General features: G+C 61.9%; 78 protein-coding genes and 2 pseudogenes. 48 read left to right on the forward strand and 32 right to left on the reverse strand.

Annotation, left to right across the window (positions count from 1 at the left end; all coding sequences use genetic code 11):
* The first annotated feature begins 299 nt into the window (after positions 1–299).
* Positions 300–2,192: a penicillin-binding protein 2 gene (gene mrdA / locus AC1Q6Y_RS24220; protein ID WP_492625316.1), complete on the forward strand. Its 1,893-nt coding sequence runs from the start codon at positions 300–302 to the stop codon at positions 2,190–2,192.
* A 12-nt stretch (positions 2,193–2,204) separates the two neighbouring features.
* Here the strand turns inward: mrdA and AC1Q6Y_RS24225 are convergent, their stop codons facing one another.
* Positions 2,205–3,164, reverse strand: a complete 960-nt coding sequence (locus AC1Q6Y_RS24225) for a LysR family transcriptional regulator (RefSeq protein ID WP_057713890.1) — start codon at positions 3,162–3,164, stop codon at positions 2,205–2,207.
* A gap of 155 nt (positions 3,165–3,319) precedes the next feature.
* Here AC1Q6Y_RS24225 and AC1Q6Y_RS24230 point away from each other — a divergent pair, with 155 nt between their 5' ends.
* The 6 genes from AC1Q6Y_RS24230 (at position 3,320) to AC1Q6Y_RS24255 (ending at position 8,912) form a co-directional block, all read left to right on the forward strand.
* Positions 3,320–4,621 (forward strand): MFS transporter, encoded by a 1,302-nt coding sequence (locus tag AC1Q6Y_RS24230; RefSeq protein ID WP_057713891.1) that lies wholly within the window; start codon positions 3,320–3,322, stop codon positions 4,619–4,621.
* Positions 4,618–5,373 carry a class II aldolase/adducin family protein gene (locus AC1Q6Y_RS24235; protein WP_007988289.1) on the forward strand — a complete coding sequence of 252 codons (756 nt, stop codon included), beginning with the start codon at positions 4,618–4,620 and terminating at the stop codon, positions 5,371–5,373. Before AC1Q6Y_RS24230 ends, AC1Q6Y_RS24235 begins: the two co-directional genes overlap by 4 nt.
* On the forward strand, positions 5,370–6,311 hold the full coding sequence (locus tag AC1Q6Y_RS24240; RefSeq protein ID WP_492625317.1) for a 2-hydroxyacid dehydrogenase: 942 nt from the start codon (positions 5,370–5,372) through the stop codon (positions 6,309–6,311). The genes AC1Q6Y_RS24235 and AC1Q6Y_RS24240 overlap by 4 nt, the downstream gene beginning before the upstream one ends.
* 206 nt (positions 6,312–6,517) lie before the next feature.
* Positions 6,518–7,897 carry an MFS transporter gene (locus AC1Q6Y_RS24245; protein ID WP_150814919.1) on the forward strand — a complete coding sequence of 460 codons (1,380 nt, stop codon included), beginning with the start codon at positions 6,518–6,520 and terminating at the stop codon, positions 7,895–7,897.
* An 18-nt stretch (positions 7,898–7,915) separates the two neighbouring features.
* The gene (locus tag AC1Q6Y_RS24250; RefSeq protein ID WP_057713893.1) at positions 7,916–8,308 is read left to right on the forward strand and encodes a RidA family protein; all 393 of its coding nucleotides are present in this window, start codon (positions 7,916–7,918) and stop codon (positions 8,306–8,308) included.
* Complete coding sequence (locus tag AC1Q6Y_RS24255) at positions 8,301–8,912, forward strand: RraA family protein (RefSeq protein ID WP_492625318.1); 612 nt, start codon at positions 8,301–8,303, stop codon at positions 8,910–8,912. Before AC1Q6Y_RS24250 ends, AC1Q6Y_RS24255 begins: the two co-directional genes overlap by 8 nt.
* Here the strand turns inward: AC1Q6Y_RS24255 and AC1Q6Y_RS24260 are convergent.
* From AC1Q6Y_RS24260 to AC1Q6Y_RS24300, 9 genes are all read right to left on the reverse strand, one after another.
* Positions 8,909–9,826, reverse strand: a complete 918-nt coding sequence (locus AC1Q6Y_RS24260; RefSeq protein WP_154861514.1) for a LysR family transcriptional regulator — start codon at positions 9,824–9,826, stop codon at positions 8,909–8,911. The two genes, AC1Q6Y_RS24255 and AC1Q6Y_RS24260, sit on opposite strands and share 4 nt — an antisense overlap.
* Positions 9,827–9,973: 147 nt before the next feature.
* Positions 9,974–11,104, reverse strand: a complete 1,131-nt coding sequence (locus tag AC1Q6Y_RS24265; RefSeq protein WP_492625319.1) for a glycosyltransferase family 4 protein — start codon at positions 11,102–11,104, stop codon at positions 9,974–9,976.
* A gap of 1 nt (position 11,105) precedes the next feature.
* Entirely contained in the window at positions 11,106–12,236 is a 1,131-nt protein-coding gene (locus AC1Q6Y_RS24270; protein ID WP_489338996.1) for a glycosyltransferase family 4 protein, read from the reverse strand.
* Entirely contained in the window at positions 12,220–13,596 is a 1,377-nt protein-coding gene (locus tag AC1Q6Y_RS24275; protein WP_492586376.1) for a glycosyltransferase family 4 protein, read from the reverse strand. Before AC1Q6Y_RS24275 ends, AC1Q6Y_RS24270 begins: the two co-directional genes overlap by 17 nt.
* Complete coding sequence (locus AC1Q6Y_RS24280; RefSeq protein ID WP_492625320.1) at positions 13,593–14,852, reverse strand: ABC transporter ATP-binding protein; 1,260 nt, start codon at positions 14,850–14,852, stop codon at positions 13,593–13,595. Before AC1Q6Y_RS24280 ends, AC1Q6Y_RS24275 begins: the two co-directional genes overlap by 4 nt.
* On the reverse strand, positions 14,852–15,649 hold the full coding sequence (locus tag AC1Q6Y_RS24285) for an ABC transporter permease (protein WP_057713900.1): 798 nt from the start codon (positions 15,647–15,649) through the stop codon (positions 14,852–14,854). Before AC1Q6Y_RS24285 ends, AC1Q6Y_RS24280 begins: the two co-directional genes overlap by 1 nt.
* Complete coding sequence (locus AC1Q6Y_RS24290; RefSeq protein WP_492625321.1) at positions 15,650–17,092, reverse strand: mannose-1-phosphate guanylyltransferase/mannose-6-phosphate isomerase; 1,443 nt, start codon at positions 17,090–17,092, stop codon at positions 15,650–15,652. It lies immediately after the preceding gene.
* A gap of 3 nt (positions 17,093–17,095) precedes the next feature.
* The gene (gmd, locus tag AC1Q6Y_RS24295; protein WP_057713902.1) at positions 17,096–18,067 is read right to left on the reverse strand and encodes a GDP-mannose 4,6-dehydratase; all 972 of its coding nucleotides are present in this window, start codon (positions 18,065–18,067) and stop codon (positions 17,096–17,098) included.
* Complete coding sequence (locus tag AC1Q6Y_RS24300) at positions 18,064–18,978, reverse strand: GDP-mannose 4,6-dehydratase (RefSeq protein ID WP_090457963.1); 915 nt, start codon at positions 18,976–18,978, stop codon at positions 18,064–18,066. Before AC1Q6Y_RS24300 ends, gmd begins: the two co-directional genes overlap by 4 nt.
* Positions 18,979–19,401: 423 nt before the next feature.
* Between AC1Q6Y_RS24300 and AC1Q6Y_RS24305 the strand changes: the two genes are divergently transcribed.
* Genes AC1Q6Y_RS24305 through AC1Q6Y_RS24325 form a run of 5 tightly spaced genes read left to right on the forward strand, consistent with a single transcriptional unit; the run spans position 19,402 to position 25,130 of the window.
* Positions 19,402–20,988 carry a glycosyltransferase gene (locus AC1Q6Y_RS24305; RefSeq protein ID WP_492625322.1) on the forward strand — a complete coding sequence of 529 codons (1,587 nt, stop codon included), beginning with the start codon at positions 19,402–19,404 and terminating at the stop codon, positions 20,986–20,988.
* Complete coding sequence (locus AC1Q6Y_RS24310; RefSeq protein WP_492625323.1) at positions 20,982–22,286, forward strand: glycosyltransferase; 1,305 nt, start codon at positions 20,982–20,984, stop codon at positions 22,284–22,286. The genes AC1Q6Y_RS24305 and AC1Q6Y_RS24310 overlap by 7 nt, the downstream gene beginning before the upstream one ends.
* Complete coding sequence (locus AC1Q6Y_RS24315; protein ID WP_492625324.1) at positions 22,283–23,149, forward strand: class I SAM-dependent methyltransferase; 867 nt, start codon at positions 22,283–22,285, stop codon at positions 23,147–23,149. Before AC1Q6Y_RS24310 ends, AC1Q6Y_RS24315 begins: the two co-directional genes overlap by 4 nt.
* The gene (locus tag AC1Q6Y_RS24320) at positions 23,146–24,303 is read left to right on the forward strand and encodes an acyltransferase family protein (RefSeq protein WP_492625325.1); all 1,158 of its coding nucleotides are present in this window, start codon (positions 23,146–23,148) and stop codon (positions 24,301–24,303) included. The genes AC1Q6Y_RS24315 and AC1Q6Y_RS24320 overlap by 4 nt, the downstream gene beginning before the upstream one ends.
* Positions 24,297–25,130, forward strand: a complete 834-nt coding sequence (locus AC1Q6Y_RS24325; protein ID WP_492625326.1) for a class I SAM-dependent methyltransferase — start codon at positions 24,297–24,299, stop codon at positions 25,128–25,130. The genes AC1Q6Y_RS24320 and AC1Q6Y_RS24325 overlap by 7 nt, the downstream gene beginning before the upstream one ends.
* Positions 25,131–25,204: 74 nt before the next feature.
* On the opposite strand, the gene AC1Q6Y_RS24330 is transcribed toward AC1Q6Y_RS24325, so the two are convergent.
* From AC1Q6Y_RS24330 to AC1Q6Y_RS24350, 5 genes are all read right to left on the reverse strand, one after another.
* Entirely contained in the window at positions 25,205–25,993 is a 789-nt protein-coding gene (locus tag AC1Q6Y_RS24330) for an SDR family oxidoreductase (protein ID WP_492625327.1), read from the reverse strand.
* Positions 25,994–26,039: 46 nt separating this feature from the next.
* Positions 26,040–27,587 carry an amino acid ABC transporter permease/ATP-binding protein gene (locus AC1Q6Y_RS24335; RefSeq protein WP_492625328.1) on the reverse strand — a complete coding sequence of 516 codons (1,548 nt, stop codon included), beginning with the start codon at positions 27,585–27,587 and terminating at the stop codon, positions 26,040–26,042.
* Positions 27,588–27,651: 64 nt separating this feature from the next.
* Complete coding sequence (locus AC1Q6Y_RS24340; RefSeq protein ID WP_057713911.1) at positions 27,652–28,446, reverse strand: ABC transporter substrate-binding protein; 795 nt, start codon at positions 28,444–28,446, stop codon at positions 27,652–27,654.
* A gap of 46 nt (positions 28,447–28,492) precedes the next feature.
* Entirely contained in the window at positions 28,493–29,563 is a 1,071-nt protein-coding gene (locus AC1Q6Y_RS24345; protein WP_492625329.1) for an isopenicillin N synthase family dioxygenase, read from the reverse strand.
* 14 nt (positions 29,564–29,577) lie between these two features.
* On the reverse strand, positions 29,578–30,429 hold the full coding sequence (locus AC1Q6Y_RS24350; RefSeq protein WP_492625330.1) for a sugar phosphate isomerase/epimerase family protein: 852 nt from the start codon (positions 30,427–30,429) through the stop codon (positions 29,578–29,580).
* A gap of 562 nt (positions 30,430–30,991) precedes the next feature.
* Here AC1Q6Y_RS24350 and AC1Q6Y_RS24355 point away from each other — a divergent pair.
* The 8 genes from AC1Q6Y_RS24355 (at position 30,992) to AC1Q6Y_RS24390 (ending at position 41,658) form a co-directional block, all read left to right on the forward strand.
* Positions 30,992–32,302 carry an MFS transporter gene (locus AC1Q6Y_RS24355; protein WP_154861502.1) on the forward strand — a complete coding sequence of 437 codons (1,311 nt, stop codon included), beginning with the start codon at positions 30,992–30,994 and terminating at the stop codon, positions 32,300–32,302.
* Between the two features lie 25 nt (positions 32,303–32,327).
* Positions 32,328–33,557, forward strand: coding sequence for a Zn-dependent hydrolase (locus AC1Q6Y_RS24360; RefSeq protein WP_223504608.1), 1,230 nt, complete (start codon positions 32,328–32,330; stop codon positions 33,555–33,557).
* 151 nt (positions 33,558–33,708) lie between these two features.
* Complete coding sequence (locus AC1Q6Y_RS24365; protein WP_218498047.1) at positions 33,709–34,734, forward strand: histone deacetylase family protein; 1,026 nt, start codon at positions 33,709–33,711, stop codon at positions 34,732–34,734.
* Positions 34,735–34,980: 246 nt separating this feature from the next.
* Positions 34,981–36,885: a sigma-54-dependent Fis family transcriptional regulator gene (locus AC1Q6Y_RS24370; protein WP_492625331.1), complete on the forward strand. Its 1,905-nt coding sequence runs from the start codon at positions 34,981–34,983 to the stop codon at positions 36,883–36,885.
* Positions 36,885–38,603 carry an ABC transporter ATP-binding protein gene (locus tag AC1Q6Y_RS24375; protein WP_057713918.1) on the forward strand — a complete coding sequence of 573 codons (1,719 nt, stop codon included), beginning with the start codon at positions 36,885–36,887 and terminating at the stop codon, positions 38,601–38,603. Before AC1Q6Y_RS24370 ends, AC1Q6Y_RS24375 begins: the two co-directional genes overlap by 1 nt.
* A complete protein-coding gene (gene qhpE, locus AC1Q6Y_RS24380) occupies positions 38,593–39,270 on the forward strand; it encodes a subtilisin-like serine protease QhpE (RefSeq protein ID WP_154861497.1) in 678 nt (225 codons plus the stop codon). The genes AC1Q6Y_RS24375 and qhpE overlap by 11 nt, the downstream gene beginning before the upstream one ends.
* A complete protein-coding gene (gene qhpG / locus AC1Q6Y_RS24385) occupies positions 39,267–40,565 on the forward strand; it encodes a flavin-dependent monooxygenase QhpG (RefSeq protein ID WP_492625332.1) in 1,299 nt (432 codons plus the stop codon). The genes qhpE and qhpG overlap by 4 nt, the downstream gene beginning before the upstream one ends.
* 94 nt (positions 40,566–40,659) lie before the next feature.
* On the forward strand, positions 40,660–41,658 hold the full coding sequence (locus AC1Q6Y_RS24390; protein ID WP_057713921.1) for an acyltransferase family protein: 999 nt from the start codon (positions 40,660–40,662) through the stop codon (positions 41,656–41,658).
* A 103-nt stretch (positions 41,659–41,761) separates the two neighbouring features.
* Here the strand turns inward: AC1Q6Y_RS24390 and AC1Q6Y_RS24395 are convergent, their stop codons facing one another.
* On the reverse strand, positions 41,762–43,252 hold the full coding sequence (locus tag AC1Q6Y_RS24395) for an aldehyde dehydrogenase family protein (RefSeq protein ID WP_407516901.1): 1,491 nt from the start codon (positions 43,250–43,252) through the stop codon (positions 41,762–41,764).
* A 525-nt stretch (positions 43,253–43,777) separates the two neighbouring features.
* Here AC1Q6Y_RS24395 and peaA point away from each other — a divergent pair.
* The 4 genes from peaA (at position 43,778) to peaD (ending at position 48,335) form a co-directional block, all read left to right on the forward strand.
* The gene (gene peaA, locus AC1Q6Y_RS24400; protein WP_489847252.1) at positions 43,778–45,358 is read left to right on the forward strand and encodes a quinohemoprotein amine dehydrogenase subunit alpha; all 1,581 of its coding nucleotides are present in this window, start codon (positions 43,778–43,780) and stop codon (positions 45,356–45,358) included.
* An 81-nt stretch (positions 45,359–45,439) separates the two neighbouring features.
* On the forward strand, positions 45,440–46,870 hold the full coding sequence (gene peaB, locus AC1Q6Y_RS24405; protein ID WP_057713924.1) for a quinohemoprotein amine dehydrogenase maturation protein: 1,431 nt from the start codon (positions 45,440–45,442) through the stop codon (positions 46,868–46,870).
* Position 46,871: 1 nt separating this feature from the next.
* Positions 46,872–47,195 (forward strand): quinohemoprotein amine dehydrogenase subunit gamma, encoded by a 324-nt coding sequence (gene qhpC, locus AC1Q6Y_RS24410; RefSeq protein WP_008016081.1) that lies wholly within the window; start codon positions 46,872–46,874, stop codon positions 47,193–47,195.
* A 21-nt stretch (positions 47,196–47,216) separates the two neighbouring features.
* Positions 47,217–48,335 (forward strand): quinohemoprotein amine dehydrogenase subunit beta, encoded by a 1,119-nt coding sequence (gene peaD, locus AC1Q6Y_RS24415; protein ID WP_090456933.1) that lies wholly within the window; start codon positions 47,217–47,219, stop codon positions 48,333–48,335.
* Positions 48,336–48,617: 282 nt separating this feature from the next.
* Here peaD and AC1Q6Y_RS24420 read toward each other — a convergent pair whose 3' ends face one another.
* Together AC1Q6Y_RS24420 and AC1Q6Y_RS24425 are read right to left on the reverse strand one after the other, a co-directional pair.
* Complete coding sequence (locus tag AC1Q6Y_RS24420) at positions 48,618–49,019, reverse strand: lysozyme inhibitor LprI family protein (RefSeq protein ID WP_090456932.1); 402 nt, start codon at positions 49,017–49,019, stop codon at positions 48,618–48,620.
* A 62-nt stretch (positions 49,020–49,081) separates the two neighbouring features.
* The gene (locus tag AC1Q6Y_RS24425) at positions 49,082–49,480 is read right to left on the reverse strand and encodes a GFA family protein (protein WP_057713926.1); all 399 of its coding nucleotides are present in this window, start codon (positions 49,478–49,480) and stop codon (positions 49,082–49,084) included.
* 197 nt (positions 49,481–49,677) lie between these two features.
* Between AC1Q6Y_RS24425 and AC1Q6Y_RS24430 the strand changes: the two genes are divergently transcribed.
* Positions 49,678–50,166 (forward strand): SRPBCC family protein, encoded by a 489-nt coding sequence (locus AC1Q6Y_RS24430; protein ID WP_057713927.1) that lies wholly within the window; start codon positions 49,678–49,680, stop codon positions 50,164–50,166.
* Between the two features lie 285 nt (positions 50,167–50,451).
* Here AC1Q6Y_RS24430 and inhA read toward each other — a convergent pair whose 3' ends face one another.
* Positions 50,452–51,138, reverse strand: a complete 687-nt coding sequence (gene inhA / locus AC1Q6Y_RS24435; protein ID WP_090456930.1) for an isonitrile hydratase — start codon at positions 51,136–51,138, stop codon at positions 50,452–50,454.
* Positions 51,139–51,226: 88 nt separating this feature from the next.
* Here inhA and AC1Q6Y_RS24440 point away from each other — a divergent pair, with 88 nt between their 5' ends.
* Positions 51,227–52,210: a GlxA family transcriptional regulator gene (locus AC1Q6Y_RS24440; RefSeq protein ID WP_492625333.1), complete on the forward strand. Its 984-nt coding sequence runs from the start codon at positions 51,227–51,229 to the stop codon at positions 52,208–52,210.
* Positions 52,211–52,248: 38 nt separating this feature from the next.
* Here the strand turns inward: AC1Q6Y_RS24440 and AC1Q6Y_RS24445 are convergent, their stop codons facing one another.
* Both AC1Q6Y_RS24445 and AC1Q6Y_RS24450 read right to left on the reverse strand, forming a co-directional pair.
* Positions 52,249–52,881 carry a BRCT domain-containing protein gene (locus AC1Q6Y_RS24445; RefSeq protein WP_057713930.1) on the reverse strand — a complete coding sequence of 211 codons (633 nt, stop codon included), beginning with the start codon at positions 52,879–52,881 and terminating at the stop codon, positions 52,249–52,251.
* Positions 52,882–52,892: 11 nt separating this feature from the next.
* Positions 52,893–53,282 carry a hypothetical protein gene (locus AC1Q6Y_RS24450; protein ID WP_349735356.1) on the reverse strand — a complete coding sequence of 130 codons (390 nt, stop codon included), beginning with the start codon at positions 53,280–53,282 and terminating at the stop codon, positions 52,893–52,895.
* A 250-nt stretch (positions 53,283–53,532) separates the two neighbouring features.
* Here AC1Q6Y_RS24450 and AC1Q6Y_RS24455 point away from each other — a divergent pair, with 250 nt between their 5' ends.
* The 8 genes and pseudogenes from AC1Q6Y_RS24455 (at position 53,533) to AC1Q6Y_RS24490 (ending at position 82,375) form a co-directional block, all read left to right on the forward strand.
* Complete coding sequence (locus tag AC1Q6Y_RS24455) at positions 53,533–54,705, forward strand: MFS transporter (protein WP_150814764.1); 1,173 nt, start codon at positions 53,533–53,535, stop codon at positions 54,703–54,705.
* Between the two features lie 187 nt (positions 54,706–54,892).
* The gene (locus AC1Q6Y_RS24460) at positions 54,893–55,627 is read left to right on the forward strand and encodes a thioesterase II family protein (RefSeq protein WP_492625334.1); all 735 of its coding nucleotides are present in this window, start codon (positions 54,893–54,895) and stop codon (positions 55,625–55,627) included.
* Between the two features lie 259 nt (positions 55,628–55,886).
* Positions 55,887–65,123 carry an amino acid adenylation domain-containing protein gene (locus AC1Q6Y_RS24465; protein WP_492625335.1) on the forward strand — a complete coding sequence of 3,079 codons (9,237 nt, stop codon included), beginning with the start codon at positions 55,887–55,889 and terminating at the stop codon, positions 65,121–65,123.
* A 52-nt stretch (positions 65,124–65,175) separates the two neighbouring features.
* Positions 65,176–66,234 (forward strand): TauD/TfdA family dioxygenase, encoded by a 1,059-nt coding sequence (locus tag AC1Q6Y_RS24470; protein ID WP_492625336.1) that lies wholly within the window; start codon positions 65,176–65,178, stop codon positions 66,232–66,234.
* 11 nt (positions 66,235–66,245) lie between these two features.
* Positions 66,246–69,344 carry a non-ribosomal peptide synthetase gene (locus AC1Q6Y_RS24475; RefSeq protein WP_492625337.1) on the forward strand — a complete coding sequence of 1,033 codons (3,099 nt, stop codon included), beginning with the start codon at positions 66,246–66,248 and terminating at the stop codon, positions 69,342–69,344.
* Between the two features lie 83 nt (positions 69,345–69,427).
* Positions 69,428–76,825 (forward strand): annotated as a pseudogene (locus AC1Q6Y_RS24480) (amino acid adenylation domain-containing protein); the annotation flags it as partial.
* Between the two features lie 147 nt (positions 76,826–76,972).
* Positions 76,973–81,145, forward strand: a pseudogene (locus AC1Q6Y_RS24485) (amino acid adenylation domain-containing protein); the annotation flags it as partial.
* A 264-nt stretch (positions 81,146–81,409) separates the two neighbouring features.
* Positions 81,410–82,375, forward strand: coding sequence for an alpha/beta hydrolase (locus tag AC1Q6Y_RS24490; RefSeq protein ID WP_492625338.1), 966 nt, complete (start codon positions 81,410–81,412; stop codon positions 82,373–82,375).
* Positions 82,376–82,522: 147 nt separating this feature from the next.
* Here the strand turns inward: AC1Q6Y_RS24490 and AC1Q6Y_RS24495 are convergent, their stop codons facing one another.
* Entirely contained in the window at positions 82,523–82,882 is a 360-nt protein-coding gene (locus AC1Q6Y_RS24495) for a DUF6124 family protein (RefSeq protein ID WP_492625339.1), read from the reverse strand.
* A gap of 504 nt (positions 82,883–83,386) precedes the next feature.
* Here AC1Q6Y_RS24495 and AC1Q6Y_RS24500 point away from each other — a divergent pair.
* The 3 genes from AC1Q6Y_RS24500 to AC1Q6Y_RS24510 all read left to right on the forward strand — a co-directional run bounded on the left by AC1Q6Y_RS24500 (position 83,387) and on the right by AC1Q6Y_RS24510 (position 84,954).
* Complete coding sequence (locus tag AC1Q6Y_RS24500; RefSeq protein WP_492625340.1) at positions 83,387–83,794, forward strand: VOC family protein; 408 nt, start codon at positions 83,387–83,389, stop codon at positions 83,792–83,794.
* A 50-nt stretch (positions 83,795–83,844) separates the two neighbouring features.
* Positions 83,845–84,306, forward strand: coding sequence for a GNAT family N-acetyltransferase (locus AC1Q6Y_RS24505; RefSeq protein WP_492625357.1), 462 nt, complete (start codon positions 83,845–83,847; stop codon positions 84,304–84,306).
* 135 nt (positions 84,307–84,441) lie between these two features.
* Positions 84,442–84,954, forward strand: a complete 513-nt coding sequence (locus tag AC1Q6Y_RS24510) for a PaaI family thioesterase (protein WP_492625341.1) — start codon at positions 84,442–84,444, stop codon at positions 84,952–84,954.
* Between the two features lie 241 nt (positions 84,955–85,195).
* Here the strand turns inward: AC1Q6Y_RS24510 and AC1Q6Y_RS24515 are convergent, their stop codons facing one another.
* The 5 genes from AC1Q6Y_RS24515 to pvdM all read right to left on the reverse strand — a co-directional run bounded on the left by AC1Q6Y_RS24515 (position 85,196) and on the right by pvdM (position 93,162).
* Positions 85,196–87,613, reverse strand: a complete 2,418-nt coding sequence (locus AC1Q6Y_RS24515; RefSeq protein ID WP_492625342.1) for a TonB-dependent siderophore receptor — start codon at positions 87,611–87,613, stop codon at positions 85,196–85,198.
* Between the two features lie 126 nt (positions 87,614–87,739).
* Positions 87,740–89,389, reverse strand: coding sequence for a cyclic peptide export ABC transporter (locus tag AC1Q6Y_RS24520; protein ID WP_218498072.1), 1,650 nt, complete (start codon positions 89,387–89,389; stop codon positions 87,740–87,742).
* A gap of 194 nt (positions 89,390–89,583) precedes the next feature.
* Positions 89,584–90,471 carry a dihydropyoverdine dehydrogenase gene (gene pvdO / locus AC1Q6Y_RS24525; RefSeq protein ID WP_154908837.1) on the reverse strand — a complete coding sequence of 296 codons (888 nt, stop codon included), beginning with the start codon at positions 90,469–90,471 and terminating at the stop codon, positions 89,584–89,586.
* Between the two features lie 29 nt (positions 90,472–90,500).
* Positions 90,501–91,781, reverse strand: a complete 1,281-nt coding sequence (pvdN, locus tag AC1Q6Y_RS24530; RefSeq protein ID WP_489338971.1) for a pyoverdine-tailoring periplasmic protein PvdN — start codon at positions 91,779–91,781, stop codon at positions 90,501–90,503.
* Positions 91,782–91,812: 31 nt separating this feature from the next.
* A complete protein-coding gene (pvdM, locus tag AC1Q6Y_RS24535; protein ID WP_492625343.1) occupies positions 91,813–93,162 on the reverse strand; it encodes a pyoverdine-tailoring dipeptidase-like protein PvdM in 1,350 nt (449 codons plus the stop codon).
* Positions 93,163–93,414: 252 nt separating this feature from the next.
* On the opposite strand from pvdM, the gene pvdP reads away from it, so the two are divergent.
* Positions 93,415–95,034: a pyoverdine maturation tyrosinase PvdP gene (gene pvdP, locus AC1Q6Y_RS24540; protein ID WP_492625344.1), complete on the forward strand. Its 1,620-nt coding sequence runs from the start codon at positions 93,415–93,417 to the stop codon at positions 95,032–95,034.
* Positions 95,035–95,298: 264 nt separating this feature from the next.
* Here pvdP and AC1Q6Y_RS24545 read toward each other — a convergent pair whose 3' ends face one another.
* The 3 genes from AC1Q6Y_RS24545 to AC1Q6Y_RS24555 are packed head-to-tail and all read right to left on the reverse strand — an operon-like array spanning position 95,299 to position 99,847.
* Positions 95,299–96,693 (reverse strand): efflux transporter outer membrane subunit, encoded by a 1,395-nt coding sequence (locus AC1Q6Y_RS24545; protein ID WP_492625345.1) that lies wholly within the window; start codon positions 96,691–96,693, stop codon positions 95,299–95,301.
* Positions 96,694–96,700: 7 nt separating this feature from the next.
* A complete protein-coding gene (locus AC1Q6Y_RS24550; RefSeq protein WP_492625346.1) occupies positions 96,701–98,674 on the reverse strand; it encodes a MacB family efflux pump subunit in 1,974 nt (657 codons plus the stop codon).
* Complete coding sequence (locus AC1Q6Y_RS24555; RefSeq protein WP_492625347.1) at positions 98,675–99,847, reverse strand: efflux RND transporter periplasmic adaptor subunit; 1,173 nt, start codon at positions 99,845–99,847, stop codon at positions 98,675–98,677.
* Positions 99,848–100,252: 405 nt separating this feature from the next.
* Here AC1Q6Y_RS24555 and AC1Q6Y_RS24560 point away from each other — a divergent pair, with 405 nt between their 5' ends.
* The 7 genes from AC1Q6Y_RS24560 (at position 100,253) to AC1Q6Y_RS24590 (ending at position 110,858) form a co-directional block, all read left to right on the forward strand.
* Complete coding sequence (locus AC1Q6Y_RS24560; protein WP_057713952.1) at positions 100,253–100,735, forward strand: sigma-70 family RNA polymerase sigma factor; 483 nt, start codon at positions 100,253–100,255, stop codon at positions 100,733–100,735.
* Between the two features lie 134 nt (positions 100,736–100,869).
* Complete coding sequence (locus AC1Q6Y_RS24565; RefSeq protein ID WP_057713953.1) at positions 100,870–102,207, forward strand: lysine N(6)-hydroxylase/L-ornithine N(5)-oxygenase family protein; 1,338 nt, start codon at positions 100,870–100,872, stop codon at positions 102,205–102,207.
* A gap of 576 nt (positions 102,208–102,783) precedes the next feature.
* The gene (gene mgtA, locus AC1Q6Y_RS24570; RefSeq protein WP_407515750.1) at positions 102,784–105,498 is read left to right on the forward strand and encodes a magnesium-translocating P-type ATPase; all 2,715 of its coding nucleotides are present in this window, start codon (positions 102,784–102,786) and stop codon (positions 105,496–105,498) included.
* A gap of 151 nt (positions 105,499–105,649) precedes the next feature.
* On the forward strand, positions 105,650–106,366 hold the full coding sequence (locus tag AC1Q6Y_RS24575) for an MgtC/SapB family protein (RefSeq protein ID WP_057713955.1): 717 nt from the start codon (positions 105,650–105,652) through the stop codon (positions 106,364–106,366).
* A gap of 127 nt (positions 106,367–106,493) precedes the next feature.
* Entirely contained in the window at positions 106,494–106,895 is a 402-nt protein-coding gene (locus AC1Q6Y_RS24580) for an ANTAR domain-containing protein (protein ID WP_349735383.1), read from the forward strand.
* A gap of 108 nt (positions 106,896–107,003) precedes the next feature.
* Positions 107,004–107,630: a response regulator transcription factor gene (locus AC1Q6Y_RS24585; protein ID WP_057713957.1), complete on the forward strand. Its 627-nt coding sequence runs from the start codon at positions 107,004–107,006 to the stop codon at positions 107,628–107,630.
* Positions 107,631–110,858, forward strand: a complete 3,228-nt coding sequence (locus tag AC1Q6Y_RS24590; protein WP_492625348.1) for a transporter substrate-binding domain-containing protein — start codon at positions 107,631–107,633, stop codon at positions 110,856–110,858. It abuts the gene before it with no gap.
* 3 nt (positions 110,859–110,861) lie between these two features.
* Here the strand turns inward: AC1Q6Y_RS24590 and dkgB are convergent, their stop codons facing one another.
* Positions 110,862–111,665, reverse strand: a complete 804-nt coding sequence (gene dkgB, locus AC1Q6Y_RS24595; protein WP_492625349.1) for a 2,5-didehydrogluconate reductase DkgB — start codon at positions 111,663–111,665, stop codon at positions 110,862–110,864.
* A gap of 269 nt (positions 111,666–111,934) precedes the next feature.
* Positions 111,935–112,843, reverse strand: a complete 909-nt coding sequence (locus AC1Q6Y_RS24600) for a LysR family transcriptional regulator (RefSeq protein ID WP_492625350.1) — start codon at positions 112,841–112,843, stop codon at positions 111,935–111,937.
* Positions 112,844–112,947: 104 nt separating this feature from the next.
* Here AC1Q6Y_RS24600 and AC1Q6Y_RS24605 point away from each other — a divergent pair, with 104 nt between their 5' ends.
* The 3 genes from AC1Q6Y_RS24605 to ycaC all read left to right on the forward strand — a co-directional run bounded on the left by AC1Q6Y_RS24605 (position 112,948) and on the right by ycaC (position 115,274).
* A complete protein-coding gene (locus tag AC1Q6Y_RS24605) occupies positions 112,948–113,814 on the forward strand; it encodes a pirin family protein (protein WP_492625351.1) in 867 nt (288 codons plus the stop codon).
* Between the two features lie 93 nt (positions 113,815–113,907).
* Positions 113,908–114,591: an isochorismatase family protein gene (locus tag AC1Q6Y_RS24610; RefSeq protein WP_008049795.1), complete on the forward strand. Its 684-nt coding sequence runs from the start codon at positions 113,908–113,910 to the stop codon at positions 114,589–114,591.
* A gap of 56 nt (positions 114,592–114,647) precedes the next feature.
* On the forward strand, positions 114,648–115,274 hold the full coding sequence (gene ycaC, locus AC1Q6Y_RS24615; protein WP_057713962.1) for an isochorismate family cysteine hydrolase YcaC: 627 nt from the start codon (positions 114,648–114,650) through the stop codon (positions 115,272–115,274).
* The last annotated feature ends 69 nt before the right edge of the window (positions 115,275–115,343 follow it).

Raw genomic sequence — 115,343 nt, forward strand, 5'->3', positions numbered from 1 at the left:
GTTGTTTGGTCATCTGACACCTCGATCTGGCGAGCATTCTCGCCTAAATGGGTGTCCGGTTTCATTAGACCACTACACTGTAGGAGCGAGCCCGCTCGCGATGGTCTTTAACGATGACACTGGCTGTCTGATGCCGCCGGGTGTCCAGAAGTTTTTCGCGAGCGAGCTCGCTCCTACAAGGTCATTGTAAAAAAAATCACATAAACCTGACTCCGCGCTTTTGCTAAGGTGCAGCTCATTTTTAATGGACTGAGTTTGCGCCCACGGATCGGCATTCTTTTCAAAGAGTTGCTGTAGAAATGCCCGAACCGATACCCATCAAGGACCACGAGAAAGAGACACGCCTGGTCAATAAAAGGCTGATGGCCTGCGGCTTGTTCGTTGCCGCTGTCACCTGTGCGCTGGTAGTGCGCCTGTATGTCCTGCAGGTAGTCGAGTTCGACTATCACTCGACCATCTCCGAAAACAATCGCGTACATGTCCTGCCAATTACACCGACTCGCGGGTTGATCTACGACCGCAACGGCGTACTCCTCGCGGATAACCGTCCCAGCTACAACCTGACCATCACCCGCGAACGTGCTACCGATGTAAACGAAGAGCTGGACGAGGTAGTCAATCTCCTGCATTTGCCCGCTGAAGACCGCTCGCAGTTCGACAAGGCGATGAAGCAGGCACGTCACCCCTTCGTACCTGTGACGTTGTTCTATGAACTGAGCGAAGAGCAAATTGCCGTACTCGCTGTCAACGAGTTCCGCTTGCCGGGCCTCGATGTCGAGCCGCAGTTCGTTCGGCACTATCCATTGGGCGAGCAATTCGCCCATTCGGTCGGCTACGTCGGACGTATCAACGAGAAAGAGTCAAAGGCTCTGGATACCGTGGAGTATCGAGGCACCCAATCCATCGGCAAGACCGGGATTGAAAAATTCTACGAGAAGCAACTGCACGGCCATGTCGGTTATGAGGAAGTCGAAACCAATGCCCAGGGCCGCGTGCTGCGAGTGCTCAAGCACACTGACCCGGTGCCAGGCGAAAACATTGTCCTGAGCCTCGACGTCAAGCTTCAGGAAGCCGCCGAGCAAGCCTTGGGCGATCGCCGTGGCTCGGTGGTCGCACTGGATCCCTCGACCGGTGAAGTGTTGGCCATGGTCAGCAACCCGAGTTTCGATCCGAATCTGTTCGTCACCGGTATCAGTTCCAAGGAGTACTCCACGCTACGGGACTCCATCGACCGACCGCTGTTCAACCGTGTGCTGCGCGGTCTCTATGCGCCGGGTTCGACCATCAAGCCGGAAATGGCAATCGCTGGCCTCGATGCCGGTGTCGTCACGCCACAGACCCGTGTGTTCGACCCCGGTTATTACCAGCTGCCGGATTTCGATCACAAATACCGCAACTGGAACCACAGCGGCGACGGCTGGGTGGATATGGATGCGGCGATCATGCGTTCCAACGACACCTACTTCTATGACCTGGCACACAAGCTCGGTATCGATCGTCTGCACGACTACATGGCCATGTTCGGACTGGGTGAGAAAGTTTCCCTGGACATGAATGAAGAGTCCCCCGGCCTGATGCCATCCCAGGCCTGGAAACGCGCCACCCGTCGTCAGGCCTGGTTTCCAGGCGAGACGGTGATTCTCGGTATCGGCCAGGGCTACATGCAGGTCACGCCACTGCAGTTGGCCCAGGCGACGGCGCTGATTGCCAACAAAGGCGTGTGGAATCGCCCGCACCTGGCCAAAACCGTGGACGGTGTCGCGCCGGTGGATGAGCATCCGATGCCGAACATTCTGCTCAAGGATCCTCGCGACTGGGAGCAGGTCAACCATGGCATGCAGATGGTGATGCACGATGCCCGCGGGATTGCCCGGGCCGCAGCCGCAGGCGCGCAGTACCGTATCGCCGGCAAGAGTGGTACCGCGCAAGTGGTGGCGATCAGGCAGGGTGAGCGTTACAACCGGGAGAAAACCCGCGAGCGTAACCGCGACAACGCCTTGTTCGTTGGTTTTGCCCCGGCCGAGCACCCGAAAATCGTGATTTCGGTGATGATCGAAAACGGCGAGGCCGGTGGTCGCGTCGCCGGACCGGTCGTGCGGGAGATCATGGACGCCTGGCTACTTGATCAGGACGGGCACCTCAAGCCGCAGTACGCAGCGCCGAGCAAGGCACCGGGCGAACCTCACGTCTGAACCTTCATGGCTTCACAGCACAGGCTCACGGATGCTGAGCATGTGCTGGAAGCTCTCGAGGAACACCGTTTCGGCCTGGCTCATCTTCTGTTCGCGATTCCACAACAACTGGATATCGAAATCCACCACCCCGTCTTCCGGCGGCAAGCGCCAGAGCAGACCTTGCTCGACATCCCGGCGCACCAGATGGGTGGGCAAGGCGCCGATGCCGTAACCCGCGCAGATCAAGCGGTAAATTTCTTCGAAACTGGTGGAGGAGGCGACGATCTTGCCGGTGAAACCTTGCTGGTCGCGGAACAGCGTCAGGGGTGAAAGATTGCCGCCGAGTTGATCGCTGGTGAAGCTGACGAAGTTTTCCGCCGCCAGTTGTTCCAGGGTCAGATTCTGTTGCCCGAACAGCCGGTGACGTTGGCCACAAAAGTAAGCATAGGTCTCGCGAAACAGTACCCGTTGTTCCAGTCGTGGCTGTGGCAAGCGGCACAGGCCAACGCCGACTGTCGCAGTTTTTTGCAGCAGCGAACTGATGATGTTCGAACTGCCCATGACCTCGACTTCCAGCTCGATTTTCGGATGGGTTTCATGGAAATCAGCGAGGAAGTCATCGTAATGCCGAGCCTGCACACCGCTGACGGTGAGGATGCGGATCTTGCCCACCACGTCGTCGTGACGACTCTCCACTACCGTCCCCAGGCGTGAAATATCCCCGTAGATATCCGCCGCTATGCGCAGGACTTCTTCCCCGGTTTCCGTCAGATCAAAGCGTCGTCCGCTGCGGGCAATCAACACGCATTCCAGTTGTTCCTCCAGTCGTTTTAGCGCCTGGCTGACCGCCGACTGGGTGATGTGCAGTCGCGCGGCGGCGCGGCTCATGCTGCCTTCCTGGCCGATGACCAGATAGGTGCGCAGCAGGTTCCAGTCGAGGCGGTCATTGAGAAAGCGACGCCCGACCCACGGGTTGGAATTGGAAGGCATAAAACCTCATGCAGTAGCAGTGCTAATAGTAAAGATAAGGAATTGAAAATTGACTAATCCTGGCATGGAAGCGATAAAGCCCACAAGCGCCACAGAGCGCAACCGTCATCAGCCTTAACACCTGCCCAAAAACTATAAGTACACAGGGTCCTTGCATGCACACTACTCCCCAACCGCGCCGAGCCGCGGCCGCTGCCTTCATTGGCACGACCATCGAGTTCTACGACTTTTACATCTACGCCACCGCGGCGGCGCTGGTCCTTGGGCAAGTGTTCTTCCCCAGCAGCGACCCGGTCATGAGTACCCTGGCGGCGTTCGGCAGTTTCGCGGTCGGCTTCATTGCCCGTCCCATGGCCGGGATGGTGTTCGGTCATCTGGGCGATCGTCTCGGGCGCAAGAAAATGCTGTTGGTGACCATGGCCTTGATGGGCGTTGCCACGGCGGGTATTGGCCTGTTGCCGAGCTACGCCAGTGCCGGCATCTGGGCACCCATTGGTCTGATCGTGCTGCGTGTCATTCAGGGCATTTCGGTCGGTGGTGAGTGGGGTGGGGCGGTGTTGATGGCGAGCGAACACGCGCCGGCCAAGCGCAAGACGTTCTACGCATCGTTCGCCCAGCTCGGCAGTCCCGCCGGTTTGTTGCTGGCACTGATCGCTTTCCGTCTGGTGACGTCCCTTGAGCCAGAGGATTTCCTCGCCTGGGGTTGGCGCTTGCCGTTCCTCGCCAGCGGCGTGTTGATGATGGTCGGGCTGTTGATCCGTTCCGGCGTTCACGAGTCGCCGGAATTCGCCAAGGCCAAGGACAACAACGAGACCGCCAAATACCCGGTGATGGACGTGATCCGTACCTGCTGGCGGCAGATCCTGTTCGCCGCCGCTGCCGTGACCATCGGCTCGGCCGGGTTCTTCTTCACCAACACCTTCATGATCACCTATGTCACCCAATATCAGGGCATTGCCCGTTCGACGATTCTCGATTGCCTGTTTCTGGTGACAGTCATCCAGTTGCTCTCACAACCGCTCTCGGCGCTGATCGCCGAACGTATCGGCGAAGGTCGTTTTCTCAAATGGGTCGCGTTGCTTTGCATGGTCACGCCATACCCGATGTTCCTGCTGGTAGGCACGCAGAACATTGTGTTCATGACTGCCGGCATTGCCCTGGCGGTGGTGATTCTCTCGGCGCTTTACGCGGTGATCGCCGGCTACATGACCCAGGCCTTCCCGGTGCACCTGCGCTACTCGGGCATTTCCATCGCGTACCAATTGGCTTGCGCCGTGGCCGGCGGCACCACGCCGCTGATCGGCACCCTGCTGGCCAGCAAGTTTTCCGGACAATGGTTGCCGCTGGCGGTGTTCTTCACCTTGCTCTCGGCCCTGTCCCTGATCGGTGTTTGCGGCCTGGCCCGCCTGCGCGCCAACCCGGTCGTCACCCACGCTGCTAAAGAGGTGTATTCGTGAGTAAACCTGCACACATCGACCCGGTTGAATGGCAAGCCCGTTGCGAACTGGCTGCGCTGTATCGACTGGTCGCGCACTTTCGCATGACCGACCTGATCGACACCCATATCACCCTGCGGATTCCGGGGCCTGAGCATCACTTCCTGATCAACCGCTACGGGGTGATCTTCGACCGCATGCGCGCCTCGGACCTGGTGCGCATCGATCAGGAAGGGCGGGTGGTCGACCCGGAGTACGCGGGCCATCGGGTCAACGCTGCCGGCTTCGTGATTCACTCGGCGATCCACATGGCGCGTCCGGACCTGAACTGTGTGATCCATACCCACACGGCGGCCGGCATGGCGGTCGCGGCGCAGAAACAGGGCTTGCTGCCGATCAGTCAGCATGCGCTGAAGTTCTACGGCAAGCTGGCCTATCACACCTATGAGGGCATCGCGCTGTCGCTGGATGAGCGCGAGCGCTTGATTGCCGACCTCGGTCCGCACCGGGCGATGATCCTGCGCAACCACGGTTTGCTGGTGGGTGGTTCGGGCGTGGCCCAGGCGTTCCAGGAAATCCACTTCCTGGAACGGGCCTGTCAGGCCCAGGTGCAGGCGCTGGCCGGTGGTTCGGCACTGCATTACCCGTCGCCGGAAGTCTGCGCGCACACCGCCGAGCAGTTCGACCGTGATGAGCAGGACAACATCATCGATCTGGCCTGGGAGGCCGCCCTGACGTTGATCGAATCCCAGCGCGAGTCCTATTTGTCATGAACGCCGTCATCAACACTGTGGTTCTGCTTTCCCGCGACACCTTGCTGCTCAAGCAATTGCAGGCGGCGTTTGCCCGCAGTGCGCCGCAGCTCACCGCCGTGCTGGCCGACGATTCCCGGGCCACCAATGCACAGATGGCGGCGTGCTGGTTTCCCTTGCCGGGCAGTCTCGGCGCATTGCCGAACCTGCAGGTGATTCACTCGGTGGCCGCCGGAATCGATCACCTCGATAACGATCCGTCGTGCCCGGACCTGCCGATTTGCCGTGTGGTCGACCCGGGCCATCGCCAGGGGATGACCGAGTACGTGCGCTGGGCGGTGATCCACTATCACCGCGGTTTCGATCAGGTGTTGTCGCACCAGCGGGAGCAACGCTGGGAGCGGCCGCTGCAACGGGCGGCGGGGCAGTTCAAGGTCGGTGTGATGGGGCTCGGATCGCTGGGCAGCGCGATTGCTCTGGATCTGGTCGCAGCCGGTTACGACGTGCGCGGCTGGGCGCGGCGCAGCAAGGACTTGCCCGGTGTGCGCACGTTCGCCGGGGGTGATGCGTTGCATCCTTTTCTCGACGGCGTCGAGTTGCTGATCAACCTGTTGCCACTCACCAGCGAAACCCGCGGGATTCTCGGACGAGCCACTTTCGAACAGCTTGCCAGCGGCGCGGCACTGATCAACTGTGGCCGGGGCGGTCATTTGAACATCGACGATCTCGAACAGGCCCTGGCGAGCGGACATTTGCGCGGCGCCTTGCTGGATGTGTTCGAGCAGGAACCGCTGCCGGTCGATCACCGGCTCTGGACAATGCCCGGTGTCACCATCACCCCGCACATGGCTTCGGCGGCTTCCCATGACTGTATTGCCGAGCAAGTGGCAGAGAACTTTCGTCGATTGAATGCCGGCGAGCCGTTACTCAACTGTGCCGACCGAGCATTGGGATATTGAACTAACACACCCCCTGTAGGAGCGAGCCCGCTCGCGATGGTCGTTAACGATTTCGCGTGTTTGCCGGTTAAACGCGGTGTTCTTGAGTTCATCGCGAGCAGGCTCGCTCCTATAGGAACCAGCTTCCCGTAAGCCATAACAACAACCGTCGCCTCAACCGTTTTACTGCCAGTTCAAAACAATTAAATAAACTCCTGGAGACAGTGATGAGCGATCTATCGTCCGCAGAAAAGTCCGGCGCACCACCGGAAGTTGCAATCAGCATGAAAAAAGTCGCGGTGGCCAGTGTGATTGGCACCACTGTGGAGTGGTACGACTTGTTCGTGTTTGCCACGGCTTCAGCGCTGGTGTTCAACAAAGTGTTCTTCCCGGATTTCGTGCCGCTGATCGGAACGCTGCTGGCGTTCGGCACCTTCGCTTCGGCGTATCTGGCACGGATTGTCGGCGCAGCGTTGTTCGGGCATTTCGGTGATCGCCTGGGGCGCAAGTCGATGCTGTTGATCTCGCTGCTGACCATGGGCGCGGCTACCTTCGCCATCGGCTTGTTGCCTGACTTTGCAACCATCGGTATCTGGGCGCCGATCCTGTTGTTGCTGCTGCGGGTCGTTCAAGGCTTGGCATTGGGGGGCGAATGGGGTGGGGCGGTGCTGATGGCGGTGGAGCATGCGCCGGCCAACAAGCGTGGCTTGTACGGCTCCTGGGTGCAGATCGGCGTGCCGGCCGGGACCATGATTGCCAACCTGGCATTCCTGTTGATCGCGGCGTGGCTGTCCCCGGAGGATCTGTTGGCCTGGGGGTGGCGTATTCCGTTCCTGGCCAGCGTGTTGCTGATTGCCGTCGGTTTGTATATCCGCCTGAACATCTCGGAAACCCCGGCTTTCAACAAGGTCAAGGAAGCCGAAGTGCAAGTGAAAATGCCGTTGGCGGAAGTGTTCCGCAAGTACTGGAAGCAAGTGCTGCTGGGGGGTATTGCCACCATGTCCACGGGCGCTTCGTTCAACATTATCGTGGCGTTCGGCTTGACCTATGGCACACAGAACCTCGGCTTCAGCCGCAGCGTGATGCTCGGTGTGGTGCTGCTGTCCTGCGCCTGGTGCATTGTCATGTTGCCGGTGTTCGGTGCGCTTTCGGACCGCTTCGGACGCAAACCGATCATTGTCGGCGGCATCATCGCCGAAGCGCTGGTGGCGTTCCCGATGTTCTGGCTGATGGACACCAAGGAGCTGTCGATGGTGGTGTTCGGTTATCTGTTGTTGATGACCGCGTTCGCCGCCAACTACGGGCCGATCGCGACCTTTCTCGCCGAGCTGTTCGGCACCCGGGTGCGTTATTCCGGTTTGTCCATCAGCTACATGTTGTCCGGCCTGCTCGGCAGCGCGGCGACGCCCATCGTCACCACGGCATTGCTGGCCGCGACGGGCAAAGGTTCGTCGGTGGCCTGGTACATGATCGGTGCGGCATTGATTTCACTGGTGGCCCTGTTGCTGTTGACCGAGACCTTCAAGAAGGACATCAGCGAGATCCCCAGCGTCGTTCCCACAGACGATCTGGCCCCCGGTAAACCCTTCAAATCGGCTACGGCCTGACATCTGGAGTTCTACAACATGCGCAGAATTCAATCGGCCCCGGGCTACATCGACCCGGTCGGGCCTTACTCCCAGGCCGTGGTCAGCGGCCACCTGGTGTTCACCGCCGGGCAGATTCCGGCCCACGGCAGCCTCGACGAACAGCCTGCTGATTTCCCCGAGCAGGTACGGCAAACCTTGCGCAACCTCGAAGCGATCCTGATCGAGGCGGGCTCCGGTTTCAGCCATGTGATCAAGGTCAATGCCTACCTGACCGACCCCGCGCAACTGGAGCCGTTCAACGCCGTGTACCGCGAGTTCCTCGGCCATGCGCCACCGGCGCGCACCACGGTGTGCGTGGCATTGTGGGGCGTATCGCTGGAGATCGACTGTGTTGCCGAACTGATTGCCGGGGAGCCGCAGCATGGATGAGTCGCAACTGATCGAACAGCTCAAGGCCGTGAGCTTTCCGACCCTCGGGCACTTTCTCGAAGACGGTTTTGCCGATCCGCAACTGCGGGCCATGGTGCCCAATGTGAAAGTCGTTGGCCGTGCGTTGACCCTGAAACTGGTGGGCGCCGATGCCATTGCCGTCAACCGTGCCCTGGCGCAAATCAGGCCGGGCGACGTGCTGGTGATCGACACCGGTGGCGATCATCGGCATGCGCCGGTCGGTGCGGTGACCAGTTGCGCGGCACGCTTTGCCGGCGCTGTGGGTATTGTGGTGGACGGCGCAGTGACCGATCTGCTGGAGCTGCGTGAAGCCGGGTTGCCGGTGTTCGCCCGAGGCACCAGCCTGTTGACCACCAAGCTGCACGGCCGTGGCGACAGCGCCATCAATCAGCCCATCCACTGCGCCGGCGTGACGGTGCAGCCGGGGGATTGGGTGCTGGCGGACGACAACGGCGTGTTGTTTCTCGACACGACATCGGCGGTGGCAGTCATCGATCAGGCGCTGGCTTCGGATCGCAGCGAGCCGCGCTTGCTCGAACGCTTGCAGGCCGGTGAACCGGTGACGCAAGTCTTGCGCGTTTAGTCCGTCAGCCGTTGTTGCAGGCTTTCGAGAAAGATCGTCTCGGCACGGCTCATGCGCTGTTCGCGGTTCCACAGCAAATGAATGTCCACATCGGCAATCCCCTCGTGGGGCGGCAGGCGCCAGAGCAATCCGGCGTCGACGTCGGCCGCCACCACGTGTTCGGGCAGACAGCCGATACCGAAGCCGGCGATCACCAGTCGCCGGACTTCTTCCAGGCTCGGTGAGGACGCGACGATGCGACCACTGAAACCCTGCTGATCGCGGAAAATCGTCAGCGGCGAGAGCATGCCGCCGATCTGGTCACTGGTGAAACTGACGAAGTTCTCCCGTTGCAAATCCCCTTCGGCGACGTCCTGCTGGCCGAACAGCCCATGGTGCTTGCCGCAGAAAAAAGCATAGCGTTGACGCAGGAACAAGCGCTGCTCCAGGCGTGGCTGCGGGCGCCGATTGAGGCTCAGGCCGAGGGTCGCGGTTTTTTCCTGGAGGGCGCTGACGATGTCGGAACTGCGCATCACGTCGACTTCCAGATCCACTCGCGGGTATTGACGATGGAAGTCGGCGAGAAAGTCATCAAAGCGCTCGGAGAAGATCCGGCTGATGATCAGCAACCGCACTTTGCCGATCACTTCGTCGGCCGGTTGTTCCAGCACGCTACTGACCTGGGACATTTGCCCGTAGATTTCCCCGGCCAGGGCGAAGATCTGCTCGCCGACTTCAGTCAGGGCAAAACGTGGCCCGCGACGGGCAATCAATTGGCGGCCCAGTTGTTCCTCCAGGCGCTTGAGCGCCTGACTCACTGCCGGTTGCGTCAGGTGCAGGCGGGCGGCAGCGCGGCTGATGCTCTGCTCCTGGCCAATCACCCGAAAGGTGCGCAGCAGGTTCCAGTCCAGGCGGTCATTGAGCAGACGTTGCATAGGCGGTCAGCAGAAAGTCGGGGGGGGCCAATAGGGAGAGTCGACGGCTTGCACACATCCTGCGCAAGCCATGGAAAATCTACAGTCGCGGGATCGTAACACTGTTAGAGCACAGCAGCAGAGACAACTCGGATCTGCAAAAAAACCTCATGCGTAGGCGAGGGCTTTTTCTTCCAGCAGTTCCTCATACAGCGCTGCCCATTTGCGACCCATTTCGTCCGCGGTAAACAGATTTTGATAACGGGCCTGCGCCTTCTCGCCCATTTGCGCCGCCAGCGCCGGGTTTTCCCAAAGCGTGCGCATCGCCTCGCGAAACGCCGATGGATTGCTCGGTGGCACCACCAGCCCGGTCTCGTTATGGATGTTGATGTAACTGGTGCCAGTGCCAATTTCACTGGAGATCATCGGTTTGCCATACATCGCGCCTTCCAGCAGCGAAATGCCAAAGGCTTCGGAGCGCAGGTGCGACGGGAACACCACCGCATAACTCAACTCGAGCAAGGCGACCTTGTCTTCGTCGCCCAGGAACCCGAGAAAGTGCAGGTTCCGCAGGCCCAGCGCCCTGGCCTGGGCATGCAGCTCCGCTTCCAGCGGGCCGGCGCCCACGATCACCACGGGATAGTTCAGCCCCTGCATCGCTTCAAGCAGGATGTGCAGCCCTTTGTAGTAGCGCATGACCCCGACGAACAGGAAGAACTTGTCCCCCAGCTTCTGGCGCCAGCGCTCGGTCCGCGCCGCGTCTTGCGTCGGATAACCCGACTTGTCCAGGCCATAGGTGATGACACGGGTCTTATCGTGGTAGTCCTTGAGCACGTCGCTGGTGTGAAAGTAGTTGGGGGACGCCACGGCGATTCGATCCGCGCTGTCCAGGAACCGACGCATCAACGGACGGTACAGTTTGAGCAGATGGCGTTGGCGAATGATGTCGGAGTGGTAACTCACCACGCTGGGCTTTTTGATGTCGCTGACAAAATGCACCAGGTCCATGAAGGGCCAGGGGAAGTGATAGTTGACCACGTCGGCTTCAGCCGCGAGCTCTCGAAACTGCTTGAACACGCTGTAGGAAAAACCGGTGGAGGCGAGTTGAAAATCCATCCTGGCCTGATGCACCTGGTGCTCGCGGATCTGCAACACGCCCGGTGCCGGATTATTGCTCAGGGTCAGCACAGTGCTGTCGACACCATGGCGCGCGCCACTTTCGCTCATCTGGAAAATGACTTGTTCGATGCCACCCATGGAGTCGGGCAAGTAGGTTTTATAAAAGTGCAGAACGCGCATATCAGTTCTCCATTGCCTGGCGGTAGGCGCGGGCGGTCACCGTCGCGCAACGCTCCCAGGAAAAAAGCTTCGCTCGCTGCAAGCCTGCCTCGCGACAGACCTGCCAATGCGCCGGGTCGTCGATCAACCGCAGCAAGGCATCGCGCAAGGAGTCGGGGTCGTGCGCCTCGATGTAGTTGCCGGCATCGCCAGCGACCTCCGGCATCGCCGACTCACCCGTCAGAATCACCGGAGTGCCACTGGCCATGGCTTCCAGCACCGGCAGGCCGAACCCCTCGTACAACGAAGGGAAGACCAGCGCCCGGGCTCCGGCCAGTAGCTGCGCCAGATCGTCGTCCGACAAGTACCCCAGAAGGCACACATGACCTGACGCGAGGGCCGAACGTAATTCGTCGTTGAACTGCTGACGTTGCCAGCCGGCCATGCCGGCGATCAGCAACGGAAAACGCTGGCGCACGGTTTCCGGCAGCCGGGCATGGGCGCGCAGGGCCAGGGTCAGATTCTTGCGTGGCTCCAGGGTACCGACGCAAAGGAAATACTCCCGCGCCTCGACGCCGTGGGCCTTGAGGACCTGATCGATGGCCTCGGGTTCACGGGGGTGGAAGCGCGCGGCCACACCCAGCGGTGCCACCACGAAGCGCTCGGCCGGCAGTGCGAACCAGGCCTGCGCTTGCTCGGCGATGTACTGCGAGTCCGTCAGAATCAGCCGCGCCCGCTGTACGCCGTCGGCCAGTCGTCGCTCGATTTCGCGCAGGCGTGCCGGTGGTTGGGTGTCGGGATAGTGCAGGTGCGTGAGGTCATGCAGTGTGATGATGGTCGGGCCGTTGAACGACAACGGCCACAGGCTTGGCTCGTGATACAGATCGATGGCCTGGGCGGGGCGCTGATCAAAACGCTTCTGCTCCAGCCAGCGCCGCGCCTGATAGGCCCCCGGAATCTGTCGCAGCAACGGCGTCAGACGCGAGTAACCGGGCATCGCCGCCTCAGGCAGAGTCGAACTCCAGCCCCAGCCGTGGAACAACGACAACTCGACGTCCGATTCGCGGGCCAGGGCCGTCGCCAGTTCGGCGACGTACTGACCGATGCCCGTGCGCGGTGCCTGGAGGATGCGGGCGTTAAGGGCAATTCGCATGCTGACTCTCAGGCGCCTTCGTATCGCTGTGCAGATTGCGCTGGATGCGTTCGACCAGTTGCGCACTCGCCTCGCGCCAGCTCAGCCAACGCCAGTTATCCAGGTTGAGGGGCGCGGGAAATGCGCCGCCGCTTTCCATGTCGATGACCAGATCGGCCAGGTTCTGCGGGTCGGAGAGGTCGAAATACGCCATGTACTCGCCACCGATTTCGCGGAACACCGGGATGTCGCTGGCCATGGCCGGCAGGCCTCGCTGCATGGCTTCCACCAGCGGCAAACCGAACCCTTCGACGTAGGACGGGAACACCAGCGATGTCGCGTGGGAATAGGCGTGTTCCAGGCTCTTGTCCGAAAGGTTGTTGAACATGAACAAACGCAGGTTCAATTGCGGATGCTGGCGTATACGCTCGATCAGCGCCTCGCATTTCCAGCCAATCTTGCCGACGATGCATAACCGGGCTTTGGAGCCGGCCGCCCAGGCGCGCTCGAACGCGTCCAGCAGATACGCATGGTTCTTGCGCGGCTCGATGGTGCTGACCATCAGGAACACAGGGTCCGGCGTCTTGAACATCTGCAGCAGCCCCGGGTCGACGGTAGACCGGGCATCGGTCAGGTCGAGTTCGGAGCCGAGGTGGAAATAGTCGAACCAGCGTTGCTGAACCTGCGCGGTACCGATCCTGCGGGTCATCTCCTGGCGGACCTGGTCGCGGATGGTGGTCGAGATCGCCACGTAGCCATCGGCGGTGCGGGCGATCCAGTCGAACCATTCGTTGAAGACCTTCACCAATCCTGCGTCGCAAAACTGCGGGTGGGTCAGGGGAATCAGGTCATAGATCACCGAAACGATGCCGACCCCGTCACGCTTGAGTTGTTCGGCCAGGGGGAAGAAGTTGGCGTGCCAAGACGAGTCCAGCAGCACCAATTGGTCGCCGGCGCGATGCTGCAACGGCACGCAACGCTCGGGAACCTTCTGGCCCTTTAGTGCCCGATCGAGCAGGCGCATCGGCAGGCTCAGGCAGGCGAACGCGGTCAGACGGCAACCGACGTAAAGCACCCGGCGGGCGAACTTCGATTGGCTGAAAGGACGGCGACGTTCCAGCGCGCGGTGGCGCAGCCAGAACTGATTGGCGAACTGTTCGAGCTTCACCCGCAGGCTCACCAGATCCACTTTGACGGTCGGCAAGGGCGCCAGGCTTTTCACCTCGAACAACGCGCCATTGATCATCACCACCGGAACGCATTCGCGCCGGGCGTTCGCGGCTGGCAATTGCTGAATCACATTGCGAACGACCCGCTGGATGCCCGAGTTGGCATCCGGGTGTTCGAAGACGTAGGTACATTCCACCAACAGTCTGGTCATCGTGTTTCCCCAATGGATTCCACCCGACTCTCACTGGAACGGGTCACGCTGGTCTGCGCTTCGAGCCAGGAGCACCCTACGAAGTCCTCCTGGCGATTGTTGATCACGTGGAAGACCAGCCCGTAGTCACGCCATTCGAAATTGCGATCCAGGTGCGAATCCAGCCGCGACAGGCTCAGGGCCACCGAATAATTGCCCTTGCCCAGGCGCATGTCGAAGGCAAAACGGTAGGTGACGCGTTCGCCTGCACTCAGGTCGGTGAGGGCTTTGTCCACCCGGTGGGTATTGATGCCGTACATGGGCTGGCCAAGGCGATCCTTGATCATGAAGCCGAGAATCAGTCGCTCGATGTCCTGGCGCACCTCGACCTGCACTTCCAGGACCATCGCCTGGCCGACTTCAGCCACCTCCACCGAACGCCCCTTGGGGTCAAGCAGGCGGACGCTGAGAATGCCCGCTTCGCCTGTCCCGGAAATGGTTTGCACCTGCCCGTTGGCGAGCATTTCCTGGCGCACCGTCTGGCCCTCGCGCTGGGCGAGCATGGCGTTGTAGTAGTCCATCACTTCTTCGGGCTTGCCGCGCATGGCCATGCGCCCGTTTTCCAGGAGGATGGCGGTGTCGCAGATCGACTGGATCGCCGAGCGGTCGTGGGACACGATCAGCAACGTGGTACCGGCCTTGCGGAAGTTGCGGATGCGATCAAAGCTTTTGTGCTGGAAGTAGGCATCACCCACGGACAGCGCTTCATCGACGATCAGGATGTCCGGCCGTCGCGCGGTGGCCACGCTGAACGCCAGGCGCATCTGCATGCCGCTGGAATAGGTGCGAACCGGATGGTCGATGGCCTCGCCGATTTCGGCGAAGCTCTCGATCTCTGGCATCAGCGCTTCGATTTCTTCGACCTGCATGCCGAGCAACTGGCCGGCCATGAAGGTGTTCTGCCGGCCGGTGAAGTCCGGGTGGAAGCCCATGCCCAGCTCCAGCAGCGCCGCTACGCGACCTTGCAGCTGGATGTCGCCGCAGGTGGGCTGGGTAGTGCCGGTGATCATCTTCAGCAGCGTGCTTTTGCCGGCACCGTTGACCCCGACGATGCCCACGGCTTCACCCGGCTGAATCTCGAAATCGACCCCTTGCAGGACCCAGTGCAGGTGATGCCGGGTGCGGGAAAACGGCACCAGCCATTCGAACAGCCGGCTCCAGCGATTCGGGTACTGCTTGTAGGCCTTGCCCAGGCCACTGACACGTATATGTCCCATCAGAGCTCGTCCACCATTTCACCGACACGCTGGCGGAACAGCCGCAGCGCCATCCCACAGAACAAAAGGCCGATCACCAGCAACGGGACCAGCGAGCTCCAGTCTGGCCATTGGTTGTAGAGAAACAGGTTCTGGTAGCTGTTCATCAGTGCCGTCATCGGGTTCAGCTCGATAAAGCGCTGGATGCCCGTCGGCAGGATCGACAGCGGATAAACGATCGGCGTCAGCCAGAACCAGAATTGCAGGCAGATGCCGAAAAACTGCCCGACGTCGCGAAAGAACACGTTGAGCACGCCCAGAATCATTCCCAGCCCCGCAGCGAAGATCACCTGCAGGACCAGCAACGGCACCAGCGCCAGCAGCGCCATGCCGGGCAGCCGTCCGCTGATCAGCAGGAAGCCGAGGAACAACCCCAGGATGATCGCGAAATTGATCCCGGCATTGAGCAGCACGATGACCGGCAGGCAGATGCGCGGGAAGCTGATTTTCTTCAGCAGGTTGGCGTTTTCCAGGAACATGCTCTGGCTGCGCGTCGTGATCTCGGCGAACAGGCCCCAGGTCAGCAGGCCGGCGCACAGGTAGACGCTGTAGGCCAACCCGTCATCCACACCCGGCAAGCGGGCGCGCATGATGGTGGAGAAGATCACCGTGTAGACCAGGATCATCGACAGCGGATTGAGCACGGTCCACAAGGCACCGAACAGCGAGTTGCGATAACGCGCCTGAAACTCCCGTTTGACGCTGCCGAGGATGAATCCCCGGTAACTCCACAGCGATTGGTAAAGATTACGCAGCATTCAAACCGTCCTGCCGTATTGATCTTCGAAGCGGACGATGTCGTCCTCTCCCAGGTATTCGCCGCTTTGCACTTCGATGATCACCAGGTCGATCACGCCGGGATTTTCCAGGCGATGCTTGTGACCGGCGGCAATGAAGGTCGATTCGTTCTTGGCCACCAGGTGCGTGCCGGTGCCATTGTTGGTGACCTTGGCCATGCCTTCGACCACCACCCAGTGTTCATTGCGATGGTGGTGCATCTGCAACGACAACTTGGCGCCGGGCTTGACCACGATGCGTTTGATCTTGAAGCGCGGACCTTCCTCGAGCACGGTGTAGGTGCCCCATGGCCGGCTGACCGTACGGTGCAGGCGATAGGCTTCGTGCTCTTTATCCTTGAGTTGCCTGGCCACCCGGCGCACATCCTGGGCACGGTCGGCGTGGGCCACCAACACCGCGTCGGCGGTGTCGACGATGATCAGGTTATCCACGCCCACGGTCGCTACCAGACGGTTTTCGCTCTGGACGAAGTTGTTGTGGCTGTCGATGAAAATCGATTCGCCGACGGTGCGGTTGTTCTGTGCATCCGCCGGTACCAGCGCGGCCACCGCCCCCCAGGAGCCGATGTCGCTCCAGTCGAAACGGGCCGGCACCACGACCACTTTGTCGGAGCGCTCCATCAACGCGTAATCGATGGAAATGTCCATGATTTCGCCAAACAGGGCCGGTGACAGTTCCTGTTGCAGGCTCCCGGCGTTTTCCACCGCGGCGCTGGCGGCCATGCAGGTTTGCGTCTGCTCCAGCAAGTCGGGAGCATGGGTTTGCAGTTCGGCCAGCAGGGTGGCGATCGAGAAGCAGAACATCCCGGAGTTCCACAGGAAGTTGCCGCTTTCCAGGTAATGCGTCGCGGTTTGCAGGTCGGGTTTTTCGACGAAGCGCCGCACGCTGGCAGCACCTTTATCGTCCAGCGATGTGCCAGCTTCAATGTAGCCGAAACCGGTTTCCGGAGCGGTCGGCACGACACCGAAGGTCACCAGGTGACCGCGCCTGGCCAATGCCACGGCATGCTCGACCGCGTCCTTCAGTGCGTCGACATTGACGATCAGGTGGTCGGCGGGCATGACCAGCATGATCGCGTCGTCGCCATGCAGGGCCTGGAGGGAGAGGGCGGCGGCGGCAATGGCCGGTGCCGTATTGCGCCCCGTCGGCTCCAGCAGGAAGTGTCCGCGATGGCGGCCAAGGTGCGCGTCCCGAAAGTGATCCTTGCTCTGGAAGTAGTACTCGCGGTTGGTCACCGTGACGATATCGCCCCAGCCGTCGAGCAGGTCCGCGGCACGCCGATAGGTCTTGCCCAGCAGCGACTGGCCGTCGGGCAATTCCATGAACGGTTTGGGATGGCCTTCACGCGACACCGGCCACAACCTTGTCCCGGCACCGCCGGAGAGAATCACGGGAATCAGCATGGCCTACTCCTTGGCGACGCGTTTCATGTCCGCATCCATCATCATGCGGATCAAGGTATCCAGGTCGGTTTTTGGTTTCCAGCCCAGCACACGCTGGGCCTTGGCCGGGTTGCCGAGCAGCACTTCGACTTCGGCCGGGCGGAAGAACGCCGGGTCGATCTTCACGAAGTCGCGGTAGTTCAGGCCCACGTGATCGAAGGCGATCCGGCACATCTCGCGCACGGTGGTGGTCACGCCGGTGGCCACTACGAAGTCATCGGGCTTGTCCTGTTGCAGCATCAGCCACATGGCTTCGACGTAGTCCCCGGCAAAGCCCCAGTCGCGCTTGGCGTCGATGTTGCCCAGGCACAGTTCCTGCTGCTTGCCCTGCTTGATGCGGGCGGCGGCGTCGGTGACTTTGCGCGTCACGAACTCGATGCCGCGCAGCGGTGATTCATGGTTGAACAGAATGCCGCTGCTGGCGTGCAGGTTGAAGCTTTCGCGGTAGTTCACGGTGATCCAGTGGCCGTACAGCTTGGCCACGCCATAAGGGCTGCGCGGATAGAAGGGGGTGTTCTCGTCCTGCTGCTCGGCCTGGATCAGGCCGAACATTTCGCTGGTGGACGCCTGGTAGAAACGCGTGTGCGGGCTGAACTGACGGATCGCTTCGAGCAGGTGGGTAACGCCCAGGCCGTCGACGATGCCGGTGGTCACCGGTTGATCCCAGGAAGCCGCGACAAAGCTTTGTGCGGCAAGGTTGTAGATCTCGTCCGGCGCCGATTTGATCACCGCGCGCTGCACTGAACAGGCATCGGCCATGTCGCCGTCCAGGTAGACGATGTCCGCCTCGACCCCCATCTCGCGCAGGCGCCAGCGCGAGTCGCTGCTGCGACGCGCCACCAGGCCGTGGACTTTGTAGCCCTTGTCGAGCAACAGTTTCGCCAGATAAGCGCCATCCTGGCCGGTGATACCTGTGATCAATGCACTTTTAGTCATTCTTGTCGTACTCGCTTCTCCCAGTCGGACAGGATCGCCCGCAGGGATTGTTGTGTTGTGATTTCAGGCTTCCAATCGGTGGTTTGGGTCAGCCTGGCAGGGCTGCCACACACACGTCGCTGATCCGCGCGGCGAAGTCGCGCAGGGTCCTGGACCAGTTGCAGGTCGACCTGGGCAAGATCTGCCAGTTGTTCGATCAAACTGCGAATGCTCTGCTCGCGCCCCGAGCAAATGTTGTAGACCTGCCCCGGTGTGCCTTTTTCCAGCAAGGCCAGGTAGGCCGAGACCACGTCCCCGACATCGAGGAAATCGCGCGTGACGTCGATGTCCCCGACCTCCAGTTGTGGCCCTTGCAGTCCTTGCTTGATCCGGCAGATCTGACGTGCGGCGCTGGCGATGACGAAGCTGTCTTTCTGCCCGGTACCGATGTGGTTGAACGGGCGGGCGACCAGTACGGGCCAGCCTTCGCTCAGGCCCCATTGCAAACTCAGGAACTCCGCCGACAGTTTGCTGACGGCATAGGGGTTGCGCGGGCAGGGTGGCTGCAATTCAGTGATGGGCAGGTGCTCTTCAGCGACCTGGCCATAGACATCGCCTGAGCTGACGTACAGGAACGTGCCGCTGAAGCCGCGTGCCTTGAGGGCTTGCAGCAGGTTCAGGGTGCCCAGCAGATTGATATTCAGGGTACCGGCCGGATCACGAAAAGCCTCCGGGACGAACGTCTGGCCGGCCAGGTGGATCACCGCATCGGGCATGACCGGCCACAACCCTTCGAGGCTGTCCGGCGCGGCAAGATCGTAGCGGCCGGGAACAGGCAGCAGCTCCCATTCCGAGGCGTCAGCCTGCAAACGCGATTGGATGTGTTGTCCTACGAATCCAGTCAGACCCGTGACAAACAGACGTTTTTTCAACAGCGACCCCCGGTCATACATTTCATCCATTTCCTACTGGCTTAATGGAAGGGTCTCACGAATCAACAGGATCGCTCGTAAGACAGATGAAATGTTTTGTTGTAGTTGTTTGGTAGCCAATCTGTGCCATTTGCTCGGCAATTTCAACAGGTCCAACCGTGACTGGTCAGTTCTCGTCTGCGTAGCCTGATTTATTCTCGTCGGGCGGTTCACGAATCCTCAACGGATGTGGTTAGAATGCCCCTCGTCACGATTACCCGGGGTTCGGCAGCGTCGCTTCGAAACTGCGAGAAACTGACCACTAAAACAAGAACGAAGACGGGCAGGAAGACGATGGACGAGCGCCAGTAAACACGGACTCGAACCGTATCCTCCCCGTCATAGCGTGAGGCTGCCGGGATGGCGGCGTCACCGTGGGATGCCATGAATTTTATTCTTTACTCCGACGTCAACGACAGCTCCATCAGCCGGAGTCTCGGCCGTCCAGAATACAGTTACTACTTCGTGCTCAAGGCGTACCGACCGTTGTTCGAAAGCCTCGGGCCGGTGCATGTGGTGTCATCGGCCGCCGAGGTCGATCCGCTGTATCGGCAGTTGCAGCAGGCCGGCCAGGACTGCCTGTTCATTTCGTTCGCGCCACCGCACAAGACCCCCACCGACTTGCAATGCCCGATGGTGTGCGTGGTCGCCTGGGAGTTCGACAGCATTCCCGCCGAGCACTGGGACAACGATCCGCGTCAGGACTGGAGCCAGACACTGGCGCGCTTGGGGCGAGTGATCACCTTGTCCACCCACACCGCCGAAGCCATCCGCCGGACCCTGGGCGATGACTTCCCGGTGCTGGTGCTGCCGACGCCTTTGTGGGAACGCTTCGCCGACATTCGCCAGCAATATCCCGGTACGCCGGTGAACGCGGGTGCCACGTTGCAGATCAAGGGTTGCATCCTGGACAGCCGCTCGATGGGGTTGTCCGCCGATGGTTTGATCGCGCCGATCATCGAGCAACCGCCGCAGGAAATCGCCGAGCCCGAGCCGGAATCCGAACCCGAGCCTGAACCTCCGGTGCCGCCGTTGACCCTGCGTCGACGCCTCTTCATAACCAGACACTACCTGCTGTTGTGGTATCGCGAAGCTGTTCGCGATCTGGTGCCGGATGCCGTTCGGCCGTGGCTGGCCAGGTTTCGCACGCCTCAACCGTTGCCGATCGAACCTGCGGTCAGCGAAGCTCCCGCGCCGGATGAACCCGTCATCAGCGCGACTTGCGCGCAGGACGAGCATCCACAAGCGGCTTTCCCCGACACCAGTCAAACGGTGGAAATCGAGGTCGATGGCGTCATCTACGTGAGCGTGTTCAATCCCGATGACGGGCGCAAGAACTGGCATCACCTGATCACGGCGTTCTGCTGGGCGCTGCGTGATGTGCAAGACGCCACGCTCGTGTTGAAGATGACCCAGAACGACCTGTCGACCTATTACGTCGAGCTCATCACCTTGTTGTCCCAGCTCTCGCCCTTCGCCTGTCGCGTGGTGGTCATGCACGGTTATCTGCAGGACGAGCAGTTCGCCCGGCTTTATGGCGCGGCGAGCTACTACGTCAACGCTTCACGTTGCGAAGGCTTGTGCCTGCCGCTGATGGAGTTCATGTCCTGCGCCCGGCCTGTCATCGCCCCGAACCACACGGCGATGCGCGACTACATCGATGAGCGTGTGGCTTTCGTCGTCAAGTCCAGCCAGGAGCCGACGATCTGGCCGGAAGACGCGCGCATCCTGTACCGCACATTGCGCCACCGTCCGGACTGGGGGTCGTTGAAAACGGCTTATGAGAACAGCTACGCGATGGCAAAGAATCAGCCGGACGCCTGGCAGGCCATGGCGGACGCGGCCAGCGAACGCATGCACCAGTACTGCAGCTTCGCGCCGGTGCAGCAGCGGCTGGCGCTGTTCTTCAAACAGGAACCTGCCCGTGACGTCGTGCCGGTGGTTGCCGAAACGGGGGCTGCATCGTGCTGATCATCATTCATTCGGAAACCAACAAGAGCAACATCCAGCAGAATCTTGGGCGGCCCGAGTACAGCTATTACTTCGTCCTCAAGGAATTCCGCCCGGTGCTCGAACGGCTGGGGCAGGTGATCGAGGTCAGCAACCCGGACGAGCTGGTCGATCGGTTGTATTTCGATTGCCTGAGCCGGGGCGAAGACTGCGTGTTCCTGTCCTTCTCCCCGCCGCATCGCACGCCGGTCCACTACGCGTGCCCGACGATTCCGGTGTTCGCCTGGGAGTTCAGCACCATTCCCACCGAGAGCTGGCAGGGCGAACCACGGCATGACTGGCGGACGGTGTTGGGCTCCTGCGGGACAGCGATCACCCACTCCAGTTTTACCGTGAATGCCGTACGCGATGTGATGGGCCCCGATTACCCGATCAGCGCTATCGCAGCACCTGTCTGGGACCGTTTTGCCGCCCGTGGCGAGCTTCTGGACAAGCGTCCGGTCGTGGGCCCCACACGTCTGAACCTGCGCGGGCTGTTGATCGACAGTCGTACCACGGACCTGCGCCCCTACGGCCCCGAACGTTTGCGCGAAGGCACGCCGATCGCCTTCGACCAACCGCCGCGCGATTGTGAGCTGGTGCTCGAGGGCGTGGTCTACACCTCAGTATTCAATCCCTACGACGGACGCAAGAACTGGAAGGACATGATCAGTGCATTCTGCACTGCCTTTCGCGACACGCCCGACGCGACCCTGGTGCTCAAGCTCACGCACCATGACATCGCCAACGCTTTGAACGACATGCTGCACCACGTATACAAGAATCAGTCCTACCAGTGCCGCATCGTGCTGGTCCACGGCTTTCTGTCCGACATCGACTACGAGCGCCTGGTCGAGGCCACCAGTTACGTCGTCAACTGCTCCTACGGCGAAGGGCAATGCCTGCCGTTGATGGAGTTCATGTCCTGCGGCAAGCCGGCCATTGCGCCGCTGAACACCGCCATGGCCGACTACATAGACCGTGACAACGCGTTCATCGTCGAAGGCACCGACGAACTGACCTCCTGGCCCCACGATCCTCGCGCCGCGTATCGTACCCTGCGTTACGTCACGGATTGGGACTCACTGTGTACGGCATTTTCCGCCAGCCATGACGTCGCCAGACAGGACGTCGAGCGCTATCAGCGAATGTCGGCCCATGCCGTGGGCAGCCTGCAGGAATTCTGCAGCCAGGCCGTTGCCGAACAGCGCCTGAAGGCGGTGTTCGAGCAGTTGCTGCAACGGCGTGAAGCAAACTGCGCACAAGCGTCGGGCACATGATTCGGCGCCTGCTTGCGAAGTTGCGGCCCGCACCGGTAGCGGTCGCCCCAGCAGAAACGCGGGTCTCGCCCAGGGACATCGGTTTGTACGATGCCCTGCTCGACGGCTGGTTTCTCGGCGACAGCGGTGAATTGCTCAAGGGGTTTGCCATCACCGCCGACGACACCTTGCTGGATGTCGGCTGCGGTGAAGGCGTGGCGACTTTGTTCGCGGTCCGCCAGGGCGCTTCGGTGATTTTCACCGACAGTGAACACGACAAGGTCCGCGAGCTTGCCCGACAAGTGGCGGCGCAATCAGACAAGCCGAGCCTGGGGCTGGTCAGCAACAGTTTGCCGCTGCCATTGGCCGAGGGCTGCGCCAGCAAAGTCGTGTGCATGGAAGTACTGGAACACATCGATCAGCCAGAACCCTTCATGGCCGAACTGGTGCGCATGGGTCGCCCCGGCGCGCTGTACCTGCTGAGCGTACCGTCCCCGGTGGGCGAACATTTGCAGAAGGGCATCGCTCCGGCCAGCTATTTCCAATCGCCCAATCACGTACAGATTTTCAGCCCCGAGCGATTCGCCGCGCTGGTGGAAGACGCGGGCCTGGTCATCGAGCATCGCCAGGCGTCCGGTTTTTTCTGGGTCATGGGCATGATTTTTTTCTGGGCCAGCGAGCGGGCTGCCGGGCGTGAATTGGGTGGCGCGGTTCGCGACCGGATTCAGGCGCCGTATCCGCCGCTGATGGAGAGCTGGGCGAAAACCTGGCAGGACTTGCTGGCCCAGCCCGACGGGTTGGCGATCAAGCAGATGCTGGATCAGTTCATGCCCAAGAGCCAGGTGATCATTGCTCGCAAACCTCATGTCCAGGAGGACGCATGAGCAACGAAAAACGGATCATGGACATCGAGTTGCTGCGCGGCATTGCGGTGCTCGGCGTGCTGTTTCATCACCTGCAGGACAGCCTGTTCGCGGCGGCCGTGCCGTTGTTGCAAGCCATCACGCTGTACGGTCAGCCGTGGTGGGGCGTGGATCTGTTTTTCGCGATCTCGGGCTTCGTCATTGCCCGCAGCCTGATCCCGGCCTTGCGCCGTTGCACAACGCGTCAGGAATATTGGCAACAGACGCGTAATTTCTGGTTGAGACGGGCCTTTCGATTGCTCCCTTCAGCCTGGTTATGGCTGGCGCTGATGTTGCTGGCGTGCCTTTTTCTCAACCGCTCCGGCGCGTTCGGCACCCTGCACGCGAACATTCAGGCGACCCTGGCCGGCATCGCCCAATACGCCAATTTCCGCTTTGCCGACAGTTTTTATCACTACGAGTACGGCACCAGTTTCGTGTACTGGAGCCTGTCGCTGGAAGAGCAGTTCTACCTGCTGTTTCCGCTGATGATCGTGCTGTTTCGTAAGTACCTGGTGTGGGCGTTGCTGGCGCTGGTTGCGGTGCAATTGTTCACCTTGCGCACGCCGATCCTGATGGTAGTGCGCACCGATGCGCTGGCCCTTGGCGTGCTGTTGGCGATGTGGAGTACACAACCGTCGTACCTGCGCTGGGAGCCAAAATTCTTGCGTCGTCCATGGGCGGGCGTTGCCGCATTGATCGCGCTGTCGTTGCTGCTCAGCTTCATGGCAACGGATCGTTTCACCTTCACCTCTTACCGGATCGGCGTGATTGCGGTGCTGTGCGCACTGCTGGTCTGGATCGCTTCTTACAACCGCGATTACCTGTTGCCGCGCGGCGTGTTCAAAAACCTGATGACGTGGGTCGGCAGCCGTTCCTACGGGATTTACTTGATCCATATCCCGGCCTACTTGCTGGTTCGTGAATTCATTTTCCGTTTGCAGGCTGCCGGGCTGCCCAGTCCGGCTGGCCATCCGATCTTGATGTTGCTGATGGCTGGCGGCCTGATCGTGCTGCTGAGCGAACTCAACTATCGCGTCATCGAAATGCCCATGCGCAACCGCGGCGCCTCGCTGGTCAAACGCCTGGGCACTTCCCGAACAGCCGTCACATCCTCTGGAGCCACCTCATGCTGAGCCTTTTGAAGAAACTCACGGCGGGCACGCCCGCGCCTGTGCAGCCAGAGACACCGCCCGCAGCGCCAGTGGCGGAGAAAGTCGACCCTTACATGCTCGGCCTGCACGATGCGATGCTCAGCGGCTGGTTCAATCAGCAGACCGGCGAACTATTCACCGGATTCCCGGTGACCCCCGAGGACACGCTGCTGGATGTTGGCTGCGGCGACGGTGGCAACGTGCATTTCTGCGGGATGCGCGGGGCGAAGATCATCATCGCCGATATCGACGCGGCCAAGGTTGAAGCGACCCGCCAGCGCCTGAGCGATACACCGGCCCGCGACGTCGAATGCCATGTCACCGACTGCAACCCGCTGCCGATTGCCGATGCGACCGCCACGCGGGTGGTGTCGACCGAGGTCATCGAGCACGTGGACGATCCGGCTCAGTTCCTCGCTGAACTGGTGCGGGTCGGTAAACCGGGCGCGCTGTACCTGCTGAGCGTCCCGCACCCCAGCTCCGAAGACCTGCAGAAAGATATCGCGGCGGCCGAGTATTTCCAGAAGCCCAACCACATCCGCATCATCAGCGAAGAGCAGTTCAAGGCCATGGTCAGCGATGCCGGCCTGGAACTGATCAGCCACAGCCAGTACGGATTCTACTGGTCGATGTGGATGCTGTTGTTCTGGGAAGCCAAGGTCGATTTCAGCAACCCGGACCATCCGTTGCTTAACCACTGGGCGGATACCTGGCAGGCGATCCTGGCTTCGCCACGGGGCGCACAGATCAAGCAGGCGCTGGATGCCGTGGTAGCCAAGAGCCAAGTGATCATTGCGCGTAAACCCTGATCAGCAATGCTCGCCCGGGCGAGGCCGCGAACTCAAGCCTGATTGCCCGGGTACACCTGCATAGCCCTTGCCCATTATTGGCTGGAGCGAACGGCCCCTCCATCGATCAACAGGTTCTGCCCGGTCAGGTAGCCCGCATGGTTGCTGCAAACGAAGGCACACAGCGCACCGAACTCTTCGGGTGAGCCGAAGCGTTTGGCAGGAATTTCGCTACGGCATTGGCCAAGGAATTCCTCGCTGTCCTGCCCCGTCTCCTGGGCAGCAGCGACCAGGTTGTCACGCAGTCGATCGGTGTCGAATGAGCCTGGTTGCAGGTTGTTGATCGTCACATTGCGACTGGCGATGTTTTCTTGCCGGGCAAGCCCTGCGATAAAACCCGTCAGACCACTGCGCGCGCCGTTGGACAGGCCCAGGCTTTCGATAGGGGACTTCACGGCACTCGACGTGATGTTGATGATTCGACCAAATCCACGTGCCGCCATACCGTCTACCGTTGCCTTGATCAACTCGATAGGCGTCAGCATGTTGGCATCCAGCGCCTTGAGCCAGGCGTCGCGATTCCATTCGCGAAAATCCCCGGGGGGAGGGCCTCCAGCGTTGTTGATCAAGATATCGAAATGCTCATGGGCCATGAGCGCTGCCGCCCGACCCTCGGCCGTCGAAATGTCTCCGGCTACGGGGATGACCGTTACTTCAGGATTTAGCGCTCTGAGCTCACGGGCTGTTTCATTGAGCGTGTGCTCGCCGCGTGCGGTGATCACCACGTTCACGCCTTCATGGACGAGTGCCTGTGCGCAGGCTTTGCCCAGACCTTTGCTGGCGGCGCATACCAGCGCCCAGCGTCCTGCTATTCCCAGATTCATGTGCGTTTTCCTGAAAGAAGAAAGCTCAAAGAAAGTAGTTGCCTATTCATGCATGATCCACCGTTGCAGACCGGCTTGGCGATCGAGCACTGATGCCCATGAAGCGCCGCACTCGTTCTCCTTCGGCATCGCATCGTATGGTTTCAGGTGCGGCATCCAGTTGGATATTACCGTTCTCCATGAATACGACCCGGTCGGATATCGACATGGCAAAGTCCATTTCGTGGGTCACGATCAGCATGGTCATGCCTTCTTTGGCCAGGTCGCGGATCACGTTCAGCACGTCGTTGACCAGTTCCGGGTCGAGGGCCGAGGTCGGCTCGTCGAACAGCATGATCTGCGGTTCCATCGCCAGGGCTCGAGCGATCGCCACACGCTGTTGCTGCCCACCGGAGAGCTGGTGCGGGTACTTGTGGGCATGGGCCAGCAGGCCGACCTTGTCCAGTAGCGCATAGGCACGATGTTCACTCAGCTCACCCGGCTGGCCATGGTAACGGGGCGCCAGGGTGACGTTGTCGAGAATGGTGCGGTGCGGGAACAGGTTGAAGTTCTGGAACACCATGCCGATGTGCCGCACGCCTTTGCGCAGGCGGGTGCTGTTGGGTTTGTCCGACGCTTCGATGAATTTTTCGCCGAACAACAGAATGTCGCCGGTATCGATGGTTTCCAGGCCGTTGACGGTGCGGATCAGCGACGTCTTGCCGGAGCCGGATGGCCCGATGATCGAGACCACCTGGCCGTACTCGACATTCAGGTCGATGCCCATCAGCACTTGGTGGGTGCCATAGCTTTTCTGGATGTTCTTCAGTTGCAGGATGGGCGTCGCATTGTTGCCTGCCGCTTTGCGCGCAGTGTCGGGCAACGCTTCGGCGCTGGCCCTGAAGTTGGCTATGGCGGCCGCGTCGAGTGTGTGAGGCTTGCGGAAGTTCAGGTCCAGGTAGCGCTCCAGGCGCTGCAGGAAAAAACCGAACACGGTGACGATCAACACGTAATAGACGCCTACTGCCGCCAGGGTTTCCATGACCAGAAAGTTGGTGGCATAGAGGCGTTGGCCGACCGTGAGGATTTCGGTCAGGGAGATGACCGAGACCAGCGATGTCAGCTTGACCACCGTGATGTATTCATTGATCAGCGTGGGCAGCGAAATACGGAATGCCTGGGGGATCACGATCAAGCGTTGCATGCCGAACAGGCCGACACCCAGCGCGCGCCCGGCTTCCTTCTGGCCTTTGGCCACGGAGATCAGGCCACCACGATGGATTTCCGCCATGTACGCCGCTTCAGTGACCACCAGGGCCAGCAGGCCCGAGTAGAAGGGGTTGGACAGAATCGGTCCGCTACCGGGAAACAGTTGCGGCAGGTTGTAGACGAAGACCACCAGCACCAGCAACGGAATGCTGCGGAAGAACCAGATGTAGGCCGCTGCGGGAATGCGCAGCAAGGGCGTGTGGGACAGCTTGGCCGTGGCCAGGACAAAACCCAGCAGCATGCCGATGAACCAGGCCAGGGCGCTGAGCTGGACCACCGTTACGCAGGCCTTCCAGAAGTCCGGCAGGGAGAACAGGGACAGGAAATATGACCAATCGAATTGCATGGGGCACCTCGATCTGCCGCCCCGGTGCAGGGGAGGCAGATGACCAGACTACAAGGACAGGTTCTTAATTGGCAGTCGGTTCTTCCAAGCCATATTTCTGGAGAATTGCGGCGTATTCACCGCTCTTTTTGCTCTCCTCGAAGGCCTTTTGCACGGCCTGGAAGGTTTCGTCGTTACCTTTCTTGACGAAGATGCCCAGGGTTTGCTGATAAATCGGATGCTCGGTGGTGATCACTACCCGGCCGTTGGTCTTTTCCGCGATCATTTTTGCCGCGCCGGCGATTTCAACCTGGGCCTGAATGTTCCTGGACAACAAGGCCTGGGTCACTTCGGGGGCCGAAGGGTACTCGCTGACGGTGATGGCGCCTTTGTTGTTCGGCACGCAGTAGTCGTCGGAGAGCTTCTTGAATTCCTTGACCCAGGTGGTGCCCTGTTCCAGGCCCAGTTTCAGGCCGCACAGGTCTTCAGGCTTCTTCGCATTGATCTCGCTGCCCTTGGGCACCATGACCGCGGCACCGGTGTTGGCGTAGGCGATGGTCTGGGCCTGAGTCTGGCGCTCTGGCGTGATGTACATGCCGGAAATGACTGCGTCGTACTTGCCGGAGTTCAAGCCCAGGATCAGGCTCGGGAACTTGGTGTCGACGAACTCCACCTTGGCGTTCATGTGCTTGGCCAGTGCCGTTGCCAGTTCGGGGTCCGAACCCACCACGTTTTTGTCCTTGTCATAGGACTCAAAGGGAGGGTAGGTGATCTCCATGCCGACCTTGAATGTGTCTGCCGCGGCCATGCTCACCGAGGCACCGAACATACCGGCTGCCAACACAGCCAGGCTCAAAAGGTTTTTCTTATTGTTTTTCATGATGTACTGACTCCGGCGTAGGTAGGGGGTTAGCTGAAAACTTCAATCAGGACGGTTGAGCCTGATTTTTCAAATGTCCGAAACTGGCGGGCTTGCGTGCCTTGCCTGGCAGTTGAACTTCCCCGTTGGCCACCCTCTGGCGCAGATACTGATAGGTCTGCAGCGCCTGGCCATACATGTGTTCGCCGATGGTGATTTCTTCGTAGTCGTTGCCTGCCTGTGCGAACCCGGGCAGTGGTTTGATCTGGGTGTGATAGTCGCAGGCATAAAACAGCGGAAAGGAATAACGTTCCTCCTTCACGCTGCGCACCCGGTGCGCGGTGGCTACGAATGCGCCTGCGGTCATCACCTCCAGCATGTCGCCGATGTTGACCACAAAGGCATCGGCAATTGGTGGTGCATCGATCCATTGGCCAAGGTTGTTCATCACCTCAAGGCCTGGTTTGTCGGCCAAAAGGATGGTGAAACACTCGTAATCAGTATGGGCTCCAAGACCCGGTGCGTCATGGGCGGTACCGTCGAAGGGATAGTGGATAAGGCGCAGCTTGGACGGGGGACGGGTGACCAGGCTGTCGAAATAGTTTTCTTCCAGGCCCAGGGTCAGGGCGAAGCCACCGAACAGGCGCCGGCCCAAGGCGAAGATGGCTTCATAGTAGGCCTGCACCGACGCCTTGAAACCTTGCAGCTGCGGCCAGTCATTGGGCCCCAGCAATGGCGTGTTGGTCAGCACCAGCGGGTCATCGGCCGGGACTTCGAAGCCGACGTCAAAGGCTTCCTTGTGGTCCGGCTTGCCCTTGGAATAGACCTCTTCGCCTTCGGGCACAAATCCCTTGTGGGTTTGGGAGGTGCCGATGTAGTGCTGCATCTTGGTGTCGAAGGGCTGGTCGAAAAAGTCCTTGGCAGCCTGGCGCAGGTTGGCGATCAGTTGCGGGTCGATACCGTGATGGGTGATGTAGAGGAACCCGACCTCGCTGGCGGCGCGCCCCAATTGTTCGGCCACGGCCAGGCGGTGTTCCAGTTCAACGCTGAACAGACCGGCGATGTTGACCACCGGGATGCTGTTGAAGTTGGCTTTGTGTGTGTCAGTGCTGGCGCTGTTGTTTTTATTGTCAGGCATGACGCATCGGCTCCCTAAGGATGGCTTGAGTGACTGAAACGGTCGAAGTGTTCGCGCTCGGTCTGGCCCATCCACACGTTCAACGACCATAGGTCGGCGACAGGGACATTGGTGAAGGGCAAATGATGCAGGTAGCCGTCGGCGCCGAATTCCGGGGTCAGGGTGCTGACCTGGTAACCGCGGGCTTGCTGCGAGCGCCAGATGCTTTCCCAGTGCTGCTGGTGGAAGGCCAGTTCCCTTGCATATTCGGGAGCCGCCGGGTGCGGAACCTGCGGGCCCTGGTCGTAACCGACCCGGGCCTGGATATGGTGAACCCGCTCGATGAAAGCGCTCAGGTCATCGGCCGGGTCATTCAACAGGCGCTCGCAGGTCACGACCCAGTGGCTGATGTCACTGGTGAACAACAGATCGGGCAGTTGCCGGATCAACTCCAGGGTCACCCAGGGGTTGAACAGCGAACGCGAACGGTGGGTTTCGAAACTGCAGACCTGGCCGTGCTTGCGCGCCAGATCCAGCGCCTGGCCGAAAAACGCCACTTGCTGTGGCAAGGCCCATCGGTCATTTCCCGCCAGCACGTTGACGAAGCGTGGGCCGAGTTCAGCGGCCCAGGCGAGTTTCTGGTCGAGGTCATTGAGGTGAATGGCGGGGGACGCCGACTGGTCCGGCAGCACGTCATACGCGGTGAAGACTGTGCTGATATAGCCCAGGCGATTGGCCTGGAGAAAGGCGCCAAACTCGGTCCGTTCACGGGCGTCCAGTGGCAGGCGTGCTTCCATGCCATCAAAGCCCGCTTGCAGCAACTCCTCGAGTGCCTGAGCCTTGCTGGCGGTGTAACCCCACAGCGTGCGAAAAATTTCCAGCTTCATCGGTGATCCTCAAAAATCCCAAGGCCTACTGCAAATGCACTTCGACGGCGCCAGGCTGCCAAGAGGCTGGTTCGCTGTGGAGTCGATGTTAGGCACAGGCCGCGTACTGAAAGAATCTGAAAGTTCAAATGAATACTTCAGACTTTCATTAACAAATAGCTTGCTACTTATAGCGCTGGCCGGAAGGGGTTTTATGGGCGAGAACCTGTCTACGTTGGCTATTAGCGAGAGATGCCATTGTTGCGGCATCATTTTGAAGAGTCCCAAGCGACCCCGGGCCGATGAGGGTTCGCTTTTGGTCGGTTGCTGCCTGTCGAGAAGAGCCGCGACCTGTAACTGACATTGCAGACCCACGTTTACATTCTGCTCAACGCCTGTGCGTTGCACACCGCGTTCGACTGTCGCTCTCAATTATAAGCTTAAGTAATACTTCGAATAATAAATAGAAAATTGACTAATCATGGTCCCGGAACGAAAAATCATCCCCAGACCGGCGCCGCCAGAGCGCCGCGGATTTGCCGTTTCTCTCCTGCCAGAAAAATAACCAAAGGAGCCCGACCCCATGAAGCCTCAAGCTTCGTCCCAGCCGCGCCGTGCGGCCGCCGCTGCCTTCATTGGCACCATGATCGAGTGGTACGACTTTTACATCTACGCCACCGCCGCCGCGCTGGTGTTCGGTGCGCTGTTCTTCCCCTCGGACGACAAGCTGTTCAGCACCATGGCTGCTTTCGGCACCTTCGCCGTGGGTTTCTTTGCGCGGCCGTTGGGCGGGATTGTCTTCGGTCATATCGGTGACCGCATCGGCCGCAAGAAGTCGCTGATCATCACCTTGTTGATGATGGGCGTGGTCACGGTGTGCATCGGCTTGCTGCCGACTTACGCGCAAATCGGCGCCGCGGCCCCGGTGCTGCTGATTCTGTTGCGCATCGTCCAGGGCATTGCCGTGGGTGGCGAGTGGGGCGGGGCGGTGCTGATGGCCGGCGAGCATGCGCCGAAAGGCCGGCGCAATTTCTTCGCCTCGTTTGCGCAACTGGGCAGCCCGGCGGGTTTGATCCTGTCGCTGCTGGCCTTCAGCGCCGTCACCCGTCTGCCGGAAGAAGACCTGATGAGCTGGGGCTGGCGCCTGCCGTTCCTCGCCAGTTCGCTGTTGCTGCTGGTGGGCCTGGCGATTCGCCTGGGGGTCAATGAGTCGCCGGAGTTTCTTGCCAGCCGCGAATTGGCGAGCAAAAACAAACGCAAGGAGCAGGCGCCGGTCATGGAGGTGCTGCGCACCGCGTGGCGTCCATTGTTGCTGTGCATCGGCGCCAACACCCTTGGGATCGCCGGGGTGTATTTCACCAACACCTTCATGATCGCCTACACCACTCAGCAACTGGAACTGCCGCGCTCGCTGATCCTTGAGTGTCTGTTTGTCGTCGCGATCATCCAGTTCTGCATCCAACCGCTGGCGGCCTGGGTCGCCGAGAAGATTGGCGCCACCCGCTTCCTGTGCCTGGTGTCGCTGCTGGCGATGGCTTCGCCGTACCCGATGTTCGTGCTGGTCAGTTCGGCCCAGGCGCCGCTGATCATCCTCGGCATTGCGTTGGCGGTGGTGTGCATGGCGTCGTTCTACGCGGTGATCGCCGGCTACGTCAGCGGCATGTTCGAGACACGTGTGCGCTACACCGCGATCTCTCTGGCGTACCAGATTTGCGGCGCTGTGGCCGGTGGCCTGACGCCACTGATCGGCACGCTGCTGGCACACAGGTTCGCCGGCCAGTGGTGGCCGATGGCGGTGTTCTACAGCCTGATCGCCGCGACTTCGCTGCTGTGTGTGCTGTCCCTTGCCCGTCGCCATGCCAGCGCTGAACGCCTGGAACTGGCCAAGGCCTGACCCCTGAATTTTCCTGGAGAAACACATGTTGAAGATCAATGGCGAACGCCTCTGGGCGAGTCTGATGGCGATGGCCGAAATCGGCGCCACCGCCCGTGGCGGCAGCTGCCGCCTGGCCCTGAGCGACGAGGACAAGGCCGGTCGGGAACTCTTTGCCCACTGGTGCCGCGAAGCCGGCATGACCCTGAGCGTGGATGCCATCGGCAACCTGTTTGCCCGCCGCGCCGGCACCGATCCTGATGCAGCGCCGGTGATGATGGGCAGCCACCTCGACACCCAGCCCGAAGGCGGGCGTTTCGACGGCGTGTACGGCGTGCTCGCCGGTCTGGAAGTGGTGCGCTGCCTGAACGATCTGGGCATCCAGACTCGCAAGCCGCTGGAAGTGGCGGTGTGGACCAACGAAGAAGGCGCACGCTTCACCCCGGCCATGTTCGGCTCGGCGGTGTTCACCGGGATCATGGATCTGGACGCTGCGCTGGCGGTGCGCGATATCGATGGGATCAGCGTTGCTGAGGCGCTGCAACGTACCGGTTATGCCGGCGAGCGCCCGTTCGGCGGCGCGGTGGATGCGTACTTTGAAGCCCACATCGAGCAAGGGCCGATCCTCGAAGACAACGCCAAGAGCATCGGCGTCGTCAGTGGCGGCCAGGCGATTCGCTGGCTCGACGTACGGGTCGAAGGCATGGCGGCCCACGCCGGCACCACGCCTATGCCGCTGCGCAAGGACGCCTTGTACGGCGTGGCGCAGATGATCCAGGCCATCGAAGGCCTGGCGGCGGACTTCGCTCCCGAAGGCCTGACCACGGTCGGTGAATTGAGCATCAACAAGTCGTCGCGCAACACCATTCCGGGGCTGGTGAACTTCACCGTCGACCTGCGTCATCACCGTGATGAAACCATCGAGACCATGGAACAACAGGTCCGTGCGCGGCTTCAGGCAATTGCCGACGCTCGCGGTTTGAAACTGGCGATCACCCCGCACTGGATCAGCCCGGCGACGCCGTTCGATGTGGACTGCGTGGCGGCGGTGCAACAGGCCGTGGACGCCCTGGGCTACGCTCAGCAATCGATTGTCAGCGGCGCCGGACATGATGCGATCCACCTGGCGCGGTACTGCCCGACAGCGATGGTGTTCATCCCGTGCGTGGGCGGCCTGAGCCATAACGAAGCGGAAGATGTGCTGCCCGAGGATGTGCGCCAGGGCACCGATGTGTTGCTCAATGCCGTATTGGCCCGCGCGGTAAAAACTGAATAAACGCAGTCAATGTGGGAGCGAGCTTGCTCGCGATAGCGGTGGATCAGTCGCCATGAATGTTGAATGTGCTGACCTCATCGCGAGCAAGCTCGCTCCCACAGTGGGGCGCGGCTGGGTTCAAGATCCAAGTTAACTGACAGGTATTCACTCCATGCGCAGTTTTTTCCATCCCGAACAATTGCTCCACCATCCACGCAGCTACTATTCCCGTGGCCAGATGCGTACGCCGCAGGAAGTGCCGGAGCGTGCGCAGCGCCTGGTGCAGGCGTCTCACGCTTTGGGTTTTGCCGTTGAGCAACCGGCCGATGCCGGGCTCGATCCGCTGCTGGCGGTGCACGGCGCACCGTATCTGAGGTTTTTGCAGGAAGCCCATCAGCGCTGGAAAGAGATTCCCGAGGATTGGGGCGACGAGGTGATGTCGAACATCTTTGTCCGCGAACCCAATGCCCTGCGCGGAATTCTCGCGCAAGCGGCGCGCTATCTGGCCGATGGCAGTTGCCCGGTGGGCGAGCAGACCTGGCGTTCGGCCTACTGGTCGGCGCAAAGCGCCATCGCCGGTGCCCGGGCTTTGCTCGATGGCGAGCCGGCAGCCTATGCCCTGTGCCGGCCACCGGGTCACCACGCCCGGGCCGAAGCGGCGGGTGGTTTCTGTTATGTGAACAACGCGGCGGTGGCGGCGCAGGTATTGCGCGCCGGTTTTTCGCGGGTAGCGGTGCTGGATACCGACATGCACCACGGCCAGGGTATTCAGGAGATTTTCTACGACCGCGATGACGTGCTCTACGTGTCGGTGCACGGCGATCCGACCAACTTCTATCCGGGGGTCGCAGGTTTTGCCGAAGAGCGTGGTGTCGGTGCGGGCGAGGGTTTCAACCTCAACCTGCCGATGGCCCATGGCGCCAGCGAGGCGGTTTTTCTCGGGCAATTGGAAGTAGCGCTGAAGGCGCTGAAGGACTTCGGCGCCGAGGTGCTGGTGCTGTCCCTGGGCTTCGATATTTTCGAGCTGGACCCGCAAAGCAAAGTAGCGGTGACCCGCGAAGGGTTTGCCCTGCTCGGTGAGCGCATTCGCAGCCTCGGGTTGCCGTGCCTGATTGTGCAGGAGGGCGGGTATCACCTGGAGAGCCTGGAGGATAATGCCCGGGCGTTTTTTGTGGACCCTGAGGTTTGGCAGCTCTGAGATCTTTGCTGCCTGGTAGATCGCTATCGCGAGCAAGCTCGCTCCCACACTGGTCAGTGTTGAACACAAATATGCGGTTCACCTCGGTCAAGTGTGGGAGCGAGCTTGCTCGCGATGAACGATAACGGGGTCCACCTGACGGAACACAAGCGCCCTACGGCACTTGCCATAGCCCTGACGTTAACGTAAAGATTGCTCCAGGGCGCCGACGTATGAAGGCGCAGGGTGGATGACCCGGAGCGCTTGATGACGCCAATAAAAACAAACTCCCCCAAACTGCATCGCGAAGCCCGGCTGGCTCGGGAAAAGTTGCACCTGGAAGGCGAAGTGCCGGATGGCGTCCTGCGTGCGGAAATCGATGCCTCGTGGCGACGCAGTCTCAGCCATGGCGTGCATTTCAATGCCAAGCATGAGCTGGCGCTGGAATCGAGTGCCAGCCTCGACGTGTTGCTGGCCAGCAACCGCTTGCTGATCGACGCCGCGTTGCCGGCCATCGATTACCTGGCCGAGCGTCAGGGCAAGGAAGGGCTGATCATCCTCGCCAACTCCGACGCCACCATCCTCGCCGTCGAAGGCCGCGCCGACCGTCTCAAGGGCAGCGGCCTGCAGGACATCACCCTCGGCACCTGCTGGAGCGAAGCGGTTCGCGGCACCAACGCCCTGGGCACGGCACTGGTGGAAGCCCGGCCGACCCTGATCGATTGCGGCGAACATTACCTGGATCGCCTCAGTGATTTTTCCTGCACTTCGGTGCCGATCCATTGCCCCCAGGGCGACATTCTTGGCGTCCTTGACCTGACCCGCGAAGGCCCGCTCGGCCGCGCCCACGACAGCACTGCGCTGCTGGCCATGGCGGTCAGCCAGATCGAAAGCCGGGTGTTCAACGCCAGTTATCCGGACGAAATCGTCCTGGCCTTCCACAGCCGTCGGCAATATCTGGAATCCCCGTGGCAAGGCCTGCTGGCCGTGAGCCTCGGCGGGCAGATCCTGGCGGTCAGCGCCCAGGCCTGCCAGTTGCTCCACGCCGAGCGCTCGGCCCTGATCGGTCGGCGCTGCGAAGAGTTTCTCGGAGTCGACGGCCTGCAATTGTTGGCGCGTCTGCATCAGGGTGGAGCCGGCAGCCTGCAAACCGCCAAGGGTGAATTCTTCTACAAGACCCTGCGCGCGCCGCAACGCTCGATCAACGTCAGCAGCCCGCCGCGCACAGTCGCGAAACCGCCCAAGGCGCAACCGGACCTGGAAGCGCTCGCCGGCAGCAATACGCGCTACGCCCGTGCCTTGCGCATGGCCCGCCAAGGCCTGGCCAATGAACTGCCGGTCCTGTTACTGGGCGAAACCGGCACTGGTAAAGAGGTGATCGCCCGCGCCCTGCACATGGCCGGAGCGCGCTGCGACAAACCCTTCGTGGCGGTGAACTGCGCGGCCATTCCCGAAGGCCTGATCGAGTCCGAACTGTTCGGCTATCGTGAAGGCGCGTTCACCGGTTCACGCCGGGGCGGCATGGTCGGGCGTTTGCAGCAGGCCCATGGCGGCACCTTGTTCCTCGATGAAATCGGCGACATGCCTTTGGCTTTGCAGGCCCGGTTGTTGCGGGTGCTGCAGGATCGCAAGGTCGCGCCCCTGGGTGCAGGCGAAGAGCAGGACATCGACGTCGCGCTGATCTGCGCCACCCACCGCGACCTCAAGCGTCTGGTGGAAGAAAAACACTTTCGCGAGGACCTGTTCTACCGGGTCAATGGCATCAGCGTGATGCTTCCGGCCCTGCGCGAACGCGAAGATTTCGGCGCGCTCGTCACTCGCATGCTGACGACATTGGGCGCACCCGCCGTGGTCCTGCACGATGATCTCGATCGCTTGCTCAACGGTTATCAGTGGCCGGGCAACATCCGCCAACTGGAGATGGTCCTGCGCACCGCGCTGGCCATGCGCGAACCGGGCGACACCGTGCTGACCCTCGACCACTTGCCCGACAGCATGCTCGACGAGTTGACCACCAGCGAACGGCCCCAGGCCGGCAGCATCCGGGAAAACGAACTGGAGCTGATCCGTCAGTCCCTGGACACGCACCAGGGCAATGTCTCGGCCGCCGCCGACGCTCTGGGCATCAGCCGCGCGACGCTTTATCGCAAGCTCAAACAGTTGCGTTCGTGATGCAGCGCTTGATCGTTCGGCTGATCGACAGCCAGAACCCCGAGGCCCTGCAAGCGGCATTGCGTTGGCTGTACAGTTTCGTGCGACCCCATCGCCTGGCGATTGCCGGGCTGCTGGGTTTGTCGGTCTGCGCCTCGGCGCTGGTGCTGGTGCAGCCGTGGCTGACCAAACTGCTGATCGACGATGGCCTGTTGGCGCGCAATTTCCCGATGCTGGTCATGATCGCCGGGTTGATGATCGTTGCCGGGTTGCTGGGCACGGCGCTTTCGGGCATCAATCGCTACCTGCACACGCGACTGTCCGGGCGCATGCTGTTTGCCCTGCGCGATGACCTGTACCGGCATTTGCAAACCCTGTCGCCGAGCTTTTACGGCCAGCGGCGCATCGGCGACCTGATGTCGCGCCTCGATGGCGATGTCGCGGAAATCCAGCGGTTCGCCGTGGACTCGCTGTTCTCGGCGGTGTCCAGCGTGATCGGCCTGGTGGTCGCGGTAGCGATGCTGTTGACCTTGTCCTGGAAACTGTCGCTGCTGGCGCTGGTGCTGATTCCCCTCGACGTGCTCTGGCTGCGCTGGATGCGGCGCAAGGTGGAGCGCGATGTGCGGCAGTTGCGCGAGCGTTCGGCGGACATGTCGTCGTTCATGGTCGAGACATTGCCGGTGATGAAATTCATCCAGTCCGCCGGCCAGCAACAGCGCGAAGCGCGGCGCCTCGAGACGCTGGGGCAGGGCTACATGAGCCAGTTGCTGCGCCTGCAAGTCACCGAATTTTTCACCCAGGCCGTGCCCGGTACCCTGACCTCGCTGTCCCGGGCCTGCGCATTTCTGATCGGCGGTTACTGGGTGGTGCAGGGCACCTGGCAGCTCGGCGCCCTGATTGCCTTTTCCACCTACCTGGGCATGGCCGTGGGGCCGGTGCAGAGCCTGCTCGGGCTCTACGTCGCGATCCAGCGGATGACTGTCAGCCTCGGCCGGGTCATGGAATTGCGCGGCGAACAACCGACGGTGTTGACGCCCGCCACGCCAAGGGCAATGCCCACTGGCGGCGATCTCTGGTTCGACAACGTGCACTTCGCCCATCCCGGCCGCCAATCGACCCTGCGCGGCATCGAGGCGCGGATTCCCTACGGTATGAAAGTGGCCCTCAGCGGCGGCTCGGGCGTGGGCAAGTCCACCCTGATCGACCTGCTGCAACGTCATCACGATCCGCAATCGGGCCGGGTACTGCTGGGCGACGTCGATCTGCGCGAGCTGGATCTGTTCCAGTTGCGTCGGCGCATCGCCATCGTCAGCCAGGACATCGTGCTGTTTCGCGGCAGCCTCGCCGACAACCTGGCCTACGCGGCACCGGACGCCAGCCGCGAGGCGATTGCCGACGTGGCGCGACTGGCGCAACTCGACAGCCTGATCGAGTCCTTGCCCGAAGGTCTCGACAGTCCCTTGGGCGAGCGGGGCCAGCAGTTGTCCGGCGGGCAGAAACAACGCATCGCGATTGCCCGGGCGCTGTTGCAGGACCCACTGATCCTGGTGCTCGATGAAGCCACGTCCGCAGTGGATGAAGCCACCGAACGCGAAGTCATCGACGCCATCGACCGCCTGTTTGCCGGGCGTACGCGCATCCTGATCAGCCATCGCCCCTCAACCCTGGCCGACGCCGACCTGCGCTTCGAATTGCTCGACGGCGTACTGACCTCGAAAACGGTGCTGCATGAAACCTGAGTTGCGCATTGGTGTGGTGGACAGCGGTCACTCGGCGGCACAACGGGTGCAAGTGATCGCCGGTCGACGCTTTTCATTGCTCGAAGACGGCCTGGCGGAGGGCGACTTGCGCGAAGACCCGCTGGGGCATGGCAGTGCGGTGATCGAGGCCATCGGCCGGCGTGCACCCTCGGCGCTGTTTTGCGTGGCTCAGGTGTTTGACCAGCGGGGTGTCACCAGCGCCTTGCAGATCGCCACGGCGATTGACTGGCTGCTGACGCAGGACGTTCGACTGATCAATTTGAGCCTTGGCCTGCGCCAGGATCGCAGCCTGTTGCGCGCGGCCTGCGCGGCGGCGGTGGCGCAGGGCGTGCTGCTGTGCGCGTCGAGCCCGGCCCAGGGGGAAGGGGTGTTTCCGGCGAACTATCCGCAGGTGTTGCGGGTGACCGGTGATGCGCGGTGCGCCGAGCAGGAATGGTCGTGGCTCAACAGCGCCCAGGCGGATTTCGCCGCGTGTGTGCATGGCACCTACCCGGGGCAATCCGGGGCGAGCCTCGGTTGTGCCGCCTTGAGCGGGCACATTGCCGGGTTCCTCGTCGAACAACCTGGTGCCAGCAATGAGCAAGTCATCGAGTGGTTGCGCGAGCATGCCCGTTACCGTGGCCCTGAACGGCGCTTCGGGCCATGACCGACATCGTCATTCTAGGCGCCGGCCCGGCGGGGGCTGCGGTCGCGTTGGGTTTGAAGCGGCTGGGCCATGGCGTCACGCTGATCAGCGAATGGCGCCGGTTTGCGGCGCTCGAAGGCGTGTCCGTGCGGGTTCTGGAAGCGTTGCGCAGCGCGGGTCTGCACCAGGCGTTGGCGCAAGCAGCGTTGCCTTCTCAACGCCAGGTGAACTGGAATGGCCAGCACCATGCGCAGAACATCGAATACTTGCTCGACCGTCCGCTGTTTGACCGAGGTCTGCGTGAGGATTTGCGCCTGGCGGGGGTCGAGTTGATCGAAGGCCGGGTGCTGACGGTTCAGTCATCGACCAATGGCCACCGAATCGAAATCGACGGCCGCGAACCGCTGCTGGCGCCGTTTCTCGTAGAGGCCCGTGGACGTCAGGCCCCCGCTATCGGTAAAGGCTTGCGTGGCCCCGAGACCGTCAGCTTGCTCAATCGCTGGCAGGGTTCGCCGGGCAGCACCGCCAGCGCCGTGGAAAGCCTTGAGGACGGTTGGGCGTGGATGGCGCGGCGCGCCGACGGCCAGTGTTACTGGCAATGGACGGTGGATGTGGCCAGCGCCGGGTTGCCGGGCAAGGCTATGTTGCTCGATTACTGCCGACAGCGGCGCCAGGGTTCGCGGCTGGCCACTGCATTTTTTGCGGGCGAAGCGGAATCTGATCTGCAACTGCACGCCCGCAGCAGCACGGCGATTCTGAGCCCGCAGGTGTGTGGCGAAAACTGGATTCGGGTCGGCGATGCGGCAATGGCGGTGGACCCATTGTCGGGCAACGGGATCTTTCAGTCCTTGTCTTCGGCGTTGCAGGCGCCCGCGGTGATCAACACGCTGCTGTGCAAACCCGAACGAACGGCTCTGGCCCAGCGTTTCCACCAGCAGCGGGTGGGGCAGTTGTTTTTGCGGTTTGCGCGGATCGGCCGGGATTTTTATGCCGATGAGCAACGCTGGCCGGACCAGCCGTTCTGGCAGGCACGACGGAGCTGGCCGGATGCCGAGGTGGCCCATGCCGAGGCGGATTTCAATGCACTGAGGATTGAGCGGGCGCCGGTGTTGCGTGATGGGCTGGTCGATGAAGCCGAGGTGGTGATCACGGTGGATCAACCGCTGGGTATCTGGCATGTGCATGGGGTTGAGGTGGCGGCGTTGGTGCAGAGGTTAAAGCAGGGAGAGCCGGCGGATCAGGTGTTGGCCGGGCTGACGGTGGAGCAGGGGCGGATGGTTCGCAGCTGGTTACTGGGCCAGGGTTTCAAACCCTGAATGAAGAACGTCCGGATACGGCGAAAAAGCCTGTTCTCCCAGCGCAAAGCATCGTAATTTACGCGCCATAATGACAAGGAATTTTGGGGTGTAAGTGGGAGCTTATCGTCTGCTATTGGCCGTTCTGGTGGCCGTTTCTCATATGGGCAAGACGTTCATGGGGCTAAACCCCGGCGTGATTGCCGTGATTTCCTTCCTGATCATCAGCGGTTTCGTGATGACCTCGCTGATCGAACGCAATTACAAGGCGCCGGAGAAAGTCGGCCTGTTCTACCTGGACCGCGCCCTGCGGCTCTATCCTCAATTCCTGTTCTACTTCGTGGTTTCCTGTGCGGTGATCTATTTCCTGCTGCCCGGCACGCCTCAAGCCGCCGAGCTGACGCTGCGCAACATCGCCGCAAGCCTGGCTATCGTGCCACTCGGCTTCTACATGTTCGGCGCGGCGGGATCGTGGATCTTGCCGCCGGCCTGGTCTTTGGGGCTTGAGATGTGCTTCTACCTGATGATCCCCTTCCTGATCATCTATAGGGCGCGGGGCGTTGCGTTTGCTCTATCCGTCGTCGTCTTCATGGCCGCGTGCCTGGGTTTCATCAACACCGACCTGTACGGCTACCGTCTATTGCCGGGTGTGCTGTTCATGTTCCTGTGCGGCAGCTACCTGTACAAAGCGCAGCCGAAGGATCTGGCGATCGCTGCCGGCACCGCCGTGGTGGCGGCCCTGATGTTTGCGGCCATCATGGCGGGATGGATAGAGCGCCGACCGTTCAATGCCGAAGTGACCGCCGGCATAGCGCTGGGCGTGCCCGCCGTGTACCTGCTGACAAAACTCAGGTTTCACCGGATTGACGAGTTCCTCGGCAATATCAGCTACGGCGTGTTCCTGAATCACTATGTGGTGATGTACTTCCTGCACGCTGTCTGGTCGGTTGCCTACGATGGGGCCGTTGTTGCAACAGTGCTGGCCTTGTCGCTGCTGCTCAGCGGCGTTTCGTACTACTGCGTCGAACGGCCGGCCCTGAAGCTTCGTCACGCGCTTCGGGCCGGCGCAAAATATGGGGTGGGTCAACCACAGGGCCGCGAAACAGTGGCGTAGTGGCTGTGGGGGCGCCTTCGCGGGCAAGCCCGCTCCCACAGGGGAACGCATTCCAATGTGGGAGCGGGCTTGCTCGCGAAGGCGGCCTGAAGAACGCTACGAATCACAACTTGATCAGCACCGACTTCAACTCGGTGTAATGCTCGATCGCCGCATACCCCATCTCACGCCCGACCCCGGACATCTTGTAGCCTCCGAACGGCAGCGCCGGGTCCAGGGCGCTGTGGCAGTTGACCCACACCGATCCTGACTTGATGCGCGGAATCATCCGGTGCACCGCCGCCAGGTCATTGGACCAGATGCTCGCGCCCAATCCATACGGACTGTCATTGGCCATGCGCAGGGCATCGGCTTCGTCATCAAACGGGATGGCCACCAGCACCGGGCCGAAGATTTCTTCCTGCACCAGTGAGTGCTTCTGATCGACGTCGACAATTACCGTTGGCTTGACGAAGAACCCAGGCCCGAACTGCTCGCCACCGCAGGCGATGGTCGCGCCGCTTTCCCGGCCCTTTTCGATGTACCCGTAGACGCGTTCCTGCTGGCGCGCCGAGATCAAGGGCCCCATGTCGACGCTCGGGTCCAGGCCATTGCCGAGTTTCATGGCGTTGGCAATGTCGCTGATGTCCGCCACCACATTGTCGAAGTGCTTGCGCTGCACATACAGCCGCGAGCCTGCGCAGCAGACCTGGCCCTGGTTGAAGAAGATCGCACTGGCAGCCCCGGCCGCGGCGGTTTTCAGGTCGGCGTCGGCCATGACGATGGTCGGTGATTTACCGCCTAGCTCCAGGGTGACCCGGGTCATGGAATCCATGGCGATCTTGCCGATCTGCTTGCCGACGGCGGTGGAGCCGGTGAAGGTCAGCTTGTCCACCAGCGGGTTGTGGGTCAAGGCAGAACCTGCGGTGATGCCGGTGCCGGTGACCACGTTGAACACGCCTTCGGGATAACCGGCTTCCAGCACCAGTTCGGCAAGTTTAAGTGCGGTCAGCGGGGTTTCGTCGGCCGGCTTTAGCACCACGGTGCAGCCGGTGGCCAGGGCCGGGCCGAGTTTCCAGCAGGCCAGCAACAGCGGGAAGTTCCAGGCGACGATGGCACCGACCACGCCCACCGCTTCACGGCGGATGAAGCTGTGGAACTGGTCGTTGGGCATCAGCGGTGCCGACACGTCAACCGTAGAACCTTCGATCTTGGTCGCCCAACCGGCCATGTAGCGCAGGAAGTCGATGGCCAGTTGCACGTCCATCACCTGAGCCACCGCCGCGCTTTTACCGTTGTTCAGGCATTCCAGTTGCGCCAGCAGTTCGGCGTCGCGCTGCATCAGGTCGGCGAGTTTCCACAGCAGGTTCTGCCGCTCCCGGGGACGGGTGCGGGTCCAGGCCGAATCGTCGAACGCCTGGCGGGCCGCGAGCACCGCACGGTCGACATCTTCCGGTGTTGCCCGTGGCACCAAGCACAGCACCTCACCGGTGGCCGGGTTGTGCAGGGGCATGGTCTGGCCGTCGGCGGCCTCGACCCAGTCACCGCCGATAAGCATGCGCGGGGCGCGCTGGATGAATGCCGAAGTGGCGGGAAGCAGGTTTGGGAGCGACATTGGCGAGGCCTCTTGTTGTTCGTGAGAACCGGGCTTTCGCAATGCCTGTGCCAGTTGTGTTTTTTCGGCCCGAAGGCCCGATCTAGTGGGGTGACAGATATTTTCCGGGTCACCGTGAGATCGATAAACGTCGCAAATTGCGACGACGTGAGACGCCCCGAACACAACACCCTGTAGGAGCGAGCCTGCTCGCGATGGACGAAAGAGCACTACGTTTAGCCTGTAAGCACGCGATATCGTTAACGACCATCGCGAGCAGGCTCGCTCCTACAGAAAACTATGCTTGTCTCAGAGTGAAACAGTTGTCGCGAAATTAAACGTGCAACGCCCATGACGTCTCCCGAAAAAAACCGGTTATTAGTCACAAGTCATTGATTCATTGAGATATTAATAAGCTGGCACGCTCCGTGTATTGCTCATCGCAGACGTTTCTCTTGCCTCCGTCAGCGGATCAAAGCCGGCGGCAGAAACCATAAAAACGATAAGCCACAACAATAAGAACGCACCGTGCGAGGTTCGACGTTGATGAAGAGAAAACTCCGATCAGGCATGAGCGCCAGCCTGCTGGCCGTAGCCGCTTGTGTAGCGCTGCATTCGCCTCATAGCCTGGCAGCCCGCGACGCCCAGACCATCCTCAAGGAAACCTGTCAGGGCTGTCACACCCCCGAAGCCGATAACGCCCTCAGCCGCATCAGCCACCAGCGCAAAACGCCGGAAGGCTGGCTGATGAGCATTGCCCGGATGCAGACCATGCACGGTTTGCAGATCAGCGATGACGACCGTCGCACACTGGTCAAATACCTGGCCGACACCCAGGGCCTGGCGCCGAGCGAAACCGACGGCGTGCGCTATGCACTGGAGCGTCGGCTCAATACCGTCGAGCAGTTCGACGACCAGACCAGCCAGATGTGCGGCCGCTGTCACTCCGGTGCGCGGGTCGCCCTGCAACGGCGTCCGGCCCAGGAGTGGGAGCGTCTGGTGAACTTCCACCTCGGCCAATGGCCATCCCTGGAATACCAGGCGCTGTCCCGGGACCGCGACTGGTTCGATATGGCCCGCAAAGAGATGGTGCCGCTGCTGGCCAAGCGTTATCCGCTGGACAACCCGGCCTGGAAAAAATGGCAGAGCGCGGCGCCGAAAGCCGATGCCCTGGTGGGCGACTGGAGCTTCAGCGGCCACTTGCCGGGCAAGGGTGAGCTGGCGGGTGTAATGACCGTGAGTGCCGATGGCAGCGACACCTTCAAGGTCAGCGTCAAAGGCCAGTATGCCGACGGCACGCCGTTCAACGGCGACGGCAGTGCAATCCTCTACACCGGCTACGAATGGCGCGGCAACGTGACCATCGATGGCGTGACCATGCGCCAGGTGTTCGCCGCCCAGGGTAATGCGATGCAGGGCCGGATGTTCGAGGCCGAGCACGACGAGCGTGGCCTGGACTTCGTCGCCGCCAAGCAAGGCTCCAACCGTTTGCTGGCGGTGCAGCCGGGTTATCTGAAGGCCGGCAGTGAAACCGAAGTGACCCTGATCGGCAGCGGCCTGACCGGCAAGCCGGACTTCGGCAAAGGCGTGGAAGTGCTCGAAGTGGTCGAGCAGAGCCCGGAGCGGATCAAGGTCAAGCTCAAGGCCGCCGCCAATGCCCAGCCAGGTTTGCGCGCGGTCAGCGTCGGCACGCTAAAGGGCCCGAGCCTGTCGGTGTACAGCAAGATCGCCTCGGTCAAGGTTGTGCCGGAATTCTCGGTGGCACGGATCGGCGAGGGCGGTGGTTCGACGCCGAAAGTCCAGGGCCGTTTCGACGCGGAAGCCTGGGGCAAGGGCGCTGATGGCAAGCCGTACCGCATCGGTGTGTTCCCGGCGCAGTGGAAAGTCGAGGCCTTCGACGACCGCGCCAGGGAAGACGAAGACGTCAAGTTCGCCGGCACCATGCAGGCCGACACCGGCGTGTTCACTCCGGGCGATGCCGGGCCGAACCCGGCACGCAAGATGTCCACCAACAATGCCGGCAACCTCAAGGTGATCGCCGCCGTCGACGACGCAGGGAAATCCCTGACCGGCGAAGGCCACCTGATCGTCACCGTGCAACGCTGGAACAATCCACCCATTCCGTGAGTTGGCTGACGGCACAGGCTTCAGACACTTTTCGGAATGACCGCAAGCCCCGCCAAGCGGGGCCTGCACAGGAGGTTTGCCATGGGCGCTATCTTGAATCTGGTCGAACGCAACCTGCACGAAGTGCAGGTCGATGCTGACCGCATGCTGTTTCACATCCCCAGCAGTTCGCTGTTCGCCAGCGATGAACTGACGGGCACCATCATCGACACCTTGCGCGGGCCAGGTTGTTCCTCGGACGACCTGATCCAGCGCCTGGCCGCGCGTTTCAACGGCGAGGAAATCACCGAGACCCTGCGCGAGCTGATGGCCCTGGAACTGGTCAGCGACGGCTCGCCGCTGACCCCGGACATCGCCACCAAGCGGGTCGAGCGTACGGCGATCAATACCGTGGTGCTCAACGTCAACACCGGCTGCAACCTGAGCTGCACGTATTGCTACAAGGAAGACCTCGACAAGCCGTCGGCGGGCAAGAAGATGGACGTCGAAACGGCGATCGCCTCGGTGGAAATGCTGCTGCGCGAATCCCCGGACGAAGAGCGTTTCACCGTGGTGTTCTTCGGCGGCGAACCGCTGAGCAACCGCAAGCTGATCGAGTACATGGTCGACTATTGTGAGAAACGTTTTCGCGAGGCGGGCAAGTTCGTCGAATTCGTCATGACCACCAACGCCACGTTGCTCACCGAAGAAACGGTGGATTACCTCAATGCCCATCGTTTCGGGCTGTCGGTGAGCATCGACGGGCCGAAGACCGTGCACGACCGCAACCGCATCACCGTGGGCGGGCAGGGCACCTATGACGTGGTGCGGCGCAAGGCCGAGATGCTGTTGTCGCGCTACAACAGCCGTCCGGTCGGAGCTCGCGTAACGCTCACCACCGGCGTGACCGACGTCGAAACCATCTGGGATCACCTGTTCAACGAACTGGGTTTTGCCGAAGTCGGCTTTGCCCCGGTGACCTCCGGCGACATCAGCAGCTTCAATCTCACCAGCGATGAACTGGTGCAGGTGTTCGCCAACATGAAGGCGCTGGGTCGTCGATACCTGGAAGCGGCGCTGGAGCACCGCAACATCGGTTTCTCCAACCTGCACCAGCTCATCACCGACATCCACGAAGGCCACAAGAAAGCCCTGCCGTGCGGCGCGGGCCTGAAGATGCTGGCGGTGGATCACAAGGGCGAGCTGAACCTGTGCCACCGTTTTACCGGTTCGAGCCTGCCGACCTTCGGCAACGTCCATAGCGGCGTGAAACAGGTGGAGTTGAACGACTTCCTGTCCCAGCGCCTGGACCGTACCAACACCGGCTGCGAAGACTGTCAGATCCGCAACCTGTGTTCCGGCGGCTGCTACCACGAGAGCTACGCCCGCTATGGCGATCCGACCCACCCAACCTATCACTACTGCGAACTGATGCGTGACTGGGTCGACTTCGGCATCGAGGTCTACACCCGGATCATGACCAATAACCCTGCGTTCATCAGCAGTTACATCACTCCGCGCAAGGCTCACTGATATGAAACATCTCAAGGCAATCAATAACAAAGCGTTGAAGCTGGATCAGGCCGCGGATGAAAACCGCATAGAAGAAGTGGTGGCCATGAGTTCCGTGGCGGGCTGTGCCTCGACCACCGACCCGGGCTGGGAAATCGATGCGTTTGGCGGTGTGTCGTCGTTGTGCCAGCCGATGGAGGCCGACCTCTACGGGTGCTCCGACCCTTGCTGGTGGCCGGCCCAGGTGCCCGACATGATGAGCACCTACCCGGACTGGAACAAGGATGCCCAGGCGTCCAACGACAACTGGCGCAACCTCGGCACTGTCTTCCCCAAAGACAAGTGATCACAGAAGAAGGATTCCAGCATGCGTAACATCAAAGCCTGCGGCCTGGCCGCGTTCGCCGTCCTGAGCAGCTGTTCTGTCAGTGTTCTGGCCGATGAAAATACCGCGCTGCAAGTCGGTCACGAATACATGGTGACCACCAACTACCCGAACAACCTGCACGTGATCGACCTGGCCACCGACACGCTGTTCAAGACCTGCAAGATGCCCGATGCCTTCGGTCCCGGCTCCGTGCAGTTGTCGCCGGACCGCAAGACCGCCTACGTGCTGAACAATCACTATGCGGATGTCTACGGTGTCGAACTGGACAACTGCAAGCAGGTGTTCCACGCCAGTATCACCCAGAAGCCGGGTGAGAAGGCCAGGTCCATGTTCGCCTTCACGGTCAGCCACGACGGCAAGGAACTGTACACCGTCGCCAACCCGACGCTGATGATGAACGATCGCTACGAAGTGCAGCAGCCACGGCTCGACGTGTATTCGACCGATGCCGGCATGGACGCCAAGCCGCTGCGCAGTTTCCCGGCGCCGCGCCAACTGACCATCATGCAGAGCGGTGACGACGGCACGCTGTACGTGGCGGGGGCGGATGTCTACAAGGTCAACGTGCAGACCGGCAAGTTCGATGTGCTGATCCCCAGCCGGCACTGGAAGCGCCCGAACTACAGCGCGCCGGACGTGCTCTACGTTTGGAACCAGCAGACCTACCGGCATGACTTCTCGCTGCTCTACACCGCGGCGAAATTCAAGGACAAGAAACAGGACCCGGCCACCGCCGAATACCTGTACGGCCTGTTCAGCGTCGACCTGAAGACCGGCAAGACCGAAACCACCGACTTCGGGCCTCTGACGGAGATCTACTTCAGCGGTATGCGCTCGCCCAAGGACCCGAACCTGATGTTTGGCGTACTCAACCGCCTGGCCAAGTACGACATCAAGCAGAAGAAAATGCTCCAGTCCGCCGCGCTCGATCACTCGTATTACTGCATTTCCTTCAACAAGGACGGCAGCAAGATCTACCTGGCGGGGACGTTCAACGACGTGGCGATCTTTGATGCCGACAGCCTGAAGCAGACGGGCAGCATCAAGTTGCCGGGCGGAGACATGGCGATTACCACGGCGCAGATTTTTGTCCGGTAATTGCGGCGCCTGAACTGACGCCTTCGCGGGCAAGCCCGCTCCCACAGTGGATTTTTGGTGTGGTCACTATTGTGTGAACACCACTGAACCCTGTGGGAGCGGGCTTGCTCGCGATGGCGGCATGTCAGGCAACATCAATGTTGAATGTGCCGACCTCATCGCGAGCAAGCTCGCTCCCACAGTTTTTGTGGTGACGCCGGCATTGCGAGTACACCCTAATCCCCTGTGGGAGCGGGCTTGCCCGCGAAGATGCCCTCAAAAACACTGCAAAAACAGCAAAAATCAAACCCCCGGCACCGGGCAACTCATATCCCCCTCCTGGCATTTCAGGTAGTTCTTGAACGTCTGAACCCGTGCCTTGGTCAGTTCCGTGGTGCAGTTGCTGTAAATCAGCGGATACACACTCCCGCCTTCCACCCCGGATGCCGAAAACTTGCACTCGGCATCGCGGAACGCAACCCACGCCCGCTGCGCACCCACTAACTGCTTCTTGCTGTCCGGGTTGCTCTTGAGCCGCGAAGTGATCTGCTGGTACAGCGCATTCAATTCCTTGTCGGCGGCCGCGTTCTGCTGCGCCGCGCACTGGTTCATCGTCGCCTGATCGCTGGCGTTGTCGCAGTCCACGGCGAACGCCATGGAGGTGAACAACAAGGGTGTCAGCGCCAATAAGAAGCGTGGGTTCATGCTGGAGTGCTCGCTGTGACCGAAAGAGAGGTGCAGTGTAGCGCCGAGGGGCATTTGGCTCTCTACGCTTGCCATTGCACGTGCTTTTCCACCGAATCGTATTCAAGCCATGGCACATCGTGAGACGTCCAGATATGCGCTTGGGGCGTCATCCGCGGATCGGTATCCAGCGTCGCCACCCGAACAATCACGTGAGGCTGGGCCGGCCGTTCGGCCATCAGGTGTGAACCGCAGACTGAACAGAAATACCGAAACTTGCCCGGCGACGATTCATGGTGGCTCAGGCGATCCTGGCCTTTGGTCCAGCGAAAATGCTCGCGCATGACTCCGGCGGTCGATGCAAAAGCCGCTGCGTGTGCCTTGCGGCAGGTTTGGCAATGGCAGTGGCTGATGGGCATGTCGAGGCTATCGAGCTCGTATTCGATGGCCTTGCACAGGCAACTGCCGCGCAGATTTTTCATGTCGCTATCCTTTTCGATGCTGTTTCGAGGGCGAACGTTAGCAGTTTCGACCCGCTGACTTTGCGATTGCCCAGAACTTATCCACGTAAATGCAACCGAATATCTCAGGTATGGTTGATTGCACATCCCGATTGGTACAACTTTAGAGTTGGTCTTGTGGTCTTACTGGCCTACTGTTCAAGTACAGGAGGTGACTTATGAACCCAGCATCTGATCGCATCGAAAGGAAAATCCTGCTCAAGGCCAAGCGTTCACAGGTCTGGCGTGTGCTGGCCAATGCCGAAGTGTTCGGACAGTGGTTTGGCGTGGCGCTGGAAGGCAAGCGCTTTGTGGCAGGCGAATGGACCCAGGGGCAGGTTACCTATCCCGGTTATGAACATTTGCGCTGGAATGTACTGGTAGAGCGGGTCGAGCCGGAACGGCTGCTTTCGTTTCGCTGGCACCCGTATGCCGTGAACCCTGAAGTCGATTACTCCCAGGAACCCACCACCCTGGTGAAATTCGAGCTCGAAGACATGGACAACGGCACGTTGCTCAAGGTCTCCGAGTCCGGTTTCGATCACATTCCCCAGGCCCGTCGCGAAAGGGCTTTCCGCATGGACAGTCGTGGCTGGGAAGAGCAAATGAACAATATCGAGCAGTTTTTGATCGACAATGCCAAAGCCCACGAGCAACAGAGTGGCTGAAGTCGGCTCGAAACCTGAGGCGTCTAAGGGTTTTCGGAGGGTGGTTTATAGCGAATGTCTTACACGCGATGGTAGCGATATCGCCTGTTACAAATTGGATCCGAAGCGTAATCTGGCCTCACCCACTGAAGCACAGGATGTGCTCAGGATCATGGATGATCGACCATATGCAAGGAACGCTACGACAAGGAGTCGTCATGGTCTTGGAAAAACCCGCTTCGGCGGGTTTTTTTTGCGTGCATGAAAAGTCGTGGCGGCAGGAACCGGGTTCCCGCCGCCATTTTTTCACTGTCGATCGAGTTTCGCCGCCGCACGCTCGGTGATCTGCGCCCGCAGTTTCAACGAGTCGGCAGCCCGCTGGCGAGCCTCTCCCAACACGCTGGCCGGGGCCGTCTCGGGGCTACCCGCGGTAAACGGCGGGGCCGGGGCGTATTCCAGTTGCAGTTGCACCAACTCGGCGGTGGCCTGGTCGAACAGCTCGGCGGCCAGGGTCAGAGCGAAGTCGATACCGGCGGTGATGCCGCCACCGGTCAACAGATTGCCGTCACGAACCACCCGGTCTTGCACCGCGATTGCGCCCAGCGGCTTGAGTAATTCGTGATATGCCCAGTGAGTGGTGGCGCGTTTGCCCTTGAGCAATCCCGCCGCACCCAGCACCAGCGAGCCGGTGCACACCGACGTGATGTACCGCGCGTTGGCGGCCTGTGCCTTGAGAAAATCCAGAGTCTGGTCATCTTCCATCAAGGGACCGACGCCACTGCCACCGGGCACGCAGATCACGTCCAGTGCCGGGCAATCATCGAAGGTGGTGGTCGGTTTCAACAGCAGGCCGGTGCTGGCGGTGACCGGCATCAGGTCTTTCCAGATCAGATGCACTTTCACATCCGGCAGCGAGGCCAGTACGTCGTAAGGGCCGGTCAGGTCCAGTTGCTGAACCTGTGGAAACAACAGAAAACCGATCTGCAACGTCATGGTGTTTTTCTCGTGAAGTGGGTGGACGGTTTGACTCTAGGCTCGTAGGCTTTGGCGCATACGCCAATATCCCCACGAATTACGCCAAATGTCGAAAACCATCCATGTACTCGCTTTCGCCAACGTGCAATTGCTCGACGTCACCGGGCCGTTGCAGGTTTTCGCTTCGGCCAACGACATTGCCCGCCAGCAAGGCCTGCCGCCACCCTATGCGCCGACGGTGATTGCCAGTGGCGGCGGGGCGGTGATGTCGTCGGCGGGGTTGGCGCTGTTGGCCGAACCGTTGCCGGATGAGGGCACTGATACCCTGATCATCGCCGGTGGCTGGGGTGTTTACGCAGCGGCGCAAGATGCGCCGTTGGTCGCCTGGGTGCGCGAACATGCCCGTGGCTGCCGGCGGGTTTCCTCGGTATGCACCGGTGCGTTCCTGCTGGCGGCCAGCGGCTGGCTCGACGGCCGGCGCGTGGTCACCCACTGGACCCGTTGCGAGCAACTGGCGCAGCAGCATCCGCAACTGCACGTCGAGCCCAACCCGATCTTCATCAACGACGGCCCGGTCTGGACCTCGGCCGGGGTGACCGCCGGCATCGACCTGGCGTTGGCCATGGTCGAAGAAGACCTGGGGCGCACCATGGCCCTCGAAGTCGCGAGACAACTGGTGGTGTTTCTCAAACGTCCGGGTGGCCAGTCGCAATTCAGCGTGACCCTGTCACTGCAACAGGAAGGCAACCGTTTCGATGAACTTCACGCCTGGATCAGCGAAAATCTGGCCCACGACCTTGGTATCCCGACCCTGGCCTTGCAGGCCGGCATGAGCGAACGCAGCTTCGTGCGCCACTACCGCGCCGACACCGGCCAGACCCCGGCCCGGGCCATCGAACTGATCCGCGTCGAAACCGCGCGACGTTTGCTCAGCGATACCGGCGTGCCGATCAAACGAGTAGCGGTGCAATGCGGCTTCGGCAGCGAAGAAACCCTGCGCCGCAGTTTCCTGCGGGCCATGGGCGTGACGCCGCAGGCATATCGGGAGCGGTTTTCGGTCAGTGTTGGTGCAGATTCAATGGTGCCTTGAGCATCTTTTAGCCTGAGCCTGATGCAGTTACCCCACGGTCACCCGAACAGCACCCTTTGCCAGTGTTCTTCACTGATGATCGCGATAGGAACACCGCTCTCTCTTAGCTCGACCGCTTTTTTGATCTTGGTTCCATAAGTGCTATGAAGCCACTGATCGTTTCCGATGCTGCCCACCACGAGATAGTTGATTTTTCTGCTGACCGAACCACCGATCTGACCGCCGCGTTCGACAATCAGCGATTCACATTCTTTGCGCGGACCGTAAGCCATGACTCCGGTGAACAGGAAAATCCGATCAACCAAGTTCAGTGTGGGGGCAGGGTTGTCGAGTGGAAGACTGCAAGGCGTTGTGAAGATCTGGTCAGAGCCAACCGGCAGACCTGCAAACTGGTGCAGCATATCCAGTAGCTCAGCCGATTCTTCGGAGTCCAGCACACCATCACTCAGCATGTCGGAGAGGCGTTTGTAGAGGATGTTCACGACCGGATCACCCAGATGACACAAATGAACTTCGATCCAGCTCTTGAGAAACTCGGCTTCCTGCTGGTTGATCTGGCCATCGGCAGCGAGTCCAGCCGTAATGCCTACCAGTGCGTCGGCTGAACGTCTATCAATGCGTGCTTCGTGGAAAAATCCACTGTTTTGAAATTCCTGATGCAAATCGACCATCGTCCCTGCTCCTAGGATTCAACTTCCGCTATTTGATTGAAATACTTCGCCCGGTCCGGGGTAAACGTCACCACCATCCCGGTTCGCGAGCAAGTCAGCGCCCGCTCCTGGTTCAAATCAACATCCAGATCTTCCCCACGCAGCCCCTGCCACTGCGCGAGGTATTTGAGGGAGCCGTACTTTTCGAGTTTCTTCAGGCTGCGGCTGACGCCACCTTTCCAGCCCAGTACCGGCAACTCGCCGGCGAGGCACTGTCGGGCGAGGTCGGGGAAGCGGGCGGCGCGCTGGCGGCCGACTTCCCAGCATTTGATCAGGCCCTTGTCGTCGGCCTCCCAGAGTTCTTCGCGGTTCAAACCGTTTCGGAGCGGGGAGGCGATGCTGCGATGGATGCGTTGGGTCATTCTGGTTCCTTGAATTCGGGTGGTTCTGCACAGCTCCGCTGTACCCGTTCATCAAGGATGTTAGGTGGGGATGTCATGGCTGGCAACAAGGTATTTCCGTTCGGCTCGCTTCCACAAAGAACTGCCTGCACCAATCAATTGTGGGAGCGAGCTTGCTCGCGATGGGGCCTTCACATTCAACCAACAATTCCACGCTTCCCCCGCAATCAGCCGTTATGGCAACGTGCAGTCCCCTGATGAGACCCGTCCCATGGCAAACCCCTATCGAGAGTTATTCAAAGCCCCCGGCAGCCGCGCATTCGTGCTGGCCGGAATGATCGCGCGCATGCCGATTTCCATGACCGGCATCGGCCTGATCACCATGCTCTCGCAGTTGCAGGGTGGCTACGCAATGGCCGGCGCGGTGGCGGCGACGTTCGCTCTGGCCACGGCGTTTTGTGCGCCTCAGGTGTCGCGGCTGGTGGATCGATTTGGCCAGGGGCGGATTCTGCCGGTATCGGCGTTGCTGGGCGGTGGGGCACTGTTGCTGTTGTTGCTGTGCACGCGGTTGCAGGCGCCGCACTGGACGCTGTTTTTCTTCGCCGCGCTGGCCGGTTGCATGCCGAGCATGTCGGCGATGGTGCGGGCACGCTGGACTGAGGTGTATCGCGGCCGCCCCGAGTTGCAAACCGCCTACGCCCTGGAGTCGGTGCTGGACGAAGTCTGCTTCATTGTCGGGCCACCACTGTCGGTGGGGTTGTGCGTGGTGGCATTCCCCGAGGCCGGTCCGCTGGCGGCCTTGCTGGCGCTGGCCATCGGCGTCACCGCATTCGTCCTGCAGCGCAGCACGGAGCCGCCGGTGCATCCCCATGAAGAGCATCACCAGGGCTCGATCATCCGTTGCCGCGACATTCAGTTGCTGATGCTGTTGATGGTCGCCATGGGCACCATTGTCGGCGTGGTGGACGTGGTCAGCGTTGCCTTCGCCCAGCATCAGGGCCAACCGGCGGCGGCGAGCATCGTGCTGTCGGTGTACGCCATCGGCTCGTGCCTGGCCGGGTTGGCGTTCGGCGCACTGCGTTCGAAAGTGCCGCTGGCGCGCCTGTTCCTGTACGGCGGGGTGGCGACGGCGGTGACCACCTTGCCGTTGTTGCTGGCGACGAACATTTTCGGTTTGTCATTGGCGGTGTTTGTCGCCGGCCTGTTTTTCGCGCCGACGCTGATTGTCGCCATGGCCCTGGTGGAGCAGATCGTACCGCCGGCCAAACTCACCGAAGGCCTGACCTGGCTGGTCACCGGCCTGAGCATCGGCGTGGCGATCGGCGCCGCCGGCTCCGGCTGGCTGGTGGACGCCTTCGGCGCGCGCAGCGGGTTCTGGCTGGCGATTGCGGCGGGGGCAGTGGTGCTCGGTTCGGCAATCCCGAGCTATCGTCATCTGAAATAGAGATTCAATGCTGGAAACAGCCTCCTGTGGGAGCGAGCTTGCTCGCGATGACGGTGTGTCAGGCACTCATGATGTCGACTGACACTCCGCTATCGCGAGCAAGCTCGCTCCCACAGGGTTACTCACATGGCTAATTCTTTGGGCACCTCATCCGTTCTCTTTACAGATAACTTTCGAGGAAAGCCCGGTGACCCCGCTGACATTGCTGTGCCTGCCCTATTCGGGCGCGAGTGCCATGGTCTATAGCCGTTGGCGGCGAAAACTGCCGGAGTGGCTCAAGCTGCAACCGGTGGAGCTTCCGGGGCGGGGCGCGCGCTACGGTGAGCCCTTGCACACCGACATGCGCCGTCTGGCGCTGCAACTGGCCCAGGAACAGAAAGCCACGCTCAAGGCGCCGTATGCGTTGTTCGGGCACAGCATGGGGGCGCTGCTGGCCTGCGAGATGGCCCATGCGTTTCGCTCGCTGGGTTGCCCGGAACCGGTGGCGCTGTTCGCCTCGGGCACCGCCGCACCGACGCTTCGCGCCGATTACGACCGTCAGTATGCCGAGCCGAAAACCGACGCCGAACTGATCGAGCAATTGCGCACCCTCAACGGCACCAGCGAAGAGATCCTGGCCAATGAAGAGTTGATGAGCCTGACCCTGCCGGTGCTGCGCGCGGACTTCCTGCTGTGCGGGCGTTTCGAGCCGGTGCAGCGCCCGTTGCTCAGGTGCCCGGTGCACGTGCTCGGTGGCAAGACCGACCGCGCCACCGCCGAACAGTTGATCGGCTGGAGCCAGGAAACCCGAGGCAGTTTTTCGGTGGACATGCTGGCTGGCGGGCACTTCTTCATCCATGAGCAGGAAGCGAAGGTGCTGCGGGTGATCAAGGATCAGCTTGAGGTGCATCATCGGCGGCATTCCATGGCTGCCGTGGGTTAACACCACTCCCAAATTTCACCCGATCCCTGTGGGAGCGAGCTTGCTCGCGATGGCGTCGTGTCAGCCGGCAATAATGGTGCCTGACACACAGCTATCGCGAGCAAGCTCGCTCCCACATTTTTGATTTTCAGCGGCCCAGAATTTCGCGTTTCACTCCCTCCTGATACTTGTTCCCATCCGCTAATTTTTCCCGCCTGCATTCGTTTTATAGGGACGACGCGCCCTTGCGCCTGCTGCCTACTGATGCGGATGCCGATAGATGAATGCTGAAGACTCCTTGAAACTCGCTCGCCGGTTTATCGGGTTGCCCCTGGAAAAGCGTCAAATGTTCCTTGCGGCCTTGCACAAGGAGGGCGTGGATTTCGCCCGTTTTCCGATTCCGGCCAGCATCGAGGCTGAGGATCGCCAGGCGCTGTCGTACGCCCAGCAACGCATGTGGTTCCTCTGGCAACTGGATCCCCGCAGCGGTGCCTACAATCTGCCGGGCGCGGTGCGGCTGACCGGGTGCCTGAACCTGTCGGCGCTGGAGCAGGCGTTCGCCAGCCTGGTGGCGCGGCATGAAACCCTGCGCACGGTGTTCGCTCGTCAAGCCGATGACAGCCTGTTGCAAGTCCCTGCTACGGCGCCGCTGGTCATCGAGCAGGTGGATTTCAGTGCATTGCCCGCCACTGAGCGCGAACAGGCGGTGGCCCGTTCCGCCGAGCAGCAATCGGTGCTGCCGTTCGATCTGTCGACCGGTCCGCTGCTGCGGGTCACCTTGCTCAAGCTCGCAGGGCTTGAGCACGTGCTGTTGCTGACCCTGCACCACATCGTCTCCGACGGCTGGTCGATGAACGTGCTGATCGACGAATTCATCCGCTGCTACGACGCCTTCGATGCCGGCACACAACCGCAGCTGACGCCGCTGCCTATCCAGTACAGCGACTACGCCCTGTGGCAGCGCCGCTGGCTGGAGGCGGGTGAGCAGGCGCGGCAACTGGCGTACTGGCAGGCGCAATTGGGCGATGAACATCCTGTGCTGGAACTGCCGCTGGATCATTCGCGCCCGGCGATGCCGAGCTATCGCGGTACCCGCTACGAATTCGCGGTCCAGGCGCAACTGGCCGAGCAACTGCGCAGCACCGCACAGAAGCACAACATCACCCTGTTCATGCTGTTGCTCGGCGCTTTCAACACTTTACTGCATCGCTACACCGGGCAAACCGACATCCGCGTCGGCGTGCCCATCGCCAACCGCAACCGCGCGGAAATCGAAGGCCTGATCGGCTTCTTCGTCAACACCCAGGTGCTGCGCACCCAACTGGACGGCCAGACCCGGGTCGACGACCTGCTGCGCGCCATCAAGGAAACCGCCCTTGGCGCCCAGGCCCATCAGGACCTGCCGTTCGAGCGCTTGGTCGAAGCGCTGAAACTGGAGCGCAGCCTCAGCCACACGCCGCTGTTCCAGGTGATGTACAACCACCAGCCGCATGTGGCCGACATGGCCTCGGTCAGCACTGCGTCCGGCCTGGAGCTGGGCAGCATCGACTGGCAAAGCCGCACCACCCAGTTCGACCTGACCCTCGACACCTGGGAGAAGGGCGGCAAGCTGCACGCCGCGCTGACCTACGCCAGCGACCTGTTCGAGGCCGATACCATCGCGCGCATGGCCCGGCACTGGACGCGCCTGTTGCAGGCGATAGTCGACGACTCGACACAAAAAATCGGTGAGTTGCCGATGCTGACGGCGGATGAGCAGCAAGTGCTGGTGCAGGACTGGAACCGCACCGCCGAGATCTATCCGGTCGAGCAGTGCATGCATCAGTTGATTCAGGCCCAGGCCCGACGCACCCCCGGCGCGCCGGCACTGGTGTTTGGCGATCGTCAGCTCAGCTACGTGCAACTCGACGCCCGCAGCAATCAACTGGCGCACTGCTTGCGCGAGCAGGGTGTCGGCCCGGATGTGCTGGTGGGGATCTGTGTCGAGCGTTCACTGGAAATGGTCATCGGCCTGCTGGCGATTCACAAGGCCGGTGGTGCCTACGTACCGCTGGACCCGGAATACCCGGCTGAGCGCCTGGCCTACATGATCGAAGACAGTGCGATTGGCCTGCTGCTCACCCAAAGCACTTTGCTCGGCACACTGCCCACCGAAGGCGTCAAGGTCATCGCCCTGGATCAGGAGCAAGACTGGCTCGACGGCTACAGCGAGTCCTGCCCGCCAGTTGAAGTGCATCCACTGAACCTGGCCTATGTGATCTACACCTCCGGTTCCACCGGCAAGCCCAAAGGCGCCGGCAACAGTCACGCGGCGCTGGTCAACCGCTTGTGCTGGATGCAGCAGGCTTACGGGCTGGATGGCGGCGACTCGGTGTTGCAGAAGACCCCGTTCAGTTTCGACGTATCGGTGTGGGAATTCTTCTGGCCGCTGATGACCGGCGCGCGCCTGGTGGTGGCGCCGCCGGGTGCGCATCGTGAACCGGCGCGGTTGATCCGCCTGATCGGTGAGTACGGCATCAGTACGCTGCACTTTGTGCCGTCGATGCTCCAGGCGTTCATCCACGAACCGGGTGTCGAGGCGTGCGCCGGCCTCAAGCGCATCGTCTGCAGCGGTGAAGCCTTGCCGCTGGATGCCCAATTGCAGGTGTTCAAAAAGCTGCCGGGCGCCGGGTTGTACAACCTTTACGGCCCGACCGAGGCGGCCATCGACGTCACCCATTGGACCTGCATCGACGAAGGCGCCGACAGCGTGCCCATCGGCCGGCCCATCGCCAACCTGCGCACCCATGTGCTGGATGCACAATTACTGCCGGTTCCGGCCGGCGTGGCGGGGGAGTTGTACCTCGGTGGCGCCGGGCTGGCGCGCAGTTATCACCGCCGTCCGGCGCTCAGCGCCGAGCGTTTTGTGCCGTGCCCCTTCCATGACAGTGCGCGCTTGTACCGCACCGGCGACCGCGTGCGGCAGCGCGCCGATGGGGTGATCGAATACCTCGGGCGCCTCGACCATCAAGTCAAATTGCGTGGCCTGCGCATCGAACTGGGGGAAATCGAAACCCGGCTGATGCAGCATGCGTTGGTGCGTGAGGCCGTGGTGCTGGTGCAGGGCGGCAAGCATCTGGTGGCGTATCTGGTGCTGGAAAACGCCGACACCGATGCGCAGTGGCCGCAAACCCTCAAGGCCTGGCTGCTCGACAGCCTGCCGGAATACATGGTGCCCACCTACCTGATGCCGCTGGACGCCTTGCCGGTGACCGCCAACGGCAAGCTCGACCGCAAGGCTTTGCCGCCGCCCGATGCCACGCCGCAACAGGCATTCGTTGCGCCACAAGTTCCGATGCAGATCGCGCTGGCGCAGATCTGGCAGGACGTATTGGGCGCGGAACCCGTGGGCCTCGAAGACAATTTCTTCGAGCTCGGCGGCGACTCGATCATTTCCATCCAGGTGGTCAGCCGTGCCCGCCAGGCGGGCATTCGCCTCAGCCCGCGGGATCTGTTCCAGTACCAGACCGTGCGCAGCCTGGCATTGGTCGCGGCGTTCGACAGCCGCAGCGCTGTCGATCAAGGCCCGGTCAGTGGCGAGGTGATCCTGACCCCGGCACAGCATTACTTCTTCGAACAGGCCATCGCCCAGCGTCAGCACTGGAACCAGTCGCTGCTGTTGACGCCCCGGGACGCGTTGAATCCTGAGGTGTTGGAGCAGGCCTTGGTTACCGTCATCAACCACCACGACGCCTTGCGCCTGCGCTTCATCGACGGTGCCGAAGGCTGGCAGCAGCGCCACGCGGCGCCAGTCGAGTCAGCTGGATTGTGGCAACGTCGGGCGTCTTCGACCGAAGCCTTGACCGCCCTGTGCGATGAAGCCCAACGCAGCCTCGATCTGGCAAGCGGGCCGCTGCTGCGCGCCTTGCTGGTCAGCCTCGACGATGGCAGTCAGCGCCTGTTGCTGGTGGTTCATCATTTGGCCGTGGACGGGGTGTCATGGCGGGTGTTGCTCGAAGATTTGCAACAGGCTTACCGGCAAGTGGCGCTGCCCGAGAAAACCAGCGCCTATCAAGCCTGGGCCGCACATCTGCAACAGCATGCCGGCACCTTGCCTGGGCAAATGCCGTACTGGCAGGCGCAACTGGCGGACGCCCGGGACCTGCCGTGCGACAACCCCAAGGGCAGCTTGCAGCAGCGCCACGGGCACAAGATCGAATCGAAACTGGATGAGGAACTGACCCGCCAGTTGCTGCAACAGGCCCCGGCGGCCTATCGCACCCAAGTCAATGATCTGTTGCTCACGGCGTTGGCGCGGGTCATCTGCCGCTGGAGCGGGCAGGGCTCGACGCTGATCCAGCTGGAAGGCCACGGCCGCGAAGACCTGTCCGACGACCTCGACCTGAGCCGCACCGTCGGCTGGTTCACCAGCCTGTTTCCGGTCCGCCTGCAACCCGAGGCCGGGGTGGTAAATTCGATCAAGTCGATCAAGGAGCAACTGCGCGCCATTCCCGGCAAAGGCCTGGGCTATGGACTGCTGCGCTACCTGGGCGAACCGGCGCAGCGCCAGGCCCTGCAAGACTTGCCGGCGCCACGGATCACCTTCAACTACCTGGGGCAGTTCGACCGTCAGTTCGACGACGCCGCGCTGTTCGTCCCGGCCCCGGAAAGCGGCGGGCAGGCCCAGGGCGATGATGCGCCACTGGCCAACTGGCTGACCGTGGAGGGCCAGGTCTATGGCGGGCAGCTCTCGCTGCAATGGGGCTTCAGCCGTGACATGTTTGCCGAGTCCACGGTGCAGCGACTGGCCGATGCCTACACCGAAGAACTCAAGGCACTCATCGAGCATTGCTGCGCGACAGCGCCAGGCCAGGTTACGCCGTCGGACTTCCCACTGGCGCGCATCACCCAGGCACAACTCGATGCCTTGCCTGTTGCGGCGCCGGCCATCGAGGACGTTTACCCGCTGACGCCGATGCAACAGGGCATGCTGTTCCACACCCTGTACGAACCCCAGGCCGAGGCCTACATCAATCAATTGCGCCTGGACATCCAGGGGCTGGAGTTGGCGGCATTCGGCCGGGCCTGGCAGGCCGCGATCAACCGACACGACATCCTGCGCAGCAGCTTTCACTGGCTGGGGCTTGAGTGCGCGCATCAGGTGATTCATCGCCAGATCGACCTGCAACTGCAAGTGATCGAAGCAGCCGACATCGACCTCGATGCACTGGCCGCCGAGGAGCGCAGCCGTGGCTTCGAACTCGGCACCGCGCCATTGTTCCGCCTGCTGCTGGTGCGTCGGGGCAGTGAAGGCTGGCACCTGATCCATACCAGCCATCACATCCTCATGGACGGCTGGAGCAACGCCCAGTTGCTCGGCGAAGTGATCCAGCACTATGCCGGCCAGACGTTGGCCAGGCCGTTGGGGCAATACCGCGACTATCTGGGCTGGATTCAACAGCAGCCGCTGCTGGCCGCCGAACAGTTCTGGAGACAGGCGCTGGCGCCGCTGGAAACGCCGACGCTGCTGGCGCAAGCCTTGCCGACGCCTGCCAATGGGTACGGCATGGGTGAACATCAATTGACCCTTGAAAGCGCCGCGCTACAGCGCCTGAGCGATTTTGCCCGCCAGCAGAAAATCACCCTCAACACCTTGCTGCAAGGCGCTTGGGGCCTGCTGTTGCAACGCTACACGGGCCAGTCCTGTGTGGCGTTTGGCGCAACGATTGCCGGGCGCTCCGCGCCGCTGCCGGGCATAGAGCAGCAGTTGGGGCTGTTCATCAACACCTTGCCGATCATCGCCGCTCCGCAAGCGGGGCAGTCGGTGGCCCAGTGGCTCAACGACCTGCAAGCCCAGAACCTGAGCCTGCGCGAGTTCGAACACGTGCCGCTGTACGACATTCAGGGCTGGGCCGGGCAACAGGGGGCGCTGTTCGACAGCCTGCTGGTGTTCGAGAACTTCCCGGTGGCCGAAGCCCTCAAGCAAGGGGCGCCGGCGGGCCTGACCTTCGGTGCGCTGCACAATCACGAAATCACCAGTTACCCGCTGACCCTGGGCATCGAAGTCGGCGCCAGCCTGCGCCTGGATTTCAGTTTCGACCGAACCCGGTTCAGTGCCGCGCAGATCAGCCAGTTGGGCGCCAGCCTGTTGCAGGTGCTGGAGCAGTTCGTCGCACAGCCACAACAGGCATTGGGCGCGGTCAGCTTGCTGGATGCACAGGCGCAAGCAATGGTGCTGGCGTGTTCCCGTCCGCCGGCGCCGCCAATCGATAGCCCGTTGTTGGCTCATCAGCGGTTTGAGCAACAAGCGGCACGCACCCCCGATGCGCTGGCGGTGATGGTCGGTGACGAGCGCCTGACCTACGCCCAGCTCAATGCGCAAGCCAACCAGCTCGCCCATCGCCTGCGTGCCCAGGGCGTGGCGCCGGGGCAGCGGGTGGGCCTGGCGGTGCGACGCAATGCGCAGATGATCGTCAGCCTGATGGCGATCCTCAAGTCCGGCGCCGGTTATGTGCCGCTGGACCCGGATTACCCGGCCGAGCGCCTGGCCTACATGATCGAAGACAGCGGCATGGACCTGCTGCTGGCGCAACCGGGCCTGCTGGCCGATGTAGCGCTGCCGCAAGGTTTGCCGCGCCTGGCGCTGGAGCCGGGCGCAGACACCGGGTATTCCACCGACAACCTGATCAACCTCGCCAGCGCCGAAGACCTGGCCTATCTGATCTACACCTCCGGCTCCACCGGACGCCCGAAAGGTGTGTGCCTGGCCCATGCCGCACTGCGCGAGTTTTGCGTGATCGCGGCGCACTATTCACAACTCACCCCGCAAGACCGCGTGCTGCAATTCGCAACGTTCAGCTTCGACGGCTTTGTCGAGCAGTGCTACCCGCCATTGTGCGTGGGCGCGGCGCTGGTGATGCGCGGCGATGAACTGTGGGACACCGACACCCTCTATCGCCAGATCATCGAGCATGGCGTGACCCTGGCGGATTTGCCGGCGGCGTACTGGTTCCTGCTGTCTCAGGAGTGGTCCGCGCACCCGCAGCGGGACAAGGGGCGTTTGCGTCAGGTCCACGTCGGCGGCGAAGCCATGTCGCTGGAAGGTTTGAAGCTGTGGCACGCCGCCGGCCTGGGCGATGTGCGCCTGCTCAACACCTACGGGCCAACCGAAGCCACGGTGGTGTCCAGTACTCACGAATGCACACTGGCCGATACCCGCAATCACATTGGCGTGCCCATCGGCAAAGCCCTGCCGGGGCGTGCGCTGTATGTGCTGGACAGCGAAGGCCACCTGCTGCCGACCGGTTGCGTCGGCGAATTGTGCATCGGCGGCGACGCCGGCCTTGCCCAGTGTTATCACCAGCGACCGGGCTTGAGCGCCGAACGCTTCATCGCCGATCCGTTTTCCAGCACGCAGGGCGCGCGGCTGTACCGCAGCGGCGACCTGGCGCGCTATCGCGAGGACGGTGCGCTGGAGTACCTGGGACGCATCGATCATCAAGTGAAAATCCGTGGTTTCCGGGTTGAGTTGGGTGAGCTGGAAGCGCATCTGCAAGGCTTGCCGATGATCAGCGAAGCCGCAGTGCTGGTGCATGAAGGCGTTGGTGGCAAGCAATTGATCGGCTACGTAGTGCTGGCCAGTGATGAATGGCTGAACTCGGATCCCCGTCAACTCACCGACACCGTGCGCCGCGCCCTGGGCGAGCGCCTGCCGGACTACATGCTGCCGGCGCAACTGGTGTTGCTGGCCGCGTTGCCGCTCAACCGCAACGGCAAACTCGACCGCGCCGCGTTGCCGGCCCCGCAGGTCTGGGAGGCCGACGTTGGCAGCGCCCCGCAAGGCGCACTGGAAATCGAACTGGCGCAGATCTGGCGGCAGGTGTTGCAGGTCAATCGCGTCGATCGGGAAAACAGCTTCTTCGAATTGGGCGGGCACTCGTTGCTGGCGACGCAAATCATCTCGCAGATCCGCCAGCGCCTGGGCCTTTCGGTGAGTTTGCGCAGCCTGTTCGAACACCCGCGCCTCGAGGATTTCGCCGCTCAGGTGCAGGCGCTGCAACACAGCTGTGAGCGCCCGGCGCTGGTGGCGGATACCTCCGGCGAACGCCAGCCGTTGTCCTTTGCCCAGCAGCGCTTGTGGTTCCTGTGGAACCTCGAACCGGACAGTTCGATGTACAACATGCCGGGTGCCTTGCGCCTGCGCGGCGAACTGAACCTCGACGCCCTGCGCCGAACCTTCGAAACCCTGGTGCAGCGTCATGCCGTGTTGCGCACCACCTTTTACGAACAAGACGGCCAGGCCTGGCAGCGGGTGCACAGGCAATTGCCGTTGAGCTTCGAGGCCAGCGACCTGCGGCATCGACCGGCGCCGGACGTCGAAGCGCAGCAACTGGCCCGCGAGGAGGTCGCCCGGCCATTCGACCTGCGCCACGGTCCGTTGCTGCGGGTGCGGGTGCTGCGGGTCGCGGATGACGAACATGTGCTGTTGCTGACGGTGCACCACATCGTCGCCGATGACTGGTCGTTCCGCGTCCTGATCAATGAATTCGTCACGCTCTATCCAACCCTCAACCGTGGCCAGACCCCGCAACTGCCGGCGCACAGCGTGCAGTACGCCGACTTCGCCAAATGGCAGCGCCAGTGGCTGGAGCAGGGCGGCGAGTTGCAGCGCCAACTCGACTACTGGCAGCAGCGCCTTGCCGAGTCACAAGCGGTGCTCGAGTTGCCCGCCGATGGCGACCGGCGCACGGCGCAAGAGGGTGCCAGTGCTCATTTCACCTTCAGCGCCGAACTCAGCCAGCAGTTGCGCGACTTTGCCCAACAGCGCGATCTGTCGCTGTTCATGCTGCTGCTGGCCGGTTTCACCCTCGTCCTGCGCCAGCGTACCGAGGTCAGTCGGGTGCGTATCGGCACTGATATCGCCAACCGAAATCAAGCCGAGCTTGAAGAAATGGTCGGCTTCTTCGTTAACCAATTAGTGCTGCAAGTGGAGGTCGATGCCGAGCAGTCGGCGGCGCAGTTGCTGGAGGCCTGTCGCCGGGCGGTGCTGGAGGCTTCGGACCATCAGGACCTGCCGTTCGAGCGTCTGGTGGAAGCCCTGCGCTTGCCGCGCCGGGCCGGCCGTTCGCCGCTGTTCGACATCAAGCTGATCTACCAGGAAGGCGTCGGTCGCTTGCCGTCGATGGAGGGCCTGGAGGTCGAGGACTTCCCGTCCGGGCGCCAGGCCGCCGAGATCGGCATGGTCGCCGCGTTCTACAACGATGCCGAGCACATTCACCTGAGTTTCGAAACGCCGGTGGGCCAGTACCTGTCGAGCACGCTGGAGTGTTTGTTCGAACAGATCCGGGCAGTACTCCAGGCGCTGATACGCGCTGACGGAGTGCAGGTCGGTGAGTTGCTGGACCTGGCCGCCGATGTGCAACGCCGTGCCGATGCGCGCTTGAGCGAACAACGCAAGGCGTTGCTCGGCGGCGCCATGGCGATCAAGCGCCGCTCGGCGAACCGTGGCGCACCGGCAACGCAATCCGCGGCGGACTGATTCAGTCGGCGGCGCCTTTGAGCGCCGCCGTCAACATTTTCTGGAGGGGTTTATGACCGTTTCAACGACCAAGTCCATTCCCAAGATGGGTCGTGGTGCCCGCAAGAGCCTGTCCACCGATCCGACGCGGCTGGTGAGTTTTGCGCCGATGTTCGAAGGCCTCAGCATGCCGCTGGTGTGCCGTCCGGCCGTGTCCGGCGTGAGCCTGGTGGAATGGGCGACCCAGAATCGCGCGCTGATCGAAAGCAAGCTGCTGGAACACGCGGTGATTCTGTTCCGTGGCTTCCAGGTGGCTGATATCGGCGAGTTCAACCGCTGCGTCGACGGGATTTCCGGCGGTGCCCTGGAGTACCTGTTCCGCGCCTCGCCACGGACCCAGATCAGCGGCCAGTTCAAGATCTACAGCTCCACCGATTACCCGGCGCCGGAGAAAATCTTCCCGCACAACGAACACTCGTATTCACCGGTATTCCCGCGTCACCTGTATTTCTACTGCGACACGCCGTCGGCCACCGGCGGCGAAACGCCGTTCGGCGATACCCGCCGGATCCTCGCGCGGATCGACCCGGCGGTGCGCGAAGAGTTTGCCCGTAAATGCATCATGTACGTGCGCAACTACGGCGACGGCATGGGCCTGCCATGGCAGACCGTGTTCCAGAGCGAGGATCGCGCCGAGGTTGAAGCCTACTGCGCCAAAATCGGCATCCAGGCCGAATGGAAGCCGGGCAACCGCCTGCGCACCCGGCAGAACGGCCCGGCCATCGTGCGCCATCCACTGACCGGCGAGCGCATCTGGTTCAACCACGGCACCTTCTTCAACGCACTGACCCTGCCGGACAGCATCCGCGACAACCTGCTGCGTGAGTTCGGCCCGCAAGATTTGCCGCAAAACACCTTCTTCGGCGACGGCTCGCCGATTCCCGAGGACGTGATTCGTCACCTGCAAGGCATCTACCGCGAGGTGATGGTCGAGTTCGCCTGGGAGAAGGGCGACGTGGTCCTGCTCGACAACATCCTCAGCGTGCATGCGCGCAACGAATTCACCGGCTACAGAAAAATCCTCACGGCCATGGCCATCGCGCAGAAAAGCGCCGACCTGGAACAGGAATAAGGACACCCGACATGAACACCACCGCCCTCGAACCTACGGTAGACGTATTCCAGACTTCGGCCCAGCAGGCCTTTTATTTGCGTGCCCAGGAGCTGGGCGCACGACCGCTGTTCGCCACGCTGACGTTGCCGGTCGCCCGGCCAGTGGACGCCCGGGCGTTGCGCAGGGCACTGGAAACACTCAGTCAGCGCCATGAAATCCTGCGCACGCTGTACCGTCGTCTGTCGGGCATGAAGTGGCCGGTGCAGAGCCTGTGCGATGGGTTGCCGCTCACCCTTCCGGGTAACCAGCCTTCAGTGGCCGGTGCCTTGAGCCGCAGCCGTGAAGTCATGGTTGAAGATTCGAATCAGACGCTGGTGGTGGCGCAGGTTGAAGACGAGGCAGGGCAGCCTTTCATCACCCTGCTGGCCCCGGCATGCAGCATCGACGAGGCATCGCTGCGGGTGCTGGCGAGTGAACTTGGCAGCCTGTTGCGTGGTGAAACCCTGGTCGACGACGAGGACGCGCTGCAATACCTGGACTACAGCGCATGGCAGGAAGAACTGCGCGAAGAGGACATCGGCCACCAGGGCGCGGCGTTCTGGCGCAACCTGCAATCGCAGTTCGTCGTGGCTCATCGCGTGCCGTTCGAAAAAGCCGTCGAAGTCACTCTGGTTCGTCGTCAGGCAACATTGATTGACGCCCCATGGCTTGCTGGCGTGCAACGGGTCGCTGCCGAAACGGGCGTTGAGGCAGAGCAATTGGCGCTTTTGCTGTGGACTGCATTCGTTGCACACATCGGCCACCAGGAAAAGCTGCTGATGGGCTGGCAGGTGGAGGGGCGCAACGAGCAAACCATCGCCACCCTCGGACGTTTCGCCCGGCGTTTGCCGGTGGCCTTCGATCACCGCAGCCAGCAGACACTGGCACAAGCGTTGGTGGCGTTTGCCGCCAGCGTCGAACAGTCGCTGTCGTGGCTCGATTGCCTCAATGAATTCGAACTGAGCGCCGAAGGTACCGCGCCGCTGCGTTACGGCTTCGTCTATCAGGCCACCATTGAAAGCGCTATCGAGGTGGACGACGGCAACCCCGAAGTCCTTCGCCTGCGTGTGCAGGGCGATCAGTTGCAGTTGTCGTGTCTTGACGGTGCGCTGCCCGAACCGATGCTGGTTGAATGGCTGGAGCAGTTTGTCGAGTTCAGTCACCAATTGCTGAGTTCGTCCGAAATGACCCTGGCTCAGGCGACTCTGGTCAATGACGCACAACTGACCCGATTGGTCGAAGGCTTCAACCCGAACGCCACCGAGCAGGCATTGCCGTTCCGCTTCCTGCAAGAACTGTTCAGCGAACAGGCGCACCTGCATCCGCAACGCATCGCCCTGAGCGTCAACGGTCAGCGCCTGAGCTATGCCGAACTGGATGCGCGCTCCAATCAGGTGGCCAATGCCTTGCGCGGCCGAGGCGTGACACCGGATGAAATTGTTGCGGTCTACGGCCGGCGCTCCCTGGAAATGGTCATCGCCCTGTTGGGCACGCTCAAGGCTGGCGCTGCGTACTTGCCGCTGGACCCGAACTACCCGATCGAGCGTCTGGCGTTCATGCTCGCCGATACCGGCGCGCGCCATGTGCTGGCCTGCCAAACGCTGCCGGATGCATTACCTGGTGAGCGGACAATTTCCCTGATGCCGGGGGCCGAAGTCTGGTCCGCCGCGCAAACCCGGCCTGAGCCACAAGGCGACAGCGCCAATCTGGCCTACGTCATCTACACCTCCGGTTCCACCGGAAAACCCAAGGGCGTGATGATCAGCCATGCCAACGCCGTGGCCTCGACCCTGGCGCGCAATGCCTTTTATCGCCAGCCGCTGCGCGGGTTCCTGATGCTCTCGTCGTTCTCCTTCGACAGCTCGGTGGCCGGGGTTTTCTGGGCGTTGGGGCAGGGTGCGACCCTGTGCCTGCCGGACGAAGACAGCTACAAGGATCCGGCGCAACTGGCGGCGCTGATCCAGCGCGAAGAGATTTCCCACTACCTGACCTTGCCGTCGTACCACGCACAGATTCTCGAACACCTCGACCGCCAGGCGCTGGCCTGTGTGATCGTCGCTGGCGAAGCCTGCAGCAACGCACTGGTACAGCGACATCGCGAGGCATTGCCGGGGGTGGCGCTGGTCAACGAATACGGCCCGACCGAGGGCACCGTGTGGTGTTCGGCCTGGGAGTTGCCCCTCAGCGATGATGACGACAGCATCCCCATCGGCCAGCCGATTGCCGGCATGCGCATCCATGTGCTCGGCCCGGACCTGCAACCGGTGGCCGTGGGCGTCGAAGGCGAGTTGTATGTCGGCGGGGCCGGCATTGCCCGAGGTTATCTGCAACGGGCCGCGCTGACGGCCGAGCGTTTTGTCCCCGACCTGTTCGCAAAGGCGGCGGGCCAGCGCCTGTACCGCACCGGCGACCTGGCGCGCTATCGCGCCGATGGCGTGCTGGAGTATCTGGGCCGGGTCGATCACCAGGTGAAAATCCGTGGCTTCCGCATTGAGCTGGGCGAAATCGAGTCGGCCATGCGCAACGCGCCGGGCATCGAGGACGCCGCCGTGATTGCCCGGGAAACCCCGACCGGCCCGCAACTGCTGGGCTTCGTGGTGTCCCCGGCCGACACCGCCGACATCCGCCTCAACGAATTGCGCAGCCACCTGGCCGAGGCGTTGCCCGAGCACATGCAACCGGCGCGCTTGCAGGTGCTGGAGCGCTTCCCGTTGATGCCCAACGGCAAACTCAATCGCCAGGCCTTGCTCGATCTCGATGTGCGCCGCAGCGTTTTCGTCGCGCCACGCAACGACCTGGAAAAAACCCTGGCGACGATCTGGGCCGAAGCGCTGCACGTCGAACGCGTCGGCGTGCATGACAACTTTTTCGAACTCGGCGGGCACTCGCTGCTGGCCACGCGCATTCGTGCGCGGATTCAGGAAGAACTGAACCTGGCGATCCCGCTCAAGCTGTTTTTCGACGGTGACACCCTGGAACGCCTGGCGGCGCAGATCGAGCAGTTCCGTCAGCACAGTGAACATAAAGAAAACGATGTAGACGCCCTTGAAGCGTTGTTCGACGAAGTGGATGAGGAACACGCGCGATGAGTGCTGCACCGGACAGAATGATGACCCTGGCCCAGCGTTTCTGCGGCTTGAGCGCGGACGCCCGGCGCGCGTTGCAACAGAAGATGCATGCCCAGGGGCTGACCCTGGAACTGCTGCCGATCCCGCCACGGGACCGCGCCGTCGACACGCTGCCGGCGTCCTACGCGCAGCAGCGCTTGTGGTTCCTCTGGCAGATGCAGCCCCAGGCCACTGCCTACAACCTGACCGGTGCCTTCCGCCTGAGCGGCGAACTCAACCCTGAGGCGCTGGCGCAGACCCTGAGCGCGCTGGTGCAGCGTCACGAAGTGCTGCGCACCACCTTCGTTTTCGACGACCGGCAAGTGCTGCAAAAGATTCACCCACGGATGGATGCGCCGCTGCTCGAAGTCAGCGCTGGCGACGAGGCCGAACTGCAGCGGCAGATCGCCCTGAACGCCGAGCAGCCGTTCGACCTGCACAGCGGTCCGTTGATGCGCTGCCGCTTGATCCGCCTCGATGCGCAGCAACATGTGCTGGTGCTGACCTTCCACCACATTGTCACCGACGGCGGTTCGCTGCCGATCCTGTTGCAGGAGTTCACCCGGCTCTATGCACAACTGAGCGCCGGGCAGGCCCCGCAGCTACCGGAGCCGGGCATCCAATATGCCGACTTCGCCCGCTGGCAGCGGCTGTGGCTGGAGGCCGGCGAGGCCGATCGCCAGCTCGATTACTGGCGCGTGCAGTTGGGCCGCGAGCACCCGCCACTGAACCTGCCGACTGACCGTCGTCGCCCGGCGATTCCGAGCCAGCAGGGTGCGAGCGTCGAGCTGAACATCTCCACGGCGTTGACTGCTCAACTGCGTGATCTTGCCCGCCGCGAAGGCTGCACCCTGTTCATGGTGCTGATGGCAGCGTTGCAGACACTGTTGCATCGCTACAGCGGCGAGCAGGACATTCGTGTCGGCGTGCCGATTGCCAACCGCACCCGCCAGGACGTGGAAAACCTGCTGGGCTTTTTCGTCAACACCCAGGTGTTGCGCAGCCAGCCCCGGGCCGACCGGCCATTTGTGCAGTTGCTGGCCGAGATCAAGGCCGCGGCACTCGGCGCACAGGCCCATCAGGATTTGCCCTTCGAGCAACTGGTCGATGGCCTGGGCGTGGAGCGCAGCCTGAGCCACACGCCGCTGTTCCAGGTGATGTTCAACCACCAGCGCGACAGTGGCGGCCCGCAACGCTGGGACCTGCCGGGGCTGAGCGTCGAACCGCTGATCTGGGATGAGAAAACCACCAAGTTCGACCTGATGCTCGACACGGTCGAGGGCGACGAGGGCATCCACGCGTCGTTCGTCTACGCCACCGAGCTGTTCGACGCCTCGACCATCGAGCGTCTCGGCCGGCACTGGCTGAACCTGTTGCAGGCGATTTGCACTGACAGCACGGTTGCCTTGGCGGACCTGTCCATGCTCGACGCCTCCGAGCAGCATGCCACCTTGCTCGACTGGAATCGCAGCGCGGTGTTGAACGGCGATCAGGCGAACCTGTTGTGCGCCCATCAACTGATCGAAGCCCAGGCCGCCGCGCACCCGCACAACATCGCCGTGACCTGCGACGGCGTCACCCTCACTTACGCCGAACTGAACCGACGCGCCAACCACATCGCCCATCGCCTGCGCGAGCGCGGCGTCGGCCCCGATGTGTTGGTGGGCATCGCCCTGGAGCGTTCGCTGGAGATGATCGTCAGCCTGCTGGCGATCCTCAAGGCCGGTGGCGCCTATGTGCCGCTGGACCCGCAATACCCGCAGGACCGCCTGGCCTACATGCTCGCCGACAGCGGCACGCGCCTGTTGCTGACCGATTCCGCGCTGCTGCCGCAGCTGCCGTTGAACGAAGGCATTGAAGTGATCTGCCTCGATCACGCCAGCGACTGGCTGCTTGAGGCCAGTGCCGACAACCTGCCGAACCTGACCGCTCCAGCGAACCTGGCCTACGTCATCTACACCTCCGGTTCCACCGGCAAACCCAAAGGCACGCTGCTGCCCCACAGCAACCTGACGCGGCTGTTCAGCGCCACCGAGCACTGGTTCGGTTTCAATGCGCAAGATGTGTGGAGCCTGTTCCACTCCTATGCCTTCGACTTTTCCGTGTGGGAAATATTTGGCGCGTTGTTCTACGGCGGCAAGCTGGTGGTGGTGCCCCACGCGGTCAGCCGCTCCCCGGAAGACTTCGCCCGCTTGCTCAGTGATGAGGGAGTCACGGTACTCAACCAGACCCCTTCGGCCTTTCGCCAGTTGATGCCGTTCGCCTGCGCCAATGCGCCAGACATGTCCCTGCGGTATGTGGTGTTCGGTGGCGAGGCGCTGGACGTGGCCAGCCTGCGTCCGTGGTATGACGCCTTCGACGACCGGCAGTCGTTGCTGATCAATATGTACGGCATCACCGAAACCACCGTGCATGTGACCTACCGGCCGCTGTCCCGCGCCGACCTCGATGGTGCCAATAGCTCGCCGCTGGGGGAGCCGATCGGCGATCTGCGCTGGTACGTGCTCGACCCGCGCCTGAACCCGGTCGCCAAGGGCTGCGTCGGTGAGTTGTACGTCGGCGGTGCCGGCCTTGCCCGCGGCTATCACCAACGTGCAGACCTGACCGCCACACGGTTTGTGCCGGACCTGTTCGCCGCCGAGTCGGGCGCGCGCCTGTATCGCACCGGCGATCTGGCGCGTTATTGCGCCGATGGCAGCATCGAGTACGCCGGGCGTATCGACCATCAGGTGAAGATCCGTGGTTTCCGCATCGAACTGGGGGAAATCCAGGATCGTCTGCAAAGCCATCCGGCCATCGAGCAGGCGCTGGTCCTGGCACCGCAGGTCAATGGCAACCCGCAATTGGTCGCGTGGTTCACCTCGACCGGCGACGACAGCGATTTGCGCCACTCCCTGCGTGAACATTTGCAGGCCGGTTTGCCGGACTACATGGTGCCGGCGCATCTGATCAAACTCGACCAATGGCCGCTGACCGGCAACGGCAAACTGGATCGCGCGGCATTGCCCAAGCCCGACGCAACGCTGGCGCAGCAGGCATACACGGCGCCGATGGATGAGCTGCAAACCGAGTTGGCTGCGATCTGGCAAGACGTGCTCAAGCTTGAGCGCGTGGGCATCGACGACAACTTCTTCGAACTGGGCGGCGACTCGATCATCTCGATCCAGGTGGTCAGCCGCGCGCGTCAGGCCGGGATTCGCATCACCCCGCGGGACCTGTTCCAGCACCAGACCGTGCAGAGCCTGGCGAAGGTCGCGGTACGCAGCGCCGGGTTGGTCATCGACCAGGGGCCGGTGCGTGGCGAGGTGCTGCTGACGCCGATCCAGCACTGGTTCTTCGAGCAAGACATCGAGGCCCGTCACCACTGGAACCAGTCGCTGCTGCTGGAACTGCGCGAGCCGCTGGACAGCGACAGCCTGCAACAGGCCTTGGCCGCGCTGGTAGAACATCACGACGCGTTGCGTCTGCGGTTGCGTCAGGTCGACGGCGTCTGGCAACAGGCCCAGGCCGAGCAGTGGAACAGCGCCGAGGTGCTGTGGCAGCGCCAGGCCGCCAATGCCGATGAACTGCTTGAACTGTGCAACGCCGCGCAAGCCAGCCTGAATCTGCAGGACGGCCCGCTGTTGCGCGCCTTGCTGGTGGACATGGGCGCGGCGGGCCAGCGCCTGCTGCTGGTGGTGCATCACCTGGCGGTGGACGGCGTGTCCTGGCGATTGCTGCTGGAAGATTTGAAAACCGCGTATCAACAAGCGCAGCAAGCTCAACCCCTGCGTCTGCCAGCGAAAACCAGCGCCTATCAGGCCTGGGCCGCTCGCCTGCAAACTCATGCGCAAAGTGCTGCATTGGCCAGCCAAACCAGTTACTGGCAAGACCAGTACCGCGACGTACAGGTGCAACTGCCCGCCGACAACCCCCAAGGCAGCCTGGCCAGCCAGCATGCCGTGAGCGTGGAAACGTTGCTCGACAGCACATTGACCCGCCAACTGCTGCAGGACGCCCCGGCGGCTTACCGCACCCAGGTCAACGACCTGTTGCTGACCGCGCTGGCGCGGGTACTGGGCAACTGGACAGGTCAAACTTCGACGCTGGTGAAACTGGAAGGCCATGGCCGCGAAGACCTGTTCGACGACATCGACCTGACCCGCACCCTGGGCTGGTTCACCTCGATCTTCCCGGTGAAACTCACCCCGGCCACTGATCTGGCCGGCAGCATCAAAGCAGTCAAGGAACAGTTGCGCGCCGTGCCCGACAAAGGTATCGGCTTCGGCATCCTGCGCTATCTGGCGGACGCCGGTCTTGAGGATCTGCCGTCACCGCAGGTCACCTTCAACTACATGGGCCAGTTCGATGCCAGCTTCGACGAGCAGGCGCCGTGGCGCCCGGCCCGGGAAAGCGGTGGCGCCGAACAGGGCGCATCGGCCGAACTGGACCGGGGCCTGAGCATCAACGGTCAGGTGTATGCCGGGCAACTGCGCCTGAGCTGGACCTTCAGCGGTGACGTGATCAACCCGCAGACCGTGCAGCGTCTGGCCGATGCCTACGCCCTGGAGCTGCAACGGCTGATCGAACATTGCCTGAGCGGTGCCGGCGGGTTGACCCCGAGCGACGTGCCACTGGTGCGCGTCGATCAGGCGCAGCTGGATGCCTTGCCGCTGGCGGCCAGCCAGATCGAAGACATCCTGCCGCTGTCGCCGATGCAGCAAGGCATGTTGTTTCACAGCCTGTTCGCCCCGGATGCCGGGGCCTACGTCCCGCAGATGCGCGTGGATGTGCAGGGGCTCGACGTCGAGGCGTTCCGCGATGCCTGGCAGCAGACGCTGCAGCGCCATGAAGTGCTGCGCGCGGCGTTCTTCAGCGAAAGCAACGGCTCGCGGCCGTTGCAAGTGATCCTGGCCGACGCCACGCTGCCGCTTACCGTGCTCGACTGGCGCGATCAACCCAAGGTTACCGGAGCGCTGGATCGCCTGGCCGAGGACGACCGTCTGCGCGGTTTCGATCTGACACTGGCGCCGTTGCTGCGCCTGACCCTGGTGCAGACCGCCGATGACCGCCATCACCTGATCTTCACCAACCACCACATCCTGCTCGACGGCTGGAGCACTTCGCAGTTGTTCGGCGAAGTGCTGCAGCGGTATAGCGGAATCATGCCGGCGCCGAGTGTTGGCGGTTATCGCGATTACATGACTTGGCTGGGCACCCGCGATCGCGCCGCATGCGAAGCGTTCTGGCTGGAGCAATTGCAGTCGTTCACCGAACCGACCCGACTGGCCGGCGCCTTGCCGGGGCCGGTTGCCGGGCAGGGCGATGCTCATCGCACCCTGCACCTGAGCCTGGACCGCACAGCCACCGAGCGCCTGAGCGGGTTCGCCCGTCAGGCCCGCGTCACGCCCAACACGGTGCTGCAAGCGGCGTGGCTGTTGCTGTTGCAGCGCTACACCGGGCAGCAAACAGTGGCGTTCGGCGCCACGGTGTCGGGGCGTCCAAGCGAATTGCAAGGCATCGAGCAGCAGATCGGTCTGTTCATCAACACCTTGCCGGTGATCGCCACACCGCACCCCGAGCGCACGGTCAGCCAATGGATCGATGAAGTCCAGGCGCTCAACCTCAAGTTGCGTGAAGTCGAATACACACCGCTGGCGGATGTACAGCGTTGGGCCGGTCACTCTGGCGAGGCGCTGTTCGACACGCTGCTGGTGTTCGAAAACTATCCGGTGGCCCAGGCGCTGGAGGAGGGCAATTCCAGCGCGCTGAAGTTCTCCGGCATCAGCAACCACGACCAGACCAGCTTCCCCTTGGCCATCGCCGCCGAGCTGGGTGAATGCCTGGATTTGCGTTTCAACTACGACACGGCGCTGTTCAGCGCAGAAGCCATTGAAGGCTTGAGCACACGTCTGCTGGCATTGCTCGATGCCATGGTCAGTGCGCCGCAACTGCCATTGGGGCGCTTGAACCTGCTCGATGCCGCGCAAACGGCGCAGCAGATCGAGGGTTTCAACCGCACCGCGCAGGCCTGGCCGGATGTGCGTCCGGTTTACCAGTGCTTCGAAGCCCAGGTGCTGCAAACCCCGGAGGCCCCGGCCCTGGTGTTTGCCGGCCAGACCCTCAGCTATCGCGAACTCAACCAACAGGCCAACCGGCTGGCGCACTACCTGCGTAGCCAGGGTGTCGGCGCCGAAGTGCTGGTGGGCATTGCCGCCGAGCGTTCGCTGGAACTGGTGATCGGCCTGCTGGCGATCATGAAGGCCGGTGGCGCCTACGTGCCGCTGGACCCGGACTACCCGCGCGAACGCCTGGAGCACATGTTCGACGACAGCGGCGTACACCTGCTGCTGACCCAGCGTCATTTGCTTGAGCAGTTGCCGATTCCGCCCGCCACCACGGCGATTTGTCTCGATGACATGGCCGGTTTGCTGGACGGCCTGAGCAACGAAAACCTGCCCTGTGTGGTCGAGCTGCAATCGCTGGCCTACATGATCTACACCTCCGGCTCCACCGGCAAACCCAAGGGCGCGGCCAACCACCATGAGGCCTTGTACAACCGCTTGGCGTGGATGCAGGGCGCGTACCCACTGGACGGGCGCGACACCGTATTGCAGAAAACCCCGTTCAGTTTCGACGTGTCGGTCTGGGAGTTTTTCTGGCCATTGATGACCGGCGCACGCCTGGCCGTGGCCGAGCCGGGTGCCCATCGCGATCCGGCGCAACTGGTCAGCCTGATCGAGCAGTACCAGGTCAGCACCCTGCATTTCGTGCCGTCGATGCTGCAGGCGTTCGTGCAGGGCGAAGGCTTCGAGCGTTGCGCCAGCCTGCGGCAGGTCATGTGCAGCGGCGAAGCCCTGTCGGCGGACTTGCAGCACAGCCTGTTCCGCGTGCTGCCCAACGTTGGCCTGTACAACCTGTACGGCCCGACCGAAGCGGCCATCGACGTGACCCATTGGACCTGTGTCGACGATGGCGGCATCAGCGTGCCGATCGGTCAGCCGATTACCAACCTGGTGACCTACATCCTCGACGACAGCCTGCAACCGCAAGTGCCAGGTTGTGTGGGTGAGCTGTATCTGGGCGGCATTGGCCTGGCTCGTGGTTATCACAACCGTCCGGAGCTGACCGCTGAACGCTTCGTTGCCAGCCCGTTCGGTGAGCAGGGCGAGCGCCTGTACCGCACCGGCGACCTGGCGCGTTACCGCGCGGACGGCGTGATCGAATACGTCGGGCGCATCGACCATCAAGTGAAGATCCGCGGCTTGCGCATCGAGTTGGGGGAAATCGAAGCCTGCCTGCTGGAGCGTCCATCGGTGCGCGAGGCCGTGGTGATCGCCCTCGACGTTGGCAAGTCCAAGCAATTGGTGGCTTACGTCACAGGTCCTGTTGCCGTTGATCCACTCAAGCAACACCTGCGCAACGTGCTGCCCGAGCACATGCAGCCGAGCCACGTGCTGCTGCTCGATCAGTTGCCGGTGACGCCCAATGGCAAGCTCGACCGCCGCGCATTGCCGCAACCGGACCTGCAAGTGCGCGAATACGTTGCGCCGCGCAGTGCCGTGGAAGCGACGCTGCAAGCCGTGTGGCAGGCGTTGTTCGAAGTGCCGCAGATTGGCATGCACGACAACTTCTTCGAACTGGGCGGCGATTCAATCGTCTCGATCCAGGCTGTCAGTCGCGCACGCAAGGCCGGGTTGAGCATTTCACCCAAGGACGTGTTCAGCCATCCGACCCTGGCCGGGCTGGCGACGGTGGTCCAACCGGTCGTGGCGGATGAAGCCGTGCCGGCGCTGGTTGCACCGACAGCGAAAATCGAGCTGAGTGACGCGCAGTATCAAGCGCTGGAATTGACGGCGGACGAAGTCGAGGACGTCTATCCGCTGTCGCCGATGCAGCAAGGCATGCTGTTCCACTCGGTGCAGGACGGCGACTCGGGGCTGTACGTCAATCAGATCGAAGTGGGTGTGCGTGGCGTCGACGGTCCGCGTTTCCGCGCAGCCTGGGCGGATGCTGCCCAACGTCACGGGATTCTGCGCACCGCATTCCTCTGGGAAGGCGACAAGGAACCGCTGCAAGTGGTGCTGCGTGACGCGCCGTCACTGCTCACTGAATTGGACTGGCGCGGGCTCGATGATCAGCCTGAGCGCGTCCGCCAACTGGCCCTCGAGGAGCGCGAACGCGGCTTCTCGTTGAACCGCGCACCGCTGTTGCGCCTGTTGCTGGTGCGCCTGGAAGACGACCGCTATCGCCTGATCTGGACCTACCACCACATCCTCATGGATGGCTGGAGCGTGTCGCGCCTGATCGGTGAAGTGCTGCGCCATTACAGCGGCGAGGAGCACGAGCCGGTGGCCGCCTATCGCGACTACATCGACTGGCTCGGCCAGCAAGTCGCCGAGGCCAGCGAAGCGTTCTGGAAAGGCAAACTCAGTAACCTCGAAGGCGCCACGCACCTGGCCCGCGCACTGCCGGTCAAGGCGCCGCAAGCCGGTTATCACGCGATCTATACGCACCTGAGCGCCGGGCAGACCGCGGGTTTGCAGGCCTTTGCCCAGCAACAGCAAGTGACCCTCAACACCCTGGTGCAAGCCGCGTGGTTGCTGCTGTTGCAGCGCTACACCGGCCAGCGCACGGTGACCTTCGGCGCCACGGTGTCCGGGCGCCCGGAAACACTCAACGGCTCGGAGAACATGCTCGGGTTGTTCATCAACACCTTGCCGGTGGTCAACACGGTGCCGACCGAAGCCAGCGTCGGCGACTGGCTGCGGGAGATCCAGGCCTGCAACCTCGACATCCGCGACTTCCAGCAAACCCCGCTCAGTGATATTCAGCGCTGGGCCGGGCAGGGCGGGCAGTCGTTGTTCGACAGCATCATCGTGTTCGAAAACCAGCCGGTGGACCGTACCCTTCGCGAGTGGAACGGCGATTCCCTGCGCTTCGAGGACGTTTCCGATTTCGGCCTGACCAGCTTCGCTATGGACCTGATGGTCAGCCTCGACGAGGGGCTGCGCATCGAGTACATGCACCAGCGCGACCAGTTCGATCTGGGCACCGTGGAAATCCTGCGCAGCCACATGGAAAGCCTGATGCAGCGCTTGTGCGACGACGCCGGGCGCGCCGTCGGTGAGCTGGGCCTGCTGACTCTGGACGAAGGCCGGGCGCTGGACGGCGAACTGCCGGTGGTGGCTGAGGGGGACGAGACGCCGGTGCACGAACTGATCCGTCAGCGTGCGCGACTGCAACCGGATCACACGGCGCTGGTGCTCAGTTATGCCGATCGCGACGCCGAGCAGTTGAGTTATGCCGAGCTGGACCGTCGCTCCGATACCCTGGCAGTGCATCTGCTGGAGCAAGGCGTGCAGGCCGAAGATGTGATCGGTGTGTTCATGGAGCGCTCGCTGGAGCTGGTGGTGTCGCTGCTGGCGGTGATGAAGTGCGGTGCGACCTACGTGCCGCTGGACCCGCAATACCCGCAGGAACGCCTGCGCTACATGATGGCCGACAGCGACATGCGCTTGTTGCTGACCCAGGAGCGTCTGTGCGATAGCGCGCAACTCAATCCGGGCACGGCGATGGTCGCAGTGGATCGCTTGAACCTCGACGTCGATGTGGCGGTGCCATCGAGTTCCGTGCACGCCGAGCAACTGGCCTACCTGATCTACACCTCGGGCTCCACCGGCAAGCCGAAAAGCGTCGCCGTCGCCCACGGGCCTTTGAGCATGCACGTGCAAGCCATTGCCGAACTGTACGAGATGGACCCGGACAATCGCGAGCTGCATTTCATGTCGTTCGCCTTCGACGGCGCCCATGAACGCTGGATCACCGCGCTGATCAGCGGCTCGACCCTGGTGATCCGCGACAACAATCTGTGGACCGCCGAACAGACCCTGGCCGTGCTGCACCGCCAGCGCATCAGCGTCGCGTGTTTCCCGCCGGCCTATCTGCTGCAACTGGCCGAACACGCCGAATTGCAGGGCGGCGATCCACCGCCGGTGCGCATCTATTGCTTCGGTGGCGACGCGGTGCCGGACGCCACGTTCGAGCGGGTCAAGCACACGCTCAAGCCGCAGTTCCTGGTCAACGGCTATGGGCCGACGGAAACCGTGGTCACGCCGCTGCTGTGGAAAATCGCCGCCGACGGCCACTGCCAGGCGATGTATGCGCCGATTGGCCGACGCGTCGGCACTCGCAGCCTGCATGTGCTGGACATGGACCTCAACCCGCTGCCGGTGGGCATGGTCGGCGAGCTGTACATCGGCGGACGGGGTGTCGCGCGTGGCTACCATCGTCACCCGTGGCAGAGCGCCGAGCGCTTCGTCGCCGATCCTTTCAGCACTGAAGGCGGGCGCCTGTACCGCACCGGCGACCTGGTGCGCCGTCGCGAGGATGGCGTGTTCGATTATGTCGGGCGTATCGACCACCAGGTCAAGGTGCGCGGCTTCCGCATCGAACTGGGTGAAATCGAAGCCCGCTTGCGCGAGCAGGCCGGGGTCAACGATGCGCTGGTGGTGGTGCGCGACAACGGCCAGGGGCCGCAGCTGGTGGGCTATGTGGTGGCGGCGCAAGATGACGGCCTCGGCCCGCGTTGCCAAGCGGCATTGCGCGAGAGCCTGCCCGACTACATGGTACCGACGCAGGTCGTGGTGCTGCCGCGCTTCCCGTTGACCCCCAACGGCAAGCTCGATCGCAAGGCCTTGCCGGACCCGGCCTTCACCGGCCGTGACTACGTGGCGCCGCGCACGCCGCTGGAATGGGCGCTGGCGGATATCTGGCAACAGGTGCTGGGCATCGAGAAGGTTGGCATTACCGACAACTTCTTCGAGTTGGGCGGCGATTCGCTGCGCACCCTCAAGGTGATCTCGAAAGTCCGTGCCCTGAACGAGCCGGGCTTCCAGCTCAAGCTGCGGGACATGATGGCCAAGCCGACGATTGCCGGGTTGTCCGGTGTCGATGAACAGCCGCTGCGACACAGTCCGCAACCGCTGTTGCTGCTTAATCAGGTGGTGAATGATCAGCCGCCGCTGTTCTGCCTGCACGCCGGTTTCGGCACGGTGTTCGACTACGAGCCGTTGGCCCGACGCCTGGATGGCGAGCGCACGGTGTACGGCGTGCAATGCCGGATGCTGCTCGACCGGCAGTGGCACGACAGCTCGCTTGCGCAGATGGCCCAGGATTACGTCGAGGCGATCCGCGCCCGGCAACCCCTGGGGCCGTACCACGTGCTGGGCTGGTCGCTGGGCGGGGCGTTGGCGTTGATGGTGAGTGACTTGTTCGAACAGCAGGGCCAGCGAGTGGCGTTTGTCGGCCTGGTGGACAGCTTTGTGCCAACCCAGGTCAATGCCGTCGCCAGCCCGGATGAGTGGCGCACGGATCTGGCCGAGTTCCTCGGTGCAACCTTGGGCATGGATGGCGAGGTGATTGCCCGGGTGTTGAGTACCGAGTCGACGGGGGACCACGAGGCAGTGGCGCGGATCATTCGTGCGGTGATCGACAGCGAAAGCGATCAGGCCAGCGGCTACGCGCTGCTCGGTGCCGATGAGCTGGCCCAGACGTTCATGGTCAGCGCGCGCTTGAAGGCGCTGTCGCGACAGGTCGAGACCTTGCCGATTCCGCAGGCCGAGCTGCATTGCTGGTGGGCCGATGGCAACCCGACGGCCGAACGCGCGACCCTGGAGCGTCAGCGACCACGGCTGCGCAAGGTGCAAGCGGTAACGGCCGGCCACTTCGATATCCTGCAGCAGGAGGAGTGCCTGGACGCCGTGGTGGCGGCGCTTGGCCGGGAGGTGGTGCCGCTGGTCTGAACCGTTCATTCGTGGTCAGGCCCACTTACCTGTGGCGAGGGGGCTTGCCCCCGTTCGGCTGCGAAGCAGTCGCAATCCCGAACAACGCGGCATGTCTGACTAATCTCAAACGCTGGTTCTGGGGCCGCTTCGCGACCCAACGGGGGCAAGCCCCCTCGCCACATGTTTTCGTTCGGCATGGGAGGGTCTTCATTGAGCCCTAATGAACATCCCGCCCGGTTCGTTTACCAGGGCAAGACTGTTTATTTTTGGAGACTACCGCCCATGGCACTGCACCCGGACATCGAAGGGTTTCTAGAGCTGGCCGAGTTCGGCCGCCTCAGCGGCAAAAGCCAACCCATGCATGAGCTGAACCCGAGCGAAGCGCGGCAGCAGTTCGAACAGACTTCGCAGTTGCTCGATGCGGCCCCGACGGGGGCGTTGACGGTGACGGAGGTCAGCATTGCTGCACGGGATGGGCATGTGCTCAATGCGCGGCTGTACGCCAAACCACAACCGGACAACGAGCCGCGCCCGGTGTTGCTGTACTTCCATGGCGGCGGCTACGTGGTGGGCAGCCTCGATTCCCACGACACCCTGTGCCGGCGACTGGCGCTGGCGGGGGAGTTTGCCGTGTTGTCGGCGGATTATCGACTGGCGCCTGAGCACCGTTTTCCCACTGCATACAACGATGCCGAAGACATCACGCGTTGGCTGGCCATCACCGGAGCCAAGGCGCTGGGGCTGGACGCCAGGCGCATTGCGCTGGCGGGGGACAGCGTCGGCGGCAGCCTGGTGGCCTCGTTGTGCATCGCCATTGCCCAGGATCCATTGGGCTGGCCGCTTGTGCCTCGTCTGCAAGTGCTGCTGTACCCGGTGATCGACGCGGTAAAAAAACGCCCGTCCCTCGAGCGATTCGCCGAAGGCTATCTGCTGGAAGCCACCACGTTGGAATGGTTCTACCAGCAATACCAACGCAGCGAAGCGGATCGCAGCGACTGGCGTTTTTCACCGCTGTACGTCGAGCGTTTGCAAAGTCTGACACCCACCGTCCTGTGGCTGGCCGAATACGACCCGTTGCTCGATGAAGGCCTGGCCTGGGCCGAGAAACTGCGTACTGCGGGGCAACCCCTGGTGCTGGAGGTCAAGGCCGGCATGACCCACGACTTTGCGCGCATGGGCGAGATGGTCCAGGAAGTGCCGGGGATGCTGGGGCAACTGGCGGCGCAGATCAGCGAGAGTTTGGCCTGACGCATGGCGTAGTGATCAGCGACGCCGTCCCCCTGTGGGAGCGAGCTTGCTCGCGATAGCGGCAGCACATTCAACATTGATGTGTCTGACACACCGCCATCGCGAGCAAGCTCGCTCCCACAGTTTGTTTTGCGCTGACTCGGATAACTAAGGCGGATCAAGCCGATCCAGCGCCCGATTGACCGCCAGTTCCCCCAGCATGATCACCTGCGCAATCCCCAACAGCGCATTGCGGCTTGTTCCTTGTAGATGATCCACCAGATCGTTGGCCATGACATTGGCCGACGCCAGCGACTCACAGGCGTGCACCAGCAGGGTTTCGATACTGAGTTCGGGATTGACGATGAACATCGTGCTGGGTGTGCGCGGGGTGGCCATGATGTTGGTGCCGGGGTTGAGGTGGTGATCGAGCGCGCGCTCGGCGGCTTGGTGGAATTGCTTTGAATCGGGGCTTTCGTACGGGGAGGCCGGATCGGATTCCGGCGGGTTTGGAGTTACCTTGAACATAGATACTTACCTTTAAGTAGGGCAGCACCAGTTCGCTACTAAACGAAAGGGTGGCAGCTGTGCGCAAGTTAGTAGACCGGCAAGGTGAGGAACCGGCGCGCCCGGGGGCGCCATGCGCACAGCCACCATCAAACACAGGCAGATGCCTGACTGATGATACTCATGCGACCGTTCTAACCTTGGCCGGGCTACTAAACCCGATCACTGACAATCAGTGACCCGAATCAAGTTACCGACGACCCCCAAGGCGCACAAGCCGGCGGATTCTGGCGTACCTGTAGGCAACGACGCAAGGCGTTGTGGCTTTCACGAAGTAACCTGTAGGCTGCTTAAAAAATCGTGGTTAGCGATGTTTAACAGGCGACTATTAGATTTCTACGCTCGATACGTTTCGCGAAAACATTTGGGAAATGTCTGAAATTTGAAAAGGCCTGGCGTTCCTCGACACCTGGCTAAAAACTGCTAGATTCACCGCTCGATTGGCACGACAAGGAATGTTCGTTCATGAAATTTGGCTACCTGATCATCTACGTCAAGGATGTAGAGGCCTCTCTCAAGTTCTTCTCATCGGCCTTCGGGCTCGGCGTTCGGTTCATCCATGAGTCCGGCACCTATGGCGAACTGGAAACCGGCGAAACCGCGCTGGCATTCGCCGCCGATGAACTGGCCGCATCGAACTTCAGCACCGGTCATGTCCCGGCGCACTCATCCCTCAAACCGCTAGGCATCGAAGTCGGGCTGGTAACCGAGGATGTCCCCGTGGCCCATGCCAAAGCGATTCAAGCAGGCGCCAGCGAAATCGCTGCCCCGACTACCAAACCCTGGGGGCAAACCGTGTCTTACGTTCGATGCCCTGACGGAACGCTGGTTGAGCTGTGCACACCCGTAAACGCTACCGAGAGTGGGTCTTGAAAGCCGGGCGCGAAGCGAACCTCACAGACAAGTCTGGCAGTAACCTGCAAGTGGTCACGTCAACGGACCCATTGGCGATATTTGAAATCTCAGGGATTACGCCGCAACTCCGGGAGCTGGAAACGCAGGCCGTTGCCGAAGGCTTCAGGTTCCTCTCCCGGTTGATCGAGGAATGGGAAAGCGGTGCCAATCGATTCGATCAGCAGGGTGAGTGTCTTTTCGGGGCGTTCCGGAACGGGCGGCTGATTGCCATTGGCGGGCTCTCGTGCGATCCATTTGCCGGGCGGGACACAGGAAGATTACGGCGGGTCTACGTCGCACGTGCATCAAGGGGCCAGAACGTGGGCAAAGCGTTGGTGCAGCACCTGCTGGAGTTGGCGTGTGAGCATTTTCGCGTTGTGCGACTGTCCACGGACACACCCGAGGGCGCCGCCTTTTACCTGCGCTGCGGGTTCCGGCCGATCCAGGATGATTTTGCGACGCATATGAAGTCATTGGTGGATGTCCTATAGACAATGGGACATCGCTTTTGAAGTACCTAACCCACTTTTTCGCTCAGTAACGGCTGTGTATGATCATTACGGCCCGATGCTGCCCGCCGCTTTCAACCACGACGATTGGCCCCCGGTATTAAGGATGGACACGGTATGACCACGCAGGACATTTCGCTTCAAGACATCGCCGCGCCTGAAGGCGTTTGTTATGGCTGCGGCAGCCAAAACCCGCACGGGCTGCACATCAAGAGCTTCTGGCATGAAGACGGCGTGCATGTCATGGCGCAGCACATGCCGGATGACAAGTATTGCGGCTGGCCGGGTCTGGTTTACGGCGGTTTGATCGCGATGCTGGTCGATTGCCACTCCAACTGGGCAGCGATGGCATATCACTACCGGGCAGAACAGCGCGAGGTGGGCAGCTTGCCCCACATCACCTGCGTCACCGGTAACCTGGGCATCAAGTACATCAAGCCCACCCCGATGGGGGTCCCCCTGACACTGCGTGCAAAAGTCGAGGGCGAGGTCGGGCGCAAAAGTCGGGTTATTTGCGAGGTCTTCGCCGGGGATGTCCTGACCGCTGTCGGGGACTCCACGTTTGTTCGTGTCGATACCGATCAACTCAGGGCCGCTGCGCAAGCAGAAAACGGAACCGTGCCACTGTAGGAGCGAGCTCGCTCGCGATGGACTCACAGGCGCCGCGTTCAACCAGTAAACACGCGTAATCGTTAACGACCATCGCGAGCAAGCTCGCTCCTACAAGTGGTCGCAGTCAGCCATCAGGGCCGCTGTAGGAGCGAGCTTGCTCGCGATGGACTCATAGGCGCAGCGTTTAACCAGTAAACACGCGTTATCGTTAACGACCATCGCGAGCAAGCTCGCTCCTACAAGTGAGAGCACTCAGCCATCAGTACTGCGCGCGCAGGCTCAGGGTCAGGGTGCGCGGGTCGCCGTAGAAGTTGGTGCCCCAGGAGGCATCGACGCGGTCGTAGTACTTGCGGTCGAACAGGTTGTTGGCGGTCAGTGTCGACGACAGGTGTTCGTTGAACTTGTAGCCGACTTGCGCCGAGGTAACAGCATAGCCGCCTTGATGGAACTTCACGTCACGCTGGTAGTAGGTGTCGCTGACCACACGCACGCCACCGCCGACGCTGAAGTCCTTGAGCGGGCCGTCGGTGAACTCGTACTTGGTCCACAGGTTGAAGTTGTGCTTGGGCGTGATGGTGCTGAAGGTCTTGCCTTTGTTGGCCTGGTCGCCGTCCAGGAACTTGGTGGAGGTGTAGGCGTAACCGGTGACGATGCTCCAGTTGTCGGTCAGGTTGCCGCTCAACTCGGTTTCCCAACCCTGGCTGCGTGCCTTGCCTTCGGTCATGTAGGCACCGGAGGTGTTGTCGTATTCGGCGCGGTTTTCATCGTAGATGCGAAAGGCGGCGATGCTGGCGTTCAGGCGACCGTCGTAGAATTCGCGCTTGAGGCCGATTTCGTATTGCTTGCCTTCGCGCGGGCCGACCGGCTCGCCGTTTGTGCCGATTTCGCTCTGCGGTTTGAACACGCCGGTGTAGCTGAAGTAGGTCGACAGTTCAGGGGTGATCTTGCCGATGATGGCGCCGTACGGCACGACCTTGCGGTTGATGCTGGTGTGGGCTTCGCCGAAGTTGTTGAAGAAGGCGTTGGCGTTTTTCGCATCGCTTTCGTACCAGGTCACGCGGCTGCCGCCGATGACATCGAGCCAGTCGGTGACGTTGAACTTGGCGCGGGTGTAGACGCCGTACTGATCGGACTTGGACCAGTTGCCATTGACGTGCGCATAGTCGTTGCGGGGAATGTCGATGCTGCCCGGATTCCATACGTTGATCGGGAAGTACTCGCCGCCGCCGTAGGTGAAATCCTTGTCCAGGTGCTGGTACTCGGCACCCACGGTGAACTCGTGTCGGCGATCGGCGAACTCGAACGGCGTGGTGACAAAGCTGTCGACGCCGACGGTCTTGATGTGGGTGTAGTAGTCGTAGGCCACGGCCCAGCTGTCACCGGTGGCCGGGTCGACCGCGCCGTCGGCCCAGGTGAAGTTACGCTCCGGGGTTTCGGCATCGCGGTAGGTCAGGGTGGTCTTGAACTGACCGCCGTTGTCCAGTTCGTGGTCGAGCTCGGCGAAGGATTCCCAGACTTTTTCGTTGAGGGTGTTCCACTTGGCATCGACGAAGGTCGAGCGCGGCACGTCGAGCAATGAGCCGTCGGCGTAGGCCGGCAGGCCGAAGGCCGGGGTGGAGTTGTTCTTCTGGTAAGCGCCGCCGACCGACAGGGTGGTGGCCGGGTCGAGGTCGAATTCCAGGCGACCGTAGACCATCGGGCGTTCGTTCTGCGCGTAGTCGACGAAAGACTGGTTGTTCTCGTAGGCGGTGATGAAACGACCGCGCACGGTGCCCTGTTCGTTCAACGGGCCGGTGACATCCACCGAAGAACGGTAGCGATCGTAAGAGCCGGCGGCCAGTTCGCCACCGAGGGCGAATTTGCTCAGGGCGCGCTTGCGCACGACGTTGATCGTACCGCCGGGTTCGCCCGCGCCCTGGTACAGGCCCGACGGGCCGCGCAGCACTTCGATGCGGTCGTACATCGCCAGGTCGAAACTGGTGGCCATGTCGCCCTGGCCGGTGGGCTGCGAGACGCCGTCGACCTGCACCTGGTCGACGAGGAAGCCACGCATGTAGACGTCATTGAGGCTGGAGCCGGAGTTGTAGGTCTTGATGGTCACGCCGGTGACCTGACGCATGGCGTCCTGCAGGCTGTTCAGGTTCTGGTCGTCCATGCGCTGGCGCGTGACGACGGACACCGACTGCGGGATGTCCTTGAGCTTTATGTTGCCTTTGCCGATGGTGACTTCATTGGTGGTGTAGGAGTGCGAGCCTTCGGTTGTCGGCCCCAGCGCCACGCCGGTGATGGACGTCGCACCCAGTTGCAATGCACTGGAGTCACCGGCCGATGGCACCAGCGACACGGTGTTGCCATTCAACTGAAAATTGATGCCGCTCCCCAGCAGCAAGGTTTTCAGTGCCTGTTCCGGTTCCATGTTGCCGGACACCGCCGTGGACTTGATGCCGTTGACCATGTCCTGGCTGTAGAGAATCTGCAGGTTGGTCTGCTGGCCCAGTTGGCGCAATGCACTGGCCAGCGACTGAGCCGGTACATTGACGTTCACCGGGGCTGCTTCGACCTGGGACGTACCCAGCAGCAACAGGGTCAGCAGCGCGCCCGGCACGACCGTTCGGAATTTCTTTTGCCGTTCGATGGCTAACGCCAAAGGTGCGCGGGACAGAGTAAGGCTTTGCATTGCTCGAATCGCTCCAGAATAGTGTGTGCAGTTTTTTAGTTAATGATAATTATTATTAGACGGACCACTTTGGCTAAACCGGAAAACAAACTTCAAAAAACAAGGATTTGCGTGCGGCCACGGCGCTTAGGCGGTTGCGCGCTCGGTGACGACCCGGCCCGATTCCATGCGCACCAGTTGATCGGCCATATCGAAATAACGGTCGTCGTGGGAGATGACGATGATGGTTTTGCCCAGGCGTTTGAGGTCCGGCAGCAGCTCGGTGTAGAAGATGCGGCGGAAGGTCGGGTCCTGGTCGGCGGCCCATTCGTCGAACACCAGCACCGGGCGTTCTTCCAGCCAGGCATTGACCAGCGCCAGGCGCTTGCGCTGGCCGGTGGACAGGTCGGTGGTGGTGAAGCTGCCGTCCCTGACGCTGACCTTGTGCGCGATCTCCAGCCGTTGCAGGTAGGCGTTGGCATCTTCGGGGATGTGCTGGTCGCCCTGGACCACGTCATCGAACAGGTAGTAATCGGCAAAAATCGTGGTGAACAATTGGCGATAGTCGTCGCGATTGTGCGCATCGATGCCCTGGCCGTTGAGCTGGATCGAACCCTGTTGCGGCGCGTAGAGGCCCAGCAGCAACTTGATCAGGGTGGTCTTGCCGCAGCCGTTTTCGCCGACGATGAAAATGATGTCGCCTTGCTCGATGGTCAGGTTCACCGGGCCCAGGCGAAACGCGTCACTGCCCGGTGCGGCGGGGAAGGCGTAGCTGACATTGTTCAGTTGCAGGCGGTCGAGCACGGTTGGCCGGATGCCGTTGTCGTTGAGCAGCAGGTGCGGCTCGGGCGAGGAAAACTGGCTGGACAGCTCGGCGATGCGGCGGAAGGCAATCCGCGCCCGGCTCACGATCGGCAAGGTGCTGACCAGATGCTCGATCGGGCCTTTCATGTACAGCAGCACCAGCACGAAACCGCTCATCACCGCTTGGTCGGCGCTCGGCCAGAACGATTGCAGCGCCAGCGCCAGGCCGATGACCACGAAGAACAGCATCGAGCCCAGCGTCTTGGCGATCACGAAGGTGTTGATCGAACGCACCTGGGTGTTACAGATGAAATCGGCGGTGCCCTGGATGCCCTTGACGAACATGCGCTGGCGGCGCGGGCGGTGGATGCGCAATTCCTTGGCACCGCCGGCAATGGCGTTGTAGTGCTTTTGCAAATCGTCTTCGGCATCGCGGGCGGCCATGAAACCCTGGATGCCCTTGCCCTGCGCATAGAACTGGATGCCGGTGCCGATGGCAATTGCCAGCACCATCATCAGGAACATCGGCCACGACAACATCGCCAGGTAACCCATGCAGCCAAGGGTCACGGTCAGGGAAATCGCCAGCGGCGCGAAGGCGAAGGCGAAGTCGCTGATGGTGTCGACGTCGTGGGTCAGCACTGGGATCAGCCGGTGGCTGCGGTAGCGCTCGATCTGCTCGATGGGCGCCGAAAGGACTTTCTCCCCCAGCGTTTTGCGCAGCCTGGCAATGATGTGCTGGCCAACATAGTTGGTGCCGATGTCGGAGCAGATCGAGCTGCCCAGGGCCAGCAGGCACAGGCCGCCGAACAGCGCGACCACGCCTTGGGTCAGGCCGTGCGGCGAATGCAGCGCGTTGTTGATGGTGGCCAGCAACACTGTCACGCTCAGACCACCCACCATGCCCAGGAAAATGGACGCGGCGACGATCAGTCGAAACGGTTTCAACAGGGCCAGTAATTCGCCGATGGCGCCTCGGGTAGGCTGGGTCATGGCAGACAGTTCCTTGGGTCGTAAGGCAGATACCCAGTAGAACGTCTGGTGAAGGGCTTAATTTAAACGGTGGGAGACAGGTGGTGCCAAACCTGTGGGAGCGGGCATGCTCGCGAAAGCGGTGGATCAGAAAAGTTGATGTTGGCTGACACGACGCCTTCGCGAGCAAGCCCGCTCCCACAAGGGCAAGGGGGTCAGAGAGTGCGTACTACACGGAAACCGATCCAGTCGCCACGGGTTTGCGGGTCGATGTCATTGCGGTTGCCCGAGCGGGAAAACACCGGTGCTTCGCCCCAGTCGTTGCCACGGATGCGCAAGGTATCGCAGTTCGGTTCGGTCCAGGCGCTGCCATCGGTGGGAGCGCCGACGTAGTCCGGGTGGTAGCAGTCGGCGATCCACTCGTAGACGTTACCGTGCATGTCGTACATGCCGAAGGCGTTGGGCGGGTAGCTGCCGACCGGCGAACTGTAGCTGTAGCCATCGGTGGGGCCGTAGGTGTTGGCGTGGGTGGCGATGCTGTACTCGGTGCCGGGGTCGAACGGGAAGGGGAAGGGCCCCGTTGACCCTGCGCGGGCGGCGTATTCGCGCTGGGCCTCGCTGACGATGTGGTAGTGCTGACCGGTCTTCATCGACAGCCAGGCGACGTAGGCACTGACCTCGGCGAAGTTCATGCACACTGCCGGCTGGCGCGGGCTCTGTGGATAACGCGGCTTGCTGTTGATGCACTCGCGGCCGGGGCGGGTGTCGCCATCGGGCAGGGTGATTCCGGTTTCCTTGAGGTACTGGTCCCATTCGCCAGCGGTGATCTGGTAGCGGCTCATGGCGAACGGCTTGTCGAACGTCACCTCATGCATCGGGCCTTCATCAGGCTCACGGCCGACTTCGTCTTCCGGGGTGCCCATGGTGAAGGTGCCGGCGGGCAGCACCACCATTTCCGGGCAGTTACGGCAATCCTTGAAGACCTTGCCCGGCAGCGGCGCCGTATACGCCTGGGCGAGGCCGGGCATGGCACTGCCGAGCAATGCCAGCAGCATCAGGGCGCCCAGGCTTTTGGAACGCCCCCTGTTCAGGATGTTTTTCATAAGGGTTCTCGCTAAAGGGAATCGGCGGTTCAGAGCTTGCTGGCCATCAGTTCCATCAACTTGTCGATGTGCGCTTGGGTATTGAGCAGCCCCGGCGACACACGAATGATCGGCCCGACATCACGGTCCACGGCGTCACACACCACGCGCTGATCCATCAGGAAGTTGGCGACTTCGTCGCAGTCCTGGTTCTTGATGCGGAAGAAGGTGAAACCGGCGGAATACTCCGGCGACAGCGGCGTGACCAGCTCCACCGACGGGTGTGCCTGCAAGCGTTTCTTCAGGTAGCTGTTGATGTCGTGAATGCGCGTCGCGACCTCGGCCTTGCCCAGCTCCAGGTGCAATTTGAAAGCTTCGGTCAGTGCCCAGCGGTGTTCGAACGAGTGGTAGCCGCCGTAGGTCATCACCGTGGAGAACTGGGTGGCTTCGGAGAAGGTCGGGATGGTCGGGGTCACGTCCTTGAGCTCGTCGGAGCGGGCGCAGATGATCCCGGTGCCCCGTGGGCCGAACATCCATTTGTGGGTGCCGGCAATGAAGAAATCGCAGTGCATGTCCGGGAAGTCGACGTTCTCCACGCCGAAGCCGTGTACGCCATCGATTACGTAGAGGATGCGGTCCTTGTCGGCGCGGCCACGGTTTTTCTCCTCCACCAGTTTGCCGATCTCGCCGATTGGCAGCTTCACGCCGCTGCCGGAATGCACCCAGGTCATGCCCAGTACACGGGTTTCGGGGCGAATGTTGCGTTCAATCGCGGCCAGCACTTCGGCGGTCGAGACTTTGTACGGGTCTTCGAACAATTTGATCTTGCGAACCTGGGTGCCGTCCTTTTGGGTGCGGTATTCGAACACGCTGTTGGCGGCGTAGTGCTCGTGTTCGCTGGTGAGGATCTCCTGGTCCGGGCGCACGTGGATACCGGCGTAGATCATCGCCAGGCCTTCGGTGGTGCTGCCGGTCAGGGCGATCTGCGACGGCTTGGCCTTCAAGTAGCGACCGGCCCACACGCGCACCTCTTCTTCGCGGCGTTCGGTTTCGCCGCGATGCCAGTCCATGGCCAGGCCCGGGTTGCGATCGAGATTGGCGCGATGCATCTCGATGGCTTCACGCACAGGCAGCGGGTGCGAGGTCACCAGGAAGTTGGCGAAGTGCAGGTAGTTCGGGTCCTGCGTGAACAGTTGGCGCAACTGGTCCCATTTGTCCTTGGGCAGTGGCGCGGGGCTGGCGGCCCGTGCTGGCAGGCTCACGGCGGAGGCCAGGGGAATGCCGGCCGCCAGAATGCCGGCCTGCTTGAGGAATGAACGACGGTTGGTCATGGATTCGGTTCGCTTTGGCAATAGATAAGAATCAGTGCTGGACCACAGGCCGGGAAGACTTCTGCACCTGGTCCCAGACCCGCAGGAAATTGCCGCCCCAGAGTTTGGCGATGTCGGCGTCGCTGTAGCCGCGGCTGATCAGTTCGGCGGTCACGTTGCGGGCCTCGCTGACGTCTTTCCAACCGTCCAGGCCGCCGCCGTCGTTGAAGTCGGAACTGATGCCTACGTGGTCGATGCCGATTTTTTTCACTGTGTAGTCGATTGCATCGCCGTAATCCTTGAGGGTGGCCTTGGGTTCTTCGTCGAGGATCGAATAGAGCTGGCTGGCGTACTCGCCGAAACGCTGCTCGGGCCAGACGGTGATCACCGGGTCGCCGGGCATCAATGCCATCTCCAGACCTTGCAGCGGTTGCAGGTCGAAACGGGCGCGCAGGGCGTTGAGTTTGTCCTGGGTGGCCTGGCTCAGCGGGCGGATATAGGTGGGGAAGCCGACGATCTGCACTACGCCGCCGCTGTGCTTGATCAATTGCATTTCCGTGTCACTGAGGTTGCGCGGGATGTCCACCAGGGCGCGCGGTGCCGAGTGGGAGGCGACCATCGGCGTGCGACTCAGTTGCGCCACTTGCTCCAGGGCCTTGGTCGACATCTGCGACACATCGATGATCACGCCCAGGTCATTGAGGCGATGCACCGCTTGCTTGCCGATGTCCGACAGCCCGCCCAAGGCATCCCGGGAATCGTTGAAGAACGGCAGTGGCCGCGACGAGTCGGCCCAGGCGTTGTTGCCCACGTAGCTGAAGCCGAACATGCGCATGCCGCGCGCAGCCCACTTGTCCAGCGCATTGAGGTCATTGCCCAGCGGGTAGGCGTTGAGCATGCTGATGAACACCGCGAACTTGCCTTCGCCGTGCAGGCGGCGCAAGTCGTCGGGGGTGTAGGCGATGGCCACTTGATTGGGGAAGTCACGCACCATCGCGCTGATGATCTTGTAGCGGGTTTCCTGCTCAAAGCGGGCTTCGTCGACGAAGCCGGCGGTAGGGCGATGGGGCGCGTTGGGACCGTTCCAGATCTCCGGCCAGCCGAAAATCGTCAGCGCCGCCCCGGACAGACGCCCGCGACCGGTCTTGACCAGGTCGAACTGGCCTTCACCATCCTTGTCGACTTCGTTGCCGGCGGTGCCGAAATCCATGGGCACGGTGATGTGGCTGTCGAACGAGAGGATGCGTTCCTGCAGTTGCTCGGCCTGTTTCATCACCTTGACCGGGTAGCCGGGGTTGTCCCTGAACCAGTGATCCCAGGCCGCGAAGCCTGCACCCGCGCTGATCGCCAGGGCCAGCGGCAGGCCGATGAAAAGAGCCTTTTTCGAACGTAATTTTGTCATTGCCGTCTCAGTCAGGTTCGCCGCCCCGGATCAGGCGCTGGGGCCTTTGCTATCTGGGGGGAACGAGTGGCTGACCGGAAAATTTAGCGCGGCTGATGGCCTCATCGCGAGCAAGCTCGCTCCCACAGGGATCTTCAGTGCGACATAGATCCAGTGTGGGAGCGAGCTTGCTCGCGATGCTTTTAAATTTATGCGGGCAACAAACGTTCTAGCTTGGATAAAGCCTGCTCCATGGCTGACACAGGTAGGGCAATGACGATTTCTCGACGATGGTTCCTCGCGGGTCTGGCGCTGACCGGTGCCGCCGTGCCGGCGGTGTATTACGGGCATCGCGAACTGACCAGGCCGGACCCGACGATCACCCCAGGCGAAGCTTCGTTCGAGGTGGCGGATGTTGCCGGCCAACGCTTGGCGGATACCTTGCGCGGGGTCTGGCAGATTCGTTTCGAAGGTCGTGACGCCGGCATCGAAGGTTTGCCCCTCGAAGGCCTGGAAGTGTTCCTCGACATCGGCCACAAGGGGCGCGGTGTCAGTGGTTATCTCGACACCGCCGAGCGTTTGCGCTCCACCGAAACGCCCCGTTACCGGGTGCTCGGCGATCTGTCCGGGACCAACCCGAAGCAGCTGGGTTGGCGTCTGCTGGGCGCCAGCGGCTGTTGCGATTACGAGTTCGACATGACCCTGGACGAGGTCTGGGCCGGTTTCGGTAATGCTGGCAGCGGCAGTCTCAGTGGACGTGTGCTGGACCTGAATCGGCCACTGATGCTGACCGCCCAGGACAATCGCTTCATCGCCGTCAAACGGGTATTCCCTGAAGCTCGCGAGCGCGCCGGCCTAAATCCGACCCTGCTCGCCTGGCTGGTATCGCCGGAGCACCGGTTGTTCCACCAGCTCTGGCATGCCTCCCGGGACAAGTGGCACAAGCTGTCCGAAGACCAGCGCGGCGCCTTGCGCGGGCTCGGCTGGCAACCCGGACCGCGGGACCAGGAGCGCGATGCCCGAGGTGTGCGCAAGGATCGCAACGGTTCTGGCGTGGACTTTTTCTTCATGCACCGGCACATGCTCGGCACCGCGCGTTCGATGCAGGACCTGCCGTCCTGGACGCATTTCCCGTTGCCGCAACCGGAGCTGGCGCGGGACCGGCTCGGCTTTGCGCGTTACTTCGACAATCACGACGGCACCGCGCTGCCGCCGACCTGGCTGGCCGAGGACGATGACGAGTACTCGCAATGGGTCAGCGACATCAAGACCGGCGAGACGTATCACAGCAATTTCCAGGTCTGGGAATCCCGCTACCGCGATCCGCGCTACCTGTCGACGCTGACCCTCGGCCAGTTCGGCTCGGAGGTCGAACTGGGCCTGCACGACTGGCTGCACATGCGCTGGGCTTCGGTGCCGCGTGATCCGTCCAACGGTCAGCCGGTGCCGTTCGCCCGGGATCCGGCGGACTTTTCCGCACGCTGGTTTGCACCGGAAAACGATTTTCTCGGCGACCCGTTTTCTTCCCATGTCAGCCCGGTGTTCTGGCATTTCCATGGCTGGATCGACGATCGCCTGGAAGACTGGTTCCGCGCCCACGAGCGTTTTCATCCGGGGCAGGTCAGTCGGCTGCAGGTCAACGGCGTGCAATGGTTCGCGCCGGGACGCTGGGTCGAGATCGACGACCCGTGGCTCGGCCCGAGCACCCACGGTTGCAGCACCACACCGGGGTTGCAGGCCGGCAAGTCAGTGGAAATGGACCCGGAAACCATGAAGCTGGCGTTGCGCATTACCTTTGGCGAGGACGAGACGAAACTGAAGGATTTGTTCCGCAAAGTGCCGCAGCGGCCGTGGTATGCACGCAATCTGAAGGCTAAGCAAAGCCAGGCTTGATACCGCGTTATCGTTCAATCGCGAGCAAGCTCGCTCCCACATTTGAACCTGGTCGTACACAGACTTTGTGTTCACTGACGATCCACTGTGGGAGCGAGCTTGCTCGCGAAGGCGTCCTGCCAGGCAATGTTGATGTTGGATGTGCCGGCCCCTTCGCGGGCAAGCCCGCTCCCACAGGGTTTTGTGTTTGCCGCATGATCCGGGCACGACGCATGACCTGTGGGAGCGAGCTTGCTCGCGATGGCGTCCTGACAGGCCCAGCAACTACAAGACTTGCCACCCACCCCCAAGCGCCTTGTACAGGGCAATACTCGCCTGCATCCGCGACAACCGCAGCTGCACGTTCAAATCCTGCGCCGCGTACAGGGTGCGCTGGGTCTCCAGCACCGTCAGCAAATCCTCGGCCCCGGCCTGATAACGGCTTTGCGCGATATTGAAGGCGGTCTGCGCCTGGCTCAGTTCTTCACTCTGCCACCCGCGCTGCTCATCCAGTCCGCGAATGCTGTTGAGGGCTTTTTCGACGTCGGCGAAGCCGTTGATGATCGCGCTGCGATAGGTTTCCAGCAGTTCTTGCTGACGCGCCGTGGCCTTGTCGCGCTGGGCGCCGAGGCGGCCGTTGTTGAACACCGGCGCAAGCAGCCCGGCGGTGAGGTTGTAGAAGGGGCTGCGCAGGATGTCGTCGGCCCGGTCGGCACCGGAGCCGATTTCGGCGGTGAGGGTCACGGTCGGCAGCATCGCGGCCCGGGCGACGGTGACGTCGGCCTGGGCCGCGGCCAGTTGCGCCTCGGCCCGGGCAATGTCCGGACGGCGGCTGAGCAACTGGCTGGGTACCCCGGCGTCAATCGCAGGCCAGGTCAGTTGATCGAAGCGTTCCTGCCCCAGCGACAGCGCCTGAACCGGGCGGCCGAGCAGGGCGGCGAGGCTGATCCGTGCATCTTCGGCCTGTTGCTGCACCAGCGGTAGCTGGCGTTGCTGCGCCGCCACCAGGCTTTTTTGCTGTGCCAGTTCCAGGGCTGTGGCCGAACCCGAATCGAAACGGGTCTGCACCAGTTTCAACACGCTTTGGGCATTGGCCAGATTCAACTCGGCGATGCGGCTCTGCTCCTGCAACGACAAGGCTTGCGCGTAACCGTTGGCCACACCGCTGAGCAACGTCAGTTCCACGGTGGCCTGATCGAACTCGCTGGCTTTGAGACTGAATTGCGCGCTGTCGCGGTTGGCCCGCTGGCCACCCCAGAAATCGATTTCGTAGCTGGCAACCAGGTTCGCCGTGAAGTAGTCGACGGCGTCGTTATCGCTGTCGGCATCGAGCTGGCTGTAGCCGCTGCCGCGCAGCAATTTCTGGCGGTTGGCGTTGACCCCAGCCTTGACTTCGGGCAGTTGCGAGCCGCCGGCAATCACCGTGTCGGCCTGGGCCTGGCGCACTCTGGCGATGGCCGCGGCCAGGTCGTAACTGCCGAGCCGCGCCTGTTCGATCAGGCGACCCAGTTGCGGGCTGCCGAAGCGGTTCCACCATTGCTGGTTGTCATGGACAGCGCCTGCGGTGTGCCGGGATTGCCAGGCAGCCGGCGGCTGGACGCCGCTGTCGGGGCGCTGTGGCGGGGTGCCGCAGGCGCCGAGCAACAGGCACAGGGTTAACACACTGAGTGGCGGCTTCATCAATCGATCATTCACTGGTAAGGGCCGTGACCGGGTCGAGTCGGGCAGCCTTGCGGGCCGGCATGTAGCCGAAAACGACACCGGTGACCAGGGCGCAGCCGAAGGCACCCAGCACCGCTATCAGGGAGAACGCGACAGCGACTTCAATGAAAATCAGCACGCCACCGACGATCAGCGCCAGGGCTATCCCGGTGAGGCCGCCCACCACCGAGAGCATCACCGCTTCGGTGAGGAACTGGCGCAGGATGTCGCGCTGGCGGGCACCGGTGGCCATGCGGATACCGATCTCGCGAGTCCGCTCGCGCACAGTCATGAGCATGATGTTCATCACGCCGATCCCGCCCACCAGCAGCGAAATGGCCGCAATCGAGCCGAGCATCAGCGACAGGGTGTTTTGCGTGCGCGCCTCGGCCTGGATCATCGCCGCGTTGTTGGTCAGTTCGAAGTCTCGCTTGCCGTCGTGCAGGCGCAGCATCAGTTGCTCGATGGCTTTTTCGGTTTCCTTGACCTTGCGCGCGTCGGCGGCGGCGATGGCGATGTACTCGGGATTGTGGGTGCCGAACAGGCGCACGCTCGCGGCGGAGTAGGGGATGGCGATACGGTCGTCGCTGTCGGAGTCGCCGGAGCTGGCGCCTTTTTCCGCGAGCACGCCGACCACCTGGAAGGGTACGTTTTCGATCAGGATGTACTGGCCGATCGGGTTGGCCACGTCCTTGAGCAATTTGGTCCGCACCTTGTGCCCGATCACCGCGACCGCCGCGGCGTTCTGTTCATCGGCGTGGGTGAAGTAGCTGCCTTCGACCACCGGCCAGTTGAAAATCGCCGGGAAGTTGGTGTCGTTGCCGCCGACGTAGCTCATGTGATCAAGGTTGCCAAAGCGCACCCCGGCCTCCTGGCCGTTGACCGGCATGATCCGCATCACCTGGGGCAAGCTGGCAATCGCGGCGACCTCATCGAGGGTGACGATGCCCATGGGCGTGCGCGGGTTGGGCGCCGAGCCGCTGAGGTAAATGATGTTGGAACCGAACGCGCCCATTTGCGCCATCACCTGGCGCTTGCTGCCTTCGCCCACGGCCAGCATCACCACCACCGAGGCGACGCCTATGATGATGCCGAGCAAGGTCAGCGCGGTGCGGAACTTGTTGATCCACATCACTCGCCACGCCGCATGCACGGCATCGACCAATTCGCCTTTCCAGGCGCCGGTGGCTTCGGCGCCTTCGCTCAGGCGCTTGCGCAAATCGACGGCTTGCAGGGCGCCGGGGTTGGCAGAGTTTTGCGCGGTGGGATTGTCCCGGGCGCTGTCGCTGATGATCTCGCCGTCGCGAATTTCAATGATGCGTTTGGCCCGGGCCGCCACTTCGCGGTCGTGGGTGATGAGGATCACCACGTGGCCCTGGCTGGCCAGTTCGTCGAGCAGGGCCATGACCTCGGCGCCGCTGTGGCTGTCGAGGGCACCGGTGGGTTCGTCAGCCAGGATGATGTGGCCGCCATTCATCAATGCGCGGGCAATCGACACCCGTTGCTGCTGCCCGCCGGAGAGTTGATGGGGGCGGTTGCCGGTGCGCGAAGCCAGGCCGAGACGGTCGAGCAGGGCGGCGGCGCGAGCGTGGCGTTCAGCGGCTGGGGTGCCTGCGTAGATGGCCGGCATCTCGACGTTTTCCTGGGCCGAACCGGAGGGAATCAGGTGGTAGCCCTGGAACACAAAACCGAAGGCTTCACGACGCAGCCAGGCCAGTTCGTCACTGTCCAGCGCCGCGACGTTTTCCCCGGCGAAGCGGTATTCGCCCGAGGTCGGGCGGTCGAGGCAGCCGAGGATGTTCATCAGCGTCGATTTGCCGGAGCCGGAAGCGCCGACGATTGCCACGAACTCCCCGGCATGGATCGACAGGTCGATGCCGCGCAGCACATGGACTTCAGGCGCGTCGCCACCGCCGTAGGCTTTGCGGATGTCCGAAAGGTCGATCAGGGGCGTGTGCATTCAGCCGCCACTCCCGTCGATCGGGCCGATCAACAGGTGATCGCCCTCCTGCAGGCCATCGAGGATCTGCACCCGCAGGCGGTCGCTGATGCCGGTGCGCACGTTGCGCTGCTCGATGCTGCCGTTGCTGGCGACCACTTGCGCGGTCTGCCGGTCTGTCTGCGGGCCTGCCTGCAGGGCGGCGATGGGCGCGGTGAGAACGTTCTGCGCCTGATTGGCGACGAAAAATACCTGGGTGGTCATTTCCGCCATCAAGGCGTTGTCGGCGTTGTCGACGTCCAACAATACGGTGTACAGCACCACGCGGGCACTCCCGCTTTTGCTGGTGCTGGCGGGGCTGCCGCCGCCCTGGCTGGTCTGGTCCAGCGGCTTGGGCGGAACGGGGAGGATTTGCCGCACGGTGCTGGTCCAGCGCCGGGTGCCGCCGCTAAGGGTGGTGAACCAGGCGTGCATGCCGGGTTTGACGTGGCCGATGTCGGCCTCCGAGACCTCGGCCCACACGGTCATCGGCGACAGCTTGGCGATGCGCAGGATCAGCGGCGTTTGCTGCTGGGCGTTGAGGGTCTGGCCGACCCGGGCATCCAGCGCCACCACGGTGCCGGCCATCGGCGCATAAATTCGCGTGTAGCCGAGCTCCGCCTGATCGCTGCGCAGGCTGGCTTCGGCCTGGCGGATCTGCGCCTGGAACATGTCGACCCGTGCCTGGGTGGCGCGCAGTTCGGCCTGGGCGGTCTGCACGTCTTCTTCACGGGTGGCGCCGCCGGCGGCCAGGTTCTGTTGACGCTGGTGTTTCTGCCGGGCCAGGTCGTGCTGCGCTCGCTGCTCCTGCAGCTGCGCCTTGAGGTTTTCGATGGAGAAGCGCCCGGCATCGAGTTTGGCCTGTTGCGTGGACGGGTCGATTTCCACCAGCAACTGGCCTTCCTTGACCACGTCGCCGACTTCCACGTGAATCTTGTGGATCTGCCCGGAGGCCTGGGCGCCGACGTCGACATAGCGCCGCGGTTGCAGGGTGCCCAATGCCGTGACGCTGCTTTCAATGTCGGTGCGGCTGACCTGAACGGTGACGAGCCCGTCGCGGCCCGGCGGGATGAACTGCCAGGCGGCGACGGCTACCACGGGGATCAGACAAAATGCTGCAAGCAGGGCGCGTCGGGTCTGTCGGGGACGTTTCATGCAGGGTTCCGGCCTAGGAAATCGGCCCGTCGTTCAGCAGCAGGTCGATGGCTGAACGCTGCCGGCAGGGCCGGACAGGGACGGGGAGCTGTCCTGTAAACGTAGAAAGCGCCGGGGAATTTAGGTGCTGACAAAAACTAATGTAGGAGCGAGCTTGCTCGCGATGGACGTCAACGATAACGCGTGCTGTCTGGGTCAACACGTTGTCCTTGATGCCTTCGCAAGCAAGCTCGCTCCTACAGGGTTTGTGACTAAATACCAGGCAAGTTGAAGCAGTACTTTAAATCTATATGAGAATTACTATAAATTACGCGACTCGAACTGCCATTATCGTGCCACTGCTTATTTCAACGGTCACGCAAAGGGCTCAAGGACAGAAACCGCACCCCCGTGCGGACGGGAGTCATGTTGGAAAACTACTATCGCGAACTGGTGTGTTTCCTGAACGCCAGGCTGGGCAACCGTCAGGTGGCCGAAGATGTGGTGCATGACGCTTATCTGCGGGTCCTGGAGCGTTCCAGTGATACGCCGATCGAGCAGCCCCGGGCGTTCCTTTATCGCACCGCCCTCAACCTGGTTATCGACGACCATCGGCGCAACACCCTGCGTCAGGCCGAACCTCTTGAGGTGCTCGACAATGAAGAGCGCTATTTCACCCCTTCGCCGCATAACGTGCTCGATCATGGCCAGCGTCTGGAAATGCTCCAGTGTGCCCTGGCGGAGTTGCCGAGGTTGTGCCGCGAGAGTTTCCTGCTGCGCAAGATCGAAGGCCTGTCCCATCCGCAAATTGCCGAGCAACTGGGCATTTCCCGGGCAATGGTCGAGAAGCACATTGTCAATGCCATGAAGCATTGCCGTATACGGATGCGACAGTGGGACACCCAGTGAGCCTGCGCGGTTAAATTTTTTTTCACGGTCCTCGTTCCTACTCAACAGACGACCTGTTGTGCGGCCCTTGGTGGGTCAGGTCACTTAGGTTCAATGCCCCCGCCTTTGAGGGGAACATCCAGAGGACACTGGAAATGACACAGGCAATTGCATCGCCCCTCGTTCACGACCTGATCGGCGTCGGTTTCGGCCCCTCGAACCTGGCACTGGCCATCGCGCTGCAAGAGCGCGGGGCGAGCCAGGGCAACCTGGATGTGCTGTTTCTCGACAAGCAGGCCGACTACCGCTGGCACGGCAACACCCTGGTGACCCAGAGCGAGTTGCAGATTTCCTTCCTCAAGGACCTGGTGACCCTGCGCAATCCGACCAGCCCTTACTCGTTCGTCAATTACCTCAAGGCCCACGGGCGCCTGGTGGACTTCATCAACCTGGGCACCTTCTATCCGTGCCGCATGGAGTACAACGACTATCTGCGTTGGGTCGCCGGGCAGTTCACCGCGCAAAGCCGCTACGGCGAAGAAGTGCTGACCATCGAGCCGGTGCTGCACAACCATCAGGTCGAGGCGTTGCGGGTGATTTCCCGCGATGCGACCGGGCATCAGCAGGTGCGCACCACCCGGTCGGTGGTGGTCAGCGCCGGTGGCACGCCACGTATTCCCGAGGTATTCAAGGCACTCAGGGATGACGGCCGGGTGTTCCATCACTCCCAGTACCTGGCGCAGATGGCCAAGCAGCCGTGCGTGGACAACCGGCCGATGAGCATCGCGATCATCGGAGGCGGGCAGAGCGCGGCAGAGGCCTTCATCGATTTGAACGACAGCTTCCCATCGGTGCAGGTGGACATGATCCTGCGCGGCTCGGCACTCAAGCCGGCCGACGACAGCCCCTTCGTCAACGAAGTGTTTTCCCCGGAGTTCACTGACCTGGTGTTCCAGCAGCCAAGCAGCGAGCGCGAGCGCCTGGTGAACGAGTACCACAACACCAACTACTCGGTGGTGGACATCGATCTGATCGAGCGAATCTACGGCATCTTCTATCGGCAGAAGGTCTCGGGCATCGCCCGTCATGCGTTCCGCACCCTGACCACCATCGAAAAGGCCACCGCCAACGAACGGGGCATCGAACTGGTGTTGCGCAACAACGCCACCGGCGAAGTCTCGGTGCGTCACTACGACGCTGTGGTGCTGGCCACCGGTTACGAGCGGCAGATGCACCGCAAGCTGCTGGCACCGCTCGAAGAGTACCTGGGTGATTTCGAGGTCGATCGCAACTACAAACTGATCACCGATGAACGCTGCAAGGCCGGCCTCTACATGCAGGGCTTTTGCCAGGCCAGCCATGGGCTGAGCGACACCTTGCTGTCGATCCTGCCGATTCGCGCCGATGAAATTGCCGGCTCGCTGTATGAACACGGCAAGCATCGCGGGCATGGCCGGTCGGTGGTGGATTTGTTGTTGGCCACTGCCAGCTGAGTCCTGCGGCGACTAAAAGGCCGCCATCGCGAGCAAGCTCGCTCCCACAGGGAACCGCATTCCAATGTGGGAGCGAGCTTGGTCCGGGCGGCGTTCCGACGATGGGGCCACTGAAGTCACCCAAAACACTCAATCCTGAACCCTTCCTGAAGAACCCCGCGATTCCCCCCGGCAAGCTTTTATAGCGGGTTTACTCTCCAAACTTCGGGGCGTAAGCTTCGCGCGTTTTCATCCATTACGGAGACCCACAGTGGGTACTTGTTCGAGTGACAGTTGTCGGCCGGTCTCGGTAACCGGCATTTTCTCGGCAAGATAACGCGCAGTCTCCTGTGCCGTTGTCTCGCCGACAAGCGAGCAGCGGCATCCCGATCATGGCCCGTCCTGGCCGTGTCCCGACGTCCCTCTCATCGACGCTGAACAGTGCGTGGTTTCGACTTGTTGTCGTGGCCGCCGCTCTATCGACACGCCTGTCATTCGTGACCGGCGTGCCAGGCCTTGCTTTGCCGGTTGTTCCGGCGCAAGAGGCGTGGACTCGCCTGCTCGACGGTTTCCCGGCTGACCAAAGGGGCACCAGCCATGAAACTTAACCTCAAGGAATTCTTCGCAGGCTTCCTGCGTAACCGTCACATCGCCCGGCACTTCCGTAGCCTGGCGTTGCTGGAAACCTTCACCGACACCACGGTCAGCCGTGAAGTCCCGCCCAGCCTGGCGCAAACCCTGGTGGCCGCTGCCGGCAGCGACACGGGTCAATTGCTCAACACCCTGGGCAGTCACACCGATGGCTTGAGCGAGCTTGAAGCCGATGCCTTGCGCGAGCAGTTCGGCCTCAATGAAGTCGAGCACGAACAACCACTGCCTTGGTGGACGCACCTGTGGCACTGCTACAAGAATCCGTTCAACCTGCTGCTGACGTTGCTGGCGGTCATCTCCTGGCTGACCGAAGACATGAAAGCCGCCGTCGTGATTTTCTCCATGGTGGTGCTCTCGACCTTCCTGCGTTTCTGGCAGGAAACCAAATCCAACCAGGCCGCCGATGCTCTCAAGGCGATGGTCAGCAACACCGCCACGGTGATGCGCCGGGACCTTGAGGACCGCGGCGCGCAGCGTATCGAATTGCCGATCAGGCACCTGGTGCCGGGCGATCTGATCGTGTTGTCTGCCGGCGACATGATTCCCGCCGATTGCCGGGTGCTCAGCGCCAAGGACCTGTTCGTCAGCCAGGCTGCCATGACCGGCGAATCGATGCCGGTGGAAAAGTTTCCCCGCCAGCAGGACCGTGACACGCTCAATCCCCTGGACCTGGACAACATCCTGTTCATGGGCACCAACGTGGTGTCCGGCACGGCCATGGCGGTGATTCTCACCACCGGCAACAGCACCTATTTCGGTGCCCTGGCCCAGCGGGTCGGCGCCACCGACCGGGCACCGACTTCGTTCCAGACCGGGGTCAACAAAGTCAGCTGGCTGCTGATCCGCTTCATGTTCGTGATGGCGCCGCTGGTGTTGTTCATCAACGGTTTCACCAAGGGCGACTGGACCGAAGCGCTGCTGTTCGCGCTGTCGATCGCCGTGGGCCTGACCCCGGAAATGCTGCCGATGATCGTCACCTCGACCCTGGCCAAGGGCGCGGTGTTCCTGTCGCGCAAGAAAGTCATCGTCAAACGCCTCGACGCTATCCAGAACTTCGGCGCCATGGACGTGCTGTGCACCGACAAGACCGGCACCCTGACCCAGGACAAGATCTTCCTGGCGCGTAACGTCGATGTCTGGGGCCATGACTCCGATGACGTGCTGGAAATGGCCTACCTCAACAGCTACTACCAGACCGGCCTGAAAAACCTGCTGGATGTGGCGGTGCTCGAACACGTCGAGATCCACCGTGAACTGAAGGTCGGCACGGCGTTTCGCAAGGTCGACGAGATCCCGTTCGACTTCACCCGCCGGCGCATGTCGGTGGTGGTCGCCGAGCGCGATCAACCGCACTTGCTGATCTGCAAGGGCGCGGTGGAAGAGGTGCTGGCGGTGTGCTCGCGGGTGCGTCATGGCGAAGTCGATGAAGCCTTGACCGAAGAACTGCTGGCGCGCATCCGTCAGGTCACGGCCACGTTCAACGCCGAGGGCCTGCGGGTGGTTGCGGTAGCGGCACGGCCAATGGTCGAAGGCCGCGATACCTACAGCCTGGCCGACGAACAGGCACTGACGCTGATCGGTTACGTGGCATTTCTCGATCCGCCGAAAGAAAGCACCGCACCGGCCATCAAGGCCCTGGCCGCCCATGGCGTGGCGGTGAAAGTGCTGACCGGCGATAACGAACTGGTGACGGCGAAAATCTGCCGCGAAGTCGGCCTGGAGCAGCAGGGCCTGCTGATGGGCAATGACATCGAACGCATGAGCGACGCCGAACTGGCGAAAGCCGTGGAGACCACCAACGTCTTCGCCAAACTGACGCCCTCGCACAAGGAGCGCATTGTCCGTCTGCTCAAGGGCAACGGCCATGTGGTCGGTTTCATGGGCGACGGCATCAATGACGCCCCGGCCCTGCGTACCGCCGACATCGGTATTTCGGTGGACAGCGCCGTGGACATCGCCAAAGAAGCGGCCGATATCATCCTGCTGGAAAAGAGCCTGATGGTGCTGGAGGAGGGTGTGCTGGAAGGGCGCCGGACCTTCGCCAACATGCTCAAGTACATCAAGATGACCGCCAGTTCGAACTTCGGCAACGTGTTCTCGGTGCTGGTGGCCAGTGCGTTCATCCCGTTCCTGCCGATGCTGCCGATGCACCTGCTGGTGCAGAACCTGCTCTATGACATTTCGCAGATCGCCATTCCGTTCGATAACGTCGATGACGAAATGCTCAAGCAACCGCAGCGCTGGCAGCCGGCGGATGTCGGGCGCTTCATGCTGTTTTTCGGGCCGATCAGTTCGATCTTCGACATCACCACGTTCGCCTTGATGTGGTACGTGTTCGATGCCAACACCCCGGATCACCAGACCCTGTTCCAGTCCGGCTGGTTCGTGGTCGGGCTGCTGACCCAGACGCTGATCGTGCACATGATCCGCACGCCGAAAATCCCGTTCCTGCAAAGCCGCGCGGCCATGCCCTTGCTGGTGATGACCGGGCTGATCATGGCCGTGGGGATTTTCCTGCCGATGGGACCGTTGGCCCATTACTTCAAATTGCAGGCGTTGCCTTCGCTGTATTTCGTGTTCCTGCCGGTGATCCTGCTGGCGTACATGGCGCTGACCCAGGCGGTGAAGGGGTTCTACATTCGCCGGTTTGGCTGGCAATAAAGCCGCGAGGCTGGCCAATCGACGCAACCCCTGTGGGAGCGAGCTTGCTCGCGATGACTGAGTGTCAGTCGATATCCATGTCAACTGATACACCGCCATCGCGAGCAAGCTCGCTCCCACAGGGGATCGTGTGTTTTTCAAAGGATTCATCATGCAAGCACTGAACAACCTCAACCTGACCTCCCTGCTCGACACCCTGGTCAGCCTCAGCGCGGCCTTCATCCTCGGTGGCCTGATCGGTTTCGAGCGCCAGTACCGGCAGCGCACCGCCGGCCTGCGCACCAACGTGCTGGTGGCGGTGGGCGCGGCGATTTTCGTCGACATGGCCAACCGTCTCGCCGGTGCCGAAGGTGCCGTGCGGGTCGTAGCTTATGTAGTTTCCGGCATCGGCTTTCTCGGTGCCGGGGTGATCATGCGCGAAGAGGGCAACGTGCGCGGTCTCAACACGGCCGCCACGCTCTGGACCTCGGCGGCAGTCGGTGCCTGCGCCGGTGCCGACCTGCTGGCCGAGGCGTTGCTTGGCACCTTGTTTGTGCTCGCGGCCAACACCTTGCTGCGGCCGATCGTCAACAACATCAACCGTCAGCCGCTGGATGTGATTTCGGCGGAGGTCACCAACATCGTCTATGTCATTGCCCGACGCACGCAGCAGAAAGCCGTGCTGGCCTTGCTCGAAGCCGAGCTGGAACGCAGTAACTACCCGGCCAGCGATGTCGATGTGCACGCCTTCGGCACGGATGAAATTGAAATCGAAGCCACCCTGGCCACCACTTCGGTCGATGGTGATGAGCTGGATGCGCTGGTGGCACGGATTTCGACCTCGACCCTGGTGGTGCAGGCGTTCTGGAGTCCGAGTACCACGGAGTAAGGGCCAAGGTTTCCCTGGCAAGCGTCAGACTAACCGGCTTTTATTTAGGAAAATTCCTACATAAACCCAGGAAGGTCTTCCGTAGGCTTTGCGACCTCTTGAAATCGACATCCTTTTGGAGGTCACCATGCCGAACAAATCCTTGCGCATCCTGATCGCCGATGCGCAGCACTTCAACCGCCTGCGGATCGAGCGACTGTTCAATCAGCTCGGCTACTTTCGCGTAGCACCGGTGCAGAGCCTCGACGAGCTCCTGCCACTGGTGGAGTACGGTTGCGAGCCTTTGGACCTGGTGCTTATCAACGGGGCGATGGCCAGCGAAGGGCTGGACCTGTTGAGTTTTTTTGCCGACAACCCGCAGGTTCATCACGCGTTTATCTTCAATGAACAGCAGACGCCGTTGCCGCCCGTCGCGGGCAACGTCCAGGTCAGCCGGACTGCCCTGCCTGACCTGGTGTGCATTACGCAGCTGATGAGCGCTGTCGATCGTCGGCTACCGTTTGTCGGAACTGTCATTTCTGTCAGGTAGTTCTTTGCAGCCTTCCATGCAAAAGTCTATGCGCAGCGTTGTGTCCAACCGCTGCGGTGCCTGGAGGGCATTTTTTGCCCGATCGTGTTGGTTTGCACGGGAGATGTCATGAAGTCAGCACTGATTGCGGAAGATCATCCGGTGGTTCGCTCCATGATCAAACTCGTACTCAAGGGCGAAGGGTTCAAGCGGATTTACGAGGCCTGCCGTGGCGATAAGGTCCTGACGTTGATCCGGGAGCATCAACCGGATGTCGTGCTGCTTGATCTGGGCCTTCCCGGTGTGGCGGGGCTTGAGGTGATGGACCGTATCAAGACCGAAAAGATGCGATGTCGCGTGGTGGTGTTCACCTCGCTGGAGGCCCAGTTCTATCAGGACCGCTGCATGCGTGCCGGGGCTGTTGCCTATGTTTGCAAGAGCAAGGACCTGGATGACCTGAAGGCGGCGGTGAATTGCGTGATGGCCGGCTACACCTATTTCGCTCAGATTCCCTCCAGTTCCGTGTCGATGGGGGAGTTGCAACGCAGCGAAAAGCAGTTGATCGACAGGCTGTCCAATCGTGAGTTGACCATCCTGCAGTACCTGGCCCGGGGGTCGAAAAACCTCGAAATCGCCGAGATCATGCACCTGAGCTACAAGACCGTCAGTACCTACAAGACCCGACTCACCCTCAAGCTCAACGTGAACTCGTCGGTGCACTTGAGGGATTTCGCCCTGCGCAATCATCTGATCTGAATGAACGCACTCCGACGACTGGCAGGTGGGGTACTGATCGGCCTTCTTCTCTGGGCATCAACGGTCTGTGCACAACAGTCGTTGACCCTGTTGGGACGCTCGAGTGTCGAAGGCCTGAGCGTCAGGTTGTCGGAAACCGAGTCGCGCTGGCTACAGCAAAAGGGCCGATTGGTGCTGGCTGTCTCGGCGCCGGACTATCCCCCCTTCGAGTTCAACACGGCGGGCAAGGTATTCGAAGGCCTGACAGCCGATTACGCCGGCTTGCTCGAACAATTGCTGAACGTCGTCATTGAGGTCCAACGTTATCCGTCGCGGGCCGACGCGGTGCAGGCCATCAAGGAAGGGCAGGCAGACCTGCTGGGAACGGCCAATCGATTTGAAGCCGAAGATCCACAGTTACAGATGTCCAGCGCGTACGCGGTCGATCAACCGGTGCTGGTCACGCGCACCGATTTCCCTCCGGTGCGCGACCCGACACTGGCCGGCAAGCGGCTGGTGATGCTGTATCACTACCTGCCCGAATACAGCGTGCAACAGTTCTATTCCAGGGCGCAGGTCCAGCTGTTTCCTTCGACATTGGCGGCGATGGGCGCCGTGGCTTTCGGCCAGGCCGATGTCTACCTGGGCGATGCGATCAATGCCCATTACCTGATCAGCAGAAATTACCTGAACAACGTACACCTGACGGACTTCTCGCCCATGGAGTCCGGGCGTTTTGCCTTTGCGATGGCCCGCGACAACGATTCGCTGTTGCGCATCGTCAACAAGGCGCTGGCGGCCATCACCACCAATGAACAAATGAACATCCTGCGTCGTTGGGGGGCAAACGGGGTGTCTATCCCCGGCACCCAGTCATTGCAATTGAGCGTGGCCGAACAACGCTGGCTCGAACGCCACCCACGGGTGAGGGTCGCGATCAACGAAAGCATTCCGCCGATTTCATTTATCGACAGCGAAGGCAAGTTCCGCGGTATTGGCGTCGATGTGCTGACGAAAATCAGTTTGCGCACCGGCTTGCAATTCGACATCCGGGGCATGAAATCGGTGGCCGAGATGATGACCGGCATCAGGAGCGGGCAGATCGATGTGCTGGCCGGTATCGGCCTCAGTTCCCAGCGTGAAGATCAATTGCTGTTCACCCGGGCGTTCCTGAGCAGCCCTTCGGTGCTGGTGACCCGCGTGGCCGCGGACAGCCCCAGGACACTGGATGACATGGCAGGGCGAACCCTGGCACTGACCCAGGGCAACATTGTCGGCGAGTACCTTCTCCAGCATTACCCGCTGATCCAGCTGGTGGATGCACCATTGTCGACGGACGCCATGGAAATGGTCGCCGAAGGCAAGACCCACGGCGGCATCAACTCCTTGATCAGTGCCCGTTACCTGATTTCCCGGCAGTATCGCGATCGCCTGCAAGTGACCAGCACCGTGGGCACCGACCCTGCACGAAGCACCCTGGCAACCAGTCGCGAGGCCACTGAGCTGCATTCGATCCTGGACAAGGCGCTGTTGAGCATCCCTCCCGAAGAAATTGACGAGCTGACCCAGCCCTGGCGCTATGACTCGATGGTCGAGCAGAGTTACTGGTTGCGACACCGGCAGGCGATCGTGAAGGCGTTTGCAGTGGCGGGTGTCTTGCTGTTGCTCGCGTTGGCCGGGATCGTCTGGCAGCGGCGCCAGATTCGCCAGCGTCAGCAATTGCTCGGACAACTGCAGGAAGCCAAGGACGCGGCGGACGACGCCAACCGGGCCAAGACCACGTTCCTGGCCACCATGAGCCATGAAATCCGCACGCCGATGAACGCCTTGATCGGCATGCTCGAACTGGCGCTGAAACGGGCCGATGAAGGGGAGACCGACCGCGCCGCCATCGAAGTGGCGTCCAACGCCGGGCAGCAGTTGCTGGATTTGATCGGCGACATTCTGGACGTCGCGCGGATCGAATCCGGGCATTTGTCGCTGGCGCCGGAGCGGGTCAATCTGCAGGCGCTGGTGACGTCGGTCTGCCGGGTTTTCGAAGGGCTGGCGGTGCAGAAGAATCTGCAGTGGCGGGTCGAGCTCGACGAACACAGTGACTGTGACGTGATGCTCGACCCCACGCGCTTCAAACAGGTGCTGTCCAATCTGCTGAGCAATGCGATCAAGTTCACCCGGGAAGGCCAGGTGAAGCTGACGCTGGGAGTGCGACCTCAAGCCCCGGCGCACCTCGCCGTCAGCGTACAGATCGAGGACAGCGGCATCGGTATCAGCGCTTTCGACCAGCAACGCCTGTTCAGCCCTTTCGTGCAGGCGGGCAACAGCCAGCAGAGCGCCCGGCAAGGATCCGGCCTGGGTCTGGTGATCAGTCGTATCCTGTGCGAAATGATGGGCGGCCGGTTGCAACTCGACAGTCAGCCTGGGCATGGGACGCGGGTGGACATCAGCCTGGTGCTGCCCGCCCTGCAAGCGTTACCCGCGGGGGGCAAGCCCCTGGATCCGGCGCAGCTCACGACCCGGGCGTTGTCGATTCTGGTGGTCGACGATTATCCGGCCAATCGCCTGTTGCTCTCGCGGCAGCTGAGCTACCTGGGCCATCGCGTGGTGCTGGCTGAAGACGGGGCGCAGGGGCTTGAACAGTGGCGCGGGCAAGGGTTCGATCTGGTCATCACCGACTGCAACATGCCGGTGCTCAGTGGTTACGAATTGGCGGGTGCGATACGTGCGCAAGAGCGGGTGCAGGGGCTGTCGCCGACGCTGATTCTGGGCTTTACCGCCAATGCGCAGGCCGAGGAGAAGGTCCGATGCCAGGCGGCGGGCATGAACGATTGCCTGTTCAAACCCATTCGCCTGGTGGATTTGCAGGCGTGGCTGGCCCAGCGGTTTTCCAGCGCACCCTCAACGGCAATCGACGATCCAGGCGTCGCCGAATTCGATTTGAGCGGGCTGGAGCGCTTTGCGGATGCGGACCGTGAGCTGATCGATCAACTGTTGCACGATCTGGCGCTGAGCAACCGCGAGGATCGCGTGCATTTACTGGCCTTGCATGCCGGCGGCAATCGCCCGGGCTTGCAGGAACTGGCACACCGGATCAAGGGCGGGGCGCTGATGGTGCGAGCGCTTGCCCTGGTCGAGTGTTGCGAACAACTGGAGCAGGCGTGCAATGACGGCCGCGGGGCACTGATCGACGACGCCGTCGACCAGCTACAGCAAGCCATGGCCCGCCTGGACCGGCATCTGGAGCAGGATTGAGGCTCAATCCCAGTTCGGTGCGATGCCTTTCGGGCTGGTCAAGCGGTGGCCGCGATCCAGCGTTTCGATCAACGCCATGTCGGCTTCGCTCAAGGTCAGCTCGCGAGCCTTCAAGTTGCTTTCAAGGTTGGCCCGGCGAGTGGAAGACGGGATCACGGCGTAACCCGATTGCATGGCCCAGGCCAGGGTGACCTGCGCCGGTGTCGCGTGCAGACGATCGGCGATCTGCTGGATGAGCGGATCCTTGAGGACTTCACCGTAAGCCAGGGTCATGTACGAGGTGATGCCGATGCCCTGGCTGCGTGCGAAATCGACGACCTCCCGGTTTTGCAGGTAAGGGTGCAGTTCGATCTGGTGGGTAGCGATGTGCGCGGCACCCGTGGCGGCGATCGCCTGTTTCATCAGGTCGATGGTGAAGTTGGACACGCCGATCTGCCGGGTCAGGCCCAGGTGTTTGGCTTCGAGCAGGGCGCCCATGAATTCTTCGACCGGCACCTGATCATCCGGCGACGGCCAGTGGATCAGGGTCAGGTCCAGGTAGTCGGTCTGCAGTTTGCGCAGGCTTTCCTTCAAGCTGTCGATCAGACGATCACCGGCCAGGTTGGCGACCCAGATCTTGCTGGTGATGAACAACTCTTCCCGGGCGATGCCGCTGGCGGCGATAGCCTCGCCGACGTCGGCTTCGTTCTCGTAGATTTGTGCGGTATCGATCACCCGGTAGCCAAGCGCCAGGGCGGTGCTCACCGAATCGATGACCACCTGGCCTTGCAGGCGAAACGTACCCAGGCCGAAAGCGGGAATAGACATTGAAGACTCCAGAGGTTGCAGTGGGAATGGGCGGCAGTATCGGCGCCTGTATCCGTGAGAAAAACCGCTGGATTGGCAAAGCAATGTTTACCGGAAATCAAGAATCGGGGCAGACCGATGTATTGAAGGTGTCTGGTCTGGCGCCATCGCGAGCAAGCTCGCTCCCACAATGATCCGGGTCGTACACAAATGCTGTGGACGCAGTGAATCCCTGTGGGAGCGGGCTTGCTCGCGAAGGCGGCGACTCGGTCCAAAGCCTTACCCCGCCCTTAAGCAATATCACTGCGGCTGAACTCCTCCCCGAGAAAATCGATCAACGTGCGCACCGAAGGCAGCAGGCCCCGACGCGAGGGGAAGATCGCATGGATGACACCGCTTTTCGGTGCCCAGCCCGGCACCAGTTCCACCAGTTGCCCGGCAGCGATTTCATCGCGCACCACCACACTGGGCAGGTGCACGATGCCGATCCCGGCGACCGCCGCATGGCGCAAGGCCAACAGGTCATCGGTGACCATACGCGGTGCATGCCGGATCATCGCGGTGCTGCCATCGGCCCCGAACAGTTCCCACTGATATTCACGCTGCGCCGCGCCCCAGTGCAGGCTCGGCAAGCCGCAGAGGTCGGCCGGGGAGGCCGGTGTCGACAGGCGCGATAAAAAGGCCGGGCTGCCGACCACGCTCTGGGTGCTGTTGCCCAGCACCTTCATCACCATGTCGGTGTTTTCCAGCGGGGGGAAACGTACCCGCAGGGCAATGTCGAAACCCTCATGGATCAAGTCGACCCGGCGGTTGGTACTCTCGATGAACAACTCCACCAGCGGGTACTTGAGCATGTAGCGGGTCAGCATCGGCCCGACCCAGGAATTGAGCAGCGCCGTCGGGCAACTGACACGCACCAGGCCCTGAGGCTCGGAGCGATTGCGTTCGATCAGTTCGGCGGCGCTTTCCGCCTCCACCCGCATGGCCAGGCAGCGCTGGTAATAGGCCTGGCCGATTTCCGTCAATGAGCAATGCCGACTGGTGCGGTGCAGCAGGCGCACGCCGAGACGTTCTTCAAGCTCGGCAATGCGTCGGCTGAGCTTGGACTTTGGCATGTCCAGTGCCCGGCCGGCCGCGGCGAAACCGTGATGCTCCACCACTTGGGTGAAGTAGTAGAGGGTGTTGAGGTCTTCCACCATCGTTCTCCAGATAGAACGCTAAAGCTGATTTTTGCAGTCTAGCGCAGCAAAGGTCACGGTTTTAAGCTTTGTCCATGGCTTCACTCACCTCACCAGGAGACACCATGAAAAACATCATCGGTATCTACACCAGTCCACGGACCCATTGGGTTGGCGACGGTTTTCCGGTTCGCACGCTGTTTTCCTACGACAACCTGGGCAAACACATCAGCCCGTTCCTGATGCTGGATCATGCCGGCCCCGCTGAATTCACCCCGACCACCGAACGGCGTGGCGTTGGTCAGCATCCTCATCGTGGCTTCGAAACCGTGACTATCGTTTACAAGGGCGAACTGGAGCACCGGGACTCCACCGGCAGTGGCGGCAAGATCGGCCCTGGCGATGTGCAATGGATGACCGCTGCCTCGGGGATCCTGCATGAAGAGTTTCACTCCGAAGGTTTCGCCAAGAGCGGCGGCACCCTGGAGATGGTGCAACTGTGGGTCAACCTGCCGGCCAGGGACAAAATGGCCGACCCCGGCTACCAGACGATTCTCGACCGTGACATCCCGGCCATCCCCTTGAAGGACAACGTCGGCAGCCTGCGCCTGATCGCCGGAGAGTTCGATGGCCACAAAGGCCCGGCGCGCACCTTCACCCCAGTCGACGTGTGGGACATTCGTTTGAATGCCGGCAAGTTGCTCACCCTTGACCTGCATGAAGGGCGCAATACCGCGCTGGTGGTTCTGCGTGGCACGGTTCAGGTCAACGGCCTGGAATCGGTGCGCCAGGGACAACTGGCCCTGTTCGACCGCAAGGGCGATCAGGTGAGCCTCGAAGCCAGCGAAGACGCGGTGGTGCTGTTGCTCAGCGGCGAGCCGATAGACGAGCCGATCGTCGGCCACGGGCCGTTCGTGATGAACACCGAGCAAGAAATCCACCAGGCCTTCGCCGACTTCCAGTCCGGTCGCTTCGGCCGGATGCACGCTTAGTTCGCAACGCTTTTACACCCGACTCTACACAGGATGAGTAGGCCGGTTTTCAGGCCAGGGATGGCTATTGCCCAAAAGAAAGAGGAAACGCACATGAACACTGTCTACGCGGCCAACTTCAACGGCCAGAAACCGACCATCGACCCCAACGACAGCGCAATGCTGTTGATCGATCACCAGAGCGGGCTGTTCCAGATCGTCAAGGACATGGACGTGCCCCAATTGCGCGCCAACGCCATTGCCCTGGCCAAGGCCGCGACCCTGCTCAAGATGCCGGTGATCACCACTGCTTCCGTTCCCCAGGGGCCGAACGGGCCGTTGATCCCGGAAATCCACGAGGCCGCGCCCCATGCGCAGTACGTGGCGCGCAAAGGTGAAATCAACGCCTGGGACAACCCGGAGTTTCACGCGGCGGTCAAAGCCACCGGCAAGAAAACCCTGGTGATCGCCGGCACCTTGACCAGCGTGTGCCTGGCGTTCCCGTCCATCGCCGCCGTGCATGAGGGCTACAAGGTGTTTGCCGTGGTCGACGCCTCCGGCAACCACTCGAAACTGGCCACTGATCTGACCGTTGCCCGTCTGGCCCAGGCCGGGGTGGTGCCGATCGACATCATGGCTACGCTCTCTGAGCTGCAAGGTTCGTGGAACCGCCCGGACGCCGAGCAGTGGGCCGCTGTCTACGCCCAGGCCATGCCGCATTATCAGTTGCTGATCGAGAGCTACCTCAAGGCCCAGCAAGTGGCGAACGAACACGAAGCGCTGGACTCCCAGCGCTAACCGGTTACCCCACGCCGATTTCCAATCGGCATCGATAACATGCGAGGACTACTGCAATGACTTCTTCCTACAAGCGTCTGGACAAGGACAACGCCGCGGTTTTGATGGTTGATCATCAGGCGGGCCTGCTGTCTCTGGTGCGCGACATCGATCCGGATCGATTCAAGAACAACGTGCTGGCGCTGGCTGACCTGGCCAAGTACTTCAAGCTGCCGACCATCCTCACCACCAGTTTCGAAACCGGTCCCAACGGACCGCTGGTGCCCGAACTCAAGGCACTCTTTCCCGACGCGCCGTACATCGCTCGCCCGGGCCAGATCAACGCCTGGGACAACGAAGATTTCGTCAAGGCGATCAAGGCCACTGGCAAGAAACAACTGATCATCGCCGGTGTGGTGACGGAGGTGTGTGTGGCATTCCCGGCGCTTTCGGCGCTGGCCGAAGGTTTTGACGTGTTCGTGGTCACCGACGCGTCCGGCACCTTCAACGAACTGACCCGCGAATCGGCGTGGCACCGTATGACCGCTCAGGGCGCGCAACTGATGACCTGGTTCGGCCTGGCCTGTGAACTGCACCGCGACTGGCGCAACGACATCGAAGGATTGGGCACGCTGTTCTCCAACCATATTCCGGATTACCGCAACCTGATGACCAGCTACAGCACACTGGCCAATAGCAAGTAACTTCGGCATCACTCATCCCCCCTGTGGGAGCGGGCTTGCTCGCGAAGGCTGCTTAACTTTCAACCTATG

The sequence above is a fragment of the Pseudomonas sp. GW823-FHT06E10 genome, assembly GCF_058794995.1.

Bases quoted from the DNA above. Each gene is read 5' to 3' on its own strand.
- mrdA (WP_492625316.1), top strand. From the start codon at position 300: ATGCCCGAACCGATACCCATCAAGGACCACGAGAAAGAGACACGCCTG.
- AC1Q6Y_RS24225 (WP_057713890.1), bottom strand. From the start codon at position 3,164: ATGCCTTCCAATTCCAACCCGTGGGTCGGGCGTCGCTTTCTCAATGAC.
- AC1Q6Y_RS24230 (WP_057713891.1), top strand. From the start codon at position 3,320: ATGCACACTACTCCCCAACCGCGCCGAGCCGCGGCCGCTGCCTTCATT.
- AC1Q6Y_RS24240 (WP_492625317.1), top strand. From the start codon at position 5,370: ATGAACGCCGTCATCAACACTGTGGTTCTGCTTTCCCGCGACACCTTG.
- AC1Q6Y_RS24245 (WP_150814919.1), top strand. From the start codon at position 6,518: ATGAGCGATCTATCGTCCGCAGAAAAGTCCGGCGCACCACCGGAAGTT.
- AC1Q6Y_RS24250 (WP_057713893.1), top strand. From the start codon at position 7,916: ATGCGCAGAATTCAATCGGCCCCGGGCTACATCGACCCGGTCGGGCCT.
- AC1Q6Y_RS24255 (WP_492625318.1), top strand. From the start codon at position 8,301: ATGGATGAGTCGCAACTGATCGAACAGCTCAAGGCCGTGAGCTTTCCG.
- AC1Q6Y_RS24260 (WP_154861514.1), bottom strand. From the start codon at position 9,826: ATGCAACGTCTGCTCAATGACCGCCTGGACTGGAACCTGCTGCGCACC.
- AC1Q6Y_RS24265 (WP_492625319.1), bottom strand. From the start codon at position 11,104: ATGCGCGTTCTGCACTTTTATAAAACCTACTTGCCCGACTCCATGGGT.
- AC1Q6Y_RS24270 (WP_489338996.1), bottom strand. From the start codon at position 12,236: ATGCGAATTGCCCTTAACGCCCGCATCCTCCAGGCACCGCGCACGGGC.
- AC1Q6Y_RS24275 (WP_492586376.1), bottom strand. From the start codon at position 13,596: ATGACCAGACTGTTGGTGGAATGTACCTACGTCTTCGAACACCCGGAT.
- AC1Q6Y_RS24280 (WP_492625320.1), bottom strand. From the start codon at position 14,852: ATGGGACATATACGTGTCAGTGGCCTGGGCAAGGCCTACAAGCAGTAC.
- AC1Q6Y_RS24285 (WP_057713900.1), bottom strand. From the start codon at position 15,649: ATGCTGCGTAATCTTTACCAATCGCTGTGGAGTTACCGGGGATTCATC.
- AC1Q6Y_RS24290 (WP_492625321.1), bottom strand. From the start codon at position 17,092: ATGCTGATTCCCGTGATTCTCTCCGGCGGTGCCGGGACAAGGTTGTGG.
- gmd (WP_057713902.1), bottom strand. From the start codon at position 18,067: ATGACTAAAAGTGCATTGATCACAGGTATCACCGGCCAGGATGGCGCT.
- AC1Q6Y_RS24305 (WP_492625322.1), top strand. From the start codon at position 19,402: ATGAATTTTATTCTTTACTCCGACGTCAACGACAGCTCCATCAGCCGG.
- AC1Q6Y_RS24315 (WP_492625324.1), top strand. From the start codon at position 22,283: ATGATTCGGCGCCTGCTTGCGAAGTTGCGGCCCGCACCGGTAGCGGTC.
- AC1Q6Y_RS24320 (WP_492625325.1), top strand. From the start codon at position 23,146: ATGAGCAACGAAAAACGGATCATGGACATCGAGTTGCTGCGCGGCATT.
- AC1Q6Y_RS24325 (WP_492625326.1), top strand. From the start codon at position 24,297: ATGCTGAGCCTTTTGAAGAAACTCACGGCGGGCACGCCCGCGCCTGTG.
- AC1Q6Y_RS24330 (WP_492625327.1), bottom strand. From the start codon at position 25,993: ATGAATCTGGGAATAGCAGGACGCTGGGCGCTGGTATGCGCCGCCAGC.
- AC1Q6Y_RS24335 (WP_492625328.1), bottom strand. From the start codon at position 27,587: ATGCAATTCGATTGGTCATATTTCCTGTCCCTGTTCTCCCTGCCGGAC.
- AC1Q6Y_RS24340 (WP_057713911.1), bottom strand. From the start codon at position 28,446: ATGAAAAACAATAAGAAAAACCTTTTGAGCCTGGCTGTGTTGGCAGCC.
- AC1Q6Y_RS24345 (WP_492625329.1), bottom strand. From the start codon at position 29,563: ATGCCTGACAATAAAAACAACAGCGCCAGCACTGACACACACAAAGCC.
- AC1Q6Y_RS24350 (WP_492625330.1), bottom strand. From the start codon at position 30,429: ATGAAGCTGGAAATTTTTCGCACGCTGTGGGGTTACACCGCCAGCAAG.
- AC1Q6Y_RS24355 (WP_154861502.1), top strand. From the start codon at position 30,992: ATGAAGCCTCAAGCTTCGTCCCAGCCGCGCCGTGCGGCCGCCGCTGCC.
- AC1Q6Y_RS24360 (WP_223504608.1), top strand. From the start codon at position 32,328: ATGTTGAAGATCAATGGCGAACGCCTCTGGGCGAGTCTGATGGCGATG.
- AC1Q6Y_RS24365 (WP_218498047.1), top strand. From the start codon at position 33,709: ATGCGCAGTTTTTTCCATCCCGAACAATTGCTCCACCATCCACGCAGC.
- AC1Q6Y_RS24370 (WP_492625331.1), top strand. From the start codon at position 34,981: ATGACGCCAATAAAAACAAACTCCCCCAAACTGCATCGCGAAGCCCGG.
- AC1Q6Y_RS24375 (WP_057713918.1), top strand. From the start codon at position 36,885: ATGCAGCGCTTGATCGTTCGGCTGATCGACAGCCAGAACCCCGAGGCC.
- qhpE (WP_154861497.1), top strand. From the start codon at position 38,593: ATGAAACCTGAGTTGCGCATTGGTGTGGTGGACAGCGGTCACTCGGCG.
- qhpG (WP_492625332.1), top strand. From the start codon at position 39,267: ATGACCGACATCGTCATTCTAGGCGCCGGCCCGGCGGGGGCTGCGGTC.
- AC1Q6Y_RS24395 (WP_407516901.1), bottom strand. From the start codon at position 43,252: ATGTCGCTCCCAAACCTGCTTCCCGCCACTTCGGCATTCATCCAGCGC.
- peaA (WP_489847252.1), top strand. From the start codon at position 43,778: ATGAAGAGAAAACTCCGATCAGGCATGAGCGCCAGCCTGCTGGCCGTA.
- peaB (WP_057713924.1), top strand. From the start codon at position 45,440: ATGGGCGCTATCTTGAATCTGGTCGAACGCAACCTGCACGAAGTGCAG.
- qhpC (WP_008016081.1), top strand. From the start codon at position 46,872: ATGAAACATCTCAAGGCAATCAATAACAAAGCGTTGAAGCTGGATCAG.
- peaD (WP_090456933.1), top strand. From the start codon at position 47,217: ATGCGTAACATCAAAGCCTGCGGCCTGGCCGCGTTCGCCGTCCTGAGC.
- AC1Q6Y_RS24420 (WP_090456932.1), bottom strand. From the start codon at position 49,019: ATGAACCCACGCTTCTTATTGGCGCTGACACCCTTGTTGTTCACCTCC.
- AC1Q6Y_RS24425 (WP_057713926.1), bottom strand. From the start codon at position 49,480: ATGAAAAATCTGCGCGGCAGTTGCCTGTGCAAGGCCATCGAATACGAG.
- AC1Q6Y_RS24430 (WP_057713927.1), top strand. From the start codon at position 49,678: ATGAACCCAGCATCTGATCGCATCGAAAGGAAAATCCTGCTCAAGGCC.
- inhA (WP_090456930.1), bottom strand. From the start codon at position 51,138: ATGACGTTGCAGATCGGTTTTCTGTTGTTTCCACAGGTTCAGCAACTG.
- AC1Q6Y_RS24440 (WP_492625333.1), top strand. From the start codon at position 51,227: ATGTCGAAAACCATCCATGTACTCGCTTTCGCCAACGTGCAATTGCTC.
- AC1Q6Y_RS24445 (WP_057713930.1), bottom strand. From the start codon at position 52,881: ATGGTCGATTTGCATCAGGAATTTCAAAACAGTGGATTTTTCCACGAA.
- AC1Q6Y_RS24450 (WP_349735356.1), bottom strand. From the start codon at position 53,282: ATGACCCAACGCATCCATCGCAGCATCGCCTCCCCGCTCCGAAACGGT.
- AC1Q6Y_RS24455 (WP_150814764.1), top strand. From the start codon at position 53,533: ATGGCAAACCCCTATCGAGAGTTATTCAAAGCCCCCGGCAGCCGCGCA.
- AC1Q6Y_RS24465 (WP_492625335.1), top strand. From the start codon at position 55,887: ATGAATGCTGAAGACTCCTTGAAACTCGCTCGCCGGTTTATCGGGTTG.
- AC1Q6Y_RS24470 (WP_492625336.1), top strand. From the start codon at position 65,176: ATGACCGTTTCAACGACCAAGTCCATTCCCAAGATGGGTCGTGGTGCC.
- AC1Q6Y_RS24475 (WP_492625337.1), top strand. From the start codon at position 66,246: ATGAACACCACCGCCCTCGAACCTACGGTAGACGTATTCCAGACTTCG.
- AC1Q6Y_RS24490 (WP_492625338.1), top strand. From the start codon at position 81,410: ATGGCACTGCACCCGGACATCGAAGGGTTTCTAGAGCTGGCCGAGTTC.
- AC1Q6Y_RS24495 (WP_492625339.1), bottom strand. From the start codon at position 82,882: ATGTTCAAGGTAACTCCAAACCCGCCGGAATCCGATCCGGCCTCCCCG.
- AC1Q6Y_RS24500 (WP_492625340.1), top strand. From the start codon at position 83,387: ATGAAATTTGGCTACCTGATCATCTACGTCAAGGATGTAGAGGCCTCT.
- AC1Q6Y_RS24510 (WP_492625341.1), top strand. From the start codon at position 84,442: ATGACCACGCAGGACATTTCGCTTCAAGACATCGCCGCGCCTGAAGGC.
- AC1Q6Y_RS24515 (WP_492625342.1), bottom strand. From the start codon at position 87,613: ATGCAAAGCCTTACTCTGTCCCGCGCACCTTTGGCGTTAGCCATCGAA.
- AC1Q6Y_RS24520 (WP_218498072.1), bottom strand. From the start codon at position 89,389: ATGACCCAGCCTACCCGAGGCGCCATCGGCGAATTACTGGCCCTGTTG.
- pvdO (WP_154908837.1), bottom strand. From the start codon at position 90,471: ATGAAAAACATCCTGAACAGGGGGCGTTCCAAAAGCCTGGGCGCCCTG.
- pvdN (WP_489338971.1), bottom strand. From the start codon at position 91,781: ATGACCAACCGTCGTTCATTCCTCAAGCAGGCCGGCATTCTGGCGGCC.
- pvdM (WP_492625343.1), bottom strand. From the start codon at position 93,162: ATGACAAAATTACGTTCGAAAAAGGCTCTTTTCATCGGCCTGCCGCTG.
- pvdP (WP_492625344.1), top strand. From the start codon at position 93,415: ATGACGATTTCTCGACGATGGTTCCTCGCGGGTCTGGCGCTGACCGGT.
- AC1Q6Y_RS24545 (WP_492625345.1), bottom strand. From the start codon at position 96,693: ATGAAGCCGCCACTCAGTGTGTTAACCCTGTGCCTGTTGCTCGGCGCC.
- AC1Q6Y_RS24550 (WP_492625346.1), bottom strand. From the start codon at position 98,674: ATGCACACGCCCCTGATCGACCTTTCGGACATCCGCAAAGCCTACGGC.
- AC1Q6Y_RS24555 (WP_492625347.1), bottom strand. From the start codon at position 99,847: ATGAAACGTCCCCGACAGACCCGACGCGCCCTGCTTGCAGCATTTTGT.
- AC1Q6Y_RS24560 (WP_057713952.1), top strand. From the start codon at position 100,253: ATGTTGGAAAACTACTATCGCGAACTGGTGTGTTTCCTGAACGCCAGG.
- AC1Q6Y_RS24565 (WP_057713953.1), top strand. From the start codon at position 100,870: ATGACACAGGCAATTGCATCGCCCCTCGTTCACGACCTGATCGGCGTC.
- mgtA (WP_407515750.1), top strand. From the start codon at position 102,784: ATGAAACTTAACCTCAAGGAATTCTTCGCAGGCTTCCTGCGTAACCGT.
- AC1Q6Y_RS24575 (WP_057713955.1), top strand. From the start codon at position 105,650: ATGCAAGCACTGAACAACCTCAACCTGACCTCCCTGCTCGACACCCTG.
- AC1Q6Y_RS24580 (WP_349735383.1), top strand. From the start codon at position 106,494: ATGCCGAACAAATCCTTGCGCATCCTGATCGCCGATGCGCAGCACTTC.
- AC1Q6Y_RS24585 (WP_057713957.1), top strand. From the start codon at position 107,004: ATGAAGTCAGCACTGATTGCGGAAGATCATCCGGTGGTTCGCTCCATG.
- AC1Q6Y_RS24590 (WP_492625348.1), top strand. From the start codon at position 107,631: ATGAACGCACTCCGACGACTGGCAGGTGGGGTACTGATCGGCCTTCTT.
- dkgB (WP_492625349.1), bottom strand. From the start codon at position 111,665: ATGTCTATTCCCGCTTTCGGCCTGGGTACGTTTCGCCTGCAAGGCCAG.
- AC1Q6Y_RS24600 (WP_492625350.1), bottom strand. From the start codon at position 112,843: ATGGTGGAAGACCTCAACACCCTCTACTACTTCACCCAAGTGGTGGAG.
- AC1Q6Y_RS24605 (WP_492625351.1), top strand. From the start codon at position 112,948: ATGAAAAACATCATCGGTATCTACACCAGTCCACGGACCCATTGGGTT.
- AC1Q6Y_RS24610 (WP_008049795.1), top strand. From the start codon at position 113,908: ATGAACACTGTCTACGCGGCCAACTTCAACGGCCAGAAACCGACCATC.
- ycaC (WP_057713962.1), top strand. From the start codon at position 114,648: ATGACTTCTTCCTACAAGCGTCTGGACAAGGACAACGCCGCGGTTTTG.